This is a genomic window from Catenuloplanes indicus, assembly GCF_030813715.1.
GTDB classification, from domain to species: domain Bacteria; phylum Actinomycetota; class Actinomycetes; order Mycobacteriales; family Micromonosporaceae; genus Catenuloplanes; species Catenuloplanes indicus.
Map to the genome: position 1 here is coordinate 2967271 of NZ_JAUSUZ010000001.1, position 113542 is coordinate 3080812.

Genomic DNA, 113542 nt, shown 5'->3' on the forward strand with positions numbered 1-113542 from the left:
CGTTCAGGGCCGGATGTGGGACCTCCGCGCCCGGGGGCAGCATGCCGGCGATCGCCCGGAGCAGCGCCACCCCACCGGCCAGGGCGTGCACCTCGCGGACCTTCCAGACGTAGGTGGCGGTCGCGTGGCCGGAGAAGACCGGGCGCAGGTGTGCCGCGATCTCCGCGGCCGGGACCTGGCTGCCGTCGAAGCCGATCAGGTGGCCGCCGGATGCGAAGTATGCGGCGAAGGCGGCGGCGTCGCGGTTGTTCCAGGCGGTGAGCACGGCGGTGTGCAGCGCGGTCACGGCCTCCTCGAAAGCCTCCATCTGCCGATGGTGACACCCGCGTACACCGGCCTGCCGCCGAAACCCGGATCGCGGCGACGACCGCGGCGCGCATCGGTCAACGATCCGGCGGCCGCGGCTGCGCGCCACCCGAAGGGTTCGTCGCACGATGTCGGGCGACGACGGCGTGCCGGATTCGCTGCGGGCCGTCCGTAGCCTGGTCACCTTGTGGTGCTGTCTCGGACGCGAAGCGCCCGGCACGGGAGCCGGCCGAGGCGCGAGCCGACGCCAGAGCCTGTATCGAAGTGGGGGTCGAAGCGACGTGCTGCCAGGCGGCGCCTGGGCCTCGCCGGAGCCCGGCATCCCACTTCGACACAGGCTAGGCGGTGGCCGCGGGTGACGCCGGTCCGGTTCCGCCGGTGGGGTCCGGCCGGCGCTCCTCGCGCAGGCGGCGGACGAGCCGGACCACGAACCAGATCGAGAACGCGAGCATCAGCGGCGCACCCGGGATGCGGGTGAAATAGGCCAGTCCGGTGCCGTCCGGCATGATCAGGAACAGGCCGCCGACCGTGACGAACGTGATGCCGAGCAGGCCCCGGCCGGAGGCGGCGGCGATCGCGAGGAGCGCGATCGGCCAGGTCATGTACCAGATGTTGACGACCGGGGAGAGCGCGAGCGTGGCCGCGAGGGCCAGGCCGGCGTGGTGCAGCACCGTCGCGTCGGTCTGGTCCCGGCGGGCTCGCCACCAGATCGCGACCAGCACCGGGACCAGCAGCACCAGCGCGACCACGCGGAAGAAGCCGTAGACCTTGCTCTTGATGCCGACCATCCGGATCAGCCACTCGATGGTCAGCCCGGCCGCGGTCGGCGGGGACTGCCAGACCACCGAGTCGCCGGTGCTGGAGAGCGCGGCCAGCCAGCCGAAGTCGAGGCCGGCCGCGAGCGTGGTGCCGGCCAGCGCGGCCACGGCGCCGCCGGTGAGCACGGCCGCGACCGGCCAGAGCGCGCGCCAGCGGAACGGGGCACCGATCGCCAGCAGCGCGGCGAACGGGAGCACGACCAGCGCGGTGCCCTTGACGCCGACGGACAGGCCGATCAGCGCGCCGGCGGCGGCCAGCCGGAGCCACCACCCGGCGTCGCGGGCGGTCGCGGGGTGCGGCGTGACCGCGAGACCGGCCAGGAACAGGCCGAGCATCAGCGCGTCGTTGTGCGAGCCGGACAGCAGGTGGACGCCGACCAGCGGCGTGGCCAGGCCGAACCAGAGCGTGCGGGCCGGGTCGGCACCGGCGCGGCGGGCCAGCGCGGGCAGGCTGACCGCGGCCAGGACGAGACCGAGCACCGCGGCGGCCCGGAACCCGGCGAGCGAGGCCCAGAGCGTCCCGGTGAGGTGCGCGACCAGGCCGGCGACCGCCATGAAGACCGCACCGTACGGTGCCGGGGTCTCCCGCCACATCGGCGTGACCAGGTCCAGCCACTCGCAGGGCAGCGCGGCGACGCCGTTGCGGTACGGATCGATGCCGGCCGCGAAGATCTCCCCCTGGCACGAGTACGGGTAGACGTCCCGGCTGGCCAGCGGCGGCGCGACGAGCAGCGGCAGCGACCACAGCGCCGCGGTCACCGCGACCCAGCGCACGGTCAGGTCACCGGCCCGGGCCCGCCACCAGGCGAGCAGCACCAGGATCAGGCCGGCGAAGTAGAGGATCACCGAGGCCGGGCCGTTCTCGGACAGCCAGATCGTGCGCGGCGAGACCCAGGCCGGCTGCGGCACCGGCAGCGCGCCGCCGAGGTAGGCCGCGACGCCCAGCATCACCGCACCGGCGAACCCGGACCAGCGTGCCACCGTCAGCAGGGCGAGCGGCTTCTTCACAGCGGGCGGTGCGATGGTCACGGTGAGATCTGCTTCCGGGTCGTCGGCATTGCCGCCAGAAAGGCTAAGCCACCCGCGCCCGGCCCATCGGATCGGATGACGAACGACTCATCTCAGGACTCCATCACGCGCTCGGTCGCGGCCCGCGCCCGCCGCGTGGTGCGCAGATAGTCGTCGACGAACTCCTGCGGGTCGTTCGCGCCGAGCAGCTGGACCACGCCGGCCAGCTCCGGGCCGTGCCGGGGCAGCTGGTCGGTGGGCCGGCCGCGGACGAGCGTGAGCGCGTTGCGCACCTCGGCCGCGAGCGTCCAGCCGGCCCGCAGCGCGGCCGTGTCCGCGGCGTCGACCAGGCCGGCGTCGCGGGCCGCGCCGAGTGCGTCCAGCGTCCGGGTGGAACGCAGCCCCGGCACCGCGTGCGCGTGCCGCAGCTGGAGCAGCTGCACGGCCCACTCGACGTCGGCGAGCCCGCCGCGGCCGAGCTTGGTGTGGGTGGCCGGGTCGGCGCCGCGCGGCAGCCGCTCGTTCTCCACCCGGGCCTTGATCCGGCGGATCTCGGTGACCTGTTCGCGGCTGAGCCCGCCGTCCGGGTAGCGCAGCGTGCCGGCCAGTGCCAGGAACTCGGCGCCGAGGTCCGGATCGCCACAGACGTACCGCGCGCGGAGCAGCGCTTGCGCCTCCCAGACCTTGGACCAGCGGTCGTAGTACGAGCGGTACGCGGCGAGGCTGCGCACCAGCGGGCCCTGCCGGCCCTCCGGGCGCAGGTCCGCGTCGATGCCGAGCGGCGGGTCGTGCGCGGGCATGCCGAGCAGCCGGCGCAGCTCCTCCGCGACCGCGTGCGCGGCGGCGGCCTCGCCGCCGTCGAACACGAACAGCACGTCCGCGTCCGAGGAGTAGCTCATCTCGTCGCCGCCGAGCCGGCCCATGCCGATCACGGTGAATCGCAGCTCGGCCGGGACCTTGTGCACCTCGCGGGCCACCCGCACCGCGGCGGCCAGCGTGGCGTCGGTGACCGCGGAGAGGCCGCGCGCTATGTCGAGCAGGCCGGCCGGCTTGGCCGGGGCCAGGTCGGCCGCGTTGACCAGGATGTCCGCGCAGGCCAGGCGCAGCAGCTCGCGGCGGCGCAGCGCGCGGACCGCGCCGATCGCCTGGGTGGGGTCGGCGGGCGCGAGGTGGCGCGCGGCCGCGGCGGCGAAGCCGGGCTCCAGGACCTCGCGGTCGCGCGGCGTGAGTTCCGCGTCGTCGGCGAGCAGGCGCAGCGCCTCCGGGTCGCGGGCCAGCAGGTCGGCCGCGTACCGGGAGAGGCCGAGCAGCCGGGCCAGGCGGCGCACGACCGGGCCCTCGTCGCGGAGCAGGCGCAGGTACCAGGGGGCGCTGCCGAGCTGGTCGGAGAGCTGACGGTAGCTGAGCAGCCCGCGGTCCGGCTCGGGCGCGTCGGCCAGCTCCTCCAGCAGCACCGGCAGCAGCGTGCGCTGGATCGACGCGGTCCGGGACAGGCCGCCGGTGAGCGCCTCGATGTGCCGGAGCGCACCGGCCGGGTCGGCGTAGCCGAGCACCTGGAGGCGGCGGCGGGCCGACTCCGGGTACATCCGCAGCTCCTCCGCGGGCACCCGGGCGACGGACTCCAGCAGCGGCCGGTAGAGCAGCTTGGCGTGCAGGCGGCGGACACCGGCCGCGTGTGCGACCCAGTCCGCGCGGAACGCCTCGATCACGTCCCGGCCGGGCAGCGGCGCGTAGCCGAGCGACTGGGCCAGCCAGCGCTGCGCGTCCGCGTCGGCCGGCACGGTGTGCGTCCGGCTCAGCTGCTGCAGTTGCAGCCGGTGCTCGACCGCGCGCAGGAACCGGTAGCCGCGCAGCAGCGTCTCGCCGTCCTGCCGGCCGACATAGCCGCCGTTGACCAGCGCGCGCAGCGCCGGGACCGTGCCGCCGACGCGCAGCGACTCGTCCACCCGGCCGTGCACCAGCTGCAGCAGCTGCACCGCGAACTCGATGTCGCGCAGGCCGCCGGGGCCGCGTTTGATCTCCCGGTCCTTCTGCTTCGGTGGGACCTGGTCGATGATCCGGCGGCGCATCTTGCGGATGTCGTCGACCGCCTCCGGCCGCTCGGCCGCGTGCCAGATCAGCGGCCCGAGCTGGGTCAGCCACTCCTCGCCCAGCTCCCGGTCGCCGACCGCGACCCGCGCCTTGAGCAGCGCCTGGAACTCCCAGGTGCGCGCCCAGCGGTGGTAGTAGGCGAGGTGGCTGGCGAGCGTCCGGACCAGCGGGCCGCGGCCGCCCTCCGGCCGCAGCGCGGCGTCGACCTGCCAGGCGACCTGGCCGCAGATCTCGATCAGCCGGGCCGCGACCGTGGTGCCGGCGGACAGGTCCTCGTCGCCGCGGCAGACGAAGATCACGTCGACGTCGGAGACGTAGTTGAGCTCGGTCGCGCCGCACTTGCCCATCGCGATCACGGCGAGCGACGGGTGCGCCGGCACCTCGTCCATGGCCATCTCGTACGCCACGGACATCGTCGCGTCGGCCAACGCGGTGATCGCGGCCATCGTCTGCTCCAGCCCGCGGCCCGCCGTCAGATCCGCGGCGGCGATCCGCAACAGCCCCACCCGGTACGCCCGGCGCAGCGCCGCCACCGTGGGTGCGCCGTCCAGCTCGAGCGTGCCGTCCGCGGCCGGTGCGACGCCGGTCTTCTCCGTGCACAGCACGCGCCACCGGCCCGGGTCCGCGACCAGGTCGTCACCGAGCGGGCTGGACGCGCCGAGCACCGCGAACAGCCGCCGGGCCAGGCCGCGGTCCCGGCGCAGCGTGCCGAGCAGGCTGTCGTCGGCCGGCTCGTCGTGGTGCCGGCGCAGGTGCAGCGTGCGGCGCAGCCGGCCCTCCGCCGGCCGCTCCGGTGGCGGCTCCGCGGGGCTGGCCTCCACCACGCGGTGCAGCTGGCGCAGCGCGAGGTTCGGGTCGGCGGTCCGGGACAGCACGGTGAGCAGCTCACCGGCGACCTCGTCGGCCGGTTCCTGCGCGTCCCGGTTCCACAGGCCGAGGTCGCCGAGCAGGTCGGCCGTCTTCGGGCCGGTGCCGGTCAGCGTGAAGCCGTAGCGCGCCAGGCGCGCGCTGGTGGGGCGGGTCATCTACGGCTCCAGCAGCGGCAGCGAGCGGCCGGCGCCGGAGAGCGTGCCGAGCGCCAGCGCGGCGAACCGGGCCGCGAACGGCTGCCAGATCTCCTCCACGTCGGCGAGCGCGGCCGCGCAGGCGTCGATCACGTCCTGTGGCGCGTAGCCGAGGCCGGCCAGCAGGCCGTCGTCGTTCGCGGCCCAGCGGGCGATCATGTCGGCGTCGCACTCGATGTGGAACTGCACGCCCCAGGCCCGGTCGCCGAGCCGGAACGCCTGGTGCGGGAAGCGGGTGGACGCGGCCAGCAGCACCGCGCCGTGCGGCAGCTCGGTGATCTCGTCGACGTGCCACTGCAGAACATCGGGCAGCAACGGTACGTACCGGAACAGCGGGTCGGCGTCGGCCGCGTCCCGCCGGCCGACCAGCGCCGGGCCGATCTCCGGACCGGACGCGCTGCGGGCCACCGTGCCGTTGTGCGCGGTGGCGAGCAGTTGCGCGCCGAGGCAGACCGCGAGCGTCGGCGTGCGGTGCCGGACGGCCTTGCGGAGCAGGCTCTCCAGCCGGGGGAACCAGGGTGCGCCGGGTGGATAGGCGTGCTGTTCGCCGCCCAGCACCACCAGGGCGGCGTAACCGTCCAGCGTCTCCGGCAGCTCGTCGCCCGCATGGGGGCGACGGATCTCGAGCGTCAGGCCCGCCTCGGTCAGCCACTCGCCGAGTCGCCGGACGTCGTCCGCAGGATCGTTCTCCACCACCAGCGCCGTACCCACGCATCGAGGCTATCTGCTTCTGTGCTTCCGGTCGTCGCTCCGCTCCCCGGCTCGCCGCCGTGTTCATGACCGTCGCTCCGCTCCTCCGGCTCGCCGCCGCTCCCGGCGCTGACGCGGCCACGGCTCACGGCGTTTCGCCATCAAAACGTGTGAAAGGCGCTTGAATTGGGTCATGAGAACCACTCGCCGTCGGGTGCTGGCCGGGTTGGCGGGGCTGACCGTGCTCGGCGCGTGCGGCGATCCCCGGGGTGCGGGGATGCCGAAGATCGCGTATCTGGTGCCGGACACCGCGTCGAACTTCTCGATCGAGCTCGGCCTCGGCTACCAGGCCGGCGCCGCGCGGGTGGCCGGTGTGGAGATGTCGGTCTCCGGCCCGCAGGTGGTCGACGGCGCACGCCAGGCACAGCAGCTCGAGGAGCTGGCGGACGACCGGATCGACGGCATCTCGGTCACCACGCTCTCCCCCGAGCTGCTCGCCCGGCCGATGGCCGCGGCCACCAAGGCCGGCATTCAGCTGATCGCGGTCGGCGTGCAGCCACCGCCGTCGTCCGGCGTACCGCTGCTGGTCGGCAACGACAACTACGAACTGGGCCGGATGCTGGCGGACGAGATCATCGCCCGGCTGCCGGCGAACGCGACCGGGACCGTGGTGCTCGGTACGATCGCACCCGGCGTGCCGACCATGGACTTCCGAACCCAGGGCATGCGCGACCGGTTCGTGGAGAAGCTGCCCGGCGTGACGGTCACCGGGCCGTACGACACCGCGCAGGACGTACCGGCGAACCGGGCCGCGTGGGCCCGGCTGGCCGGCGCGAACCCGAACGCGCTGGCGTTCCTCGGCAACGGCGACCCGGACGCGTTCAACCTGGCGTCGGTCCGGGCCGAGCTGGGCGGGCGCTGGCTGACCGGCGCGTTCGACCTGGACGCACAGTCGCTGGCCGGGGTGCGCGACGGGCACCTCACCGCGGTCGTCTCGCCGGAGCACTACCTGAAGGCCGCGGTCGCCGCCTGGATCCAGGCCGAGCACGCGAAGAGCGGCGAGCCGCTGCCGGAGGGCTGGGTCTACGTCCCCGGCCTGCCGGTCACCACGGAGAACGTGGAGTCGGTCATCGTCCGGCAGGCGTCCGCGGAGGCGCGGGCCGCCCAGCTCGGCGCGCAGGTCGAGCAGCTGATGGCGGGCGCCCGGTCGGGTCCCCGGCCGATCACCGATGCCCGCTGAGGCGAACGCCTCAGCCCGTGCCGGGCCGGACCGATCGGACACCCACAGGGCCGCACGAGCCGTACGGGAGGTGGGCCGCATGCCGGCGCGGTTCACCGGCGGGCGCGGCGCCGCCCGGATGGCGATCGCGGGCCTGGCGCTGAGCCTGCTCGCGCTGGCCGCGCTCGCCATGGCCTCGAACCTGGTGATGCAGCGCGCCACGTCCGGCGTCGGCCGGCTCAACCAGATCAGCGACGAGTGGGGCCAGGTCTTCCAGAGCCTGAACGCGGAGCAGGACGCGATGCGCGACTATCTGCGGGCCGGCAGCGACGTCGGGCGCAAGCCGCTCGCCTCGGTGATCGGCGGTGGCGAACCGCACCTGCTCTGGCTGTCCACGCACGCGGACGCGGACGACCGCCAGGCGGTGACGGTCGTGCTGCCCGCGTACCGGTCGTACGGCACGACGCTGCACCGGATGATCGAGCTCGGCGACGGCGAGGCGACCACGGAGCTTCAGCTGCAGGCGGCGCAGGCGGACCTGGCCGAGCAGGCGCTGCGGAAGCAGATCACCGCGCAGATGGATCGCACCCGGCTGGAGACCACCGCGTTCCTGGAGGTGGCGGAGACGCAGAACAACCGGCTGCGTACCGCGTCGCTGGTCATGATCGTCCTGGTGCTGCTGCCGCTGGGCCTGTCGGCCGCCGTGCTGGTCGGCTACCAGCGCCGGATCGAGCGGCAGGCGGAGGCGAGCCGCTACCAGGCGTTGCACGATCCGCTCACCGGCCTGGCGAACCGGCTGCTCCTTCACGAACAGACCGACCGGGCGGTACGCGAGGCCGCGCGCCACGACGACCGGATCGCGCTGCTGCTGATCGACCTCAACCGGTTCAAGGAGGTCAACGACACGCTCGGCCACGCGGTCGGCGACCTGCTGCTGCAACGCGTCGCGGAACGACTCAGGACGGCGGTCCGCGACTCGGACACGGCCGCGCGGCTCGGCGGCGACGAGTTCGCGGTGCTGCTGCCGCGGCTGTCCACGACCGGCGACGCGCTCCTGGTGGCGCGGCGGATCGCGGACGCGTTCGCCGAACCGATCGTGCTGGACGACGGCCAGGTGCTGCGCAGCCACGGCAGCATCGGCATCTCGATCTTCCCGTCCGACGCGTCGGACGCCAGCCAGCTGCTGCAGCACGCGGACATCGCGATGTACGCGGCGAAGCGCGCCGGCCTCGGACCGACGATCTACACGGCCGCGCTCGACGAGGAGCCCGCCGCGCTGTAACACTTTCCCGCCGTCCGGCGCTGGGACATGAGGGGCCTTCGGCCTCCGGTCCGGCAACCGGACACATCAGGCGGGGAGGCGTTGCATGCAGCAACCGGAGGACCTCGACGTCGCGCTGCGCGCCGCGCAGTCCGGCGACGAGGAGGCGTTCCGGCTGCTCTACCGCGTCCAGCAACCAGTCCTGCTGCGCTACCTGCGCGTCCTGGCCGGCGACGACGCCGAGGACGTGGCCTCCGAGGCGTGGCTGCAGATCGCCCGCGACCTGGCCGGCTTCTCCGGCGACTGGGACGGCTTCCGCGGGTGGACCGCGACCATCGCCCGGCACCGCGCCATGGACAGCCTGCGCGCGCAGCGCCGCCGCCCGGTCTCCGCGCTGCCGGTCGAGGCGCTGCCCGAGCCGCGGCTGACCACCGGCGAGGACGCGGCCGACCGGGCGCTCGAACTGCTCGACACGGAGGCCGCGGTCGCGCTGATCGCGGCACTCCCCCGCGACCAGGCCGAGGCTGTGATGCTGCGCGTGGTGATCGGGCTGGACGCGAGGGCGACCGGGCGGATCCTCGGCAAGCGTGCCGGTGCGGTGCGCACGGCGGCGTACCGGGGACTGAAGACGCTGGCCGAACGCCTCGCACCGGCGGCCCGCCCGGTGCACCGGGTGACACATTCGGCGACCCCGGCGCTGAGGGAGGTGAGATGAGCGGAGAGAAGATGGACCTCACAGCGCGATCCCAGCTGGACGCGCTGCTCGCCGCCGCCTCCGCACCCGCGCCGACCGACCGTGAGCTGCCCGGTGAGGCCGCCGCGCTGGCCGCGTTCCGGGCCGCGCGAGGCGCGCCACCGGCGCCGCACGGCCGCCGGTCCGTGCCGCGCGACGTGCTGACCCGCGTGCTGACCGCGAAGATCGCCACGTTCGGGCTGGTCGCCGTGGCGGGTGTGGGCAGCGTCGCGCTGGCCACGGTGGCCGCGCCGGCACCCAACGGCGAGACGAGGCCGGCGGCGCCCGCACCGGCCCGTACGCAGTCCATGCGCGCGCTGCCGTCCGCGACCTCGGCCGGCACCCCGGCCACGGCGCCGGCCGCGCCGCTCGCCGTGCCCTCGCCGCCCGCCGGGCGCCAGTGGCCGGACCGGGACGCGCCCGGCCCCGCCCAGCTCTGCCGCGAGCTCGGCGGCATGGACGACCGGCAGCGCGGCCGGGCGCTGCGCGATGCCCGCTACCGCGATCTGGTCCGCGACGCGGGCGGCAGCGACCGGGTCGGCCGGTTCTGCGACGACCGGCGGCGCGACCGCTGGCAGCCGCCGGCCGGCCCGTCCGGTCACGACGACTACTCCGGCTCCCCGGGCTCTCGCGACAGCGAGGAGAACGGCTACCCCGGCGGCAGGCCGAGCACGCCTCCCAGCGTCTCGCCGGCCCCCAAACCCCCGCCGCGGGGGTAGCTCCGGCGCCGGCGGGGGTGGACCACGGCAGCGTCCACCCCCGCCGGTCGCCGACGACGGCCGTCCCGTGGGCGGTCCTGACCCCGCCCGCGGGCCGGCCGATCCACCGCCGGGACCGGCGGCACCCGATTTGCACCCGGGACCGGCATGCGGCCGCACCCCGGACGGCGTCGACTGGACACATGACCTCGCGCGGACCGATGACGGCGCTGCGGCGCGGCACGCTCGCGGCCGCGGCGCTGCTGGCCACGTTCGCCACCGTGCTCGCGCTCCGGCCCGCCGGGGACACCGGCATGCGGGCGTTCGGGGACCTCGCGCTCACGCTCCCGCCGCTGGCCGCGGCCGTGGCCGGGCTGGTCCGGGCGCGGTTGACCACCGGGCCCGCCCGGTACGGCTGGCTGCTGATCGGTGCCGGCTGCGCCGCGTGGGCCGGTGGACAAATCGTCTGGTGCTGGTACGAACTGGTCACGCACCGCCCGTCCCCGTACCCGTCGATCGCCGATCTGGGTTATCTGGCGTTCCGGCCGCTCGTGCTGGCCGGCGCCGCGATGCTGATCAGCCGGCGTGCCGGGGTGTGGCGGACGCTGCTGGACGCTCTGATCATCTCCGGCAGCGTGCTGGCGACGGCCTGGCCGTTCGTGCTCGGCCCGGCGATCCTCGGCGAGAACATCACCACACTGGAATGGGTGGTCGGCGTCGCGTACCCGGTCGCGAACGTCACGCTGCTCAGCATGGTCGTGCTGCTGCTCGGCCACGTCCGGCCGGATATGCGGCGCAGCGTGGTGCTGCTCGGCTGCGGCGTGCTCGCGCTCTCCGCCGCACACGCGGTCTACGCGCTGCTCGTGGTGACCGGGTCGTACACCGCCGGCGGCTGGGTCGACACCGGCTGGTTCGGCGGCTTCCTGCTGATCGCGCTGGCCGCCGTGGCCGCGCCGCGCCGCCCTCGGCCGGACGCCCGGCAGGACGCGCCCGGCTGGGTGGTGCTGCCGTACGTACCGCTGGGTCTGGCGCTGGTCACGTCCGTCTCGGTGACGGTCCGCGACGGCGAGCCCGGCACGTTCCTCTACTGCCTCACCGTGGCACTGGTCGCGCTGGTCACCGCGCGGCAGCTGATCAGCGCGCGGGACAACCTGGTGCTGAACCGGCGCCTGAACCGCGCGCTCGGCGTGCTCCGCGACCGCGAGGCGCAGCTGGAGCACCAGGCGTTCCACGACCCGCTGACCGGGCTGGCCAACCGCGTGCTGTTCGAGGAGCGGGCCCGGCACGCGATCGCGCACCAGGACCGTTCCGGCGAGGCGATGGCGCTGATCTACATCGACCTGGACGGCTTCAAGGACGTCAACGACGGCCTCGGCCACCAGGCCGGCGACGCGCTGCTGGCCCAGGTGGCCACGCGGCTCACCCAGTGCGTCCGGGCGTCGGACACGGTCGCCCGGCTCGGCGGCGACGAGTTCGCCGTGCTGTGCGAGCGGATGGCCGCGGCCGGGGACGACGAGATCGTGGCGGCCCGGATCGTGGAGCGGCTGTCCGACCCGTTCGACCTCTCCGGCACGCCCGCGGTCATCGGCGCCAGCGTCGGTCTCGCCCGCCGGCAGCCGCACGTGTCCGGCCTGGAGGCGCTGCTGCGGGCCGCGGACGCCGCCATGTACCGCGCGAAGACCACGGGCAAGGGCCGGGTCAGCCTCGCGGAGGCCGGATAGCGCCCGGGCCCCGGACCGTGCGGTCCGGGGCCCGGGCTCAGCGATCTACAGCGCGCCGAGGTAGCGCTGGCGCTCGTACGGCGTGACCTCGCGCCGGTACTGCTCCCACTCGCTGCGCTTGTTGCGCAGGAAGAAGTCGAAGACGTGCTCACCGAGCACCTCCGCGACCAGTTCCGAGCCGGCCATCGCCTCGACCGCCTCGGACAGGTTCTCCGGCAGCGACTCGTAGCCCATCGCCTTGCGCTCGTCGTTGGAGAGCGACCACACGTCGTCCTCCGCGCCCGGTGGCAGCTCGTACCCCTCCTCGATGCCCTTGAGGCCGGCGCCGAGCATGACCGCGAAGCCGAGGTACGGGTTGACCGCGGAGTCCAGCGAACGGATCTCGACGCGGGCCGAGTTCGGCTTGCCGTAGGCGGGCACGCGGACCAGCGCGGAGCGGTTGAGGTGACCCCAGCACACGTACGCCGGGGACTCGGTGATCTGGTTCGGCAGCTGCTGCGGGAAGAGCCGCTTGTACGAGTTGACCCACTGGTTGGTGACCGCGGTGTACTCCCGCGCGTGCACCAGCAGGCCGGCGATGAACGCCTTCGCCACCTTGGAGAGCTTCATCGGGTCGCTGGCGTCGTGAAAGACGTTGCGCTCGCCCTCCATCAGCGACAGGTGCGTGTGCATGCCGCTGCCGGGCTGGTCGGTGAACGGCTTCGGCATGAACGTGGCGCGCACGCCGTGCGAGAGCGCCACCTCCTTGATCACGTGCCGGAACGTCATGATGTTGTCGGCCGTGGTGAGCGCGTCCGCGTACCGCAGGTCGATCTCCTGCTGGCCGGGCGCGACCTCGTGGTGGCTGAACTCGACGGAGATGCCGAGCCGCTCCAGCGCGAGCACGGCCTGGCGGCGGAAGTCCCGCGCGACCGCGTGCGTGGTGTGCTCGAAGTAACCGCCGGTGTCGACCGGCGTGGGCAACGAGCCGTCCAGCGGACCGTTCTCCAGCAGGAAGAACTCGATCTCCGGGTGCGTGTAGAAGGTGAAGCCCTTCTCCGCGGCCTTGGAGAGCATGCGGCGCAGCACGTGGCGCGGGTCGGCCCAGGACGGGCTGCCGTCCGGCAGCAGGATGTCACAGAACATCCGCGCGCTCTCGCCGCTGACGCCGCCCTCGAACGGGAACACCTGGAACGTGGTCGGGTCCGGCATGGCGACCATGTCGGACTCGAAGACGCGGGCGAAGCCCTCGATCGCCGAGCCGTCGAAGCCGATGCCCTCCTCGAAGGCGGACTCCAGCTCGGCCGGCGCGACCGAGACGCTCTTCAGCGTGCCCAGCACATCCGTGAACCAGAGCCGGACGAATCGGATGTCGCGCTCTTCCAACGTACGGAGCACGAACTCCTGCTGTCGGTCCACCTCTTTACCCCTCGCAACGACGTGCCTGTAGTCCCGGACGGCCGCCGGATATGGGGTGCCGACCGCCTGCTGGAGACCTTACGCCCACCTGGGCCGGACGGCCTGGCGCACGGTGCAACCCGCACCGGAGCGCTCAGCGGCGCCAGTGTCCCCCGGTTCGGTTTCGTACGTGTTACGGAGCATTTGGACACGCCGATACCGCCGCCCCGCGCGCAACCTGTCCGCCTCGCAGCCGTTGGTACCAATCGGACGGAGGGAGCGCACATGCGACACCTGAGCGGGCGGCCCCTGACGGTCGCCGGTGGCCTGCTGCTCGGCCTGCTGCTCGCCGCCGTCCTGCTGGCGCTGAACGTGATGGGCGTGCACGTGGACGAACGGCCGCCGCCGCGCGCCGCCGAGTCCGCCCGGCCGGGCACGCCGCTCACCGGCAACCAGCCCGAGCTGACCCGCGCGCTGCTGTCCCGCGCGGACCTGGGCGAGCGCTTCACGCCCGCGCCGACGCCGTCGACGACGGTGACCACGGCCACTCGCCCGCCGGAGCCCGCCGAGCCGCCCACCGCCGTACCGTCCGCCCCGGTCGCGCGCGCGGAGCGCTGCCGCACGCTGTTCGACGCGCCGTGGGAGCTGGTGCCGACCGGCCTCGAGCTCACCGATCAGGCCATGACGGACCTCAGCCCCTCCGGCGGCGGTACGGGTGGGCGCGCGCCGGCCCTGCCGCTGCTGCCCCGGCTGCGGCAGACGCTGTCGATGTTCGCGGACGACGGCGCGGTGGCCGCGTACGACGCGATCCGCACGTCGGTCGCGGACTGCCGGACGTTCGAGACCACGCTGGAGGACGGCACGCCGGCCACGATCTCGCTCCGCGAGCTGGAGGTGGCCAGCGGCGGCGCGGACGGCGCGTACGCGGTCCGGATCACCGCGGTCGGCGGCGACCGGACGCTCACCGGGTATCTCGCGGTCGGCCGGGTCGGTCAGATGCTGTCCGTGTTGCGCACGGTAGGCCCGGAGGGGACGGTCGACTCCGGCGACGCGGATCTCACGCTCGATCTCGCGGTCGACAAGATGGAACTGATCGAGGGCCTGATGGACTCGGACTGAGTCAAACGTGGTCCGGTTAACACTCCCGAATGCGGCGTTACCGGGGTCCGGCAGGGAAAGATGAGCACATGCCCACGTTGCGACTCGCGCTTGCCCAGGTGAACCCGACCGTCGGAGACATTCCGGGAAACGCCGCGCTGGTGCGCCGCTGGACGCGCGCCGCCGCCGACTCCGGCGCCCACCTGGTGGCGTTCCCGGAGATGATGCTGACCGGCTACCCGGTCGAGGACCTGGTCTACCGCGAGTCGTTCGTGGCCGCGTCCCGCGCCGCACTCGACGCGCTCGCCGCCGGCCTGGCCGCGGACGGTCTCGGCGAGCTGCCGGTGGTGGTGGGCTACCTGGACGCGGACGGCCCGGCCCGGATCCGCGCGGACGCCACGCCCGGCCGCGGCCCGCGCAACGCGTCCGCCGTGCTGCACGGCGGCACGGTCGTCACCCGCTACTTCAAGCACCACCTGCCGAACTACGGCGTCTTCGACGAGGACCGCTACTTCGTCTCCGGCGACGACCTGACCGTGGCGCGGATCGCCGGCGTGGACGTGGCGCTCACCATCTGCGAGGACATCTGGCAGGCCGGCGGCCCGTTCGCGGTCGCCCGGGAGGCCGGCGTCGGGCTGGTCGTCAACATCAACGGCTCGCCGTACGAGCTGGACAAGGACGACGTGCGGCTGCCGCTGGTGCAGCGCCGCGCGGCCGAGGCCGGCGCCACCGTGGCCTACGTGAACATGGTCGGCGGCCAGGACGAGCTGGTCTTCGACGGCGACTCGATGATCGTGGCCGCGGACGGCACGCTACTGGCCCGCGCGCCGCAGTTCACCGAGACCATGCTGATCCACGACCTGGAGCTGCCCGCGGCCGGCTCCGCGCCCGCCGCCGCACCCGGGACCGCGCCCCGGCCGGCCGCATCCGGCGAGGCGCCCGGCGGCGAGGTCACCGGCGCCGGCCGCGCCGAGATGGGCATCGTGCGTGCCGTCGTCTCGGACACCGCCCCGCCGCTGGACGGCACCGGCCTGGAGGGCGGCATCGTGGAGCGGTGCGTCGCGGAGGAGGAGATCTGGCGCGCGCTGGTCCTCGGCCTGCGCGACTACGTGGAGAAGAACGGCTTCCCGTCCGTGGTGCTGGGCCTCTCCGGCGGCATCGACTCGGCCGTGGTCGCCACGATCGCGGCCGACGCGCTCGGCGGCCGGCGCGTCACCGGCGTCTCGATGCCCAGCGAGTTCAGCTCCGAGCACTCCCGGGACGACGCGGCCGACCTGGCCAAACGACAGGGCGTGGACTACCGGGTGCAGCCGATCGCGCCGATGGTGGACGCGTTCCTGGCCAACCTCACGCTCTCCGGGCTCGCGGTGGAGAACCTCCAGGCCCGGGTGCGCGGCATCACGCTGATGGCGCTCTCCAACCAGGAGGGCCACCTGGTGCTGACCACCGGCAACAAGAGCGAGCTGGCGGTCGGCTACTCCACGCTCTACGGCGACTCGGTCGGCGGTTTCAACCCGATCAAGGACGTGCCGAAGACGCTGGTCTGGAAGCTGGCCCGCTGGCGCAACGAGGAGGCGCTGCGCCGCGGCGAGACGCCGCCGATCCCGGAGAACTCGATCTCCAAGCCGCCGAGCGCGGAGCTGCGCCCGGGCCAGCTCGACTCCGACTCGCTGCCGGACTACGAGGTGCTGGACGCGATCCTGGCCGGCTACGTGGACGGCGACCTGGGCCGGGACGGCCTGGTCGCGGCCGGCCACGACCCCGCGGTCGTCGATCGCACGCTCCGCCTGGTCGACATCGCGGAGTACAAGCGCCGGCAGTCCGCCCCCGGCACCAAAATCTCAATCAAGGCGTTCGGAAGGGATCGACGCCTGCCGATCACGAACCGATTCAGTGAAAGAAGTTCGTAACTCGTGTGAAATCTTCCACTACCTCTCCGGACCCGGCGCTCCCGGTGGGACGATTCCGCTAGGAGCCCGGGGACCGCGAGCGCGGCCTCGAGGTGAGAGGAGACTTCCGATGACCGAGGACATCCCCACGCTGTACGGCATCGCCGCCAGCCGACGCGTCCGTACGCGGGATCTGATCGCCGCGAAGCAGCGCGGCGAACGCTGGCCCATGCTGACCTCGTACGACCAGTACACCGCCGCCATCTTCGACCAGGCCGGCATCCCGGTGCTGCTGGTCGGCGACTCCGCCGCGAACAACGTCTTCGGGTACGAGACCACCGTCCCGGTCACGGTCGACGACCTCCTCCCGCTGGTCCGGGCCGTGGTCCGTGCGACCAGCGGCGCGCTCGTCGTCGCCGACCTGCCGTTCGGCTCCTACGAGGAGGGACCGACCCAGGCGCTGCGCACCGCGGTGCGGTTCATGAAGGAAGGCGGCGCGCACGCGGTCAAGCTGGAGGGCGGCACCCGCGTCGCCGCGCAGATAGCCGCGATCACCGGTGCCGGCATCCCGGTGATGGCGCACATCGGTTTCACACCGCAGAGCGAGCACGTGATCGGCGGCTACCGCGTCCAGGGCCGCGGCGAGGACGCCGACCGCCTGCTCGCGGACGCGCGGGCGGTCGCCGAGGCGGGCGCGTTCGCGGTCGTGCTGGAGATGGTGCCGGGCGAGGTCGCCAAGCGCGTCACGCACGAGCTGGAGATCCCGACCGTGGGCATCGGCGCCGGCCCCGACACGGACGCACAGGTGCTGGTCTGGCAGGACATGGCCGGCCTGCGCACCGGCAAGGCACCACGCTTCGTCAAGCGCTACGCCGACCTGGCCGGCGAACTGACCCGCGCGACCCGCGCGTTCGCGGACGAGGTCCGCGGCGGCGAGTTCCCGGCCGGCGAGCACACGTTCGACTGACGCGAGCCCGCTCAGGGCCGCCGCGGTGGCGATCCTGAGCGGCGCGTTCGCTCCCGAACCGGTCAGGCCCCGGCCGAACGGCTGCGCTTCACCGGCGCGGCCGCCGCGACGGCCGGTGTCCGCACGATGCCGGAACGGGCCGCTGCGGTGCCGGCCGGTCCGGACTTCGTCGCGGGCTTGCTGGTCGCGGCGCCGCCGGCCGCGGCCGCCGCGGTACGGCCGGTCGCCTTGATACCGGGCGCCGTGCCGGCCGCGGTCTTCCGGGCTTCGGCTTTCCGGGGCGCGGCCGGCCTGGCCGAAGCCGGCTTGGCCGCGGCAGCCGGTCTGGCCGCAGACGGCTTGGCCGCCGGCCGTTGTGTGGCGGAGACAGCCTTGCCCGGCGACGCGGCCACCGCGTTCCGGCCCGCGGCCGCCTTGGCCGGCGTCACCTTGTCTCCGGTCCGGCTCGGTACGGCACCGTCTCCGGACGACCTCACAACCGCCTTCTTCGCGGCAGCCACCGTCCCCGGCGTCACCTTGTCCGCCGCGGCCCTGCCCGGCGAGGTCTCGCTTGCTGTCACCTTGCTCGCCGCGGCCTTGCCCGGCGTGGCCTCGCCAGCCATGTTCCGGCTCGCGGGCGACTTCGCCACCGCGTTCTTCCCGGGTGCGGCCTTACCCGGGGTGGCCTCGGCGGCCGTGTTGCGCTTGACCGGCGACTTCGCCACGGCGTTCTTCGCGGCGGCGGCCTTGGCGGGGGTGACCTTGTCGGCGGTTGTTCCGGTAGCGGCTGACCGACCCGCCGCGGCGCCGGAGGCGGTCGCACGGGTCGCCGTGGTCCGCTTCTTCGCCACCGGACCCGCCGCCGAGATCTTGGTTGCCACCTCGCGAGTCGCCGCGGTCCTGGCGGCGGCCTTCGCTCCCGCGGCCCTGGCCGCCGGAACCGTCACCGCCCGGGACGCCGGAGTCGTGCCCGACTCCGCCGGAACCGCCTTCCGCGACCGTCCGCCGGCGGTCACCTGCTTCGCGGCACCCCGGGTCCCGCCGGTGGTCGTCCTCGCGTTGCCGGTACCCGCCATGGACTCGGTCCGGCCCGTGCCGGCGGCGGCTTTGGCCGCTTTCGTCGCTCTGGTCGCTGCCGTGGTGGCCTTTCCTCCGGTTCGGCCGGCATTCGTCCCGGCCGCCTTGACCGCCTTCGCCGTACCGACCGCCTTCGCCGTACCGACCGCCTTGACCGTTCCCGCGGCGGTGGTGGTCTTGGCCGGTTTCGCGGTTCGGGTGCTCGCCGCGTTGGCGGCCGCCGCTTTCCGTCCCGCCGCGGTTCCGGCACCGGTGCTCTTGACCGCCTTCATTCCCGGCGCGTTGGCCGCCGCGGCGGCCCGGCCCGCGCCGGTTCCGGTCCCGGCGGCCTTACTCGCCTTGGTCACCCGCGCACCGGCCGCGTTGCCAGGCGGCACCGCCTTCCCTGTGCCGCGCGACGTGACCCCGGCCGCGTCACCTGCCGCCGCGGCCCGGCCCGCGCCGATCCCGGCTCCAGCCGACTTCGCCGCCCCACCGGCGGCCCGGCCTGCACCGGCACCCATCCCGGCCGGCTTCGCTGCCCTGGTCATCCCGGCAGCCCGCCCGGTCCCGGCGCCCGGCGCGGCCGACTTCGCCGCCCGAGTCGCCCCCGCAGCAGCCCGTCCGGCGCCAGTACCCGTCGCGGCAGACTTGGCCGCCCCCGCGGCAGCTCGGCCGGTCCCGGCGCCCGTCCCGACAGACTTGATCGCCTTCGTCGTCCCAGCGGCGGCCCGGCCGGTCCCGGTGGCCGGCGCGGCGGACTCGGCCGCCTTCGTCCCCGCCGCGGCCCGGCCGATTCCCGCACCCATCGCTACGGACTTGGTCGTCCCAGCCGTGGCCCGGCCACCGGCGGTCGTGGCGGCCTTCGTGGTGCGGCCGCCGGTCGTTCCGATGGCCGAGCCGGCCCGGAAAGTGCCGCTACCGGCGGCCTTCTCCGACGTCGTCGCCCGGTTACCGGCCGCGTTTCCGGCCGACGCGGTTCGCCCGGTTCCGATACCGGCCGCGGTGCTCCTGCCCGCCTTCGCCGGCCCGTCGGCGGTCGCGGCCGCGCGCCCGGCGGCGGTACCGGCACCGGCTTTTCGCGCCGCGGACCCGGTGGCCGCACTCCGTCCCGCGCCGGTCGCGGTGCTCGTGCGGCCCGCCGTGGCCGCGCCCGAACGGGTCTTCGCGGTCTCCACGTCCCCGGCCGTGAAGGACGCGGCCTTGGCGCCGGACGACCGGGCACCCGACCGCGACGTCGCCGCCGCCGACCGCACATCGCCCGCGTCGAACGCGGCCACCGAGGCCTTGGCACGAGACGTGCGACCGGCGGATCCGCCCGCGGATCGGGAGATCACGCTGTCGAGATCGTCGGCGCTGTCCGCGGCCTTCCGCCCCGCCGACCGCATCTTCGTCGCCGCCGAGCGTGCCTTCGCGGACGCGGCGGTCGCGGTGTCCGCGGCCCGTTCTGCCGCCTTCCGCGCGGTCGCCGTGGCCTTGATCCCGCTCTCGGCCGACTTCCGCGCGGCGCCTACGGCCCCGGTTCCGTTCGTGGCCGGCTTCCGCGCCGCGCCCCCGGAACCGGCCCCGCCGACAGCGGACATCCCCGCCGTGCCCGGCCCGATCCCGTTCGCGGCCGAGCCGCCGGAACCGGTGCGGTTCGCAGCGGACTTCCGCGCGGTGCGCGTGCCGCCGCTTACGGTCTCGACGGCGGAAGACTCGCGAGACTCACCGGCAGACCCAGAAGCATCACGCTTTTTACGGATATTTCGTCCCAGCAACGAAACACCGTTCAGCATCCCGGCACCACCCGGGTCCGGGGTGACGGAGACGCCGGGCGTGTCCGATCCGCTGGGGGCGGCGCTTCGTCCGCGCGATGTCGTCCGGGCGATCGCCGGCACCCGCGTCGCCCGGCCCATCGCCGGTGCCGTCGGCTCGCCCACCGCGGAGACCTCCGGCGACGGCGTCACGGCCGCCTCCGCGATGGACGGCATCGGGGCCAGGCCGGTGGCCGGCGCGTTCCGGTCGTCCGCCGCCATCGCGGCACCCGACTCGCCCGGCTCCATCGGGGCGATCGGCTTTCCCGCCTGCTCCGGTGGCTCGCCGAGCGGTGGCATCGCGGCCGCGGCCGTGCCCGGCCCCATCGAGATCGCGCCCGTCCGCTCCGCTTCCGGCAGGATCGGCGCGCTGTCGTCCGTACCGTCGGAGGGGTTCGACGTCCGTGCGGAGCGGGCCGGACGCGCGCCGGCCGACCCGGACGAGCGTGATCCGGCGGCGCCGCCGGAGGCGGACGTGGCTCCGCCCGCGGGGCGGGAACCGGCGGCACCCGACGACCTGCCCCGCGCGGGCCGGGCCGCGGATCCGCCGTCCGGAGCCGGGGAGTCGGTGGAAGGATCGGTGTCGCGGGCCGATCGCGAAGACGTGGTGGCCGAGGTCCTGGTGGACTTTCTCGCTGCGGCCATGGTCGGTCCTCCCTGGGACTTCTGTGCATGCGCCATCGCGCCCGGTACCACGTACCGGGGCGGTCTTGTTACGGCACGGTTCCGGCTGCCGTTCCGGCCTAACGCTCCCCCGTCCAGCGTGCGTCCTCGGCCTCCCACGCCTCGTTGCGCTCCTGGACCTTCTCCAGGGCGTGCGAGGCGTCGTCCGCGGAGGCGAAGGGGCCGATCCGGTGTTTGGCCGGGCACAGGTCGGGCTCGGTTTCGACCCGGTTGTGCCGTATGCACCAGAAGAAGCGGCCGACACTGTCGCTCATGACATCACTGTGCACCGCAAAGCGGCCATGCGCTACCGATTCGCGCAAATAGCCGGTTCGCCTCCACGGTAGAGGCGGACGGGCCGTCTCGGGCCGAGTCGCGGCAACCGGCGGCGAAGCCACCCCATCGGATGACAGAGTCGACTCCGGGCCCCGGCTTTCGCGATGTGCACCGCGTTGGCGCGAACGGCATGATCTGCGACACAGTGGGGTATCGAGGCCCAACCGTTCCGGCGTCAAGAACGTGTCGGGAAGGTCGGGACGGCGCAACAGGAAGGCGGCCAGCATGCTCAGTCAGGAGGACAACCGCCGGCTCACCGAGATCGAGGAACATCTGGTCCTCACGGATCCGGCCTTCGTGGCGCGGATGCGAGCCACGCGTGGCAATCGCCCGGGCATCGGCGCCCTGGCCGGCATCGCGCTCATGTGGGCGGTCGTGCCGATCATCGGGGTCGCCGGCGGGCTGGTGCCGGCGCTGATCGCGGGTCTGGCGTTCGTCGTGGGCACCACGCTGGTGCTGCGCCGCCCGTTCCGCCGGGCGAAGACCGCTTAAAAAAGACCTACGAATTGCCGAGGGGGTACGGCGCGAGCCGTACCCCCTTCGTCATGCGGTGGATCAGGAGCGCAGGAAGGCGAGCAGCGCCTCGTTCACCTCGTCCGCGTGCGTCCAGAGCAGACCGTGCGGCGCGCCCTCGATCTCGACGTAGGTGGCCTCCGGCAGCCGCTTGCGGAACTCGCGCGCGGTCGCGTCCACCGGCAGGATCCGGTCGCCGGTACCGTGCAGGATGAGCGCCGGAACGTCGATCTTCGGGATGTCGTCGCGGAAGTCGGTGAGCCAGGACGGGACGACCGCGCTGGACGCGAACCAGGACGCGCCCGCCGCCACGTTCCAGCTGTTGCGCAGCGCCTCCTCGGAGAGCCGGGTGCCGAGGTTCTCGTCGGTGTTGTAGAAGTCGCGGTAGAAGTCGGTGAAGTACTTGTACCGGTCCGCCTTCACGGCCGCGAGGATGCCGTCGAAGACCTCGCCGGGCACGCCGGGCTCGTTGTCCTCGGTCTTCAGCAGGAACGGCTCCAGCGACGCGAGGAACGCGGCCTTGGCGACGCGCGCCGAGCCGTACCGACTGAGGTAGCGGCCGACCTCGCCGGTGCCCATCGAGAAGCCGACCAGGACCACGTCGTTCAGGTCGAGCTTCTCCAGCACGGTGTTCAGGTCCGCGGCGAACGTGTCGTAGTCGTAGCCGGTGGTGGGCTGGCTGGACTGGCCGAAGCCGCGGCGGTCGTACGTGATGACCCGGTAACCCGCCTCGAGCAGCACCGCGGACTGCTTCTCCCAGGAGTGGCCGTCGAGCGGGTAGCCGTGGATCAGCACGACCGGCTGCCCGGTGCCGTGGTCCTCGTAGTACAGGTCGACGTCGGTGCTGTTCTCGGAATCGACGGTGATGTACGGCATCGCTCTCTCCGAATCCCTCAGTGCGGAGAACGGTCGTTCTCGGCTCTGTCACGTACTCTAGAGAACGCACGTTCTCACTGCCACCCGAGGCGGAGTGAGACGGACCACACGTAGGAGGGACGATGGCACCGACCGACGACGAAGTGCGCGAACTCGTACTGAACGCCGCCGACCGGCTGTACTACACCCGCGGCATCCAGGCCGTGGGCATGGACGCGTTGCGCACCGAGTCCGGCGTGCCGCTCAAGCGCCTCTACCGGCTGTTCCCAGCGAAGGAGGCGATCGTCGAGGCCGTACTGCGGCGCCGCCACGAGCGGTGGACACGGCGCTTCGACGACGCGGTCAACGGCACGCCGACCACGCGCGGCCGGCTTCTGGCCGTTTACGACGTGCTCGCCCACTGGTTCGACGAGGATGACTTCCGCGGCTGTCTCTTCATCAACGCGTTCGGCGAACTCGGTACGGCCTCGCCGCGCGTCGCGGAGATCGTCCGGGCACACAAGGCCGAGTGCCAGGCGCGTCTCGCGGAGCTGTGCGCGGCGGCCGGCGCACCCGCGTGGCTGGCCCCGCAGCTCGCCATCCTGTCCGAGGGCGCGCAGACCACGGCCGCGATCGCCGGGACGAACGCGGCGGCCGGACACGCCCGCGCGGCCGCGGTGACGCTGATCGACGCCGCATTGGGAGAGGAGGCCGCGTGACGCCCGAGGAGGTCACGTACACCAGCCCGCGTGCCGTCCGGCACTCGATCCTGGTGCAGCGGTGGCACGACCTGTCGTTCCTGCACTGGCCGGTGGACCCGGCCGAGGTCCGGCCGTTCCTGCCGCCGGGCACCGAGCCGGACACGTTCGACGGCGTCGCGTACGTCGGCCTGATCGGTTTCATGATGATCGGGCTCGGCCCGCTGAGCGGCCCCGGCCTGCCGTACCTGGGCACGTTCTGCGAGACGAACGTGCGGCTCTACTCCGTGGACGGGCAGGGCCGCCGCGCCGTGGTGTTCCGCTCGCTGGACGCGGCACGGCTGCTGCCGGTGCTGGTCGCGCGGGCGGTGTTCCGGCTGCCGTACAAGTGGTCGCGGATGTCGCTGCGCCGCGACGGTGACGTGTTCACGTACACCAACCACCGCCGCCGGCCCGGCCCCGGGCGCCCGCGCAGCCGGATGGTGGTGCGGGCCGGCGAGCCGATCGCGGAGCCGACGCCGCTGGAGCACTTCCTGTCCGCGCGCTGGGGCCTGCACGTGGACGCGTTCGGCCGCACGCTCCATCTGCCGAACGTGCATCCGCAGTGGCCACTGCACCGCGCGGAACTACTGGAACTCGACGACGACCTGGTCGCGGCGGCCGGCTTCCCGTCGATCTCCGGAGCGCCGGCCAGCGTGCTCTACTCCCCGGGCGTACCGGTGCGTTTCGGAACTCCCAACGCTGTCGACAGGACGTTCAGCGGTAACTAGTCTGACCGTCATGACTCCTTACACGTTCAACGGCCCGGCCTGGCAGGAGAGCTGGGACCGCCAGCAGGAGGCCTACCTCCCCGACCGTGAGGAGCGGTTCGCCGCGATGCTGGACGCGGTGGAGGCGGTCACCGAGTGGCCGGCGCCGCGCATCCTCGACCTGGCCGGCGGCACCGGTTCCATCTCGCTGCGCGCCCAGCGCCGGTTCCCCCAGGCGAACACGACGTTGCTCGACCTGGACCCGGTGACGCTGACCATCGCGCGCGCCACGCTGGACGAGCGGTCCACCGTCGTCACCGCCGACCTCCTCACGCCGAAGTGGACGGCAGCGTTGCCGCACCGGGACTACGACGCGGTGCTGGCCGCGACCGCGCTGCACTGGCTGACGCCGGAGCGGCTGACCGCGCTGTACGCGGAAATCCGCACCGTGCTGCGGCCGGGCGGCATCCTGGTCAACGCGGACTACATGCCGGACGACGGCCTGCCCGAGCTGTCCAAGCGGCTCGGCGACCGCGCCGACGCCCGCCGCGAGGCGCGCTACGCGGCCGGTGCCGTGCTGTCCTGGAGCGCCTGGTGGGAGCACGCGGGGACGGACCCGACGCTGGCGCCGCTGGTCGAGGAGCGCAACCGGCTCTTCCCGGGCGACCACCACCAGGAGTGGCTGCCGCCGGCGTCCTGGCACGTGCGGGCGCTGCGCGACGCCGGTTTCACCGAGGCCGGGCTGATCTGGCGCGGCGCGCAGGACGCCGCGGTCGCGGGCGTGCGCTGAGCCCAGGGGGTTCTCCCTACCCCAGGTTCGGGTGCCAGCTCCATCGATCTTGCTCGTCGTCGCCCATAGCGTCGACGCCATGCGACAGCGAGACCGATTCATCGACGGGCTGCGCGCCCTGGCCATCCTGGGCGTGGTCGGCGGGCACTGGCTGGTCGGCGCGCTGGTCGCGACGCCGGCCGGTGACCTGCGGATCGACAGCCCACTGCGGCACCTGGAGTGGTTGCAGCCGGCCACCTGGTTCCTGCAGATGCTGGGGCTGTTCTTCCTGGTCGGCGGCTACACGAGCGCGCAGGGGCTGCGCCGTGCACGGGCGGCCGGCGAGACGGACACCGGGTGGGTACGCCGCCGGCTGTGGCGGATCGGCCGGCCGGTCCTCGCCGCCACGGTGATCCTGGCCGTGGCGCTGCCGCCGCTGCGGATGCTCGGCGTGATCGGCGCCGGCACCGCGTGGAACACCGCGGTGCTGTTCGTGCAGCCGCTGTGGTTCATGGCCGTGTACGCGGTGATCACCGCGCTGACGCCGCGGTTGCTCCGGCTCGACCGGCACGCCGGTCTGCGCGCGGTGCTGGCGTTCGCCGCGGCCGTCGCCGTGGTGGACCTGCTCCGCTTCGGCCCGGCCGCCGAACCGGCCGCGGTCGGATACCTCAGCGTGCTGCCGGCCTGGTGCTTCGCGTACCAGCTCGGTATCGCCTGGTCGGCCGGGCGGGTCGACCGGCGCGTCGCGGCCGGTCTGCTGGTGGGCGGCCTGACCGTGTTCGTGGTGCTGATCGCGGTGCTGGACTACCCGGTGAGCATCGTCAGCGTGCCCGGCGCCGTCCGCTCCAACTCCAACCCGCCGTCGCTGCTGGTTCCGGCGCTGGCCGCGATCCAGGCCGGCGCCGCGCTGCTGCTGCGCGACCGGATCGAGCGGTTCCTGCACCGCCCCAGGGTCTGGGCCGCGGTGACCGTGCTGAACCTGAGCGCGATGAGCGTGTTCTGCTGGCACCACGTGGCGCTGGTCGGCGTCTCCGAGCTGGCCCGCCGGCTCGGCACGCTGCCCGGCCTCGGTGACGTGCCCGCGGACGCCGGCTGGGTCCTCTCCCGTCTCGCCTGGTACCCGGTGCTCGCGCTGGTCCTGGCCGGCATCGTGGCGCTGGTCCGCCGGTACGAGCACCCGGTCCCGGCCGCGCTGCCCCGCGCGGCGGCCATCCGTGAGCAGAACATCTAGCGCTACTGCGCGACGTTCTCCAGCCGCTTGCGCCGGGCCACTGGCGCGAGCATGCGCTGGACGATGAAGTACTCCGCGATGATCGCGTTGCCGAACAGCGACGCCCACGCGCTGGACGCGTAGATCTGCGGGTACTCCCAGCCCATCGGGTCCATCAGCTGCAGCCCGATCAGCTGGTAGAGCCGCAGCGTCACCGCGGCGAACGTGAGCGCGTAGTTGCGGACCATCCAGATCCGGTGCAGCTGCACCTCGCCGCGCCGGATCGTGCGGTACGCCATCACGCCGGTGTAGAGCCACGCCGCGATCAGCATGAAGAACGCGACCTGCAGCGTCAGGCCGCTCTCGGTCACCACCGAGGAGTAGACGGCCGCCAGCGACGCGATCAGCACGGAGATCAGGTACACCCGCCCGGCGATCCGGTGCGCCCGCGGGAAGCGCACCCGCAGCGGCGTCACGAACTGGAACGGGCCGATGACCAGCGCGAGCCCGGCCGGCATCGCGTGGATCACCAGGCTGACGTAGTAGCCCGGGATCGACCGGTTGAGGCCCGGCACCGTGGTGCCCCCGACCATGTACGGCGGCACGAAGACGGCGGCGATGGCGAGCGCCGACAGCGTCAGCAGACTCCACAGCACCCACCACCAGCGGCGGCGGACCTCCCGGGACATCGTTACAGCGGACACGCGGACTCCCATATCTTCCCGGCTGATCAACGGGTCGATCCTGCGGCGGCCGCACGTGCCCACGCGTCGGCATCGGCTGCCTAACCCGGCGCTTTCCGTACCGTGAACAGGTCGGCGGGCTGGCAGTCGAGCGCGTCGCAGAGCGCGGTGAGCGTGCTGAACCGGACCGCGCGGGCCCGCCCGTTCTTCAGGATCGACAGGTTCGCCAGCGTGATGCCGACCCGGTCGGCCAGCTCGGTCAGCGTCATGCCGCGCGCCGCGAGCAGCGCGTCGATGTGCACGTCGACCCGGTGTTCCTCCTCCGGCGGCACGGGTCAGACCACCTGGTCCAGCTCGGCCCGGAGCACCGCGCCGCGCCGCAGCACCTCGCCGACCGCGAGAAGACCGAACCCGATCAGGAGCCACCAGAAGTGGTACGTCACGGTCAGTGCCCGGAACTCGCCGTAGACAAGCGTGGACGCGAGCGCGCCGGAGCCCGTCTCCAGCGTGTCCGCGACCAGGCCGCCCACCAGCGTGACCAGGCCCAGCCGGCGCAGCCGTCCCGCGATGCCCGGGACGAACGGGTCGGTGCGCCGGGCCGCCCGCACGATCCGCCACAGCGACACGACGACCAGAAGCCCCAGCAGGTACGACGGGGCGCCCTGGGCCAGGTGCGCGAGCCGCTCGGCCCAGCCCGGGTCCGCGACCGCCACGTCCGCGGCGCCGCCGTCCGCCCGCGTCACGCCGGCCGGCAGTCCGGAGATCGCGGTCTCCCCCGTGGTGACGATGGTCAGCTCGACCGCGTCCGTCACGCCCGCGTAGATCACCGTACCGACGCCGGCCAGCGCGCCGAGTACGGCGCCGGCACCGAGCGCGGTCTGCAGCTCCCCGAGCCAGTCCCGCTGTGCGTTGATCATGATCCGCCTCCCCGCTTATCGAAAAACAATATATTGATAATCGATAAGCGGGCGGCCGTTGTCAAGGGCCGGCCACCCGTGGTGCGCGGTCACACCGCCCGGCTACGCGCTCGGCGACATCCAGATCACGGCCGAGTACGTGGTGCACGCGATCCGGCACGCGTACGCGGTCAGCGGGCGCCGGATCGCGATCGCCGGGCACAGCCAGGGCGGGTTGGACGCCCGCTTCGCGCTGCGGTTCTGGCCGGACACCCGGGCGATGGTCGCCGACCACGTCTCGCTCGGCTCACCGCACCACGGCAGCACGGGCAACGACCGGAACTTCCCGCCGGGTACGCCCGGGCCGGCCGCGCTGCTGCAGATGCGCACGACCGCGGCGCTGATCGAGGCGGTCGACTCCGGCCGTGAGACGTTCCCGGGCATCTCCTAGACCACCATCGCCACCCGCTACGACCAGTACGTCACGCCGGTCTCCACGGCCGCGCTGCGCGGCCGCTCGGTCACGAACGTCGTCGTGCAGGACGTCTGCCCGGCGAACACGGTCGAGCACGTCGGGCTGGGCACGGCGGATCCGGTCGCCTACGCGCTGGTGATGGACGCGGTCCGGCACGACGGACCGGCACGCCCGGGACGGCTGGCGGCGGACGTGTGCATGCGGGCGTTCATGCCCGGGGTGGACCCGGCCACGTACGAGCGGCGGTTCCCGGAGACGAACGCGGCGATCGTCGCCAACCTGAGCACGGCAACACCGGTGACCGAGGAACCACCGCTCAAGCCGTACGTCCTCGCCCGCTGACCCGCCCGAGTGCCGGGGCGCGGCCGGTGCCGCGCCCCGGTACGGGACTGGCGGGTTCGTGGTGACCACTCGGATGCCGGCTCCGACGCGGCGGCCGAGCGGCGGCGGAGGCCGCCGCGGGTTTGCCCGCGGGAGCATGCGGGCCGCACCACGCCGGGAGCGGGAAGAGCGAGTCCTGGATCTCGGGTCTTTCAGTCCTGGTTGGCGACCCGGGCGCGGCCGACCGCGGGGCGGTTGACGGTGGCGCGGCCGGCGGGGCGACCGGTGGACCTCGGCGTGGTGCCGGCCGGGCGGCGGCTCAGCGGCGTGCCGCCGGTAACCACCGTCGGCGGGACGCGGGTGTCAAGCTCGTCCGCCGCCGGGTCAGTGGGCTCGCCCGCCGTCGGCTCGGTGGACGCGGCGGCAGCGGTTGCGACACCGCTCACCGGCGCGACGGCGGCCGCAACCGGCGCCGCGGCCGTCACGGGTGCGGCGCTCGTGGGGAATTCGTCCGGCGTGCCGGCCGGCGCGTCGAGGCCGTCGAGCTCGGGCTGCACCTCGGCCGGGGACTCGCGGAACGGGCGGATCTCGCCGGTGAGCAGGCCGGCGTCGCGGGCGGCCGCGTGCCAGCGGAGGCTCTTCATGCCGGTGGTCGCGGCCGTCGCGGCCTCGACGATGCCGACCGCGAGCGCGGCCACCGCGACCGTGGCCGCGGGCAGGTGACCGGCGAGCGCACCCGCACCGGCGGCCAGCGCGGCCGGCAGGTAGACCGCGGCCCGGGCGCCGACCCGGCTACGGAGACCGCGCCGGGTCGCGGTGGTGACGTCCGCGGCCGCGATCAGCGACAGCACGACGGTGACCGTGATCGCGAGCGGCGTGCCCGCGCCGATCAGTCCACGCAGCACCACCAGCGCGCCGATCAACGCGACCGCGGTGGCCACCCTCGCGGGCAGGCGCCGGGCCGGTGTCGCCGCCCGCGGGTCGGTCAGCAGGTCCGAGACGCGGCAGAACGCGACGCCGAGCAGCCACATGCCGACGAAGACCCCGCCCCAGAGATCCACGGTCGCCGGCCACAGCGCGACGACCAGGCCGAGCGTCGCCGACAGCCCGCCGAAACTGATCCCCATCCACCAGGCGAGGAGTTCGCGGACCTGGCCGCCCAGGTAGGCGGCCTCGTGGCGGGCGTGGGTGACCAGTTCGTGGGGCATGTCCGGACCAACCTCCGTTTCGGCGTGACGGATACTGCTTTACCCACGAGACCGGGCACACACCCGAGGACGCATCAACCCTTCGACTGATGCGACGGATTTCACAGGAAGGTCTCAGGAAGCTCTACGATGGGCTCCGGATTTCGGTGCAGTCAGGATGGGGCGATGGACGACAGCGGCGACGACGTGCTCGGCACCATCGAGACCGAGATCGCGCTGCTCATGCGCATGGGTGAGGCCACCCGCCGGGCCCTCCCGGTGGAGCCGTACCGCGCACTCGACCGCGCCGCCTACGTTATCCTCCGCCAGCTCGCCGAGGCCGGCCCCACGAACGTCTCCGCGCTCGCCGCCCGCCTCAACCTGGACGGCTCCACCATCACCCGCCAGGTCTCCGCCATGCAGCGCGCCGGCCTGGTCACCCGCTCCCCCGACCCGGCCGACGGCCGCGGCACGCTCATCTCCCCCACCGAGCACGGCCTGCACTGCGTCTCCGTCGTCCGCGCCGCCCGCCGCGACCTCTACGGCCAGATCCTCGCCGACTGGAACGCCACCGACCGCGCCACCCTCGCCACCCTCATGCACCGACTGAACGTGTCACTCTCCGCACACAAACCCACCGCGCGCAACTGAGCACCCCCCACGGTTTGTAGGATGCTGCTTGCGATGAGCGAGTCGGCCGGGCGGTCGCGTTGATGACTCCCCGGAGTCATCGCCGAGGAACGTCCGGACTCCACAGGGCAGGGTGGTTGCTAACGGCAACCCGGGGCGACCCGCGGGACAGTGCCACAGAAAACAGACCGCCGCCACGGCACACCATGGCGGTAAGGGTGAAACGGTGGGGTAAGAGCCCACCAGCACCCCGGGCGACCGGGGTGGCTCGGTAAACCCCACCCGGAGCAAGGCCAAAAGGGCTCCCGCCGCAAGGCGGAACCTGCGCAGGCGTTCGAGGGCTGCCCGCCCGAGCCTGCGGGTAGGCCGCTCGAGCCCGCCGGCAACGACGGGCCTAGATGGATGACCGCCACCAGCGGCTGCACGCCGCCGGCTACAGAATCCGGCGTACACGCCGACTCGCTCATCGCCTTCCTGATCAAGCCAGTGGATCAGGCCACTGAGCTGCCGTTTCTCCGGTTGATGTTGGCCAGCCTTGGTCAACAAATGTCGCCATCTGACGGCCCAGGGACGGCCCAGACGACACTCTCACGGCCCAGAGACGGCCCAGGAAGTCCTGAGTGGACAGTCAAGAACAGAGATCTTGACGGAGGTACGTCGGGCACCACGCGGGTAGGTCTGCGGCCCAGATCCGCCATCCGCCGGAGTCCTTCCGAGTCTCGAAGGTCCACGGGTGCGCCTCGCCTCGCATGCGGTTGAAGCCGTTGCCGCCGGCACTCCAGAGCGGGGCCACCCCGGCGGTGACGGCGGCCTGGTCCGCACGCACGTCACGGTCACGGAACGCACCGAAGTCGAACTCAAGCCTTACCGGACGCTCGGGGTGGTTGAGATCGTCGGAGTACGAACGCCACTGGTTCAGCAGTTCGTCACGGTGACGCTCGGTGAGAACGCGGGCAAGGCCGGTCTCGTTGTCTGCCTGGAGCGCGTAGAGGTAGACGTTGACGGCGGCCGTGGGGCTGGCTTCGCCTCGGCCCGCGGCGATCGTCTCGCGTACGAACCAGGTGAGCGGGATTGATCCCGCCGCGCAGATGAGCGCGAGAGGAACGACCAGGAGCAGCCAGCCCGAGCGTCTTGCGCGGCGCTTCTGCGGGAGCGCAATTCCAGGGGCGGAAGTGAGCGGGTATGGGGCTCCTTGACTGCGGCGCAAGCCGCAGCTCGCCCCTGCCTGACTGTCCCGTCCGCCGTCGACCCACCCTCCGGGGTGCAGGCCGGCGCCGGGACCGCCACCACGCTGGAACCGCAAGCGACCCACCCAAGCTGGCGGTCCCGGCGCCGGCCTGCTCGGCTCTGCCTGGGTCGACGGTGGGCGGGGCAGTCAGGCTCCCCCTGGACCAGCCACGGACCGCAGGCCACCCGGCTTTTGCTGCCCCGGAGTCAGAGGCCCCCGCCGGAGGCGCCTTTGACCTCGCCCTTGCCAGACGCCATAGGCGCGGCCCTCCCGGCGGCAGTCGGCGACTTCCCGCCCCGGTGCCGCAGGCAACCGGGGCGGCTTGCCGCCGGCCGGGCTCGCCGCGCCGCGCGCCGCAGGCGCGCCTTGATCCCAAACAGACCAATTCGGCAGTATCGCCCTCTTGATTGCCCGCCCACGTTCCAGGCTAGCCAGACGGTATCGAGCTAAACGAGTGTTCAGGAGAAACTTTACCGCCCTGCCGACATCGACAGATGATAGCCCTTGCCCTCGTAGACCATAATGGAGCCGTGTCGGATCAACATGATGCAGCGGCATCTCAACCTCATGGCGACGACCCTTATTTTCTTGCGCCGATACGTCGACGATGGATTGATTTGCTCGTTCTTCTGCCACTAATGTCAGGCCTGCTTACCGCTCTGCAAGTCTGGCAGTTCGCAGAAGGAGACTCCACAACCGTTCGATTTTTAGTTAAGACCTTAAACATTCAGACCGCACTTTTCATCCACTTGACTCCTGTCGTTCTTGCCATAATTTTCTATTTCTGCCTGGTCTATCAGATAAATTACGCCATCGTGGTCGCCAAGTCGCTATTTCCGAATCGCTTGACCCTCTTGGGGTCCATTAGTCAGCCGCAGTACGCCCGATCGACACTACTTCTACTTCCAACGGTCGCACTATTATTGACTACGGCAATCACGCTTCCAATATTTATAGTTTTGACCTGCTTTGGATACGCGGCAATACAATACGGCGGGCGCATCCTTTTGAGTCGACGCGGTATCAAACCTGGAGCCAGCGACTTCGCGTTGATGGCCTTGCAGCTGGGCATGGTGCTTTTCTTCGCCCATTACATGGAGGCGCAACCATGGCTTCCCGCAGAGACGGCTCTTGTAGGCGTGCCAGCGAAGGGCTCTGTGATCTACGTCCTGGAATCCACCGATGGGCATACCACATTCCTGGATGCTCATAACGGGAAAGTAAGCACACTCCCGAATCTTTTGGTACAAAATCGCGCGGCTTGCGATGACAACCCTAGCAGCTCATGGTGGGAGAAACGTTCGATATCGTTTCTACCTCGCGGCAGCACAGGGGTTGGTCACCAACCAGCATGCCCAGGACTCTAGTCGGTCGAAAGCAAAGAGTAGAGAAGAGAGTCGCGCCACGAGCCATTAGTGAAGACATGATCCCTAAGCCTTCCTTCATATTTCATGCCAACTTTTCGCGCGATAGCCAAAGACGCTGCATTGTTTGGACCTATGGCGGCAGTAATTCGGCGCAGGGCAAGCTGGTCGAAGCCAAAATTGATCAGTATATGAACAGAATCGGTAGCGTAGCCACATCCCCACTGATCCGCATTGACGGCATATCCGATCTTTGCCGCCCTGACGCCTCCGAGCGCAAGTCGGGTAAACCCGATCAGCTTGTCGTCACCGCGAGTTACGGCCAAATAGAATTCATTACGCGCATGATGTCTCGATCGCTCGATAGCGCCAGCCACCATTTCGATGGATTGTTCCATGGTGCGACTGTCGAAGGACAGGTACTGAGTGACCCGATCGTCGCCGACGATGGCGTGCACGTCGGCAGCGTCGTCTTCGCGGAATTCGCGCAGCGTGACAACGCGGCCAGTGAGAGTTACTGGGTGCATGGTTTGATTTTGGCCTATCTAGGCGAAGCTGCCCATAGAAGCCACAGTGCAAGCACGTGACGCCGCCGGCCGTTGAGACGTAGGCTCTACGCCATGATTCGAGCGGCCGTCTTCGATGTTGGTGAGTGCCTGGTTAACGAAGGCCGGGAGTATGGGACCTGGGCTGACTGGCTTGGAGTGCCCCGACATACGTTCTCAGCGGTCTTCGGTGCGGTGGTCGCGCAGGGCCTCGACTATCGCGACACGTTTCAAGTGTTCCGGCCTGGTTTCGACCTAGCGGAGGAACGAGAGAAGCGGACAGCGGCGGGCAAGCCAGAGTGGTTCGGAGAAGATGATCTCTACGCCGATGTTCGGCCCACTCTTAGCACGCTGCGGGCTGATGGGCTCTGGGTCGGCATCGCCGGGAATCAGACGGTTCGTGCTGGCCGGTTGCTGCGTGGCTTGGACCTCCCGAGCGACCTAATCGCGACATCAGATGACTGGGGGGTGTCGAAGCCTGACCCGGCGTTCTTCGAGGCGGTAGCGAAGGAGATGCCCTGCGGGCCGGAGGAGGCGTTGTATGTCGGGGATCGGCTGGACAACGACATCCGGCCCGCGGTGGAGGTGGGGTTCAAGACGGCCTTGATCAAGCGAGGGCCATGGGCGACGATTCAGCAGCTCGATCCGGACGCGGCGCGGTTGCCGACGTTCCGGATCGATTCGCTGGCGGAGCTGCCGGGGCTCATCGCGGAGTTCAACGCCGCAGAGCGCTGAGGGTGGTCTGCCAGCCGTAAAGACGATCGTCCAGGCGGCGAACGGCGTCGGTGTCGGCCCAGGGCTGGAGCGCTTGGCGGACTTCCCGTATGCGCTCCATGCCCGTGGCATACCAGGTGAGAGCGAGTTGATCGAGGGTCTCCTCGGCGCGGGCGCACGCGGCCTCGGGATTCTTCTCGGCGGCTTCGACGGCTGCGAGATCTCCGAGGATGACCGTGCGTTGCTTACCCTCGGCGGCGGGGAGGGCGGCCAGCGCTGCCGTCAGAGTGTTGCGGGCCTGGGCGTACCGCTTGGCCTTGAGTTCGGTGTTGCCCTTGAAGGCGGCGAGACGAACCGGGGAGAACCAGGTGAACCACTCGGGCGACTCGTGGTCGGAGCCGGCGGCGAGGGTCGCTTCAGCGTGGTCGATGGCGCGCAGGCCTTCGATGGGGTGACCGCAGCGGGCCTCGCACTCGGCTTCGACAGCGTCGATCCAGGCCACGAACTCGGCTGACGCGGGGCCACGCCGAGCATAAGCACGGGCGGCGCGGATGCGTTCACTGGCGTCGTCGCGGCGGTTGGACCAGCCGGGGATGAAGGCGGCGTGGGCAAGAATGGCGGCACCAAGGATCGGGTCGTCTGCCTCGCCTGCGGCCTGGAGGGCGCGGACGAAGGAAGCATCTGCCTCTTCCGGCTGACGCAGGTCGAAGAACTCGATGCGGCCGGCCAGAAGCAGCGATTCGCCCAACGCGGTGGCGAGGACCCGGCGGGCGATGCCGTGGGTTTCGGTGAGCAGGTGCAGGCCTAGCCGGGTGTGCTCGACCACAGTGGGGTGCAGGTGGTCCGGCTTCACGCTCCAGTAGAGACGGCGATGCGCGACGGTGATGCTGGCGTAGTCGGCGCCGATGGTCGCCGGCTGGAGCGACGTGGTCGCCTGCGGAAGCGGCATCGCGGGGGCCACCGAGTTGGGCGCAGACTGCGGCGGTGACTCAGAGGCCGGCGCACCCGAGGGCTGCCACGGTGCCGTGAAGCCGAGCTGCTCGATCGGGAGCTGAAGTACGTGCGTCAAGAGGCGCTGGTGGTCGGCGCGCGGCCACGGTGGCGCTGGGGACTCCCAACGGCGGACCTGCCGAACGCTGACCTCCATACGACCGAGCCCAATGCGTGGGGCGGTCTGGGTCAAGGCGTCGGCGAACGCCTGCTGGGAGGCGTAGCCGGCGTGCTGGCGGGCGGCCTTGAGCCGCGTGTTGCCAGTCGGGCGGGTCATGGTTTCCTCCTAGACTCAGCGGTCCTTACGGTCATCCAAGTATGGACATCGGGCGGCCTTCATAACGAGGACCATAGCGAAAGGCCCTTCAAAAGTCCTCTTTAGGTCCTCATCACGTCCTTCGATTAGTCCACCGCTTCGGACAAGCTCGTTCTATGAGCGACGAGGGCGCGGCACCTTCAACCACTGCTGACACAGCATCTTCGGCAGTGCTGCTGGGTGCCCCCGGCAGAGCCGAGGGTTCCGCCGCCCGCCGCAAGTGCGCTGCCTGTGAAGGACGCGGCTGGAAGCTGACCACCAGCCTCCGAGTCCTTCCGGTCGCCGAGCACTCGGTGGCCATGCCCCGCCGCGACTGTCTCGACTGCGGTGGGACAGGCACCGGGCGCACCGAGCGGCGCCTAGCTCATCGCTCATGAACAGCGCCGGGGCAGGTTTGGCAAGAGCCTGTCTCGGCGTCACCCAAGCCGCGACGAGTGGGCGGTGCGGGTGCGAGGCGCTGATCGACCGCCTCGTGATTGGGCGCCGGGGCGGGAAACAGGAGAGCCCGCCCCGGCGCTGCCCAAATCCGCACCCGTAACGGCAGGTGCGGCATCGAAGGTGCGTGTTGAGCGCACCTCGTGATCAGGCGCCGGGACGGCGCCCGTCCCCTCCTGGCTCGCAACAGAAGGGAGAGGGAGAGTTCCTCGCCGTCCCGGTGCCGCCACGCGGAAGAGAGGACGAATCCATGGACGCGTCTCTGCCAGCCGCCGCGGCCGGCGTAGTACCCGAGCCGCCGGAGAGTGTCGCTGACCGACTGATGTGGCAGTTGTCGTGGCGTTTGCTGGCCGACCACGTGCAGGGCGCGGACGGGTTCTGCGTGGTGTGCCGACCGTGGGCTGTCGCGCCGTGCCGTGTCCGGTATCTCGCGCTGGCAGGGCTCCGCGCCAGTACCTCCGGCCGTTGCGGCGACACGCGATCCCGGCGAACGCCGGCGCGCGGACGCGCATCCGTTCCGCGGGCGGGGCGGTCGCGGTGACCGGCGAGGCGGTGCCGCCGCCGCTGGTAGCTGTCGGGGACGTGGTCACCGTTCCCGAGGCGGACTACTGCTACGGCCGTGGCAGGTTGCGTATGCGGGTAACCGGAGTTGACGCCGGGTCGGTGCCGGTTGGCCAACTGGAGTGGGTACGGCTGCTTGGGGTACCGCTGTACGAACGCGGCAACGAAGGACCGGAGCGCGAGGCACTGATACGGGTCGATGCACTCCGCCGGCATCCACCCGAGCGAGCGTAGCTCACGTTGGCGAGCAGCGGCCTTTACCCGCCCGAGTTGGATCCGCTGCACACCGGCTTGTGGGAGGACGGCGACCGGTTGCGCTGCAGCTGCGGGAAAGAGATGCCCTGCCCCGTTGTCACCAAGCTGATGGCGGATGAAGACCACGGATGGAAGGAACTCGGGCGGCCCGGCAAGCGGCCGACCAGAGAGCTGTGACCAGGCGCTCCGTTCTTGGGCTTGCCGGGACGTAAGAAGTTCTGTTTATCTACTCGGTAAGACAAGTGGTCGTCTCTACAGGTCAGGTAGGTGGGTCGGGTGCCGATCGAGGTCACTCCGCCGAAGTACATCCGGATCATCAACGCGCTTCAGGAGCGGATCGAGGATGGCACCTACCCGGTCGGCGCCACACTGCCCAGCGAAACCAAGCTGATCGACGAGTTCGACGTGTCCCGACCGACCGTTGTGCGGGCACTGGAGATCATGCGGCAACAGGGCTGGATCGACGCCCAACATGGCAAGGGCCGCACCGTGCGGGGCAAACCGGCGAGCGGCACCCGGACCCTGCCGGCCCACACGGCAGCACTCCTGGACGCGTCCGAGATCGGCGCAGTCACCGTACTGGAGGCCGGGGCAGTCGTTGTCCCGCCTCGTGCGGCGGCGGCGCTTGGATTGCGCGACGGGTCGGCCGCGATTGCGAGGCGTCGACTGATGCGGGTTGACGGCGTCGGCCCGGTCGAGCTGTCCACGGTCTACGTGCCGGTGGAGCTGGCCTCCGGAACTGGGGTGGGGGAACTTCACCCACTGAGTGAAGGGCTCCTTCCGCATCTGGCAGTCCGAAAGTCGGTCGATTTCGACCACGTGGTGGAGCGGGTGTCCGCGCGTATCTCGACGGCTGGTGAAACCCGCCTGCTGGAACTGCCGAAGAGGGATGCGGTTCTGACGGTGTTGCTGACGATCTTCGATGCGAGCGGAGCGGCCATGCTCGCGATCGACATGGTGCTTCCGGCTAGCCGCCACGAACTTGAGGACGTCTTCCCGCTGCGCTGAGTTGTCGCCGAGTCCCCGTCATCCGGGCGGAACGCGGCAATCACTCGGCGAAGCGCGCCGACGAGGCCGGTCCTCACGGATGCCTCCGATGACCGGTCGGCCGCCGGCTTCCTCCTGGTTGTCGGTGAACTTGCGCCATCGGAGTTCAGCGACAGAAGGGGAGTTGATGGAAGGACCGAGAGGCGCTGCGGGCGGCTTCCGCGTCAACGAGTTCGGTGAGCGCGAGTCGCGCATCTTCGTAGTGCGGCCGGAATACATCGAAGGTACGGCGGTGCGCGGCTGGCTGATGTTGGCGCAGGGCTGCACGTCCCCGTTGGTGATCCTGGAATCGGAGGATCGAGACTCGCGGAACAGGCGTGCGCTGCTGCCGAACCTCGCGCGCGGGACGGTAGAGATCTTGGCGGCGTTGAGCCGGCTGCGCTCAGCCGGCCGCGGGCTGATTGCGGGCGGCGACCATCCCGGCTGGTGTGCGCAGCAGGAACGGGAAGGCGAACCGCACCGGTCGCGCGAGCTGGTGGCAAGCCTTCCGCACAGCGGCAGCACCGTCTCCGCGCGGCTGATACACGGCAGGCATCACACCACGAATCTGCCGTCCACGTTCATCGACTTGAACGACTGCGACGAGGTTCTCGCCTGGCCACCGATCACGGCCGGCCAGCATGACGCGCTCGTTGACGAGTTGTCGGCACTCCTGGACTTCAGAGCGACGTTCGCTGAGCTGGCCGCGTAACCCGATCGGGGCAGGGGGAGCGACACGAACCATCTTGGTCGATTAAGTTTATCCGCGCGGACCGCACGACCGGAAGCGGGCGGTAGGTACTGCGCTCGCTAGTTGGAGCGGTAGCTGAGCGCAAGCACGCTCGGCACTCCTGCGCCCGTCCGTGCCGGAACGCCATGCGGCCCACGCCCGACCTCCTCTAGGGCGTGGGCCGTTCCCCTGTGCGCGTTCGACACCACCACTCCATCGACATACAGTGATTAAGGTCACTCAACCACTCGACAATACGAGTTGCTATGAGCCGCAGGCGAGCGGACACTTACTCATACGAGTTGATGTCTCGATGAGTTAAGGAGATGGGCTTCGTGGTTCCGAACTCGATCAGGATTCCGGCGGCGTTTGAGTACATCTTCCCTGCTGGGGCGCTGTTTCTGAGCGTGGACAAGGTCGTTGACTTCGACCGGATCAGGGAGGAGGACAACCAGGCGCGCGACGAGAACGGCGTGCGGCTGTGGGTGGTGAAGGTGATGGATCAGGACCCGGAGGCCGGGAAGTTCGGCCGGTCGACGGAGGTCAAGGTCAAGATCGCGGCGGATCACCAGCCGGTGCCTCCGCCGGGGATCAAGCTGCCGGGCGGGATCACGGTGACGCCGGTCGGCTTCACGGACATGACGGTGACGCCGTACACGGACGCGATGGGTTGCAAGGGCGAGCGGAAGCCGCACAAGTGCCGGGCGCGTCAGGCCTGGTCGATCCGGGCGGGCGCGCTGGTCGCTCCGGACGCGGTGGAGTCGCCGGCGGCTGTCTCGGCGGCGGCCTGATTGAGCAGTGGGCGGGGCTGACTGGTCTTGGCGGACGCAGCCCCGCCCTCTTCGTCTTCCCCCTTTTCCCTCCTGGCGGAGAGAGGTTCCGACGTGTCCAAGAGTAGGCGGGCCGCGTCCACGGCGCGGCCCCGGTGTCTCGACTGCAAGAACCCGTTCACTCCGGTGGATGACGGCGAGCAGCGCTGCGCTTGCTGCTCCGGCCAGCTTGTCATCCCATTCCCCCGGCCGCGGGACGCGCTGGGCCGGTTCACCGCGACGGGTGGTGCACGGTGATGCAGCCCCGCGGTGAAGTCGTGGTGACCCGGTCCGGGGACGTGATGGTTCTGCGGCGCAACCGACTGACGATCCCGTGGTGGGTGAGCCTGCTCGGCGTGCTCGCTCGCTGGGTCGGTCGGGCGGCGTGGTGGTTCCTTCGCCGTCCCCGGACTGTGGCTGTGGTCGTCGGCGCGGTGTGGGTGCGGTCGGAGTTCGGCTGGTCCGGGCTACTTACACCGGTTGTGCTGGGCCTGGCGGCCTCGGCAGTGTGGCGGTGGCGGCATCCGGCGTCGTGGTGGCTGTGGTGTGGCGGGCCGGTGCTGGGGTGGTGGCGGCAGATCGTCGTCTACCGGCGGGCCTGGCGTGAGGCGATGACGCTGTGCGGACTGGCGAAGACGTTCGATCATCGGCCGGTCGTGCCCGGTCTGTTGTCGGTGCGCTGCGACGAGGCGCTGGACATCGTGACCATCCGGATGCTGCGCGGGCAAAGCCCGTCCGAGTTCCAGAAGGTCACCGAGAAGTTGGCGTACGCGTTCGGCCGGCGGCACGGACGTGTCTACGCCGAGCGCCTGGAGGACCCGCCGAATCGATCCGGTCGGTACGCGTGGGCGTGGCGGCTCGTTGACCGGGTCCGGTTCCGCGACCGGCCGACCGTGGTCTACCTGGTCCTGGTGCGCACGGATGCGCTCCGCTCGATCGTGGCGCCGTTCCCCGCTCCGGAGGTTCCCGACTTCACCGCGCTGCCGCTGGCGCGGCGGGAAGACCTGCGGATCTGGTGCTTGCACCTGCTCGCCACGCACGTGCTGATCGGTGGCGCGACGCGGCGGGGCAAGGGCTCGGTGCTGTGGTCGCTGGTTCGGGCGCTGTCCGGCGGGATCGCGTCCGGGCTGGTGCGGCTGTGGGTGATCGATCCGAAGGGCGGCATGGAGTTCGCCATGGGCCGGCCGCTGTTCGCCCGGTTCGCGAGCGAGTCTTTCGAGGCCATGGCGGACCTGCTCGACGAGGCCGTAGCCGTGATGCGCGAGCGACAGCAGCGGCTCGCCGGCGTCGTCCGAGTCCACACGCCGACCAGCGCGGACCCGCTGGTCGTGGTCGTCATCGACGAGATGGCCGCGCTCACGGCGTACCTCCAGGACGGTGATCTTAAAAAGCGGATCGCGAACTCCCTCGGACTGCTGCTCTCCCAAGGCGCGGGCGTCGGCGTCCTCGTCGTCGCCGCGCTCCAGGACCCACGCAAGGAGGTGCTGCCGTTCCGGGACCTGTTCCCGACCCGGATCGCGCTCGGGCTGACCGAGGACTCACAGGTAGACATGGTCCTCGGAGACGGCGCGCGGGCGCGGGGCGCGCGGGCGGACCAGATGCCGCGGTGGGCCAAGGGCGTCGGCTACGTCATCCTCGACGGCACGCCCGATCCGCTGCGGGTCCGGTTCTCCTTCATCACGGACGACCACATCCGCGAGATGGCGGGGACGCATCCGGCGCCGGTGGAAGCAGCGGACATCCTCGCCCAAGTCGGCCGCGAGACCGCACCGGAACCCCGGCGGCCTTCGCCCCGGCCCCGGTCCAAGCCGCTGCTGCCCAAAGCGCTGCTGGACGCGCTCGACCCGCACCAGCGCCGGGACGGTGAGACCGAGTGAGCATCTTCTATCGACTCCGCACCCCCGCCCAGCAGGGCGGGCGCGGCACGGCCGTCTCGGTCCGCGTGGATGTCGAGCGGCCGGACGACTTCCCGGTCTACCTGGCGGTCGGCTCCGGCCGGCGCCGCATGCACCTCACCACCGACGAGGCCTGGTCGCTGTGGCGCTGCCTGTCGGAGGCGGTGGCGTCTCTCGGGACTCCCCCGGACTACATCCGCACCGACGTACCCGCGCACCGGAGGTAATCATGATGTCCACCAATTTCGAAGAGGCGCGGGCTCGGCTGGAAAAGGTCGCGCCCGATCAGCGATCGGCGTTCGTCGCCGGATTCCTGTGCGGAGCACTCGACTCCATCGCGCCACGCGTCACGGACCCGGTAGACGCTCAGATCGTCGCAGTCGCACGGGCGATTTTCGACGCAGCGTTCACGTTTCACCAGGTGGGCCGATGATCGAGTCTGCCGCGCGGCTGCTCATCCTCCTCGCCATCGGTGGCATGGCCGGCGCTGCCGCGTTCACCCACGTCCACGATCTGACCGTGGCGCACGGACAGCCGGACTGGATCGGCTGGGCCAACGCCGTCGCTATCGAGCTGATGGCGATCTACCTCGGGCTGGAGATCCGCGCCCGGCGTCGCGCCGGCCGGAAGGTCGGCTTCGTCGCGGTGCTCCTAATCGGCTTCGCGCTGCTCTCACTCGCCGCTCAGGTCGCGGAAGCGGAACTCTCGGTCTGGGGCTGGATCGTCGCCGCCGTACCCTCGCTGGCCTTTCTCGCCCTGGTCAAAGTTGTCCTCTCCAGCGCTCCGGCGCTGGCGGCGGGTTCCGATGCCCCGGACGTTGCTGACAAGACGCCGGATGTGGAGATCACGGTGGTGAAGCCGCAGCAGGACGAACCGACTTCACCTGTCCGGCCGCCGCTGCGGCCGGTGCCGCTCGTGCGGATCGACGCTGCGGAGGTGGGCCGGTGACCGTGGCACCGCTGCCCGGTCTCGTCACGCGCCCGGCTGGGAACACCCCTCGGCCGGGCTCGCGGGCGGCCCGGATGCTCCTCCCGCGCTCCGTCGAGGTGCTGCGGGATCTCGCCAACGAGTACGGCGTCTGCACCCGGCCGGTGTCCATGCGCCGGACCGATCTCGCCACCGGCCAGACCGAGGTGATCGACCTGCCGTGCGGCGCGACGCGGGAGGACAAGTGCCAGCCGTGCGCACGCCGCAACCGCAAGCTCCGCCAGGCCCAGATCCGGGAGGGCTGGCACCGGCCGGACGAGCCACTGCCCGGCCCGCAGCCGGCCACCCCGGAGCAGCGCGAACTCGTCCTCCGCCGGGCGCATCTGGAGTTCGAGCGCGACCACGCCTCCCGCACGGTCGATGAGGTCCAGGTCGCCGTACTCGACGAGGCCATCCGGGAGGTGGAGGAACAGCTCACCGTCGAAGGGCTCCGCGGCCGGGTCGCTCCCCCGCACCCCAGCGCCGACGAGGACGGGCTCCCGGTCGTCGACGAGCAGGGCGGCCGGCGGAAGCGCTCGACCCGGCGGCGCCAGGATGCGCCGGATCTGCCCCGGCGCAAGGTTGAACAGCGCACGGTCGGGAAGGTCTACACCGCGCCGGACGGTACGGAGTATCAGCCGTCGATGTGGCTGACGCTCACCCTCGACTCCTACGGCCCGGTCGCCGGCGACGGCACGCCGCTCAACCCGGACCGGTACGACTACGCGCGGGCGGCGTGGGACGCGGTCCACTTCCCCCGGCTGCTGGACCGGTTCTGGCAGAACCTCCGGCGGTGCGTCGGCTGGAACGTCCAGTACGCCGGATGCGTCGAGCCGCAACGGCGCCTCGCTCCGCATGCGCACTTCGCCATCCGCGGCACGATCCCACGCGAGGTGCTGCGCACGGTCGCGGCGGCCACCTACCACCAGGTGTGGTGGCCGGTCCCCCGCGTCCAGCGCTACACCCGCAACCGGCCCCCGCTTTGGGACGACGAGGCGGGCGCTTGGGTCGACCCGGAGACGCGGGTGCCGCTGACCACGTGGGCGGATGCGCTGGATGAGGTCGACAGCGACCCGGACGCTGAGCCGGCGCACGTCATCCGGTTCGGTGCCCAGGTCGACGCGCGCGGCGTGATGCCCGGCACCGAGGACGCGGAACGCACCATCCGCTACATCACGAAGTACATCACCAAGCACGTCGGGGACGTTCACGCGGCGGACACGGACCGGCGGAAGGCGCACCTCGACCGGCTCTGGCAGCAACTCCAGCTCACCCCTTGCACGGACAGGTGCGCAAACTGGCTGATCTACGGCATCCAGCCCAAGGGCGCGCACGGCAAGCTCCGGCCCGGCCGCTGCAAGGGCAAAGTCCACCAGCACGCCACCCTCGGCATCGGCGGCCGGCGCGTGCTCATCTCCCGCAACTGGTCCGGCAAGACCCTCTCCGACCACAAAACGGACACCCGCGAATGGGTACGAGCGCTGCTCGGCGTGACCGATGGCCTCGACCAGGTCGACCCCGGCACGGAGGCGCGGCACGCATGGGACATGGCGCGGCCCACCGACGGCGATGTACCCCCGCTGGCCCATCGCCTCCTCCGCTCGATCTCCGAACGCGCCCGTTGGCGCTCTCAGCTCCTCGCAGCGAAAGACCGCGCGGCACAGGGAAGCGGACCGGGCTCATTAACGGACCAGGCGGCCTGACGGGGAGGGGGAAGCGTTGGCACGGAACGAGTCAGAGCTGTGGACGGTGCAGGAGGTCTCCGAGTACCTGCGGGTGCCGGTGGAGACCCTGTACCGCTGGCGGAAGTTCGGCGCCGGCCCGAAGGCGGGGCGAGTCGGCCGGCACCTCAGGTATGACCCGGCGGACGTACGGGCCTGGTTCCGGGACCGGGTGGCCTGATGGCACACATCGAAGACCGCTGGTTCAACACCATCGACGGTCCGGACGGCAAGCCCAAGCGGGTCAAGTCAAACCGACACGGCGTCGGTCTCCGGTACCGAGTCCGGTACATCGGCCCGAACGGCAGGGAGGCGAGTAAGTCCTTCCCGGACCGGGCGAAGAAGGACGCTGAAGCCTTCCTCGTCACCATCGAGTCGGACAAGTTGCGGGGCTCCTACATCGATCCGAAGGCCGGCCAGATTAAGTTCCAGGACTACGCCGAGGACTGGCTGCGGACCCGCGCGATGGACGAGTCAAGCCGTGAGTCGACAGAACAACGGGTCCGCAAGCACCTCTACCCGTATTTCGGCGATCGGCAGCTCGGCGCGATCAAGCCCGCGCACGTCCGCGAGTGGGACCAGTCGCTCAAGAGCGCCCTTGCCGCCTCCACCCGGTCGGTGATCTTCACTCACTTGAGCAGCATCCTCAGCGCTGCGGTGGACGACCGCCGGCTCGCCGAGAATCCCTGTTCGGCAAAGTCGGTGACCAAGCCACGCGCGACCCCACGCCGGGTGGTGCCCTGGACCGGCAGTCAGGTTTCGGCAATCCGCGACGGGCTACCGGTCCGCTACAAACCGATCGTCGATCTCGGCGGCGGGTGCGGCCTGAGGCAGGGCGAGATCTTCGGCTTCAGCCCGGACAATATCGACTTCGCTGACGGCTGGATCAGCGTTGTGCGACAGGTCAAGAAGGTTCGCTCACGCCTCGTCTTCGGGCTCCCCAAGAACGACAAGGACCGGCGGGTGCCTCTCGCCGGCTCAGTGGCCGACGCCTTGCGCCAGCACATGGACAGCCGGCCGCCGCTGACCGTCACCCTCCCATGGGAGGACCCGAACAGCGCTGACCGCGTTTCTGTGCCGCTGGTGTTCTTCACCGACCGGAAGCACGCGATCGACCGCGCCAACTTCGACCAGAAGATCTGGAGGCCGGCCGTCGCCAGCGCCGGCATCACCCCGTCCAGGGCGACCGGGATGCACGCGCTCCGGCATCTCTTCGCCTCGGCGCTCCTCGACGGCGGCGAAACGATCAAGGCGCTCGCCGAGTACCTCGGCCACGCCGATCCCGGCTTCACCCTGCGGGTCTACACCCACCTGATGCCGGACAGCGAGACCGGGCGCGGAAGGCCATCGACAACATGTTCCAGGCGGCCCGAGACGCCGGGACGGTCCAGCGACGGCCCACGGCCCGGGATTAGCCGTGTATGAGCAGCTCAGAGGCCTGCGGCTCACACAATCCGGCGTACACGCCGGCTCGCTCATCGCCTTCCTGGCTCGCTTCGCCTCGGGCGGTGGCGATCGTCTCGCGCATGAACCAACCGACCGGATCCGATCCGATGACGCACAGGGCCAGGATCGGAACGGCGTTCGCGTGACTATGGGGCGCGGTTCTCCCGGCGTCCGCGTAGCCCGATCGGGTGGGAGGGTCCACGCAAACCGCCTTAATCGATTAGGTTCGGCCACGGGACCGGTTCGGCACCCGGTGAGGATCTGCGTTCGCGGCCGAGCGCAGGATCTCCCGCTCCCTCCTCACGCCAGGCCGGTCCGCGAGACAGCCCGCCCCCGAAACTCCGGGTGCGGGCTGCGGGCCGCTTGCGGTCATCTCGACCGAAGGCCGACTCGTCCCCCGAGTCAAAAGAAGATCTCCATGATCCAGAAACCCGGACGGACCACTCAGCGGATTCGCGGCCGTGTGGTGAGCGGCGGCGGCGAGTTCGCGTCGACGCCATATCGGCGTATGGTGTTTGTATGGCAACGAGGAAGGTAACCGTGACGCTGCCGGAAGAGTTGGTCCAGGAGCTCAACGCCGCGGCGCGGGAGGACGGCGTTCCCCTCTCGCGCCTGATCTCCAGTGCCGCGGAGTGGGAGCTCAGGCGCCGAATCGGCCGGCAGGTCGTCGCCGAGTGGCAGGCCGAGCAGGGGGTCTTCACTCCCGAGGAACTGGCCGCCGCGAGGGCCGAGATGGCGACCGCAGACGCCGAGGCGCTCGCTGCGAACCGATCGACGGCTGCATGATCATTCCTTACATGTACGACGCGGGTGCCCTCATAGCGATGGACGATGACGTGCGACGGATGTGGGCCGTTCATCACCTGGCGCTCGATGACGGTCGCCGGATTCTGGTCCCCGCACCGGTCGTCGCTCAGGCATGGCGCGATTCCCGGCGCCAGGTCCGGCTCGGCCGGGTATTGCAGAGCTGCGACGTCATTCCGATCGGTGTGGAGACCGCTAAGGCCGCTGGCGCGCTGTGTGGAAAGGCGGGGACGAGCGACGTCGTGGATGCCGTGGTCGTGACGGTGGCGCTCACTCACGGGGCCGTCGTCTTCACCAGCGACCCGGACGACATCGGGCATCTCTCCGCCTCCACGGACGCGAAGCCGGGTGTGGTGATCCGGCGCGTCTGAGGCATGCCGGTCCCGCCGCCGCGGGAGCGCGGCGGCGGGAGACGGGGCTACGTCGTCGCGGCCGGGGTGGCGGAAGCCGGTGTGGCCGGGGTGGCGTCGGCGAAGTAGTCCTCGCGGGTGGTGGCGTCCGGGCCCTCGGCGACCCGCATGCTCCGCAGAATCACCGTGGCGACCACCGCCACCAGCAGGTTGACCGCCACCGCGACCAAGCCGACGTAAATCGTCATCGACGTATCGAACCCGAACTCCTTCAGCGGGAACGCCGACCCGCCGAAGTGTGCTCGCCCGGTCGCCGCGTTCGGGATCTGGTAGAGCATCCACATGCCCAGCCCCATGCCGGCCACCCAGCCCGTGATCAGCGCGCCGTGGTGCAGCCAGCGGGTGTAGAGGCCGAGTGCGACGGCGGGCAGCGTCTGGAGGATGATGACGCCGCCGATGAGCTGGAGGTCGATGCTGAACTGCGGGTCGAGGAAGACGATGCAGGCGACCGCGCCGACCTTGACCACCAGCGAGGTGATCTTCGAGACGTTGGCCTCCTGGGCCGGTGTCGCGTCCTTGCGCAGGTACTCCTTGTAGATGTTGCGGGTGAACAGGTTCGCGGCGGCGATCGACATGATGGCCGCGGGGACCAGTGCGCCGATGCCGACGGCGGCGAACGCGACGCCCGCGAACCACGCCGGGAACTTCTCGTCGAACAGCAGCGGCACGACCGTGTTGCTGTCCACCGTGCCCTCGCGCGCGCCGGGCAGCGGCTTGACCTCGGCGGCGATCGCCATGAAACCCAGCAGGGCGATCAGGCCGAGCAGCAGACTGTACGCCGGGAGCGCGGACATGTTCCGTTTGATCACGCCCCGGTCGCGGCTGGCCAGCACGCCGGTGATCGAGTGCGGGTAGAGGAACAGCGCCATCGCGGAGCCGAGCGCCAGCGTGATGTACTGCAGCTGGTTGTTGGCGTTGAGCGTGATCCCGTCGTTGGGTGCGGGCGACGCGGCGAATTTCGCCTCGGCCGCGTCGAAGATGGTCCCCCAGCCGCCGAGTTTCGCGGGCAGGTAGATCACCGCCACGATGATCACTATGTAGATCAGCGTGTCCTTGACGAACGCGATCAGCGCGGGTGCGCGCAGGCCGGACTGATAGGTGTAGGCGGCCAGGATCGCGAACGCCACTATGATCGGCGCGTGCCGGGCCAGCGCGGAGTCGCCGGTCACGCCCATGGTCTTGAGCACCGCCTCGATGCCGACCAGTTGCAGCGCGATGTACGGCATGGTCGCGGCGATGCCGGTGATCGCGACCAGCAGCGCCAGCGTCGGTGAGGCGAACCGGGCGCGCACGAAGTCGGCCGGCGTGACGAAGCCGTGCCGGTGCGACACCGACCAGAGCCGGACCAGCACCAGGAACACCATCGGGTAGACGATGATCGTGTACGGCACCGCGAAGAATCCGGCCGCGCCGGCCCCGAACAGCAGCGCCGGGACCGCGACGAACGTGTACGCGGTGTAGAGGTCGCCGCCGACCAGGAACCAGGTGATCCACCCGCCGAAGTTGCGGCCGCCGAGGCCCCACTCGTCCAGGTGGTTGAGGTCCTGCGGGGCCCGCCACCGGGCCGCGACGAATCCCATCACGCTGACCAGCAGGAACAGCAGCGTGAAGACGACGATCTGGACGATGTGGTCCCTCATCGGCTCGCACCTCCCCCGGTCATCCGGTAGACGATCGTGGTGGTGGTGACGCCGAGGAGAATGAACGCCAGCTGCAGCCAGTAGAACACGGGGAATCCCAGCAGGCGCGGGTCGTCGTGGTTGAACAGTGGCGTGGTCAGCGGGACCAGGATCGGCAGGATCAGCAGCCAGTTCCACGGGCTGCGGTCGCTGCGGGCCTGGACCGGCGCGGACGCCGAGGCCTGATTGTCGGAAATGTCCGGGTCGGGCGTCGGTGGCTCGGCCATGAGTAGCTACCTCCTGCAGATGGCGTGCATCAGGAGGCGACGGGAGCGCGCCGCCTCCCGGTGCAACGATCACGCTCGGGCGCGGGGAGACTACCCAAAGGACAATTACGGCTTGGGAGTGACGCAGCTCACGAAGCGGCCAACGGTCGTGCGCATGCGCCGGACGGCATCGACGAACCTCAAGACGTCCGACGGTACGCCGTACGCCCGCGCCACGGGATTCCCGTGGCGCGGGCCCTCAGCCCAGGTGTGCGGTGTCGTTGACGGTGCGGACCGCGACGTTGCCGTCCGGCCAGGTGTCCACGATGGAGATCCCGGCCGGTTCCAGATAGAGCCGGTGCAGGAACGCGTCCGACGCGGCCAGCGCGTCCTGCAGCAGCATCTTGATCGGGGTCACGTGGCTGACCACCGCGATCGTGGTGCCCTCGTGCGCGGCCAGCACCGCGGCCCGCGCACCCCGGATCCGCTTCGCGACCGTCTTGAACGACTCGCCGCCGGGCGGTGCCACCGCGGTCGAGTCCAGCCAGCGCTGCATCTCGGCCGGCCACCGCTCGCGCACCTCGGCGAACGTGTGGCCCTCCCAGTCGCCGAAGTCGCACTCGATCAGCCCGGCCTCGGTCAGCACCGGTACGCCACCGGCCGCCCGTGCGATCTCCGCGGCCGTCGCGGTGCAGCGGGCCAGCGGCGAGGTGACCACCGCGGCGAGGTCCGGCGCGAGCGCGGCCACCCGGCGCGCGGCCGCGGCCGCCTGGTCCAGCCCGGCCGCGGACAGCGGCACGTCACCGCGCCCGGAGTACCGCTTCTCCGCGGTCATCTCGGTCTCGCCGTGCCGGACCAGGATCATCCGGGTCGCCGCGGTCAACGACGGCGGCACCCAGGACTTCGGCGGCGCCACCGCGACCCGGGCAGGGCCGGCCGCGTTCGCGGCGATCTCCCGGGCGAGCGCCTTGGCGGACGAGTCCGGTGCCGCGACGTCCGCCACCGGCTGCGGTGACACGCTGCGGCCGCCGTCCATCGCCTTGTTGGCCAGCGCGTCCGCGGCCTTGTTCCGCTCCCGGGGGATCCAGGTGAACGACACCGAGTCGAAGCCGTCGATCAGCTGGGCCGCGGTGGCGGCGAGCGGCCGCAGCCCCGGGTTCTTGATCTGCCAGCGGCCCGACATCTGCTCGACCACCAGCTTGGAGTCCATCCGCACGTCGACCTGGGTCGCGCCCAGCTCACCGGCCGCCTCCAGCCCGGCGATCAGCCCGGAATACTCCGCGACGTTGTTCGTGGCGACGCCGACCGAATCGAACCGCTCGGCCAGCACCTGACCGGTGGCGGCCTCGATCACCACCGCGCCGTACCCGGCCGGTCCGGGGTTGCCGCGCGAGCCGCCGTCCGCCTCGACGATGACGCGCAGGCTCACAGGCCGGACTCCGCGGTCCGCACCATGATCCGGCCGCACTCCTCGCAGCGCACCACCTCGTCGGCCGGTGCGGACTTGACCCGGTGCAGCTCCTGGCCGTAAAGCTCCAGGCGGCAGCCACCGCAGCGACCGGCCCGGAACAGCGCGGCGCCGAGCCCGGCGTTCGCCTCGCGCAGCCGGTCGTAGAGCGCGACCAGGTCGCCGGGCAGGTCCGCGGCCAGCGGCGCCCGGGACTGCGACTTGAACTCCTCCTCCTTGGCGATGTCGGCCAGCGCGGCGTCGCGGCGGGCCTCCGCCTCGGCGCGGGCCGTACGCGCGGCCTCGCGGCGGCCGGCGATCTCGTCCAGCGTGGCCTGCGCGGTCTCCCGCTGCTCCATCAGCTCGAGCTCCTGGTCCTCCAGCTCGCTCTGCCGGCGGGTCAGGCTGGCCACCTCGTGCTGCAGCGCCTCCAGCTCGCGGGCCGGGCCGGTGCCGGCGGCCAGCCGGTCGTCGTCCTTCTTGCGGCGGAGCCGGACCTGGTCGATGTCCTTCTCGAGCCGGGCGATGTCGCGGTCGATGTCGTCCACCGTGACCTGGGCGCGCACCCGCTCGTCCTCCAGCGCGGAGAGGGTACGGGCCAGCGTGTCGAGCTCGGCGTACTCCGGCAGCGTCCGGCGCTTGTGCGCGAGCTGGGCCAGGGAGGTGTCGACAGCCTGCAGATCCAGCAGACGGCGTTGGGCTTGCGGCGCGGCCTTCACGACGAGGGCTCCTTCTTCTGTTCAGTTGAGAGCGGGGACGCCGCGTGCAGCGTCCAGGGGTCGGTGTCCAGGTCCGAGACGATCACCTCGACCGGGGCCTCGGCGCGCAGCCAGGCGGCCACGTCGTCGCACCAGGGACGCTCGGTGGCCCAGTGCGCGGCGTCGAGCAGCGCCGGGCCGCCCGCGGCGAGGTGTTCACCGGCGGGGTGATGCCGGAGGTCGGCGGTCAAGTATGCATCGGCACCGGCCGCGGACGCCGCCCCCAGGAACGAGTCGCCGGACCCACCGCAGACCGCGAGGGTACGGATCATCCGCTCCGGGTCGCCGGCCGCGCGTACCCCCCAGGCGGTTCTCGGCAGTTGATCCGCGGCCGTCGCGGCCAGCTCGGCGAGCGTCACGGGGGACGGTAGCGTGCCCACCCGGCCGATGCCGAGCGCCGGGTCGTCCGGCCGCGGCGAGAGCGGCCGGAGATCCCGCAGGCCGAAGCGGGCGGCGAGCGCGTCCGACACGCCGGGATTCGCCGTGTCCGCGTTGGTGTGCGCCGTGAACAGCGCGATGTCGCCCTTGATCAGCCGGTGCACGATCCGGCCCTTGAACGTGGTCGGCGCGACCGACGACACGCCCTTGAGCAGCAGCGGGTGGTGCGCCACGATCAGGTCCGCGCCGACGTCGAACGCCTCGTCCACGGTCTCGTCGACCACGTCCACCACGCACAGCACCCGGCGCACGACCGCATCCGGGTCGCCGAGCACCAGGCCGACGCGGTCCCACTGCTCCGCCCAGGCCGGCCGGTAGCGCGCCTCGAGCGCGGCCACCAGCCGGCCGACGGTCGTCTCGCTGGAAGTCACGGCGAGAACTCTATCGGCAGGCAGCCCCTAGGCCAGGCTGCCGTCCGTGGGGAGGCGGACGCGCAGCACGTCCAGGGTCAGCGCCCACGGGAACCGGTCGACGTAGCGGTCACCGGTGCCCGGCGGGTGCAGCTCGACCACGTCGTCGCCGAAGAGCACGCTCACGCCCCAGGACCGCAGCCGTTCGATGTTCTCCCGGAACACCGGGTGCGCGGCCATCGCCTTGTTGGTGTACGGCATCGCAACGATCGGCAGTCCCTTGCCGTACGCCTCCACCAGCAGCCCGAGCGCGAGCGTGTCCGCGATGCCGGCCGCCCACTTGTTGATCGTGTTGACCGTGGCCGGCGCGACCACGATCGCGTCCGGCGGCGGCAGCACGTCCGCGTCGCCCGGGTTCTTGTAGTCGGTGCGGACCGGGTGTCCGGTCTGCGCGGCCAGCGCGGCCGTGTCGACGAACTTGCCCCCGTCCGGCGTCGTGACCACGCAGACGTCCCAGCCGTCGGCCCGCGCCAGGTCCACCAGCACGCCCACCTTCCGGGCGGCCGGCGAGCCGCAGGCCACGACGTAGAGCACACGCGCCGGATAACCGCCGATCATGGCCGGTGAACCTTCATACGCCAACTCCCATGTGCTCAGCCAACTCGGCGATGGCCGGAGACGGCGTACCGCGGGTGCGACGCAACACGTCCGAGATGACCGCGTGCGCGATCGGCCGGCAGCGGATCTCCGACGGCGCCAGCCGATCGCCCTCCAGCAGCATCTCCCCGGCCTTGTCCATCTCGCCCATCTGCGAATACCCGCGGGCGAGGTCGAGGTAGTGGTGCGCACGCCGCTCCGGCAGCAGCGCGTCGAACCCGCCGGTCTGGTTGATCACATCGTGCGTCTCGACCGCCATCCGGCCGTCACCCAGCTCGACCATCGCGGCTGCCCGGTGCAGTTGCACGTTGGTCGGCCCGAACGAGGTCCAGTAGTGGTTCGCGTCGCCGCCGACGTGCTCGGCGACGCGGGTGGCCTCGTTCATCAGGTCGTGCACGGTGGCGGTGTCGCCGAGCCGGGCCGCGGCCATGCCGCCCTGCAGCAGCAGCATGCCGTAGACGCTGAGCCGCTCCGGCGTGCTGTCCGTGTCTCCGGCCGGCGCGATCTGGTTGGCCACGTTCACGTGGATCTCCAGAGCCGGCCGGGCCCGGCCGAGCGCCAGCAGCGAGCTGCCCACCCGGTACGTCGCGACACCGGCCAGCAGCTGGTCGTCGGCGCGCTGGCAGACCGCGATGGACCGGTCGGCCGCGAGCCAGGACAGCTCGTGCTCGCCCAGCTTGCGCAGCGTGGACGAGGCGATCTGGTAGACCTGCCCGAGCAGGTGCGCGGCCTCCGGCCGGTCCGGGTCCGGCGTGGAGGTGTCCAGCGCCTGGCCGTCGCGGAGCAGCTTGGGCAGCGCGCGGGCCAGCACGCCGTACTTCGCGTGCTGGAACGTCAGCCACGCGTGGCTGACCGCCTTGCGCATCTCCGGCAGCGGCGGCGCCTGCGGCGTGGCCGTGAAGAACGCGCTGATCTGGTTGTACCGTTCCAGCGCGGACCGGATCTCCTCGACCTCGACCTGGTCGATGCAGTTGACCGTGTCCGGCCGGCGCTCCGGGTCCTTGCCGAGCAGCAGCTGCACGTCGACCTGCAGCACGTCCGCGATCTCGTAGATCACGGAGAACTTGTCGAGCCGGCGTACCCCGCGCTCGACCTTGTCCACCCAGCTCTTCGACTTGCCCAGCCGGTCCGCGAAGACCTGCTGGGACATCTTGCGCCGTCCCCGCCAGTACGCCACTCGGCGTCCGATCGGCAGCTCGTCCACTGGTCCTCTCCTTCGCTCATCGCGTGCTCGATTGGCGGCACCCCGAGCGGAGAAAAACGTCTTTGAATTTCCGGTGCCGGTGGGATCACTGTTTCGGTGCCGGTCGCACAGCGAGTGTGTTCGCCGTGCGGCCGCCGTTCGTAACTTCATGTGCAAGTTGCAACCGGTACGACACTCGATAACGACACCGAGTGCGTCGGGTGACGGCTTGATCACCCGAGAATCTGGATGAGTCACTGACCTGGGGGGTTTCTAGCCATGCGGTGGAGCGCCCGACCACCATTCGTTTCGACGAGCTTGTCCGGAATGACCAGTGTGTTGCAGCGGCCGCGCCTGCGCCGCGCCGCGCTGCGATATGCCGACCACGAGTGGCCGGTGCTGCCCGGGGCCTGCCTGAGCGCCGGGCGCTTCACCTGCGGGCGCCCCGGCTGCCCGACGCGCGCCTGCCACCCGGCCATGGAGTCCTGGGAGCGTGCGGCGACGACCGACATCGCCCGCGTCGCGGCGTGGTGGCGGTCCCGCCCGCACTCCGTGCTGATCGCCACCGGCCGCGCGTTCGACGTGCTGGAGGTGCCGGCCCACCTGGGCCTGCGCGTGCTGGGCGCGGCCCGGCTGCTGGCCGGCGTGGTCGGACCCGGGCGCGGCCAGGTGCGCGGGCCGGTCGCGGTCACGCCGACCGGGCGCTGGATGCTGCTGGTCGCGCCCGGCGACCCGCTGCGGCCGGAGCTGGACGAGTGCCTGGACGTGGTCCGGCACGGCACCGGCTCCTGGATCCCCGCGCCGCCGACCCGCCTGCCGGAGGGCGCGGTGCGCTGGGCAGTGTCGCCGGAGGAGGTGCAGTGGCGCCTGCCGGACTCGTACGCCGTACAGGCGATGCTGGTCGACGCGCTCGGTCCCTACGGACGGCATGCCGGCCTCCGGCCGCTGCTTCCCCGGCAGTCGACGGGCACGAGGTACGCGGCTTGAACGCCCATCCGACCGCCCTTCGGGTGGCAAACCGGTACGAGTAGGCACTCAACGTAGCGCCCGAGAACGAAGAGGGGCGACCCCCGAATGGCGGACGACCGGTCACGAAATCATCGCACCGCAGAAGTTGCAAGGCGGTTGCCTCGGTTGCAAAAAGCATTCCCCCGTTGATTCCCCGGCCGCCCCTCCCCATCTTGGTGTGAGCAGTCAGCTACGGACTGTGATCGCACGGTGACGGGAGAGCGGCGATGCGCCTCGTTCGCAACCCGGCCCCGCATGCCGACCGGCAGGCGGGGCCGTCCTATGCCCGGGGACCTCAGCTGCCCCCGAGTGACAACCGGGCGATCGGTCAAGGCCCGGACGCAGCCGCCGAAGAGCACGGTGCCACCGAGACGTGGCCGCCGGCACAGCGCGCCGGTGCGCGGGAAACACAACGGGGGAACACGCACATGAAGCAGATCGGCTTCCGCAAGGACGGCGTCGAACTCACGCCGACGCCGGCCGAGCAGACCGCGCCGGCGGACTTCACGGTCCTGGCCAGCTCGGTGGTGCGCTCGCTGCGCTCACTCACCGACCTGGACGCCTGGATGGTGGCCCGCGTGGTCGACAACGAGCAGGTGCTGCTCGCCGCGGACGCGGACGGTCTGCCCGTCGCCCCCGGGTTCCACCAGCCGTGGGAGGAGTCGGTCTGCGGGCTGTTGCTCGGCGGCGGTGCCACCATGCCGCTGGTCGTCGACGACCTCACCACGCTGCCCGGCTACCAGCACTCGGTCGCGGACCGGCTGAACATCGGCTTCTACGCCGGTGCCCCGATGTACGACCGGGCCGGCGCGCTGATCGGCACGCTGTGCGGCCTGGACCGGACGCCGCACGCGGTGGCGATGCCCGCGCTGGCCGACCTGGTCGCCGTGCAGGCCGCGATGCTGGCCAAGCTGCTCGACGCGGAGCTGCTCAACGCCCGCTACCAGCGCACCGTGCAGGGCGAGCTGCTCGGCGTCCACCGGGACGCGCCGACCGGCCTGCCGGACCGCGTCGCCTGGGGCGGCCTGCTCGCCGAGCAGGAGGCCGTCGTCCGCCGGTACGGCACGCCCGCGGGCGTCATCGTCATCGGCGTCGACCCGGTGATCACCGCCGGCGCGCTGCGCCGGATCACCAAGGCGCTGCGCGACGAGGGCCGCCGCCACCATGACGCGATCGCCGTCCGCCTGGACGGCCGGCACTTCGGGCTGCTGACGCTGGACCGTCCGCGGCGCGAGGTGTCCGGCACCGCCACGCGCATCGAGCGCAAGCTCAACGACCTCAAGGTCCACCCGCGGGTGGGCTGGGCGATGCGCGGCGAGGCCGAGAACCTGCAGGAGACCTGGCGGCTCGCGGACCGGCGCAAGTTCGAGCGCCACCGCGACAGCATGTACGTGGGCGGCTGACATGACGACGCTGAACCTTCCCCGCCCGCGCTCGCACCGTGCGGTCTCCGAGGTGACGATCGGACCGGTGCGCATCATGCTCGCGATCGGCGCCGTGCTCGCCATCGCGGCACTGATCTACTGGGACGACGAACTGCGGCACATGGAGGCCTGCACCTCGGCCTGGCTGGCCCGGCGCAACGGTCTCACGGACGCGACCTGCACCGGCTCGACCGTGCTGTTCATGATCGGTGAGTTCCAGAGCGGCGTGACCATCACGCTCGGCTGCACCGTCACGTTCCTGGCCATCCCGTTCCTGCTGGCCACGTCCGGCCTCTTCGTGATCAACCGGGTCTCGCTGGTCAAGTCGTTCCTGGCGCTGCTCGCCGCCGTCGCGTTCATCATGGTCTGCAACCACCTGCGGCTGCTCTCCATCGAGGTGGCGATGCGGATCTGGGGTGCCGAGGACGGCTACTCCGCCACGCACATCCTGGTCGGCACGCTGATCTCCACGCTCGGCGTGATCGGCGGCGGCCTCGCCTACCTCTACGTCCTGCTCTTCGGCGACAAGCCCCAGGGAGCCCGCAATGATGGATAGTTCGAACTGGCTGCTGGCCCTGCTCAACACCGGCGCGTTCCTGCTCTGCGTCGGGTTCCTGGTCTACGTCATCGTGATCATGCGGCCGTACCTCAGCATCAAGGAGCTGCCACCGGGCGACGCCGCGGACAACGACTGGCACCTGATCGTGCCGGCGCTCAACGAGGAAGAGGTCATCGGCGGCACCGTGCTGCACCTGACCTCGACGTTCCCGCAGGCGCACGTCTGGGTCATCGACGACGGCTCGGACGACGCGACCGGCCGGGTCCTCGCCGAGCTGGCACCGCGGCTGCCGAAATTGCACGTCATCACGCGGGTCGCGCCGGACGCGCGTACCGGCAAGGGTGATGTCCTGAACCTGGGCTGGTCGTCGATCGACGAGTGGGTCACCCGCAACGGCGGCGACAAGAAGAAGACCATCGTCGGCGTGGTCGACGCGGACGGCCGCCTGGACCCGCACGCGTTCGACGTCATCTCCGGCGAGGAGATGTTCGCCGACGCGACGGTCGGCGCCGTTCAGGTGCTGGTCCGCGTGGTCGAGGACGTCGAGGCGTTCGTCAGCACGGACGTGCAGACGCTCGCGTCCCGCAGCGCACTGCCGGCCCCCGGCGACGCGTCGATCCTGGTGCAGCTGCAGGACATGGAGTTCACCGGCCCGATCGCGGCCATGCAGGGCCTGCGCCGCCGCACCGGCAGCGTCGGCATGGGCGGCAACGGCCAGTTCACCAGGCTGTCCGTGCTCAACGAGATCTCCAAGAAGTTCGGTACGCCGTGGCACGGCGCGCTGCTGGAGGACTTCGAGCTCGGCCTGCACGTGCTGCTGATGGGATACCGGACCGAGTACTGCCACCACACGTTCGTGGCGCAGGCCGGCCTCGACCGGCTGCGGCCGCTGATCCGCCAGCGCAGCCGCTGGTCGCAGGGCGGCATCCAGTGCCTGAAGTACCTGTGGGCGGTCATGCAGTCCCGCAACGTGTCGCTCTCCGGCGCGCTGGAGATCGCCTACTACCTGTACGTGCCGTGGTCGCAGCTGTCCGGCAGCATCATCTTCCCGGCCGCGATCGGCATCGACATCTGGTACGCGCTGAACACCGGCGGCGGCACCGACCGCTGGTGGATGACCGGCGCCTGGGGCATCGTCCCGCTGGCCCTGCTCTTCGGCGTGTTCCCGCACGCGGTGTGGGGCCTGCTCTACCGCACCCGCTGCGGCAACATGATCACCCGCCGCCGCGCGCTGGCGCTGGCCATGGGCAACCTCCTCTACGGCTACCTGCTGCAGGCGGCCGTGTGGTGGGCGCTCATCCGGATCATCCGCGGCAAGACCGACTGGAAGAAGACCAAGCACCCCGGCACCCGGGTCGGCATGGCGCTGGCCCAGGCCCGGACGCCCGACGAATGGGCGGCCGAGATCGAGCACGCACAGCAGTCCACCTCCCACCACCGTCACTCCACGCCGGCCGGCGTCTGAACCGCAAAGGCACCGACACCATGACTTCTCGACGGAACACCGCTCGCAACGCGGCGCTCGCCGCGGGCGTCTGCCTCGCGACCATCTTCGGCGCGGCCTCGCCGGCCATGGCGGACACCTCCAACGCGTACGCCCAGGCCCTGAGCACCACGCTGGTCGGCGGCGTGCTCGGCGCGCGCACCACGCCCGCCCAGGTGGCCAACGACGGCACCCAGCCGGTGCAGACGTCCACCGGCAACCCGACGCTGATCGGCGGGCAGAGCATCCTCAAGGCCGGTGTGCTCGTGCAGCAGGCGACCGCGTGGCCGGAGGGCCGGGACGCGGCGTGCGCCGGTGTGGCCGGCAACGGCGGCGTCGTCGCCATCGGCAACGACGGCACCTGCACGGTCTCCGGCAGCGGCGGCGTCTCGCTGGAGCTGCTGAACGTGCTCGGCCTCGGCAGCGTCACGCTCAAGGCGGACGCGATCACCAGCGAGTGCTACGCCACGTCGCTCGGCGACCTGCGGGCGAAGTCCACGCTGGCGAACCTGCGGCTGGAGACCAAGACCGCGCTCGGCACCACCACGACCACCAGCCTCGCCGGGCAGACCGGCCCGAACACCGGCGTCAACGTCGGCGGCCTGCTCGGGCTGGGCAACATCGCCACCCTGCTGATCAACGAGCAGCACACCGACGCGACCAACAACAGCGCCAGCGCGACCGCGCTGCGGATCGGCCTGCTCGGCACGACCGGCGTGCTCTCCTCCACGGTCGAGGTCGGCAAGGTCATGTGCGGCGAGACCAAGTACACGCCGGCGCTGCCGGTGCACGGCCTGCCGATCGCTGGTGGCGCGCTCGCCGTCGCCATGTGGTTCGGCCGGCACCGCATCAAGTCGCTCGCGACCTCACTGCGCGGTGCCCGATGACCGCGGTCGCCGTCGTCTTCGGCACCCGCCCGGAGATCATCAAACTCGGACCGGTGATCGCCGCGCTCGGCGCGGCGGCCCGGCCGGTCTTCACCGGCCAGCACTACGACGCCGCGCTGGTCGACACGTTCCTCGCGGTCGCCGGCGTGCCGGACCTGAAGCCGGCCCTGCCCGGCATCGGCGGCACCGGACGCGCCGACCAGGTCAGCCTGATGCTCAGCGGGCTCACCGCACTGTGGCGCGCGGACCGCCCGGACGCGGTCGTCGTGCAGGGCGACACCAACACGGCCAACGCGGCCGCGCAGGCCGCCCACTACCTCGGCATCCCGGTGGTGCACGTGGAGGCCGGGCTGCGCAGTTTCGACCGCAACATGCCCGAGGAGATCAACCGCCTGGTGATCTCCGCGGTCGCGGACGTGCACTGCGCCGCCACCGAGGAGAACGCGGAGTTCCTGCTGCGGGCCGGCACCCCCGCCGAGTCCGTACACCTCACCGGGAACCCGATCGTCGAGGCCACCCGCGCGATCCTGCCGTCCGAGTTCGCGCGGCGCCGCGCGCTCGCCGACGCCGGCGTGACCGGCCCGGACTTCGTGCTCGCCACGATCCACCGCCCGGAGAACGCCGACGACCCGGACCGGCTCGCGCTGATCCTCGCCCAGCTGGCCCTGCTCGGCCGGCCGGTGGTCCTGCCCCTGCACCCCAGGACACGGCAGACCATCAGCCGGTACGAGGTACCGGTCCCGCCGCAGATCACCGTGACCGACCCACTGGACCACGCCCGGTTCCTGGCGCTGGCCACCGCCTGCACGCTGGTCGTCTCCGACTCCGGCGGCGTACAGGAGGAGGTCACGGTGATCGGCAGGCCGCTGGTCGTGGTCCGCAACAGCACCGAGCGCCCGGAGGCCATGCGCGCCGGCTTCGCGCTGCTGGCCCAGCCCGCCGAGATCCTGGACGCCGCCCGGCGCCTGCTGGACCCGGCCCACCTGGCACGCCTGGCCCACACGCCGTCCCCCTTCGGCGACGGCCACGCAGCCGAACGGATCGCCGCGCTCACCCTGGCCGCGATCCACCACACCCCCGCGGCCGCGGAACCCCCCGTGCCCGTTCTGCGGGCCGCCTGACATTCACCCCCGCACGGAGAACCCCCCGAGGCAGGCTGGGCCTCGGGGGGTTCTCTCATTCCCGGCCTCGGTACTCGCTCCTCAGCCGGGCGATCGACCCGGTCTCCGGTGCTGCCCATACCGTGCCGTCCGGGGCGAGCGCGATGCCGTACGGGCTGCCGCCCACCGGAAACTCATCGATCATTTCTCGTCATCCGCTCGATCACGTCCGCCAGCGCGGCCGGGGCGGTCGCCGGCACGTTGTGGTTCGCGTCCAGGTCGACCAGGTGCCGGGCGGGCCGCGCCGACACGATCGTGGCCACCTCGTCCCGGCGGTCCGCGTAGAACCCGCGGGTGGCCAGCACGATCGTCATCGGGCACCGGACCCGCTCGTACACGTCCACGGCCGGGAACACGTCGTCCGCCGGGTCCGGCGCACCAGCGGTCGCGATCTCCGCCACCGTGGGTCGCCGCAGAAAACCGTTCCTCACCGGTACGAACGAGCGCCGTCGCACCTCGCGCACCAGACCGGGCCGGGCGCCCTGCTCCAGCTCGTCCAGCGGCGCGTCCAGCCACGCGTCCCGTTCCGCCGCGGTCGCCTCCCACCCGTACCGGAACGTCTCGCGCATCCACCGCGCGCCCTCGTCCGTCGACCAGTGTGCCAGCGCCGCGGCCGCGGTGGCCCGGTCGTCCAGCACCACGCCGTCGACCACGCAGACGGCGGACGCGTCGATCAGCCCGGCCGCGACCGCGGCCGTCACCGCGTACCCGCCGGTCGAGTGCCCGGCCAGCAGCGGCCGCTCCCAGCCCAGCTCCGCGACGACGTCACCGAGGTCCCGCCAGTACTGCGCGCCGGCCGTGGACCCGAGCGGGTGCTGCCCGTGCCCGCGCAGGTCGACCGCGACGACCCGGTGTCCCCGGCCGGTCAGCCGCTCCGCGACGTCCGTCCAGGCCGCCGCGTTCTGCCCGCTGCCGTGCACCAGCAGGATCGGCACACCGCCGTCCGTACCCCCGAAATCGATGCCACTGATCATCGTCACCACTCTTCAAGTCGGGCCGCCCGGCCGCAACCGGATTCCGGCGCTCAGCGGACGGCCGGGCTGACCGTGGCAAGACAGGCGACCAGGTCGTAGGCGCGGGCGACCGGCAGATCCTGGTAGGTGTCGAGGACGCGGGTGCGGTCCGCGGTGAGCGTGCGGACGTCGGCGAGCACCGGCGCGTCGACGGCCAGCACGGCCTCGACGCTGCGGACGGCCGGCGGAGCCAGGGCGGCCTCGGTGATCTCGACGCCTTCCGGTGCGGTGGCGGAGCGGCGGCGGGTCAGCACACGGCCGGCGGCGGTGGTCAGCGCGATCACCACGAGGTCACCACCGAGGTCGGCCGCGAGGTGGGCGCCGAGCGTGGGCAGCTCGATCCCGGCGGTCGGCAGCGGGATCCGGCTCAGGTGCGAGTTGGCGGCGCCGATGACCAGGCGCTCACCGCGGGCCAGCAGCATGCGCGCGGTCTCGGCCATCGCGGTGTCGCGCGCGTTTACGGCCAGCTCCGCCGTCGTTCCGCCGGCCGTCCGGGCCTGGGCCCGCAGCTGGGCGTCGAGCAGGACCGCGAGCCGCAGCCCGTGCCGCGCCACGGTCCACCCCGCGCCGTAGCCCTGCTCCGGGGCTGCGGCCTGTGCGAACAGCGGGCGCAGCGCGTCCATCCGGGTGGACAGGTCGGCCAGCAATACGGTCTGTGCGTCGCGGTCCGCCGGCGGCATCGCGAGGTAGGCCGCGAACGCGGGCATCGGGTGCGGGCCCGCCCACCGGGTGGCGATCTCGCGCAGGGACGCGAGCGGGCCGGCGGCGCCGGAGTCGAGGAAGGCGTCGAGGCCGTCCAGCGCGGGCAGCATCGACGCCAGATCGCCGGGCAGGTCCAGGCCGGTGTAGCTCGCCTTGCCGTACGCGCGCAGCCACTCGAACGTGCGCCGGGTCTCCGGCGCGTTCCCGAACCGGTACGTCAGCGCGCTCGCCGGGAAACCGCCCGGCGCACCGGCCACCCAGGACGCGAGCGCCCGGCCCTCGCAGAAGCCGGACTCCTGCGCGTACGCCGTGAAGCCCATCCGCTCGACCAGGAACCGCAGCAGCCGGTGCCGGAGCAGCTGATATTCCCGCACGTAGTGCGCGGACTCGCCGATCCCGACCGCGCGTGCGCCACCGATCAGCGCACGCAGCGGTTCCAGGTCGTCGAGCGGGGCATCGGGGTCCACAGTGCTCAGCGCGAGTCTCACGATCGCGCAGGATACCGCTCGGCGCCGGTGCGGACGGGGGCGTGCTCGGGCCGCGGCCCGACGCCGATCATCCGGGCCGGGATGCTCTGCAGCACCGGGAACCGGTCCAGGACACGCAGCGGCAGTGGCGCCCGGACCGGCTTCTCCGTGCGCAGCAGCGGCGCGACCACGGCGCGCTGCATGACCCGCTGCGCGTTCTGCACGATCCGGGTCGGCAGCATGCGGCGGCGCTGCACCGCGGCCAGGTCGGCCCCGGTCAGCCGGCCCTCGCGCAGCGCGGGCGCGAGCAGCCGGGCGGCCGCGACCGCGTCCTGGATAGCAAGGTTGATGCCGACGCCGCCGATCGGCGACATGGCGTGCGCGGCGTCGCCGATCAGCAGCGCGCCCGGCACGTGCCAGCGGCGCAGCCGGTCGACCTGCACGGTGAGCGTGCGCACGTCGTCGAACGAGGTGAGCCCGCCGACCCGGTCGGCCAGCGCCGGGAAGAGCGAGACCACGCGGGTACGGAACGCGTCCAGCCCCTGCGCGACGACCGTGCCGTACGCGCCCTTGGGGATGAGGTACGCGATCTGCCAGTAGCTGCCCCGGTCGATCGAGACCAGCGCTCCGCCGGCCCCGACCAGGCCCTGGATGCCCGCCGGGTCGGTGTCGTGGCGCGGCATGCGGAACCACAGCACGTCCATCGGCGCGCCGAACTCCACCGGGGTCAGGCCGAGCTCGCGCCGTACCGCCGAGGACCGCCCGTCGCAGGCCACGGTCAGCGCGGCGCGGACGTGCAGCGACCCGCCGCCGGACGTGCGCGCCCGCACGCCGCGCACGGTGCCGCCCGGATCACGGTCCAGCGTGGTCATCTCGGCCTCGCGGAGCAGCGTGAACGTGTCGTAGCGCCCGGCCTCGGCGGCGAGCATCTCCAGGAAGTCCCACTGCGGGACGAACATGATGTACGGCGGCCAGCCCTTGAGCCGGCTGAGGTCGCCGATCCGGCGCGTGCCGTCCGCGAACGTGAGCGAGACCCGGTCGACCTTGCGGTGCGGCAGCGCCTCGGCCCGCTCCGCCAGCCCCAGCTCCGCGAGCAGCGCGAGCGTGGACGGGTGGACGGTGTCGCCGCGGAAGTCGCGCAGGAAGTCGGCGTGCTTCTCCAGCACCACCGTGCGCACCCCGGCGCGGGCGAGCAACAGGCCGAGCATCAGCCCGGCGGGACCGCCGCCGACGACACAGACGTCCGTGTTGATCTCATCGGTGCGACTCATAGCGCACCCCCAATCTCATCGACCGTTGAATTATAGGCACGCGCCCGTCGACCACGGGTGTCGAACGCACGACAGCCGCAACGTCTTGGAAATCAGGGTTTGTCGATCAATTGGGCGGATATCACGAGCTGGCGGCCACCCGGCGTCCCAGAAGATGAACAATCCCTAAGGGTTTTCCCTTGTCGTACGCCAAGCCGATCATCCGACACCCCGCAGGTAGAGCGTTTTCGCTGCTCGGGACGCACATACCGCCCAGTACCTCACGTGGGAAATAGGCCTTGTGGGGGACATTGACCGATGGAAGTCTTTCCCGCATCTGGGGCATCAACTCTCCTGATTCGAGTGGAATGTCCGCTGCCGATCCACCCCCTCGGAGGACCACGTGAGATCCACAAGCTCCTCGATCCGGCGTTCAGCGACGATCATCGCGGCGCCCGCCATCCTCGTCGGCGCTCTCATCGCCCCCACCAACGCCCAGGCCGCCCCGACGCTCATGACCGAGGCGCACGCCGACTCGGCCATGACGCTCAGCGACGAGCTCGGCGCGACCCGCACCGCGGGCGCGTACTTCGACGCGGACACCAACCGCATGGTCGTCACCGTGACGGACGCGACCGCCGCCCGCGCGGTCCGGGCCCAGGGCGCGGTCGCCGAGACCGTCACCTTCAGCAACGCGCAGCTCGACGCCGTCATCGCGGACCTCAACAAGACCCCGATCGCGGGTACGGCGTGGGGCACCGACGTCATGGCGAACCAGGTCGTGGTCTCCGTCGACAACACGGTCAGCGCCGCCGACGTGGCCGTCCTCAAGGCCAAGGTGGAGAAGGCCGGCGCCGCGGCCCGCCTCGAGTTCACCGGCAAGCTGTCCACCACGATCACCGGTGGCGACGCCATCTACGCCGGCGGCAGCCGCTGCTCGCTCGGCTTCAACGCCCGGTCCGGCTCCACGTACTACTTCGTGACCGCCGGCCACTGCACCAACATCTCGTCGACCTGGACCAACGGCTCGACGACGCTCGGCACCCGCACCGTGACCAGCTTCCCGGGCAACGACTACGGCATCGTCCGGTACACGAACACCAGCATCGCGCACCCGAGCGCGGTCGGCAGCCAGACGATCTCCTCCGCGGCCACCCCGGCCGTCGGCACCCAGGTCACCCGTCGCGGCAGCACCACCGGCACCCGCTCCGGCCAGGTGACCGCGCTCAACACCACGGTCAACTACGCCGAGGGCTCCGTCTCCGGCATGATCCGCACCACGGTCTGCGCGCAGCCGGGCGACTCCGGCGGCCCGCTGTACCGCGGGTCGGTGGCGTACGGGATCACCTCCGGCGGGTCGGGCAACTGCACCTCCGGCGGCGTGACCTACTTCCAGCCGGTCACCGAGGCTCTCTCGCGTGGCGGTCTGACGGTGGGTGGCTTCTGAGGTTTTCCGCTTCTCGTCCGAGCCGTCGGGGCTGTTTCCCGGCGGCTCGGATTCGTTCTGTCGCTGCCGGTGACGTGGGGGCGGATGGCCTCACGACGGGATCAAGCCCGACCGCCCCGAGTGAGGCCACGCGCCCCCGAACCCCACCCCCACGAAACCGGAGGCTGACAACGATTCAGGCCGCCACCACAGCCGACTTGACCGGGAAAAGATCGTCGAAGACCCGACCACGATCGAACGTCATCGCATGCACCCGCGCCCGAACCTCCAGGTCACGACGCTCCTCCGCGGACATCTCCAGCACCACCCGGTCGACCGCCGCCGCGATCCCCGCGACATCCCCCGCCTCGACGATGACCGCCGCGTCCCCGACCGCCTCGCCGGTCCCGCCCGTCAGCGCCGTGATTATCGGCCCGCCACCGGCCAGCCCCTTCTCGGCCAGCGCGATGCCGAACGTCTCGACGAAGTCCGGCTCCGGCTTGGTCGGCAGGACGTAGGCGGCGCAGCCGTTCATCAGCAAGGGCTTCTCGTCGTCGTCGACGTCGGTCAGAAAGATGATGTTCTCGTCCTCCTTGGCCATGGCCTGGACGTGGTCGAGCGCTGGGCCGGTGCCCGCGACGACCAGCTTGATGCCACGCTCGCGGGCCTCCATCTGGCCGTATGCCATGACCAGGTCGTAGATGCCCTTGGCCCGGGCGACACGGGAGAGGAACAGCACGTAGCCGTCCCGCTTCAGGCCGCGGCGGGCCAGCGCGGCGTCGACCGCGGCCGGGTCCAGATCGAGGTAGGCGGACGAGTCGATCGGCGGGTAGCTGACCGTGACCCGGCGGCGGCACTCCTCGGCGAAGCGCGTGCCGACGGCCGCGTCGACCTCCTCGGCCGACTCGATGATCTCGTCCCGCGTGTAGTCGGAGACGGCGACCACCTCGTCGCTGGCCAGGAACTGGGTGAGCAGTACCGTCGCGGCGCCGAACGCACCCTCGCGCAGGCAGTTGCGGATCACGTTGGTGACGTCCGAGCCGACCGCCTTCGCGATCGTGTAGACGTCCGGCGCGAACCCGGCCGCGCGCGCGGCCGCGACTGCCTCGTTGACCACCTGCGTGTGCGGCACCAGGTACATGGACAGCACGGTGGTCGGCACCGGCTCGGCGAGCAACTCGACCAGCCGGCCGGTCATGCCCGCGATGTGCCGGCCGTCCGGCACCCGGTAGTCGCCGACCGGCTCCGGGCGCTCGACGGTGATGCCGTCGCTGTACGGCAGCAGCCGGTCCAGCGGCTTGAGCGGCAGGCCGGCCGCCTGGAGCGTCGGGATAGTCCAGGTGAGCAGGCGCACGTCGTCGAACCCGCGGGTCAGCGCGACCTCGGCGAGGTTGCGCGCCTCGCCCGAATGGCCGCAGATCACCGGGTCGGCCCGGACCACGATCACGAGACGGCGACGGGGGTATTCCATGGTCTTTCCTTATTGAGCTGCTGCCGCCGAGTCTGACAGGGACGGCGGGCGGATCCCGCGCCCCCACGAGGACGGCTCCGGACCCAGTGTGAGCTGCAATCGGCCGCCGCGGTGAACGTCCGCGGCGCTCAAATGCGTGGCTTCCAGAGGCCTGCCGTTGAGGGTGGCGGCCTGAACGTACTGGACCGGCGGGGTCCGATCAATACCGTCCACCCCGATCGGTGAGTCGCGGTGCCCACTGGTCTCGATGACGAACTCGCCCTCACCGGTCCGGATCATCGCGCTCCGAAACGCGGGCGAATTAATCAGGAAACGATTCTGACCCGCAACGGGGAAAAGCCCGAGCGACGCCCACACGTACCAGGAACTCAGGCCGCCGGAGTCGTCGTTGCCCGGCAGGCCACCACGGCCGGTGCCGAACTGCCAGGTCAGAGCCGCGTGCACGACCTCGGCGGTACGGTCCGGACGGCCCGCGTAGTGGTACGCCCAGGGCGCTTCCATGTCCGGCTCGTTGTTCAGGCCCTCGAACCGGTTGAGTGCGTATCCGGCGGCCATCTCGGACGGTTTCGGGGCCCGGCCGGGTTGGGTCACCGGATCCGCGCCGTACCCGAAGAATTGGTCGAGAATTCGGGTGAAGGCCGCGTCCCCGCCGGCCAATGCGATTCGCGCCCGCATGTCGTGCAGCAGCCGGAAGGAATAGTTCCACTTGCCGCCCTCATAGAACTCGGAGTCGCGCAGCAGCCCGGTCTCCGGGTCGAACGCGTTGCGCCAGCCGCGGCTGCGCTCCTCCAGGTCGTCGGCGAGCCGGCGGTCGTTCAGCGCGCGGGCCACCTTCGCGGTCGCGTGGTGCGCGTACGCCAGATCCAGCGTGTGGCTGATCGGGTGCACGACGCCGTGTTCCCAGAAGTCCTCACCGTACATCCGGCGCAGGTCGTCGACCATGTGCACCAGCGCCCAGTTCCAGTCGATGCCCTCCCGGCCGAGCGCGTGTGCGTCCGCGAGCGCGGTGTGCGCGAGCGCGCTGCCCTGCCGGAAGAACCGGTCCGCGCCGCGCGCCATCCGGTAGCCGATCGGGAAGTTGCCCTCCTCCTCGCACACCCGGATCAGCGACTCCAGCAGGTCGGTGGCCCGGTCCGGGACGATCGCGGCGAGCAGCGGCAGCTGGGTCTTGTAGATGTCCCACATGGTGCAGACGTCGAACGCGTACGGCCCGGAGTCCGGCCAGAACGGTGACTCGTCGTCGCCGAAACACGGCTTGATCAGCGAGTGGTAGAGCGAGGTGGCCAGCACCGTGCGCCGGGCCGGCGTGCCACCCTCGACCTGCACCCGGTCGAGATGATCACCCCAGCGCGCCCGGGTACGCGACCGTACCGTGTCGAACGCGGCGTTCTCGACGCCGCACTCCTTCTCCAGGTTGCGCCGTGCCTGCTCATGGCCGCGCAGCGAGAAGCCCATCCGGATCTCGACGGTCTGCCCGGCCACGGTCGGGCCCATGAAGAGCATGCCGAACGGGCGCAGCGTGGTGTGCCGGATGCTGTCGAAGTCCAGCCGGGTGCCGCCGTTGATCAGGCGACGGTCGTACCAGAGCATCTGCCGCCAGCGTGGCGCGTCGAACTGGACGAAGACGGAGAGCGGCACGCCCTCCATCCACACCGTGCCCTGTGCGAAGCCCTGGCCCATGCTCTCCACCTGGGCGCGCAGCGGGATCGTCCGGCCCAGCTCGATCGCGAGGCCGCCGCAGGACATGTCGATCACCACGCGCGAGCTGCTGGACCGCGGGAACGTGTAGCGGTGCACCGCGACCTTGTCGCCGACCGTGATCTCGGAGCGGATGCCGGTGCCGAGCGTGGCCGCGTAGTAGCCGGGCTCGGCCGTCTCGTCGTGCAGCGGCCAGGCCTGGCCGAGGTCGTCGAGCGGCTGCACCATCGGCGTGACGCGCACGTAGTTGTAGTACTTGCGGATCGCACCGGTGCCGGACTGCTGGAAGTGCGTGAAGCCGGACGCCTGCAGCTGCCCGAACATCTCCTCCGGTACGCCCTCGGTGTTCTTGGCGTACCGGCCGTACCCGGTCGGGTAGGCACCGGAGTAGGCGCAGGCGGAGACCATGCCGAGTGGCGAGGTAGCGCCGGGGTGGGTGTTGCCGACCTGCGGCTTCGGCCACCACCAGGTGGCGGCCAGACCGTCCGCCCGGGGCAGGTCGGTGGCCGCTGTGCCGATGAACGGATCAACGTCGTCTAAGATCCCGAAATTTTACCCGGCGTACGATCTTCGGTCTGTTACGGGCACGTTTCCAGCACGGATTTTTCGGTTGCCCAGTTCGCGGGTGCTTGCGACCCTTACCCCGGCCCCGTGATCTTGCGATGGGCGCCCGCTGATCCGCGAGGAGGGATCGACATGAGCTTCGACGTTCGCGCCACCGACCTGCGTGCCCTGAACTCCATGACCAAGTACCCGTCGATCCCGACGTACCACTCGCTGGACCCCCGCAACGGCGGGCTGCTCGACGAGACGGTCCCGTTCACCGGCACGGTGCTGGCCACCGAGAAGGTCGACGGCACGAACGCGCGGATCGTGCAGCTCCCCGGCGGCGGCTACCTGCTCGGCTCGCGCGAGGAGCTGCTCTACGCGAGCGGCGACCTGATCGGCAACCCGTCCCAGGGCATCGTGGAGAACCTGCGTCCGCTGGCCGACTCGCTGCCCGCGGTGGACCGGTTCCGCGTGCTCTACCTCGAACTGTACGGCGGGAAGATCGGCGGCCAGGCCAAGCAGTACAGCGCGCGCGGCGCGGTCGGCTGGCGCCTGTTCGACGCCGCGCTGATCGACGACCACGCCGGCCTGCTCGCCGCGCCGCCGCAGCAGATCTCGGCCTGGCGGGAGAGCGGCGGCCAGCCGTGGGCGGACGAGGACGCGCTGCACGCGCTCGCGGCCGAGGCCGGTGTCGAGCTGGCGCCGCGACTGTTCACGCTGGACGCGGCGGAACTGCCGACCGGCCTGGAGACGATGCGGGCGCTGCTGGCCGACCGGCTGCCGGCCACGCTGGTCCGGCTGGACGAGTCCGGCAAGGGGGAGGCCGAGGGCATCGTGTTCCGCACCCTCGACCGCTCGGTGATCGCGAAGGCCCGCTTCCAGGACTACGCCCGCACGCTGCGCCGCCGCTGATCCCTCAGAAGAGGTGCACCGGCAGGGACGCCAGGCGCCGGGTCGCCGGGTCGGGCACCCAGGGCAGCTCGGCCGGGTCCACCGCGAGTCGCATGCGGGGGAACCGGTCGAGCAGCGCGGCCAGCACCATCTCGGTCTGCACCCGGGCCAGCTGCGCGCCGAGGCAGAAGTGCGGGCCGTGTCCGTACCCGAGGTGTGCCGCCTCCCGCCGCCGAAGGTCCAGCCGCTCCGGGTCGGTGAAGACGCGCGGGTCCCGGCTTGCGGCCGGCAGCACGGCCGTGACGGGTTCGCCCTTCGGGATGCGTACGCCGCCGATCTCGATCTCCTCGCCGGCGAACCGCGGAATGGTGAGCATCTGCGGCGGCTGCCAGCGGGTCAGCTCCTCCACCGCGCCGGGCAGCAGCGCGGGTTCCGCGTGCAGCGCGCCGATCAGTGCCGGGTCGGCCAGCAGCGTCGCCATCGAGTTGGCGATCAGGTTCGCCGGTACCTGACCGGCCAGGACCAGATGCCAGACCAGCGTGACGAGCTCCTGTTCGGAGAGCCGGTCGCCCTCGGCCGCGGCCAGCATGCCGATCATGCCGGCACCGGCGCGACCGCCGCCGACCGCGCGGATCGCGTCCTCGATCATCTCGGGGACGCGGGCCATCAGCGCGCGTCCGTCGCCGGAGAGGATCACCGCGCCGTGCGTACGCCACCGGTCACGCTCCTCCGCGGGTACGCCGGCCAGCTCGCAGATCACGTCCATCGGCAGCGGCTGCGCGACACCTTTCCGCAGGTCGGTGACGCCGTCCCCGGGCAGCTCGTCGAGCAGCCGGTCGATCAGCGGCGCGATGCGTGGCCGCATCTCCTCCGCGCGGCGCGGCGTGAACGCGGGCCGGACCAGGCCGCGCAGCCGCCGGTGCTCCGGCCCGTCCTGCTCCTGCATGGTGCGCATGTACTGCCGGCAGTGCTCCGGCACGCCCATCCGGATGAAGCTCTCCGGCGACGGCGCGAGGCGCGGATCGGTGAGCACGGCGCGCGCGTCCGCGTGCCGGGTGACGCCCCACATCGCGCCGAACCCGGGCGTGGTCAGCCGCACCACCGGCGACGTCTCCCGCGCGCGGTCGTAGGCGGCGATCGGGTCCCGCAGCAACTCCGGGTCGGTCAGGTCGAACTCCATGACACCCCTCCATCCAGATTTTCTCAACATTCGGATGTTGTCAGTATCTGGATTGAGGCGCAAGATCCCCCGATCGGGTTCGTCCGAGCCGCCACGGTTAAAGTCCGTTAAGGACTGTTTCGCGGCCTGTGTTCCCGATGGCGTGGCAGCTCGGGACCGGGCAGAGTTGCTGGCGTACGGCGGCGATCACCACCGCAACCGGGATCACCGCCGCCGTACCGCCTCGTCGCGCGGACATCGAGCGGTTCCGCGCCGTCCGAGGCTCCTCCGACCGGCGGCGCGGCCGTCGTCCCGGAGTACGCGGTTCCGGCCGAGGGTCACGGCCGGACCGCCCGGGGCGACGACCGTGTTGTCGGCGGGGCGACCACCCTTTGACCACGTTGTGTAATCAGTTGTGGTCACTCTGCACGCGAGGCGGCATTCGCGGCCAAGAACCTTTGGCAAAGGACGAGAAATACGTTAGAAGCCGCAGAACGCGTGAATGCCCCGGGCAACGGATGAAACCGCAGGCCACGACCGTGGAAATCTGGCACGCCGTGGATGCATGATCTGCGCGCATCACCCGTTCGAGCGAGCCGCCGGCAACTCCCCCTTGCGGATCGCTGCTGGTCACCGGCGGTATGGGCCAGAAATACATCGTCGATCACTCGTTCAGGACATGCCGGATGTCCCGGGCAGCACTACCGTCACTTCCGATTGGGCATATTCATCGTCATGGCGACAGTTCGAAAAGGAGGTGCAGCTGGTGGCGCGCAATCCCAACCCGGCCCGGATCACCGATGAGATCTGGTCGCTGTGGGAGCGATTCGACAGATTGGAACCGTCCGCACTGCTCGGCGGCATCTACGCGGCCAAACCGGGGTATCACAACTACCGCAACGCGGTCGCGACCAGCGACTACTCGCGGGCGGACGTCGCCGCCGACCGGCAGGGACCGGGCGACAAGGCGGCGGCCCTCGACCTGACTATGTCCGCGGACGCCATGCGCAGGTACACGTCCCGGCTCGACGTGGCAGCGCGGGCCCGGGACGAGCGGCTCTACATCGGCGGCGTGCCGATCATCCGCGAGTTCATCGGCACCAAGGACAACCGGTCCGTCTACTGCTACGTGCTGACCGGCGGCCGGCCGCTCGGCGTGGGCGCGGACGCCGGTCCGGACCCGGGGCGCGACTCCACGCACCTCTGGCACCTGCACATATCGTTCATCCGCCGCTTCGTGGCCACCAGCGACGCGATGGACCGGATCTACTCCATTCTCGCCGGCGAATCCCTCGCCACCTGGCGGTCACACAGCTCTGAGGAGGGCGACATGGCTGCGGCCGAAGACCTTTGGCGACTGCTCTTCAACGGCGGCTACCCGCCGGGCGTCTCGCCGACCCACAACGGCGGCGTCGACCGCGCGGAGATCTTCCGCCGTCTGCAGGCCATCCAGCGCGACCTCACCGTCCTGCTCTCGTCCAACGCCCAGATGGTCGACTCCGCCCAGATCGTCAAGAGCACACTGTCCGGCCTCTCCGCCGAACAACTCAGCGAGGCCATCCGCGACGCCGACATCTCCCCCCAGGCCCTCGCCGACGCCATCCCCGACGCCACCGCCCAACAGGTCCTCGACGCCCTCGCCGCGCGCGTGGCCGCCCTCACCGCCCCCGCCGCCAACGCCGAACACCCCATCGACCGCCCCTGACCCCCAACAACAGGCCGCCCCCAGCCCACAGGGCGTCAGGAAACCCCGTCCCACACAAACGCAACCGTCAGGAAACCCCGTCCCACACAAACGCAACCGTCAGGAAACCCCGTCCCACACACGCAACCGCCACCGACGCACCCAAGCCGCCCCCCGGCCCGCGGGGCCTCCGGGGGCTCGGCCCCCGGAGCGGAATGACGGCCGCCCCCGGTCCGCGCACACGGCGGACAGGGGGCGGCCAAGGCCGTGGGCGCAGCTGGGTTCGAACCAGCGACCCTTCGCTTGTAAGGCGAATGCTCTTCCGCTGAGCTATGCGCCCGGAGGTGATCCGGTGGCCGACAGCCTACCTTGCGGTGGCGTCAGAAGCCGAGTGAGGCCAGGGCTTCGCGCCACGCGGACTGGTCGCGGGGGCGGGCGCGGTCCTGGCATTCCGCGAAGCGGACGATGCCGTCGCGGTCGATGACGAAGGTGCCGCGTTCGGCGGTGCCGCGCCGCTCGTCCAGCACGCCGTACGCGCGGGCGACCTCGCCGTGCGGCCAGAAGTCGGACAGCAGCGGGAAGGTGAAGCCCTCGCGGTCGGCCCAGACCTTGTGGCTGAAGATCGAGTCGACGCTGACCGTGAGCACCTGCACGGCGGCGTTCTGGTAGTCGCCGAGCCGGGACTGCAGTTCGTGGAACTCGCCCTGGCAGGTGTTGGTGAACGCGAGCGGGTAGAAGACCAGCAGAACCGATCTGTGCCCACGGTACGAGCCGAGCGTGACCTCCTGGTTGTTCTGGTTCCGCAGCAGGAAGCCGGGAGCCTTCTCCCCCACCCCGATCACGGCCGCCTCCTGTCGCTGGACACGCCTCGCCGCGACGGCACGGGCCCGGTGCCGCCGCGACGGTGAAACCATCCGGCCGCCCGGGGCGGGCGACCGGCAAGCTTGTCTACTTCTTGGCGCGGACGGCACGCGGCGTAACGAGCCGCGCCGCGGTCCAGTCCTTGCCCGCGTTCACCGTCGAGGTCTGGGTCAGACCCGCGGTCGGTGCGGATTCGCTGATCTCACTCGGCTCCACGTGGCCGTCCCGGCCCGCCTTGGGCGTCAGCAGCCACACCGTACCGGCGTCGGCCAGCGGGCCGAGCGCGTCGGTGAGCAGCTCGAACAGGTCACCGTCGCCGTCGCGGAACCAGACCAGCGCCACGTCGACGACCTCGTCGGTGTCCTCGTCGACCAGGTCGTTGCCACTACGGTCGGCCAGGGCGTCGCGGAGATCGTGGTCGACGTCCTCGTCGTACCCCATCTCCATGACCACCATGCCCGGTTCGATGCCGAACCGGTCCGCCAGGCTCCGTACGCCGTCGGCGGCCTGACCAGCGGTCGCGCTCACTGTTGAGTGCCTCCTTGTCTCCTGCTCATCCCTCGTCCGCCGGGCGGCGGCTGCGAGGTCTCCCCCAACATTTCCGATGACCGGTAGTCCACACAGTTACCGGCTCCGGCGCAAGTGGCACACCGAGCCTTCCGCTGGTGACTTTCCAGCTCATCGGGATACATAGTGTCACGGGGCGAGCAGGGCCTGGGCACCTTGGGCGATGGAGTCCTCGGAAACGAGTACCTGGCGGGCGGCCGGGCCGAGCGGGATGAACGAGTCGACGGACGCGACACGCCGTGCGGCGCCGACGAATCCGGCGTCGACCAGCGCGGCCAGGATGCCCTCGCCGACGCCGCCGGAGCGCCGGGTCTCGTCCACGATCAGCACCCGGCCGGTGGCGGCGGACTCGCGGATGATGTCGGCGACCGGCAGCGGCGCGAGCCACCGCAGGTCGACCACGCGGACGCCGTACCCGGCGGCGGCCAGGCGGGCGCCGACGCGCAGCGACATCCGTACCCCGTTGCCGAAGGTCAGGATCGTCAGGTCATCGGCGGAGCCGAGCGGATAGACGCGGGCACGCCCGATCGGCACGTGTGCCGCGTTCCAGCCGGCCGGGGCCGAGTAGGGCGCCAGCCACTCGCCGTCGCCGTCCGCGTACAGGTCACGTGTGTGGTAGAGCGCTATCGGCTCGACGATCGCGACCACCGAGCCGTCGGTCTGCGCGGACGCGAGCGCGGTGCGCAGCATCGGCGCCGCGTCCTCCGCGCGCGCCGGCACGGCCACCACCAGGCCGGGGATGTCGCGGAGTACGGCCAGCGAGTTGTCGTTGTGGAAGTGGCCGCCGAAGCCCTCCTGGTAGCCGAGCCCCGCGATCCGTACGACCATCGGGTTGCGGTACGCGCCGCGGCTGAAGAACTGCATGGTGGCGGCCTCGCCGCGCAGCTGGTCCTCCGCATTGTGCAGGTAGGCCAGGTACTGGATCTCCGGCACCGGGAGCAGGCCGGCCAGCCCGGCGCCGAGCCCCAAGCCCAGGATGGACGTCTCGTCCAGCAGCGTGTCCAGCACCCGGTCCGGGCCGAAGCGGTCGGCGAGGCCCTTGGTCACGCCGTAGACGCCGCCCTTGGCGGCCACGTCCTCACCAAAAACGATCATTCCGGGGTACGTGAGCGCGGCGTCGGCCAGCGTCGCGTTGATCGTCTGGGCGAGCGTGAGCGGCCCGCGCGTCTCCGGCAGCCGCTCCAGCGCGGCCGCCCGCGCGGCCGCGCCCGGGCCGCCGGCGAACGACGCGGCCTCGGTGATCGCGTGCGCGGTCCGCACCGGCCGGCGCGGCGCGATCGGCGCCATCACCTCGGCCGCGGTGGCGAGCTTGGACTCGCCCAGCACCTCCTCCGCGACCTTGCGGACCAGCCAGCCGATCTCGTCGTACCGCCCGATCAGCTCGGCCGGACCGGCCAGCCCCGCCTCGACCAGCAGCCGCGCGGTCGTGACCAGCGGGTCGCGGGCGACGTCCGCGGCCAGCTCGGCCGCGGTGCGGTAGCCGATCTCCGCGTCCGCACCGGCGTGGCCCATCAGCCGGACCAGTTCCAGGTGCAGCACGGCCGGCCGGCGCTCGCTCCGCACGTACCCGGCGGCCTCGGCCGCGGCGTCGTAGGTGGCGGCCAGGTCGCAACCGTCCGCGTGGAAGTAGCGGATGCCCGGCCGGGTGGACAGCAGCGCCGCGACCCAGCCCTCCGGCGACGGCACGCTGATGCCGAGCCCGTTGTCCTCGCAGACCAGCAGCAGCGGTACCCGGGCACCGGAGTGGTCGGACCAGCCGGCCGTGTTGAACGCGGCCTGCGCGCTGGCGTGGTTGACCGACGCGTCGCCGAACGAGGCGACCACGATCGCGTCCGCGGGCCACGGCGAGACCGGCGCCGGGCGGGACGGGCCGGGCCGCTCCACGGACGCCAGGTGCCGGCCGTGCTCGATCGCGACCGCGGTGCCGACCGCCCGGGGCAGGTGCGACGCGACCGTGGACGTGGTCGGCACCACGTGCAGCGCCGCGTTGCCGAAGACCTTGTGCCGGCCGCCCGCGATCGGCTCCTGGCTGGACGCGATCAAGCCGCGCAGCACGTCGCGGGCCGCCTCGGCCAGCGAGACGCCGTCGTCGTGCTCGGTCGCGGCGTGCCGGGGCCCGGCGCCGAGCGGCGACTCGCCACCGGCCGCCTGGACCGCGCGCGCACAGTAGAAGCCGCCGGAGCGGTAGTGCAGCAGCGCCGGGTCGGTGTGCCGGACCGCGGACGCGACCGCCGCGTTGCCCTCGTGGCCGGACGAGCCGATCGTGTAGAACCCCTCGCCGAAGCTGCGCAGCCAGCGCGAGGCCAGGTCGAGGTGCCGGCTGGTGAGCTGGGCGTCGAAGAGTTCGAGCGCCCGGGCGCCGGTCAGCCCGCTGCCGTCCCGGACGGGGTCGGCGGACGTCCGCCGCTCGTCCGGCTTGGTCAGCGCGCCGACCGCCTCCCGGAACCGCTCGTCGAGATCTTGAGGGGTGGTCACCCCGAAAGCATTACCGACCCGCGCCGCCCGGGGCCACTCGAACGGTCTGATGGAGACCGTTCACTCACGCCACCCGTCCAGCTCGACGCCCTTGCCGATCTCGGCGCGGAATCCGAACACGACGGTCCGCGTCTCGCCGGGCGGGACCTGCAGCTTCCAGGTCAGCTCGCCCATCTCGGTGCGCTCGGCCGGTGCCGGGTCGAACCGGGTCTCGCGCACCGCGATCGCCTCGTCCCGGGACACCGGCAGCTGGTCCAGCACGGTGATCTGCGCCGCACGGGGCGTGTGGTTGCCGATCGTGATCGTGTACTCCGCCTCGCGGCGGCGGGTGGACGACAACGCGGCCTTGGTCGCGGTGCGCCGGGTCTGCTCGCGCTCCACCCGTACCCGGTCGTCGACGCCGAGCGCCAGCTCCAGTTCCTCGCCCGGGGCCCAGGGCTTCAGCCGGGTACGCCCGACGAAGTCCCCGCCGTGGAACACCGCGGCCGGGCCGGGCAGCAGCGTGTGCTCGCTGGCGTTGGTCACGGTGGCGCGCAGGTACGCGCCGGTGTCCCGGACCGGCGCGGTCACGTGATCGAGCCGGGCCGGCAGCTCCAGCGACGCGACCACGGCCCGGTGCGAGGTGCCGTCCGCCGGGACCGCGACCGGACGGGCCGGGCGGTAGGTGGCCGCGGCCGCGCCCTGTTCCACGGTGGCGACCGCCTCCACGACCTTGGCCCGGGCCATCCTCGCCGCCCCGGCCGCGACCGGCGGCCCGGCCACCGCCACCGGCGCGTCGGCCATGTCGTAGGACGCACCGTAGACGGGCATCGGCGCGGGCGGCGGCGTCGGCGGGGCCGGCCGGTGCCGGTCCAGGAACCACGGGTCGAGGTCCGGCACCGTGACCAGGCCGGCCGGGCGCGCGGTGGACAGCCGCAGGTCGGTCTCCGGCCAGTCCTCGCCGGTGTGCTGCGACACCAGCCCGAACCAGGTCAGCGTGAGCGTGTCCCCGTCCGCGTCGAGCCGCACGTCGTAGCTGGACTCCCAGGAGGCGCCGTGCGTCACGTAGGACAGCTCCAGCTCGACGGCGCCGGTGTGCGCCATCTCCAGCGCGACCATCGCCACCAGCCGGTCCGGCGCCGTCTTCCGGTAGAGCGCCTCCAGCTCGCGATGCACCGCGGAGAGCTCGTCGTCCAGCCGTTCCCGGCGCTGAGCCGCCGCGCGCTGCCGGGCCTTGCCGGCCGCGAGCTGCTCGGCCAGCGAGTCGCCGAAGCCCGCGATCGCGCCGGGCGCGGCCGTACCCTCGGCAAGCGCCTTCGCGTAGCTCGTGCCGGCCCGCCGGCCCAGCTCGTGCAGGAACTCCGCGCGCTCCTTCTCGATCGCGGCGTCGTCGTCCAGCTCGCGTTGCGCGTCCTCCAGCGCGCGCCGCCGCTCCTCCAGCGCCACCACCTCGGGGTCCGCGCTGCGCGCCGCGAAGAACGTGGTCACGTCCACGCCGAGCACGGTGGCCGCGCCCCGCCCGCCGACCCGCACCGAGCTTGCGTCGACGGCCGCCGGCAGCGGACCGAGCGGCACGGTGTGATCGCCGGCCGGCAGTCGTACGGTGGCGTGCCGGGTGACGCGGGCGCGGTCCGGGTAGACGATCACGCCGGTGATCGTCGAGTCGACCGGTGCGGCGGGGGTGACGTCGCTCATGCCGGAGAATCTAGCCGGGCAGGAACGAGAAACGGACCTGCCGCTCGGGGTTGTCGCCGTTCGGGTCGACCAGGCAGATGGACTGCCAGGTGCCGAGCGTGATCCGGCCGTTGAGCACCGGCAGCGTGGCGTGCGGTGGCACGAAGGCGGGCATCACATGGTCCCGGCCGTGGCCCGGCGAGCCGTGCCGGTGCCGCCATCGGTCGTCCGTGGGCAGCAGGTCGTCCAGCGCGGTCAGCAGGTCGTCGTCCGAGCCGGCGCCGGTCTCCAGGATCGCCACCCCGGCGGTGGCGTGCGGGACGAAGACGTTGAGCAGGCCGTCGCCCTGACCTGCGACGAAACGGGCCGCTTGGTCCGTGATGTCCGCGACGGCGGGGCGGCCCCCGGTGCGGACGGTGATCACCTCGGTGCGCATGACGCGCAGTCTTCCACCCCGGCCGTCTGCCTCGTTAAGCGAAAGTTACCGTGCGGTATCTGTGTCAAGCATCGCGTCTGACGGTGGTAAGCGTGACGCCCCCCGTCACACGAGGCAGGATGACCGGAGAGACTTATCCCACAGATAGACCGATTCCATCTACCCTGAGGAATGCCCGTGGCCACGGAACGCAAGCGCCCGGTCATCAGCGATGGCCTACCAAGCCAGCTTCCGGACATCGACCCCGAAGAGACGAGCGAGTGGGTCGAGTCGCTTGATGGAGTGATCGACGAGGGCGGCGCCAAGCGTGCGCGCTACGTCATGCTTCGACTGCTGGAGCGGGCGCGGGAGCGTCAGGTGGGTGTGCCGCCGCTGACGTCGACCGACTACATCAACACCATCCCGCCGGAGCAGGAGCCCTGGTTCCCCGGCGACGAGATGATCGAGCGCCGGATCCGCGCCTACATCCGGTGGAACGCCGCGATGACGGTGCACCGCGCGCAGCGGCCGGAGATCGGCGTCGGTGGCCACATCTCGACGTACGCGTCCTCGGCCAGCCTCTACGAGGTGGGCTTCAACCACTTCTTCCGCGGCAAGGACCACCCGGGCGGCGGCGACCAGATCTACTTCCAGGGCCACGCGTCGCCGGGCATGTACGCGCGCGCCTACCTGGAGGGGCGCCTCACCGAGGACAAGCTGGACGGGTTCCGCCAGGAACTGTCGCACCGCGGGGGCGGCCTGCCGTCGTACCCGCACCCGCGTCTGATGCCGGACTTCTGGGAGTTTCCGACCGTGTCCATGGGCCTCGGCCCGATGAACGCGATCTACCAGGCCCGGTTCAACCGCTACCTGCACCACCGCGGCATCAAGGACACGTCCGACCAGCACGTGTGGGCGTTCCTCGGCGACGGTGAGATGGACGAGGTCGAGTCGCTCGGCGCGATCGGCCTGGCCGCGCGTGAGGAGCTGGACAACCTCACCTTCGTGGTCAACTGCAACCTGCAGCGCCTGGACGGTCCGGTGCGCGGCAACGGCAAGGTCATCCAGGAGCTGGAGTCGTTCTTCCGCGGTGCCGGGTGGAACGTCATCAAGGTCGTCTGGGGCCGGGAGTGGGACCCGCTGCTCGCCGCGGACTCGGACGGCGCGCTGGTCAACCTGATGAACACCACGCCGGACGGTGACTACCAGACGTACAAGGCCGAGTCGGGCCTGTACGTCCGGGAGAACTTCTTCGGCCGCGATCCGCGTACCCGCAAGATGGTCGAGGGTCTGTCGGACGACGAGATCTGGGGCCTGAAGCGCGGCGGTCACGACTACCGGAAGCTCTACGCGGCGTACAAGGCGGCGACCGAGCACACCGGTCAGCCGACCGTGATCCTGGCGAAGACGATCAAGGGCTGGACGCTCGGGTCGCACTTCGAGGCGCGCAATGCCACGCACCAGATGAAGAAGCTGACGCTGGACGACCTGAAGAAGTTCCGCGACCGCCTCTATCTGGACATCTCGGACAAGCAGCTCGAGGAGAACCCGTACCTGCCGCCGTACTACAAGCCGGCGGAGGACTCCGAGGAGATGCAGTACCTGCAGGAGCGCCGGCGCGCGCTCGGCGGTTATCTGCCGTCCCGGCGGACCCGGGCGAAGAAGCTGGCGATCCCGGCGACCGAGACGTTCGGCGACATCAAGCGCGGCTCGGGCAAGCAGAAGGTCGCCACCACGATGGCCTTCGTCCGGCTCCTCAAGGACCTGATGAAGGACAAGGAGTTCGGCAAGCGCTGGGTACCGATCATCCCGGACGAGGCGCGCACGTTCGGCTTGGACTCGCTGTTCCCGACGAAGAAGATCTACTCGCCGCACGGCCAGAACTACACGTCCGTGGACCGTGAGCTCTTCCTGTCGTACAAGGAGGCGACGACCGGCCAGATCCTGCACGAGGGCATCAACGAGGCCGGCTCGGTCGCGTCGTTCACGGCCGCGGGCTCGTCCTACGCCACGCACGACGAGCCGATGATCCCGCTCTACATCTTCTACTCGATGTTCGGGTTCCAGCGCACCGGCGACGGCTTCTGGGCCGCGGCCGACCAGATGACGCGCGGCTTCGTGATCGGCGCCACCGCGGGCCGCACCACGCTCAACGGTGAGGGTCTGCAGCACGAGGACGGTCACTCGCTGCTGCTCGCGGCCACGAACCCGGCGGTCGTCGCGTACGACCCGGCGTTCGGGTTCGAGATCGCGCACATCGTCGAGAACGGCCTGCACCGGATGTACGGCGAGAAGCAGGAGAACGTCTTCTACTACCTCACCGTCTACAACGAGCCGATCATCCAGCCGGCCCAGCCGGACGACCTGGACGTGGAGGGCCTGCTCAAGGGCATCTACCGCTACTCCCCCGCCCCGGCGGTGGACGGCGACGCGCCCAAGGCGGCGATCCTGGCCTCCGGCACCGGCATGGGCTGGGCGCTCAAGGCGCAGCAGCAGCTGGCGCAGGACTGGGGCGTGGCCGCGGACGTGTGGTCGGTGACCTCCTGGACCGAGCTGCGCCGCGACGCGGTCGAGGTCGAGGAGTACAACCTGATGCACCCGGGCGACGCGCCGCGCAAGCCGTACGTCCAGGAGAAGCTGTCCGGCGTCGAGGGCCCGGTCGTCGCGGTCAGCGACTTCATGCGCGCGGTGCCGGACCTGATCTCCCGGTGGATCCCGGGGTCGTACACGTCGCTGGGCACGGACGGCTTCGGCATGTCGGACACCCGGCACGCGCTGCGCCGCCACTTCCACGTGGACGCGGAGTCGATCACGGTGGCCACGCTGCGCCAGCTCGCGCTGGACGGCAAGGTACCGGCCGGGGTCCCGGCGGACGCGGCCCGCAAGTACGCGATCGACGACGTGCACGCGGCGCCGGTCGGCGAGACCGGCGGCGATTCCTGATTTAGCCCCACAGATCCCCCGTCGACCGGATATAACCGGTCGGCGGGGGATTTTTCGATTTCGCCTCAGAACCGGACATGATCGGTCGATCTGGTCGGTCATGCGTGCAGGACGGTTGCAGAACGGGTTTCAGCTGCGGCACAAGCTGCTGATGCTGGGCGTCGGCGGGGTTCTGGTCACCGCCACGATCCTGGTCGGCGTCGGCGCCTACGAGTCCGCCTCGTTCCAGGAGACCACCGAGGAGAGCGTGAACTCGCTCACCCAGGAGGATCTCAACCACGTCAGCGCGGGCATCACCCAGCTGGTGAAGGCGTCCGGCGACACGGTGCAGAACCAGGTCAACCGGGACATGGACAGCGCGAACAGGTACCTGGCCCGTCAGGGCGGCATGAGCCTGAACAGTGAGCAGACCGCCACCTGGGAGGCCACCAACCAGGTCACGCAGGCGAAGACCACGGTCTCACTACCGCGCGCCGAGGTCGACGGGCAGTGGCTCGGCCAGAACCGCAACCTCCAGGCCGCCACGCCGCTGGTCGACGACATCACCCAGCTCATCGGCGGCTACGTCACCGTGTTCCAGCGCATGAACGAGGCCGGTGACCTGCTGCGCGTCGCCACGAACGTGAAGGCGGCGAGCGGCAACCGGGCGATCGGCACATATATCCCGGCGAAGAACGCGGACGGCACGGACAACGCGGTCGCGGCCGCGATCAAGTCGGGCAAGTCCTACCGCGGCGTGGCGCAGGTGGTCGGCACCTGGTTCATCACCGCGTACGACCCGATCAAGGACGCCGGCGGCCGCGTGATCGGCTCGCTCTTCTACGGCGTGCCGCAGGCCGAGGCGATCGCGGAGCTCACCGGCACGATCGCGGAGACCGAGGTCGGCCAGAACGGCTGGGTCTCGGTGCTCAGCGCCGCCGCCGCCGACCGTGGCCGGGTGATCGCCTCCGACATCCCGGAGGCGGTCGACCAGACGCTCCTGGACGCCACCGACGCGGACGGCACCCGCTACGTCGAGGAGATCATCACCACGGCGGAGAAGCTAGAAGCCGGGGCCAACAGCACAGCCACGTACCAGCTGGCCGGCACGACCGACACCGCGATCGCGGACACCCGCACCGTGGTCACCTACTACGAGCCGTACAAGTGGGCGATCGCGGTGGGCGGTTACCTGCCGGACTACTCCGCCGCGCTGGACAAGGTCGAGGCGGGCCGCACCGAGATGCTCACCGCGTTCATCGCGGTCGGCCTGATCCTGGCGATCGGCGGCGGCGTGCTCGCCTACGTCCAGGCCCGCCGGATCTCCCGCCGGGTCGGCGACCTGACCGGCGCGCTGGCCGGGCTGGCCGAGCGAGACCTGACGGTCCGGGTGTCGCCCTCCGGCGGCGACGAGATCGCCAACATGGGCCATGCGCTGAACACCGCGGTCACCGGCCTGCGCGAGCTGATGAGCGAGGTCACCGACGCGTCCCACCAGGTCGCGCAGGCCGCGGGCCGGGTGGCGGAGGTCGGCGGCGAGCTGGCCGCCGCGTCGTCCACCGCGGCGGCCGAGGCGGGCGTGGCCGGTGAGACCGCGGCGGACGTGTCCCGCGCGGTCTCCACGGTCGCGGCCGGTGCGGAGGAGATGGGCGCGTCGATCAGCGAGATCTCCAGCAACGCGCAGGAGGCCGCGTCGGCCGGCCGGGACGGCGTTGGCCTGACCAAGAGGGCCGCGGACGTGATCGACGAGTTGCGGGTGTCCAGCGAGAAGATCGCGGACGTGGTGAAGCTGATCGCCAGCATCGCGGAGCAGACGAACCTGCTGGCGCTGAACGCGACCATCGAGGCGGCCCGGGCGGGCGCGGCCGGCAAGGGCTTCGCGGTGGTCGCGGGCGAGGTGAAGGAGCTGGCGCAGGAGACCGCGCGGGCCACCGAGGACGTCACCGCGCGGGTGTCCGCGATCGACGCCGACACCGCGAAGGCGGTCCAGGCGATCGAGGCGATCACCGCGACGATCACCCGGGTCAACGACTTCCAGAACGCGATCGCGGCCGCGGTCGAGGAGCAGGCCGCGACCACGAACGAGATGGCCCGCAACATCGGCGAGGTGGCGCAGGGCAGCGAGCAGATCGCGGCGACCATGACCCGGGTCAACGACACCGTCGAGACGACCCGCGGCGCGGTGGACACCTCGCAGGACGCGGCCACCGCGCTCAGCGGGACCGCGGGCCACCTGCAGACGCTGGTCAGCCGCTTCCGCCTCTAGAGGATCAAATCAGCGCACGGTACGTCGTACGAGCGGCTCGCGCGGTTCCGGCGCATCCGCGCCCGGGTCCCGGTACCGCCGCATCCGCACGGCGAACCCCGCGTCCAGCCGGCGCATCCGGGCCGCGAGGTCCTCGGCCTGCGCCGGGGCGTCCGCGTCGGTGCGGCGCATGCGGCCGGCCGCGAGCACGGCCAGCGAGCGGTCCAGGCGGGCCGCGATCCGGCGCACTCCGAACAGACGCAGCGCCACGCCGCGCCAGAAACCGGCCGGGCGGTGCACCCGGATCAGCCGGATCAGCGTGCCGTCGCCGTCCGGGCGCAGCTCCACGTGCAGTTCCGCGCTGACCCGCGCGAGCGGCACCGGCGGCGGGTCGCCGGGCGCGTCCGCGTCCGCGCACTCCCGCCAGGCGATCAGCGAGGGCTCGCGGTAGGCGATGATCCGGGCCGGTACCACCGTGCCGGTGTCACCGGTCAGGCGCCGGCGGGCACCGTGGCCGTCGCCGTCCTGCTCGCACCGGGCCACGCCGGCCAGCCAGCGCGGCAGGGTCTCCGCGCGCCGGACCACGTCCCACACCGCCTCTGCCGGCGCGTCGACGCGGCCGTGCCGTTCCACCACGACCATCCGGCGTCGCCTTCCCCTGGTCACCTTGCTGGACAACCGGGAGCTTAGGTGCAAGACGGTCATTTCCGGTGGGCTTCCGCACGACGCGCCGAGCGACTACAGTCCGAGCAACTTTCACCTTCTGCCGTCGTGCGGATCATCCGCCCGACGCCGGAGACCGGAGGTGGCTCCTGACCACCGTCGATCCAACACCCACGTCGCTGCCGACCGCGCTGGCCGAGCCCACCGCCCGCGTGCACCGCGGCTGGATCCTGCTGCTGTTCAGCGCGAACCTCGGCCTCTGGATGGCGTTCTTCACCCCGATCCAGGTGCTGCTGCCGCTACAGATCGAGCGCATCGCACCGGCTAGCAAGGAGGCAGCGCTCGCGTGGGTGATGGCGGCCGGCGCGTTCGCCGCGATCATCGCGAACCCGCTGGCCGGTGCGCTCTCCGACCGCACCTGCGTGCGCATCGGCGGCCGCGAGCTGGGCCGGCGGCACGCCTGGACGTTCGGCGGCACCGTGCTCGCCGCGCTCGGCCTGCTGCTGCTGTCCCGGCAGCAGACGCTCCTCGGCGTCGCGCTCTGCTGGACCGCCGTGCAGATCTTCCTGAACGCCATGCTGGCCTCGCTGACCGCGGCCGTGCCGGACCGGGTGCCGGTCGCGCAGCGGGCCGCGGTCTCCGGCTGGGTCGGCATCCCCCAGTCGCTCGGCCTGGTGGTCGGCGCGGTGCTGGTCACCGCGGTCTTCACCGGCACGGTCAGCGGCTACACCGCGGTCGCGGTCGCGCTGCTGCTGCTCGGCCTGCCGTTCGCGCTGCGCACCGCGGACGACCCGCTGCCGCGCGGCCACCGCCCGCCGCTGTCCCCGCGTGCGCTGGTCGCCGAGATGTGGATCAGCCCGCGCCGGCACCCGGACTTCGCCTGGGCCTGGGGCACCCGCTTCCTGGTCCAGCTCGGCAATGCGTTCGGCACGCTCTACCTGCTCTACTTCCTGACCGACGGCGTGCGGCATCCGGACCCGGAGACCGGGCTGCTGATCCTGATCCTGCTCTACACCGCGGGCATGATGGCCACCGCCGTGATCTCCGGCCGCATCTCCGACCGGTCCGGCCGGCGCAAGGCGTTCGTCATCTGGTCCGGCGTCGAGATGGCCGTGGCCGCGCTGATCCTCGCGATCTGGCCGACTTTCCCGGCCGCGATCGTGGCCGCGGTGCTGCTCGGCGGCGGCTACGGCGTCTACCTCGCGGTCGACGCCGCGCTGATCACCGAGGTGCTGCCGGCCGCCGTGAACCGCGCCAAGGACCTCGGCGTCATCAACATCGCGAACGCCGCACCCCAGGTCCTCGGCCCGCTGCTGTCCGCACCGATCGTGGTCCACCTCGGCGGTTACCCCACGCTCTACGTGCTGACCGCGGTGATCACGCTGATCGGCAGCGCGTTCGTCCTCAAGATCCGCTCGGTCCGCTGATCACCTACCCTGGACCGGTGCCGATCCCGCTGCTGATCCTGATCTCGCTGCTCACGGTCGCGGTCGTGGTCGCCGCCACCGCGGTGGTCCGCTACCGCGCCGCCACCGTGCTGCTGCGCACCGGCCGGCGGGTACCCGGCGAGATCATCGACACGCAGCGGGTGCCCCAGGGCACCGGCCCGGACGCGTTCTCGCCGGTCGTCCGCTTCCGTACGGTCAACGACCACGAGGTGATCGCCCGCCCCGGCCGCTGGCAGACCGCGACCGGGGTGTCCGGCAGCCGGGTCACGGTCGTCTACGACGAGTCGCGGCCGACCCGGATCGCGGTGGACGGTGCCGGCTTCTCCGCCACCGACACCCGCGCGCTCGTCCGGCTGACCGTCCACCTGATCACGGCCGCCGTACTCGCGGTGGTGGCGGTGGTGGTCTTCACCGCCGTCCGGTGACGGGCCGCATCGGAAACCGGTGGAGCGCGCGGTTAGGCTGAGCGGGTGACGGTACGTGTGCGATTCGCCCCCTCTCCCACTGGCATGTTCCACGTCGGCGGTGCCCGCTCGGCGCTGCAGAACTGGATCTACGCCAAGCAGCAGGGCGGGGTGTTCGTACTGCGTGTCGAGGACACCGACGCGGCGCGCAACAAGCCGGAGTGGACCGAGGGCATCCTGAACGCGCTCGACTGGATCGGCATCCGGCGCGGCACGTACGAGGGCCCGCACTTCCAGTCGGCGAACGCGGCGCAGCACCGCGAGGCCGCGAAGAAGCTGTTCGACGCCGGCCGCGCCTACTACTGCGACTGCACCCGCGAGGACGTGCAGGCCCGCAACGGCTCGCAGCACCAGGGCTACGACGGCTTCCACCGGGACAAGGGGCTGGAGCCGGGCGAGGGCCGCGCGCTGCGGTTCCGCACGCCGGACGAGGGCGCCACGGTCGTGGTCGACCTGGTCCGCGGCGAGCCCACGTTCGAGAACAAGAACCTGGAGGACTTCGTCATCGCGCGCGGCGACGGCTCGCCGGTGTTCCTGCTGGCGAACGTGGTCGACGACATGATCATGGGCATCACGCACGTGATCCGCGCCGAGGAGCACCTGCCGAACACGCCGAAGCAGCAGCTGCTGTGGGAGGCGCTGGGCGTGAAGCCGCCGGTCTGGGCGCACGTCCCGGTGGTGGTCAACGAGAAGCGGCAGAAGCTGTCCAAGCGCCGCGACAAGGTGGCGCTGGAGCAGTACCGGGACGAGGGCTACCTCGCGGACGCGATGCGCAACTACCTGATGCTGCTCGGCTGGGCACCGTCCGGCGACCGGGAGATCGTGCCGTGGTCGGTCATCGAGGACGAGTTCCGGCTGGAGGAGGTCAACCCCTCCCCCGCGTTCTTCGACGAGAAGAAGCTGCGCGCGTTCAACGGTGAGTACATCCGCGCGCTGAGCCTGGACGACTTCATCGCCGCCGTGCAGCCGTTCCTGGCGAACGGACCGTGGGCCGCCGAGGACTTCGACCCGCTGGTCTTCGCGAAGGTGGCGGAGCTGGCCCAGACCCGGATCGCGCTGCTCAGCGAGATCAACCAGAACGTGGACTTCCTGTTCCTGCCGGAGCCGCCGGTCGACGAGGCCGCCTGGGCGAAGGCGATGAAGGAGGGCGCGGCCGACCTGCTGGCCGCCGCCATCACCGCGTACGAGGCACAGACCGACTGGTCACCGGAGCCGCTCAAGGCCACGCTGGAGGCGGTCGGCGCGGAGCGCGGGCTCAAGCTCGGCAAGGCCCAGGCGCCGGTCCGGGTGGCGGTCACCGGCCGCACGGTCGGCCTGCCGCTCTTCGAGTCGCTGGAGGCCCTCGGCCGCGACCGTACGCTCGCCCGCCTCCGCGCGGCCCACGCCAAGCTCACCGCCTGACCGGCACCCGGCCGCCCGGCCCGATCGCTGCCGCCTGGCACACGCCCTGCCCGGCGCGGGTCACTACGGGCTGCCCGGCGCCGATCGCTGACGCCCGCGGGGTCGATACCGCCCGGAGACTCGGCCGGATTCACGGGCCGGTTCTCCGGGCGGAACAAGGACGGCCGTCCCGGACCACCGGACATGCCGCCTCGCACGGCCAGCCGGCCGGCTGGCCCTCGGCAGCGTCAGGAGGCGGCGGTGCGGCGGCCCCAGGCGAGGGCGCCGCCGGTGATCGCGATGACCAGCAGCGCGCCGCCGACCACCCAGGGCCACCACGGTGTGCCGTCCTCGTCGGCGTTCGACGCGGTGGGATTCAGCACCGGTGCGTCCGTCGCGGGCACGGCCGTGGTCGCGGACGGCGCGGGTGCGGCGGAGGACGGGGCGGTGGACGGCGTCGGAGAGGCCGCGGCCACGGCCGCCTCGGTCAGCGTGAAGGCGAAGTCGCCCTGCACCGGGTGGCCGTCGTCGGACGGGATCTCGTAGGCCACCGTGTACTCACCGGCGCGCTCCGCGGCGAGCGGGGCGAAGACCTTCTTACCGTCGAAGCGCACGGCACCGTCCAGTCCGGACGCGCCGCCCGGTCCGGTAATGGTGATCTTGGTGCCGTTCTCGTCGACCGCGTCCAGGAACCGCAGCTCGATCTCCTTCGGCGCCTTCTCCACGGTCGCGCCGTCCTCCGGGTTGCTGCCCGTGAAGGAGTTGTGGGCGAGCGCGGGCGACGCACCGACGACCGCGCCCAGCAGCCCGGCACAGACCGCGAGTGTCCAGCGTGCGCCCCTGAGACCCATCAGATACCTCCAGCTGGTTACGATGCGGCGACTGATCAAGGATTCACGCCCTTGGTCGGCCGCGAGTGGCAGATGGTTCCAAATTCCGGTCACGACCGGTGCAACGATCGCGTGTTCTGCGAACTCTAGATGGGTACGCAGGGTTGAGGTCTGGATCCGAGGAACGGGCGGGTTTCATGATCCGAGAGAACGTCCGGCGGTTCGTCACCGGCGCCGCGCTCGCGCTGCTGGCCGTGACCGCGCTGCTCACCGGCCCGAGCCCGGCGCTGGCCGACGACGCGAAGCCCACCGCGGTCATCCTGTCCGGCGATGATCTGGACGGCTCGGTCGAGATCACCGAGGAGGACGGCGACGAGCTGTTCGACGCGATGCTCAGCCAGGTCAGCTGGCTGACCGGGGAGAACGGCCGGGCCGCGGTGCCGGACCGGAGCACGCTCGGCCCGAAATACACGGTGATCATCCGGTACGGGGACAAGGACCGCTACGCGTACGACCTCTACCCGCTGGCCGAGGGCGGTCCGCGTGCGTTCCGGCCGGGCGAGCAGCCGGACGGGCGGGCCACCGAGGCGTGGTTCTTCGGCCGGCTCAACATGCCGAACGCCTTGCGCCTGGCCGGCGCGCCGCTGCCGGAGACCACGGACGTGATGACCGGCGGTATCGGCGGCGGCGAGCGGATCAACGAGCAGCAGGCGGTGGACCCGGCCGGTGACCTGTTCGCGGGCATGGGCGGGCTGCGCGGCATGCTGGCGGTCAACGTGGGCGTGCTACTGCTGATCACGGGCGGGCTGGCCGGCATCGCCTTCCTGGCCCGCCGCCGCTGATCCGGCCTACGGCACCCGTACCGTGATCGCGCCCGGGACGACCTTGGCCTTGAGCTTGCGTACCGTGGACCGGTCGCCGCCGTCCAGCTCGTAGAGCGTGGGCTCGGCGAACTTCACCTCGATCCGCTTCGCGCGGGTGATCTGCACGAACGGTGAGCGGTCCGAGCGGCCGAGCGCCATCCGGCCCAGCGTGCGCGCCCACTCGATCGCGTTCTGCGAGGTGGCGACGCCGACCTCGAGCCAGCCGTCGTCCGGCTTCGCGTCGTCGAACGCCTTGATCCCGCCGGTGATCGTGCTGACGTTGCCGAACAGCACGCAGCTGGCCTCGCCCTCGAACCAGGTGTTGCCGTCCACTGTGATCTTCGTGGGCGCCGGATCGTCCTGGATGTGCCGCAGCCCGGTCCAGACGTAGGCGAGCTTGCCCATCTGGTCCTTGGCGCCGCGGTCCGCCTCGCTGATCAGGTGCCCGTCGAAGCCGGCGCCGGCCATCACCGCGAAGTGCTCGCCGTTGATCCGGCCGAGGTCCAGCTTTCGCTCGGTGCCGTGCAGCCCGATCCGGACCGCCTCGGCCAGGTCCTCCGGTATGCCCAGGTTCGTGGCGAACAGGTTCGCGGTGCCGGCCGGGAGGATGGACAGTGTGGCGCCCGTACCGGCCAGCGTGTCCACCGCGCGCTGCACCATGCCGTCGCCACCCCAGACGAAGATTCGCTTCGCGCCCTGGTCGAGCGCCTTGCGGATCTTCTTCGGCGCCTTCTTGCTCTTCGGCACCTGATACCAGATCAGCTCGTCGTGGATCTCATCGGTGAGCAGCTTGCGCAGCTCGTCCAGCCCGCCGCCGAGCACCTTGCGCTCGTGCGCGATCACCGCCACGTCACTCCGTTTCGCCATGCGGATCCCATACCCGGAACGTGGTGGTGGCCAATCCTCGCCGTGTCAGCATATGCTGACAGACATGAGCCGAGAGAGCCTCACCGCGCTGGCCGCCGCGGCCGGCGCGGCCGATCCGGAGACCGGGCTGGCCGCGGTCGCGGCGCTGCGCCGGTTGCTCGACGAGGTCGAGACCGCGCACGTCGCGTCCGCCCGCGCCGCCGGCTGGTCCTGGGAGGCGATCGCGGCCGCACTCGGCGTCCGCCGGCAGACCGCACACCGCAAACACGCCTCGAGGGGGCCCTCATGACCACGCCTGACCGCTCCGACGACGATCCGCACCGCGCCTGGCCGCCGGGCTCGTCCGGGCGCGACGCGCGACGGCTCACCGGCCGGGCCGGGCCACTCGCCCGGTTCCGCACCGGCGCCCGGCGGGCGATCGCCCCGGCCGGGACGCTGATCCGGTTCGACGACGGCGCCCGGCAGGCGATCGTCCGGGCCGGGCTGCTGGCTCGCGAGGCCGGCCGTGCCCGGCTCGACGACGAGACGCTGCTGGTCGCGCTCTCCACCTCCGCGCACGTCACGGCACGGCTCGGCGTCCCGGCCGACGCGGTCCGCGGCGCATGTCCCGGCGCCGCGACCGGACGGGACCGGGAACTGCTCGCCACCCTCGGTATCGACCTGGACGAGATCCGCAGCCGGCTGCCGGCCCGGATCGACGACCCGGCGCGGTGGCGACTGCACCGGCCGGTCCTGCTGCCGCTGCGGCTGCGTCTCAGCGGGCCGGGCATCTCCCTGGTCCTGACCGAGGCGGCCCGCAAGGCCGTGGAGGTGGCACTGAACCTGCGCGGATACGGCACACCGGTGACCGAGGACGGCCTGCTGCGCGGAATCCTGGCCGATCACCGGACACCGTCCGGCCGCGCACTGACCCGGCTGCCCGTCGACCTCCGCCGCCTGTCGGCCACCGTGTTCGCCCGCTAGCGGCACGTTGCGGGAGATGCGCTTTCCGGCACCCCGCCGGAAAGCGGAGACAAGCCTCGACGACGTGGCGCTACGGCGTGCCGGTGCCGATGTCGCGGTGGTCGAAGCCGTAGACCGCCAGCGCGAGCAAGCCCGTGGTGAGCAGCGCCAGCAGCAGTTCGTAGCCGCCGGGCCAGAGCTGGTGCGGCGCCCAGTGGTCGCTCAGGTGGTAGTGGAACGGGGACAGCCAGCGCATCGCGCGGGTCTCCTCGATCGTGTCGGCCAGGGCGCGCAGGCCGTACGCGACCGTGGCGGCGCCGCCGGCCAGTGCGAGTGAGACCGTGCGGTCGCCGGTGAACGCGCCGGCCGCGAACGACATCGAGCCGAAGAGCAGGCCGACCAGGATCAGGCCGGCGCAACCGGCGGCCACGTTCGCGGCCGGGATGCCGAAGCGGCCGACGACGACGAACCACTGCACCACGGCCCAGATGATCAGACCGGTCAGCGCGACCGAGACGGCGAAGCCGGCGTACCGGGTCAGCAGCAGGCGGCGCCGGCCGATCGGTCCGGCGAGCAGCAGCTCCAGCTCGCCGGTCTCCTCGATACCGGCGACCGCCCGCGCGCCCAGGCCGATCGCGCAGAGCGCCACCAGCAGCGGCGGCATCAGGCCGTACACCGTGGTCTCCAGGTAGCCGGCGAGCGGCACGGTCTCGATCATCTCGACCAGCTGCAGCGCGCCTTCGGTGGAGATCGAGATGGTGATGTCGGTGGTCAGGCTCTCGTAGATGACCACGTAGCCGACCGCGAACACGCTGGCCACCACGGCCCAGCCGACCACTCGAGGGCGGAACTCGGCCAGCGTGCGCAGGAAGAGACTCACGGCCGGGCCCCGAACGGGGGCGCGTAGTACCGGTCGATCAGCGCCTCGCTCGGCGTCGGCTCAGTGATGATCATGTCGGTGACCGTGTGCCGCGCGGCCGCCTTGATCAGCGGGTCCAGCGGGCCGTCCACCGCGCACCACAGCACCCGGCCGTCCAGGCCGAGGTCGGTGACCCCGGGCAGGCCGAAGAAGTCCGCACCTGGCACCGGCTCGGCGAAGTGCACCTGCACGCGCCGCGCCGGACGGTGCGCGGCCCGCGCCACCCGCTCCAGACCGACCAGCCGGCCCTCGTGCAGCACGCCGACCCGGTCCGCGACCTGCCAGGCCTCGGTCGCCTGCCGGGCGCAGAGCACGACCGTGCGGCCCCGCTCGCGCGCGTCGCGGATCAGCGTCACCAGTTCGTGGCGGCCCGCCGGATCGAGCCCGGCCGCCGGCTCGTCGAGCAGCAGCAGCTCCGGGTCGTGCATGAACGCGGCGACCAGGCCGAGCCGGCGCCGGTTCGCGGGCGAGAGCGAGCGCACCCGGCGCCCGGTGTCCAGACCCAGACGATCCGCGAGGGTACGCCAGCGCGCCGCGTTCCGCCCGCCGCGCGCCCGGTCCAGCCCGCGCAGCAGCGACGACACGCTCTCCCGGCCCTCGAACAGCACGTCCGCCGGCAGGTAGCCGACCCGCGCCCGCATGCCGGCCGAGCCCGGCGCCGCGCCCAGCACGGTCACTTGGCCGGCCGTGGGCCGGACCAGGTCGAGCAGCAGCCGCAGCGTGGTGCTCTTCCCCGCGCCGGACGGGCCGAGCAGCCCGAACACCTCGCCGGCCGGCACGGTCAGGCACAGGTCGTGCACGCCGCGCCCGTCGGCGAACTGCTTGGTCAGGTGGTCCGCCGCGATCACGGCGGGCGCAGAGGTCCCCATCCTTAGAGGATGCGGCGAGGATCGCCCGCCGGACAGGCCCGGACGCTGGGCGTTTGCTGACAGTTTCGGCTACCCTTCGGGCCCGTGAACGACCTGGTGGAAACGCTGCGCGCGGCTGGTTGCGTGTTCGCGGAGGACGAGGCCCGGGTGCTGCGCGAGGCCGCGGGCACACCGGCCCAGCTGGCCGCGATGACCACCCGCCGGGTCGCCGGTGAGCCGCTGGAGCACGTGGTGGGCGCGGTGGAGTTCGCCGGGCGGCGGTGGGCGGTGGCGCCGGGCGTCTTCGTCCCGCGGCAGCGCAGTGAACTGCTGGTCCGTACCGCGGTGGCGGCCGGCAGGGAAGAAACGCCGGTCGTCCTGGACCTGTGCTGCGGTTGCGGCGCGCTCGGGGCCGCCACCGTGGCCGCGTTACCCGGCGCGCGGCTGGTCGCGGCGGACCTCGACCCGGTCGCGGTGGCCTGCGCCCGGCACAACGTGGAACCGCTCGGCGGCCGCGTGTTCACCGGCGACCTGTTCGCGCCACTCCCCGCGGAGCTGCGCGGCACCGTGACGATCCTGCTGGCGAACGTGCCGTACGTGCCGACGGACGAGGTCGCGCTGATGCCGCCGGAGGCACGCGAGCACGAGCCCCGGTTCGCGCTGGACGGCGGCCCGGACGGCCTGGACCTGCTGCGCCGGGTCGCGGCCGGGGCCGGGGACTGGCTGGCGCCGGGCGGCCTGCTGCTGACCGAGACCGGCGAGCGGCAGGCACCGGCCGCGGCCGCGATCCTCGCCGGCGCCGGACTGCACCCGGAGATCGTCCCGGACGATGATCTTGGGGCTACCGCGGTCGTGGCCCGCCGATAGGCTGGTCCGCATGGAGATCAGGACGGCGACCGACGCGGACTGGCCGGGCATCTGGCCGATCCTGCGCTGGGTCATCTCGACCGGCGAGCACTTCACCTGGGGCCCGGACACCACCGAGGAATGGGCTCGCGGCAAGTGGATGACCGGCCGCACCATCGTCGCGGTCGACCCGGACGGCACGATCGTCGGCACCGCCTACACCATGCCGAACCAGCCCGGCCACGGCGCGCACGTGGCCAACGCCGGCTTCGCGGTCGCGCCGGAGCACGGCGGGCGCGGCATCGGCCGGGCGCTCGGCGAGCGGGCTCTCGCGGACGCGGCCGCGGACGGGTACCGCGCCATGCAGTTCAACGCGGTCGTCTCCACCAACGCGCCGGCCGTCAAGCTGTGGCTCTCGCTCGGCTTCGAGATCCTGGCGACCGTGCCGGAAGCCTTCAAGCACCCCACCGAGGGGTACGTCGGGCTGCACGTCATGCACCGGAGTCTCTAGAAGACTAGGGTTTTACTGGTGACGGAGCTGCCGATCTGCCGCACCTGCGGGGTGCAGTACGGTGCCGCGAGCTTCGACGCGCGGACCTGCGCCATCTGCGCGGACGAGCGGCAATACACGGGCTGGGACGGGCAGCGGTGGACCACGCTGGCCGGGCTCTCCGCCGCCGGGCACCACGGCGTGGTGCGTCCCGAGCCGCCCGGGCTGTGGGGCGTCGGCGTCGAACCGGCCGTGGCCATCGGGCAGCGCGCGCTGATCGTCCCCGGCGAGGGCGGCAACGTGCTCTTCGACTGCGTGCCCTACCTGGACGATCGCACGGTCGCGGCCGTGCACGAGCACGGCGGGCTGGCCTCGATCGCGATCTCTCACCCGCACTTCTACGGCGCGATGATCGAGTGGAGCCGCGCATTCGGCGACATCCCGGTGTACGTGCACGCGGCCGACCGGCAGTGGGTCAAGCGGCACGGCAACGTACGCCTCTGGGACGGCGAGACGCTGGAGATCCTGCCCGGCCGCACCCTGATCAACTGCGGCGTCCACTTCCCCGGCGGCACCGTGCTGCACTGGGCCGCCGGGTCCGCGCTGTGCACCGGCGACATCTTCACGGTCGTGATGGACCGGCGATGGGTGAGCTTCATGTACTCCTACCCGAACCTCATCCCGGAGCGCCCGTCCGTCATCACGCGCGCGTTGTCGCTGGTAGAGCCGTTCGAGTTCGACACGATCTACGGTGGATGGTGGGGTCGCGTGGTGCGCTCCGGCGCGAAGGCGGCACTGACCGCGTCCGCCGAGCGGTACCTGAGCCGGCTCGATTGACGATCCCGGACGCCGGGCCGCATTCGCCTCTGCGACCATGTGGGACGCATTCGTGTTCGCAGGGGGACTCATGAAACCGCTCCTGCCGGGAGACCCGGCCCGGATAGGTCGCTACGAGCTCGAAGCCCGTCTCGGCGCCGGCGGCATGGGCGTGGTCTATCTCGGGCGTACGCCCGGCGGCCGCCCCGCCGCGGTCAAGGTGATCAGCCCCGGCTACCTCGCGCAGCCGGAGGCGCTGACCCGGTTCCGCCGCGAGGCCGCGACGCTCCGCACCGTCCGCAGTGCCTACACGGCCGCGCTGATCGACTCCGAGCTGACCACCGCGCCGTACTGGATGGCCACCGAGTACATCCCCGGCCCCACGCTCGCGGCCGCGGTCGCGGCGGACGGCCCGATGCCCGCGGCCGCCGCGATCCGGATGATGGCCGCGCTCGCCGAGGGCCTGGCCGAGATCCACGCACACGGCATCTGCCACCGCGACCTCAAACCGCAGAACGTCATCCTGTCCGCGACCGGCCCGCAGCTCATCGACTTCGGCGTGGCCCGCGGAGCGGACGACGCCGGCCTGACGCTCAGCGGCACGTTCATGGGCACGCTCGGCTACACCGCGCCGGAACTGATGGACGACGACGAGCTGACCCCGGCCGCGGACGTGTTCGCGCTCGGCGCCACCACCGCGCTCGCCGCAACCGGCCGCCGCCCGTTCGGCGGCGGCGCGGTCGAACGCGTCGCACTCCGCGTCATCCAGGGCGACATCGACCTGGACGGCGTCGACACCGGCCTGGCCACGCTGATCCGCGCGTGCGTCACCCGCGACCCGGCCGGCCGCCCCACCCCGGACGCCATCATCGACCGCTGCCGCGACTGGCTCGGCAGTGGCGGCACCCCGTCACCCACGAACCCACCACCCCGATCCCCGGGTACGCCGTCAGCCGCGCCGGCCGGCCCGACGTTCGCTCCCGGCGGGCCCGGTGCCGCCGGTGCGGGAACTCTCGGAGCCGCCGGCTCTCCCAGCGCCGCCGGTGCGGGGACCTTCGGGGCTGCGGGCGCTGCCGGTTCTTCCGGCAGCTCCGGAGCCGGGTCCCGCGGAGACACCGGTTCCGGCCCCGCCGAGGCGGCGTCCTTCGGGGCTGCCGTGACGCCCGGCGCCGGGGTATCCGGGGCCGCGGGGAACGCCGGCGGAGCCAGCGATGCGGCGGCCTGGGCGGCCGAGTTCAGCCGGGCCACCGGCGCGAACCCACATGCTTGGGCACCGCAGCCACCGCCCACCGCGCCCTCCGCGTCCCCGCCGCCGCCCACGTTCGCCCCGGTCACCGGGATCGGCGGTGCCGGCGCAGCTCGCGGTGCCGACGCAGCTCGCGGTACTGATCGGACCGGCGGTGTCGCGGGCACGGGCAGCCAGCCGGGGACGCGCTCCTCCGCCGACACGGCCGGCGCCGCCGGTGCCGCCGGTGGCGGCGACGCGGACAGCCGAGACGGCTCCGGCAGCGGCCCGGGCAAGGCAACCGACACGGGTGACTTGGCCGGCCCGGCGGAAGTCCACCACCCCGCCGTGCCGCGCGGGGCCGCCGCCAATGCGGGCACGCCATCCGGCGCGGGAGGAACAGCCAGCGCGAAAAGCCCTGACAACGCGGGCGGCGCAAGCATCCTGCGCAGCGCAAGCAACCCGGACGGCGCAAGCAACCCGGACAGCGCAAGCAACCCGGGCAACAGTGGCAGCGCAGCCAGGCAAGGCCACGGCGACAGCACGGCCGGTGCGGGCAACTCGGCCGCACCGGGCCACCCCGCTGGCCCTGGTATCGCCGTCAACAGCGGCGATACGGCCGGGCAGGGCAGCCTGCGCCGCAATGGAATGCCGAACACCGCCGACGACCCAGCCGCACCGGGCAACGCAAGCAGCGCGGGCAACGCAAGCAGCGCGGGCAACGCAAGCAGCGCGGGCAACGTGGCCAACGCGAGTAGCGCGGGCGACGCCGGTGACGCGGACCTCGCCAGCCGCGCACGCGCCGCGGGTGGTGCAGGTAACGCCGGCGGTGCGGGCAACGCGGCCGGCGCAGGCAGCCCGGACAACGCCAGCAGCCCGCACGGCGCAGGTACCGCACGCGGCGCGGGCAGCGCAGGGCGTGGCGCGGGCAATGCGGCCGATGCCGGCAACACAAGGGCCGCGTTCAGCGGGGCGTCGGTGCCCGGGGCTCCGGCGCAGGCTGGTGGGGGTGGCGGCGGTGCCGGGGGGACGGTGGTGGCCCGGCTGCCTCGTGCGGGCGGCGAAGCGGGTGGCGCACGTACCCCTGGAAAGATTTTGATCTTGGTTGGGGTCGCGGTGGTCGCGGTGCTGGTTGCGGTCGGGGGTGCGGTGGCGGTGCTGAGCGGGGGTGACGAGGAAGTCGTGGCCCCGGCGGGGAACGTGGTCGCGGCGTCGCCGATGTGGAGCCTCGGGCTGCCGAACACGGCGCCGCCGGTTCCGACGCTGCCGCCGTCACCGGCTTCGGGAGCCACGACGGCACCGGCCACTTCGCCGCCGAAGCCGCGGCCGACGACGGGTGCGCCGTCCCGGACCGCGAAACCGGCGGTCACCACGCCGACCAGCGCGGACGGCCGCTGCATTCAGATGCCGGCCGACACGAATCCCGGCGTGCAGGTGTCAGTGGCGGCGTGTGACGGGTCGACGGCGCAGCGCTGGACGTTCGATGCGGGCGACCGGCTGCGGCACACGGTCGGCTCCGTCACCCGCTGTCTCGACATCGGTGCGAACGGCGGTGCGGACATCGGCTACGCGGTGCAGCTCTGGGACTGCAATGACGGCGGTGCGCAGCGCTTCGTGCCGCAGCCGAACGGCACGCTCGCGCTGCCGGACACCGACCGCTGTCTGACCATCGTGGACGGCGGTGCGCTCTCCGTGCAGCCGTGCACCGGCAAGATCGGGCAGGTCTGGCGGATGCCGAGCCGGGCCTGATCCACGATCACTCTAGTGATCAACGTCACATCTCAATAAGGTCGTCGATGAATCCCGACGGGAGGAGTCGTCATGACCACGATGCGAACCGGGATCGTCGCCCTCGTCCTCCCCACCGTCCGCCGCCGCCGCGACCGGGTCTTCACCGAGGAGGAGTGAACGGCTTGGTTTGGGGGATCCGGGGCTGCGGGGCAATACTCGGCGAAAGATCACCGATGGGATCCGAAGCCATGCCGACGTCACCGGGAACCGACGCCCACGCCAGCTCGTCCGCCGCCGCGGCGCGGGTGGTGGCGGACATGCCGTGGGACCGGGCGTACCGGCTGGCCGGCACGCTGCCGCATCCGCTGGCCGCGGAGCGGGTGCCGCTGGGGCGCGCACACGGCCGGACGCTGGCAGAGCCGGCGACCTCGGCCGTGCTGCTGCCCGGCACGGACACCTCGGCGATGGACGGCTACGCGATCTCCGGCCCGGCGCCGTGGCGGGTCGTCGGCCGGATCCTGGCCGGCCGGCCCGCGACCGGCGCGCTCGCCGCGGGCGAGGCCGTGGAGATCGCCACCGGCGCGCCGGTGCCGCCCGGAGCGGACGCGGTCATCCCGGTCGAGCGTTGCCGGATCGACGGCGACACGGTCCGGCCGGCCGACGTCGGCCCGGCCCGCACCCACATCCGGTACGCGGGCGAGGACCTGCGGCCCGGCCGGCTGCTCGCACCGGCCGGTGCCCGGGTCACGGCCACGCTGACCGGCCTGGCCGCGCACGCCGGTCTGGACGAACTGGTGGTCCGGCGGAGTCCGCGGGTGCGGCTGACCGCGACCGGCGACGAGATCGTCCACGCCGGTGTGCCCGCGCCCGGCCAGGTCCGGGACGCGCTGACGCCGCTGCTGACCGCGCTGCTCGCGGACTCCGGCGCGACGCCGGCCGGTGCCGCGCACGTGCCGGATCGGGCGGAGCTGCTGGCGGCCGCGATCGACGGCACGGACTGGGACGTGATGGCGGTGACCGGCTCGTCGTCGGTCGGCCGCGCGGATCACCTGCACCGCGTGCTGACCAGGGCCGGCGCGCGCTGGCACGTGGACGGCGTCGCCTGCCGGCCCGGTCATCCGCAGGCGCTGGCGCAGCTGCCCGGCGGCCGGTGGGTCGTCGGCCTCCCCGGCAACCCGTACGCCGCGATGGTCGGCGCCGTGACGCTGCTGCGCCCGCTGCTGGACGCATTGCAGGGCCGGGCGCCGCGCGAGCCGCTGCGCTTGCCGGTGACCGGGAACGCGCACCCGTTCGACGGCGGTACCCGGCTGGTCCCGGTGCATGTGACCGGCGGGCGGGCCGTCGTGGTACCGGGTTCCCGGCCGGCCAGCCTGCTTTCCGCCGCGACCGCGGACGCGCTGGCCGTGATCCCGTCCGGCTGGGCGCAGGGCGACGCGGCCGACCTGCTACCGGTGCAGTGACGCGCCCTTGAGGATCCGGTCGACCGCGTTCTTCGGCGCGTGCAGGCCGATCCCGACCAGGTTCAGGTCATCGCGCTCGACCGCGGCCACCGCCGCCCGGTTCGCCTCGTCGTGGCCGGTGCGGAACAGCTCCTCCGTGAAGATCGTCATCGGTACGTCGCGGGACAGCGCACGTCCGTGCGCGGCGGTGAGCAGCGCGGCGTCGCCCGCGAAGACCAGCACCGGCTGGCCGAACATCGGCAGGTACGCGGTGCCGTCCGCGTCCGCGTAGGGCTCGCCTAGCAGGTGCGGGCGGGTCCCGGCGAGCCCGCTGATCAGGAACGCGGTGACGTTCAGCCGTTGCCAGGTCAGCAGGTCGTCGCGGAGCAGGACGGCAATCTTGGTGTCGAATCGGACCGTACTCATGGCGAACAGCCTCCCGCCGGCCCGCACCCGGCGTCTTGTACGTTTCTCACCATGCGTGAGCTGGTCACGGCCTGGCGGCCGGCGGTCGCGGGCGTGCGGGAGGTGTTCCACGCCCGGTTCGTCGCGCACGCGTACCCGGCGCACACGCACGATGCCTGGACGCTGCTGATCGTCGACGACGGCGCGATCACGTACGACCTGGAGCAGGCGCACCACGGCACGGTCGGCGGGACGGTCACGCTGCTGCCGCCGCACGTGCCGCACGACGGTCGCGCCGCCACCACGCACGGTTTCCGCAAGCGCGTGCTCTACCTCGACCCGCACGTGCTCGGCGAGGATCTGATCGGCGCGGCCGTGGACCGGCCGGGCCTGACCGATCCGCCGCTGCGGCACGCCGTGCACCGGCTGCACACCGCGCTGGAGAGCCCCGGTGACGCGCTGGAGGCGGAGAGCCGGCTGGCGCTGATCCGCGACCGGCTCCGCGCCCACCTGTTGCCGCTGGTCCCGGCCGGGCCGCCGCCTCCGCGGGGCCTGGCCGGCGACCTGCGCGCGCTGCTGGACCGGGACACCGCGGCCGGTCTGACGCTGCGGGACGCGGCCGCGGCGCTGCACGCCCACCCGAGTCACCTGGTCCGCGCGTTCACCCGCGCGTTCGGGCTGCCGCCGCACCGCTATCTGACCGGCCGCCGGGTGGACGCGGCCCGCGGCATGCTGCTGGCCGGTGTGCCGCCGGCCGAGGTCGCGACCGCGGCCGGTTTCCATGACCAGTCGCACCTGAACCGGCACTTCACGAAGGTCCTGGGCGTCACACCCGGCCGCTTCGCGGCACGATCGAGACATTCCGGGGGTACGCCGTGGCGTACCCCCGGATGATCCGGTCAGTTGACGCCGAGTCGCATCGCGGCCGGCAGCAGCGGCAGGTCGCTCGCGGCGGATGCGCGTCGCTGGTCCGCACTCGCGCCGGCCTGCGGCCCGCACGCCGCCGTGTGGACGAGGCCGTTGAGCGCCGCGGCCTGCTCCGGCGTGGCGCCGAAGTTGAGACCGTAGGGGACGCCGGCCGCCACCTGGGTGCGCCCGTCCGCTGAGGTGAGCACCTGGGTGACGTAGCCGATCACGGCGCCGTCGTGGCCGTAGAACGTGCCGCAGGGCAGTTGCATGGCGTAGACACCGAGGCCGTAGCGAACGGCGTCCGGCGCCTCCGGGATCATCGGCAGCGCGCCGGCGAGCAGCGCCCGCTGCTGCACCGGCCGGAGCAGCCGGCCTGTGAACAGCGCGCGGTAGAACGTGTTCAGGTCGTCCATCGTGGACACCATGTCGCCGGCGGTCCAGATCCAGGTCATGTTGTAGACGCTGAAGTCGCGCAGTGTCACCTCACCGGTCCCGGGATCCGGCCAGGGCAGGTAGGCTCCCGCGTGTGGCCCACGGATCCGCGGGTCGCTGCCGGGAAAGTACGTGTCGCGGAGCCCCAGTGGCTCGAGGATCCGCCGGCTGATCTCCTTCGCCACGTCGTTGCCGGTCACCTTCTCGATGATCAGCCCGGCCAGGATGTAGTTGGTGTTCGAGTAGGAGAACCGCTCGCCGGGCGCTCCGGTGGCCGGGAACGACTGCCCGAGCCGGACCAGCTCGTCCGGCGTGAACGTGCGGGTCTGCCACTCCGGCACGGTCTCGTAGGTCAGCGCCGAGGTGTGGTTGCCGATCCCGCTGGTGTGTGCCAGCAGCTGACGTACCGTGATCCTCGGGTCCAGCTCGAAGCGCGGCAGCAGCCGGTCCACGCTGGTGTCCAGTGACAGCCGGCGCTCGCCCACCAACTGCAGCACGGCGGTGGAGACGAAGGACTTCGTCACGCTGCCGATCCGGTGCCGGAAGTCGGCCCGCGCCGGCGTGCCGCTCGCCACGAACGCGACGCCCGAGGCGCCGTCGAACGTCCTCCCGTCCCGCCGGACCTGCACGTATGCGCCGGGAACGCCGGACCCGGTCACCGTGTCCAGGAACGGCTGGATCTCGGCGGCGAGCGGGCCGGGCCGGACCTTCGGTGCGGCGGTCGCGGCCCCCGCGGGGGCCAGCACCGCGATCCCGGCCAGCACCGCCGCCACGACGGCCGGCCACGGTCCCCTGTGACGCCATAGATTCGACATACGTCAATCCTGGCCGGTACGTTCGCCCCGGTCGTCACCGCCGGAGCGGAACCTCGTCTCCACCTCGTGGCGGAGCCGGCCGGCACGATCTCCGCTTGCGGGACGAGGCCGGTGTCCGACATGCGATGAGCGCCCCGGCCGTGACGGCCGAGGCGCTCACCCGTACCCCCGATGGTTCTAGTTCTTGATCTGCACCGCGCTCGGCAGGAGCGGGATCCCCGCGACACCCGCGGCCCGGAGCTGGTCGGCCTTCGCGCCGGCCTGCGGCCCGCACAGGCCGGCGACGATCAGGTTGCTGAACGCCTCCTGTATCGCCGGGTCCGGGTAGAAGTTGAGACCGAAGTTCATCCCGTAGGCGAACTGGGTTCGGCCGTCCGCCGAGGTGAGCACCTGGGTGACCTGGCCGATCACGCCGCCGTCGTGCCCCCAGAACGTGCCGCAGGGCAGCTGCAGCGCGTAGATGCCGAGCCCGTAACGCAGCACGTCCGGCTGCTCCGGGAACCACGGCACGGTCTCCAGCAGTGCCTTCTGCTGCGCCGGCCTGAGCAGCTTGCCGGTGACCAGCGCGCGGTAGAAGTCGTTCAGGTCATCCATCGTGGAGATCATCTCGCCGGCCGTCCAGCCCCAGGTCATGTTGTAGACGCTGAAGTCCCGCAGCGTGATCTCGCCGGTCTGCTCGTCCGGCACGGCCACGTACGCGCCCGCGTGCGGCCCACGGATGTGCGGGTCACGCCCGGGGAAGTACGTGTCGCGCAGCCCCAGCGGCCGGAGGATCCGCCGGCTGATCTCCTTCTCCACGTCGTTGCCGGTCACCTTCTCGATGATCAGCCCGGCCAGGATGTAGTTGGTGTTCGAGTAGGAGAGCAGCTCGCCCGGCGCTCCGGTGTCCGGGAACGACTGCCCGAGCCGGACCAGCTCGTCCGGCGTGAACGTGCGCGTCTGCCACTCCTCGACCACCTGCAGCGAGTTCAGCGCGGACGTGTAGTTGCCGATGCCGCTGGTGTGGTTGAGTAGCTGGCGCACCGTGATCGCCGGGTTCAGATCGAAGCGCGGCAGCAGCTCGTCCACGCTGGTGTCCAGCGACAGCCGGCGCTCCCCCACCAGCTGCAGCACGGTGGTGGAGACGAACGTCTTGGTGACGCTGCCGATCCGGTGCCGCGAGTCCGGCCGCGCCGGTGCCCCGGTGTCCGTGAACGCCACGCCGGACGCGCCGTCGAACGTCTTGCCGTCCCGCCGGACCTGCACGTACGAGCCCGGCACACCGGATTCGGTGACCGCGTCCAGGAACGGCTGGATCTCGGCCGCGAGCGGGTTCTTCGGCCCGGCGAACGCCACCCCCGTGTGGGTCAGCGCCGCGGTGCCGCCCAGCACGGCCGCCATCAGCGCCGCACCGGTCCGGCCCCACAGTCCTCTGTTACGCCATGGTTTCGACATGCGTCCATCCTGGCCGGTGCGCTCCACCCCGGTCGTCGCCCGCGCAGCGGAATCCCGCCTCCGTCTCGCGACGGACCCGCCTCCGCGTACGGGATGAGGACTGCCCCGATCAAGCGGCATCGCCGTCGACCATTCGCGCTGGCGTCGGCACCACGCCGGACTCGCGCGGGCCGGATGCCGCGCAGGCCGCATCCACGATCGCGATGAACTCACGACCTCTTCTCTCCGTCGCCGAGGAAACGTAATACTCGCGTCCGATCTGCCAGCGCAGCCGGGCGTCCGGCTCCTCGAACAATCCCAGACACTCCCTCCGCACCTCATCGGCCGTCATGTAGCCCAGCATGAAGTGACCACGGAAGAGGCCGAGCCAGAGGCCGGTATAGAGCATGCGCGGCGTCATTCCCGACACGAACGGCCCGGCGCTGATCAGCTCAGGGTTGTTGATGCCCAGCGTGACCAGCTCCGCGTACGTCGCGCGTGCGTGCTGCTCCACCTGGACTGCCACGGAGCGCGCCTGCACCCGGAGCGAAAGAATGATTCCGAACAGGGTCAGGGCGGTAAGGAGTGCCGCCACCGCACCGTACGTCTGTCCGACGAGGCTCAGCCGCTCCCATTCTTGTGCCGAGAAAACCCAGGCCACCAGTAGCAGCAGCACTGGGGAGAAGCCGACCAGGACGACGAGCACCGGACTCAAGAGGGCCAGAATCCCACCCGTACGGATCGTGCCGAGGACTTTGGAGGCTTCCTCCCGCTCGCCGCCGCCCGTCAAACCGCCCGGCTTCGGCCGTCGTCGCACCATCTGCGCACCCACCCCTGTCGTCTGCAGCCGGGACGGCAATCCCGGCCATCGACCTTCATCATCCCGCGCACCTCCAAACACGGACGGTCACGCACGAGCGATTCGCGTCGACGGCGGGCCAGGCCGCGATGTGCAAGGTCGCAGATTGATGGTTGGCAGAAGGCTCCTGAGCATGCAAAACTGAATCCACGGTTGGAGTGGCATGCAGATCGGTACTCAACAGCGCGTCCCGCGGGCTCAGCGCACGGCCTCACGGATGCCCGGCAAAAGCGAACGAACGAAGGCACCTGGCGGCAACCGGGTGCCTTCGTGATGTTCAAGACGCCTTCGCCTACTACCAGGGGATTCTCGCGCCCAACCCTTGATCATCCAAAATCAGCCGTCACTCATACGCCTTCGCGTCGGTAGACAGCGGGGCGGGGTTTATGATGGATCGCAAGCTGCGACCTCGCAGATTGGGGCTTGCACGGAGCAACCTTCCTACATAGAGGATCTTGGTACTCGATGGCCACTCCCTCGGGCGAGTCACCGGCAGTCGCCCGGCGCCGGTTGAGGCTCGCACTGCGCCGGGCGCGCGAGATCATCGGCTATACACAGCAGCAGGTCGCCGATGAGATGGAATGGTCGATCTCCAAGGTCATGCGGATCGAGAGCGGCGAGGTCACCATCTCGGTGAACGACACTCGCTCGCTTCTGTCCTATCTCGGTGTCACCGATCGGGACGAGGTGAACCGGCTCATCCAGTCCGCCCGCGACGCCAAGAAGCGCGCCTGGTGGGACGAGGGCCGATTCCGCGAGCAGCTCCCCCTCGCACTACGCCAGCTCATTCAGTTCGAGACCGAGGCGCGCACGATCCGGTATTTCCATCCCATGTTCATTCCCGGGCCGCTGCAGACGCCAGGTTACGTGGAGACCCTTCTAGGGCTCTATCGTGACACGCTGCCGGCCGACTGGGTCGATACCCGCATCGAGGCCCGCCTGCTCCGCCGCAAGGCGTTCCTGGAGCGCACCGACAAGCCACGGGTGATGCTGCTCCTCGACGAGTCCGTGCTGCTGCGCACCATGGGCGACGCCTCCATGCTGGCCACGCAGCTCTTCGACCTCCATTCACTGGCGATCCAGGGGCGGGTGACCGTCCGGGTCATCCCGTTCACCGCGAAGATCGCGCTGCCCGCACTGGGCACTTTCGAGATCCACAATTTCGCCATACACGACGCTTCGGAGCAGCTCCCCGAGGCCGAGGAGTCCACGGATGACGCGATGCTTTACCGCGAGAGTGGCCTGCTGGACGAACTTGCGGACGACCAAGCGACCGTCAGCCGACATCTGACGGTTTTCACGGATCTATGGAACCTGGCACACGACGAGAAGACCTCGATCCACATGCTTGAAAAGGCGGCGCAAAGCCATGCCGCCTCGACGCCCGATACATGAGCAACAGGCGAGTGCAGCTCCAACCACGACACAGGCCACATGCACCCGCCAGAAAAAGGGATAACCGTGCGCACCCACCTTGATCTTCAATGGCAGAAGAGCAGCTTCTGCGGCTCGTCCGCCTGCATCGAGATCGCCACCGCGGACCAGAGCCGTCTCATGCGTGACTCCAAGGACAAGAACAGCCCGATCCTGGCGTTCGACGCCGTGGCCTGGGGTTCGTTCATCGCCGGCGTCAAGGCCGACCGACTTGGATCTCGATAGACAGCTCCAGCCGGGTGCGGTTGCAGTCTGCAACCGCACCCACGCACCGAAGGGGATGAATTTGGCCTAACGTCTACGTTTCAACCGCTACCTATGCCTACTCTCCGGCATCGGTTCCCTACTGTGCGCTCTTACGCCTATGGTGGAGGCAGGAGCAGGAGGGAGCACTATGCAGACCGATCTGCAGCTGCGGTGGCGCAAGAGGTGCGGCACCAGCACATGCGTGGAGGTGGCGACGACGCCGTCCACCACGTACGTACGTGACTCCGAGGAACCTCTGGGCGACCGACTTGCCGTGTCGGCGTCCGCTTGGAGCGCGTTCATCGCCGCCGTCGCCAAGGACGGCATTCCGACCGATCGCTACTAGTGCGCAACAGCGGGGGCGGGGCCCAGGCCGCCCCTGGCCAGCGATGTCAGCCGGGCCGTCGCTCCGCGGTCCGTTCGATCAGCCCCAGCAGGTCCTCCAGGTCCGCCTCGAACTCCGCGGTCCGTTCCTCCGCCGAACCGGCCGTGAAGCGGCCGGTCACCTCCGAGGCGCCGTAGCCGAGCGCGAACGTCGACAGCATCCGTTGCAGCCGCAGGACCTCCGCGCGGGCCACGCCCGCGTCGCGCAGCGCGTCCCGGATGCGCTCCTGCACCCGGTCGGCGTCCTCCGCCTCACCGGCCGCCGGGCGTGCCACCAGCAGCGGATACGCCCCGGGATGCGCATGTGCCAGGTCGCGGGCGGCGCGGGCGATCGCACGCAGCCGGTCCCGCCAGTCGCCGTCCGACTCGGAGGCGTCGTGCAGTTCCTCCAGCAGCTGCCGCACCAGGCCGTCGAGCAGCGCCTCCTTGTTGCCCACGTACGGGTAGAGCGCCATCGAGCTGAGCCCGACCCGCCGGCCGACGGCACGCATCGAGACCGCGTCCAGGCCGGCCTCGTCCGCGAGCGCCATCGCCTGCCGCAGGATCACCCGCTGCTTCTCGTCCACCCCACCGAACGTAGAACGAATTCCGCCGGTATGCGGTGAAATCAGCACCAGCGCCGCGGCGGACGGCCCCGGCCGATCTTGCGGCGGCGAGGCCGGACCGCGCCGTGCAGGTGCGCGCCGGCCCAGCCGTTGAGGCTGGTCTGACAGCCGCCGGGGCTGCCGGAGCCGGCCCGCGGCAGGTCCGTGTTCTCCTCCGGAGAAGCGTGGGAGCGGTGCTGGCGGGGAACCACCCGGCCACCGCAACCGATGTCGTCCGGCTCGGGGAAGTCCGCTGGACCTTCCTCCGCCATGTTGCTCCTCCTTGCTGAGCCCGTTTCGTGCGGTGCGCGCGGTCGATCGTCGCGCGGCCCCCGCGTGCGCACCCGTCGAGAGTAAGCGGTTTCACGCGCCGTGGGGACTTCACACGCTGCGGTGAACATCACTCACGTCCATGCCTTGATCAGGTAATTCATGGTCATCCCGCACGCGCCGAGCCACGCACCGGACCACCCATGGCAGGCTTGGCCGGTGGCGAACGCGGCGAGCGATACGAGGTCCGGCGAACCGGAAGGCGGCGCGACGTCCCGCGAACCGCAGGGCGGCGCGCGGCCCGGCACACCGGCGAACGACGCGCTGGCCGCCACGGTACGGCGGGTCGAGCGAAGCGCCGGCGGCCTGGCCACGGCCGCGATCGCCCGGATGGACGAGACGCTGCCCTGGTTCCGGGAGCTGCCGGCCGACCAGCGGTCCTGGGTGATGCTCGTCGCACAGGCCGGTGTGCGCTCGCTGGTGGAGTGGCTGCGGTCCGGCGGCGGCACCGCCAGCGACACCCAGGAGGTCTCCGACGACGTCTTCGCGACCGCGCCGCGCGCGCTGGCCAGAGCGATCTCGCTGCAACACACGGTCGCGCTGGTCAAGGTGACCATCGACGTGGCCGAGGAGCAGGTGCCGGAGCTGGCCGCGCCGGGCGAGGAGGTGGCGCTGCGGGAGGCGATGCTCAAGTTCTCCCGCGAGATCGCGTTCGCGGCCGCGCGCGTCTACGCACGGGCTGCGGAGTCGCGCGGCACCTGGGACGCGCGCCTGCAGGCGATGCTGGTCGACGCGCTGCTGCGCGGCGACTCCTCGGACGTGCTGGCCAGCCGCGCGGCCGCGCTCGGCTGGGCGGACGCGGCACCGGTGGCGGTCGCGGTGGGCCGGTCCCCGGGCGGTGAGCTGGCCGCGATCCTGCACGGGTTCTACCGGGCCGCGCGCCGGCTCGGCGTGGAGCTGGTGGGCGGCGGGCACGGCGACCGGCTGGTGCTGGTCATCGGCGGCGCGCCGGACCCGGTGGTGACCGTGCAGAAGCTGCTCGACGGGTTCGGCGACGGCCCGGTCGTGGTCGGCCCGGCGGTGCCGAGCCTGGACTCGGCGACCGAGTCGGCGCGCGCGGCGCTGACCGGTTACCGCAGCGCGGCCGCGTGGCCGTCCGCGCCGCGCCCGGTCGCGGCGGACGACCTGCTGCCGGAGCGCGCGCTGGCCGGTGACCCGGAAGCCCGACGTACGCTGCGGGACTCGGTCTACGGCGCGCTGACCCGGGCCGGCGGCGAGCTGATGGAGACGCTGGACGCGTTCTTCGCGGCCGGCGGCGTGCTGGAGAGCGCGGCCCGCGGGTTGTTCGTGCACCCGAACACGGTCCGCTACCGGCTGAAGCGGATCGCGGAGGTCACCACGTTCTCCCCGCTGAATCCGCGGGACGCGTTCGCGCTGCGGATCGCGCTGACGATCGGGCGGCTCGATCCGCCGAACGCGGTGTTGCCTCCGTCACGTGCCACCCCCCGCCAGCCGTGACTTTGTAGGTATCCCACAAAACCGTTAGTGTGGTTTGGTGCCTGTCAGCAGCGCTAGACGGCGGCGGCATCCCGCAGAGTGTCAACCGTGCTAGCCGTTCTCTCCCCAGGGCAAGGTTCACAGAAGCCGGGCTTCCTCGCGCCGTGGCTCCAGCTCCCCGACGCCGAGGCACGCCTCCGCGCGTGGTCCGAGCTGGCCGGCGTCGACCTGGTGCACCTCGGCACCGAGGCGGACGCCGAGGAGATCAAGGACACCGCACGGACCCAGCCGCTGCTGGTCGCGGCCGCGCTGCTGGCGGCGGAGCGGCTGCCGCTGGGGGACGGCACCGTGGTCGCCGGGCACAGCGTCGGTGAGCTCGCCGCGGCCGCGATCGCCGGGGTGCTGACGCCGGAGTCGGCCGTCACGCTGGCCGGTGTGCGCGGCCGGGAGATGGCCGCCGCGTGTGCGCTGGAGCCGACCGGCATGGCCGCGGTGCTCGGCGGCGACCCGGACGAGGTGGTCGCCGCGATCGAGTCGTACGGGCTGCACGCCGCCAACCGCAACGGCGCCGGGCAGATCGTCGCGGCCGGTGCGAAGGAGCCGCTGGAGAAGTTCGCGGCGGATCGGCCCGGTGGCGTCCGGGTGATCCCGCTGGCCGTGGCCGGTGCGTTCCACACGCCGTTCATGGCACCGGCCGAGGCCGCGCTGGGCGTGGTCGCGGCGGACGTGCCGACCGCCGACCCGGCCCGGATCATGCTGTCCGACCTGGACGGCACCGCAGTCGCGGGCGGCGCAGAGATGCTGTCCCGGCTGGTCCGCCAGGTCACCGCGCCGGTCCGCTGGGACCTGGTGATGCGCACGCTCGCCGGCCGCGGCGTCACCGCGGTGATCGAGCTGGCCCCGGCCGGCACGCTCGCCGGCCTGATCAAGCGCGAGCTCAAGGGCCCCGGCCTGCCCGAGATCGTCACCCTGAACACGCCGGACGACCTGCCCGCGGCGCTCGACCTGATCGCACGACACACCGAAGGACGGAACTGACATGGCCGGCAGCCGCATCGTTGCGCTCGGGCACTACCAGCCGGCCCGGGTGGTGACGAACGAGGAGCTCTCGCACACGATCGACACCAACGACGAGTGGATCCGGGACCGGGTCGGCATCGCCGAGCGGCGGATCGCGGACGGCGAGTCGGTCGCGGACATGTCCGTGTTCGCCGCGGAGAAGGCGCTGGCCAACGCGGGGCTGACCGCGGCCGACATCGACCTGGTGATCGTCGCGACCTGCTCGGCCGAGGACCGCTGCCCGAACGTGGCGGCCCGGGTCGCGGCCCGCCTAGGCATCACCGCGCCGGGCGCGTTCGACCTGAACGCGGCCTGCTCCGGCTTCTCCTACGCGCTGGCCACCGCGGACCACGCGATCCAGGCCGGTACGTCGCGCAACGCGCTGGTGATCGGCGCGGAGAAGCTCTCCGACGTGGTCGACTGGACCGACCGCACCACCGCCGTGCTGTTCGGCGACGGCGCGGGCGCGGCCGTGGTCAGCGCCGTGGACGACGGCGAGCCGGCCGGCATCGGCCCGGTGCTCTGGGGCTCCGCGCCCGAGAAGGGCGACGTGCTGACGATCGCGGGCTGGCGGCCGTACATCAAGCAGGAGGGCCAGGCGGTGTTCCGCTGGGCCACCACCGCGATCGCCCCGGTGGCGAAGCAGGCCTGCGAGAAGGCCGGTGTCGCGCCGGAGGAGATCGCCGCGTTCGTCGCGCATCAGGCCAACACCCGGATCATCGACGGCATCGTGAAGCGGCTCGGCCTGCCCAACGCGATCATCGCGAAGGACCTGGTCGAGTCCGGCAACACCTCGGCGGCCAGCATCCCGCTGGCGCTGTCGAAGCTGGTCGAGCGGCGCGAGGTGCCGTCCGGCGCCCCGGTGCTGCTGTTCGGCTTCGGCGGCGGCCTGACGTACGCCGGCCAGGTCATCCGCTGCCCCTGAGTTCTCGTCCGACCCAATCCCCGGACGAGTGGCAAGACCCAACCCGAAAGGATCACCACGCACATGGCTTCCCGCGATGAGATCATCACCGGCCTCGCCGACATCCTGAACGAGCTCGCCGGCGTCGAGCAGTCCGACGTGACCGAGGAGAAGACCTTCACGGACGACCTGGACGTCGACTCGCTCTCCATGGTCGAGGTGATCATGGCGGCCGAGGACAAGTTCGGCGTGAAGATCCCGGACACCGAGATGCAGAACCTCAAGACCGTGGGCGACGCCGTCTCCTACATCGAGGCGAACCAGAAGTGACCTCTGTCGACGTCGTCGTCACAGGGCTCGGCGCCACGTCCCCGCTCGGCGGGGACGTGGCGTCCACCTGGGACGGTATGCTGAACGGTCGCTCCGGGGTCAGTCGGCTGGCCCAGGACTGGGCGGCGGAGCTTCCGGTGCAGATCGCCGCGTCGCTCGCCGTCGACCCCTCCGAGATCATCGACAAGCCCAAGCTGCGCAAGATGGACCGCTCCGAGGCGATAGCGGTCATCGCGGCCCGTCAGGCGTGGGCCGACTCGGGGCTGGCCGGCTCCGGTCTCGACCTGGAGCGGCTCGGCGTGAGCATCGGCTCCGGCATCGGCGGAGCCACCACGCTGCTCGACCAGGACGACATCCTGGAGGAGCGCGGTGCCCGGCGGGTCTCGCCGCACACCATCCCGATGTTGATGCCGAACGGCCCGGCCGCGTTCGTCGGCCTGGAGCTGGGCGCGCAGGCCGGCGTCCACTGCGTGGCCAGCGCCTGCGCCACCGGTGCGGAGGCGATCGCGCTGGGTCTGGACCTGATCCGGGCCGGGCGGGCCGACGTGGTCGTGGCCGGCGGCACCGAGGCCGTGATCCACCCGCTGCCGATCGCCGGTTTCGCGTCGATGCGCGCGATGTCCACGCGCAACGACGACCCGGAGCGGGCCTCCCGCCCGTGGGACAAGGGCCGGGACGGCTTCGTGCTCGGCGAGGGCGCGGGCGTCGTGGTGCTGGAGCGGGCCGAGCACGCGGCCGCGCGCGGTGCCAAGATCTACGCGCGGGTGGCCGGGGCGGGCATCACCTCGGACGGCTTCGACATCGTGCAGCCGCACCCGGAGGGCGCGGGCGCGATCCGGGCGATCACCAAGGCGCTGCGGGACGCGGGCCTGACCGGCGCGGACATCGCGCACGTGAACGCGCACGCCACGTCCACCCCGGTCGGCGACATCGCGGAGATCGCGGCGCTGCGGGCCGCGGTCGGCACCCACCCGGTGGTCACCGCCACCAAGTCGATGACCGGTCACCTGCTGGGCGCGGCCGGCGCGCTCGAGTCGATCGCGACGATCCTGTCGATCCGCGACAGCGTCGTGCCGCCGACCATCAACCTGGACGACCCTGACGACAAGCTCGACCTGGACGTGGCCGCCCACAAGGCCCGTCCGCTGGAGATCCCGGCCGCGCTGAACAACTCGTTCGGCTTCGGCGGGCACAACGTGGCGCTGGTCTTCACCCGCCCGTGACGGCAAGAAGGGGGCGGCTCGATCGAGCCGCCCCCTTAAAAGCCCATCAGCAGGTGGTACGCGGCAGCCCGTCCACCTCGACCGGCGAACTGCCCTGTGGCTTCGCCTTCCCCGCGAGCACCTCGGCCAGCGCGGTCAGCTGCGCCGGCGCGTTCGAGTAGGTGGCCAGCAGCACCGGTGACCGGGACGACGCCAGCAGGTAGGGCAGGTCCATCGACACCGTCACCTGCGCGCCCGGGGACAGCTCGGCGACGCCGTCGCCGTACCCGACCAGGTGCACCGTGGTGCTGCCGCCGGACGCCACCACCTCGAGACCCGCCTTGCGCAGCGCCTCCTCCAGGTTCTTCTTGGAGTCGGTGCGGCCGCTGGCGACCGTGACCGTCACCGGCCCGGCGACCGCCTTGCCGTCGCAGGTGCCGCGCAGCATCGTGATCGACCGGCGGGCCACGTCGCTCAGCGGCTCCGCACCGGCCGGGGCGCCGACCGTGGACATCGGCGGCGCGTCGTCCTGGGCCAGCGTGAACCGCAGCGTGAGCACCCGGGTGGCCGCCTCGGTCAGCCGCTCCCGCTTCAGTGAGCCGTCCTTCAGCGCGGCCAGCAGCCCGGCGTGCGCGGCCGGCAGGTCCGGCGGCATCAGCAGCAGGTCGTTGCCGGCGTTCAGCGCGCGCACCGCGGCCTCGCCCGCCGGCCAGGCCATCGCCGGCTCCATGTTGAGCGCGTCACTGACCACCACGCCCTCGAACTTGAGCTCGCCGCGCAGCAGGTCGGTGAGCACCTTGCCGGAGAACGTGGCCGGCACACCCGGGTCGATCGCCCGCACGTCCAGGTGGCCGGACATGACCAGCTGCGCGCCCGCCTCGATGCCGGCCTTGAACGGCGGCAGGTCACCCGCGTCCAGCGTCTTGCGGTCCTGGCCGAGCACCGGCAGCGCCTCGTGGCTGTCCGTGGTGGTGTGGCCGTGGCCGGGGAAGTGCTTCAGCGCGGCCGCGACGCCACCGGCCCGCAGCCCGCGCACCGCCGCGGAGACCTGCTCCGCCACCGCCTTCGGGTCGTCGCCGTACGAGCGGGAGCCGATCACCAGGCCGCCCGGGCCGCCGAGCACGTCCGCGACCGGTGCGAAGTCGACGTTGACGCCCATCGCGGCCAGCTCGCCGCCGGCCACCGACCACGCCTTCTCGGTCACGCCGACGTCACCGGCCGCGCCGAACGCCATCGCGCCGGGCAGCGCGCTCACGCCGGTGCGGATCCGGGTGACCACGCCGTACTCCTGGTCGGTGCCGATCAGCATCGGCGCGGCACCGGCCGGCAGGTTCGCGTGCGCGGCCTGCAGGCCCTCGGTGAGCGCACGCACCTGGGCCGGGTTGTCGACGTTGGTGGTCGGCTGGTTCTTGCCGGTCGGGTCGTCCGCGCTGAACCCGACCAGGATGAGGCCGCCGAGCCGGTACTTCTCCACCATCTGCGCCGGGGTGTCCACGCCGGCCAGCCCCTGGTTGCCGGCCTTGGAGCCGGCCGAGACGTCGGTCGCGGACGCGCCGTACGCGTACGGCATCAGCACCTGCCCGGCCAGGTCCTCGTCCGCGAGCTGCGCGACCAGCGCGGCGGCCTGTGCGGCCGGATCGGGCGCGGAGGAGGGCACGGCCAGCGGAGCCGGCGAGTTCGGCGGCGCCTCCGGGCTCGCCGGGGGCTCGGTGCCACACCCCGTCAGAACGAGCATCAGAAGCAACGGGGGTACGAGGAGAGGGCGCCACCGGCCGGACCGGTGAACGCCGTGGGGTATGTCCGGCACGCGGGCCATTCGACCAGGCGTGCCGGAATTGAGCAACCCCGCCCGCGACGCGCTACCCGACCCGGGTGAGCACCATGTTCGGAGCGCCATCACCCGCGTACCGATAGGGTTCCAGCTCCGCGTCCCACGCCGTACCCATGGCCTTGTCGAGCGCATGCGCGAGCGCCTCCGGACCGCGGGCCGAGGACATGATCGACCGCAACCGGTCCTCACCCAGCTGGATGTCGCCGGCCGCACCGCAGGTCGCGCGGAACAGACCGCGGCCCGGCACGTACATGAAGCGCTCGCCGTCTGCCCCCGGGCTGGGCTCCTCCGTGATCTCAAAACGGATCATGGGCCACTGCCGGAGGGCAGCCGCCAGCTCCGCCCCGGTGCCTGGCCGCCCGCTCCACCCCGACTCCGCCCGGCGGGCGCCGGGGTCGACGGGCTGCGCGGACCAATGCAGCTTGACCGGCGCGGTGAGGACGCGCGCGATCGCCCACTCGACGTGCGGGCACACGGCGAGCGGGGTCGAGTGGACGTATATGACGCCACGCGTTGGCACGGTGACCTCCCGAAGACAC

Annotated in this window: 107 protein-coding genes, 1 tRNA gene and 1 other RNA gene (1 of these 109 cut by a window edge); 64 read left to right on the forward strand and 45 right to left on the reverse strand. The window is 71.7% G+C overall.

Features of this window, described 5'->3' with window-relative positions; translation table 11 throughout:
* The 4 genes from J2S42_RS13250 to J2S42_RS13265 form a co-directional block, all read right to left on the reverse strand.
* On the reverse strand, positions 1-307 hold the 5' portion of the coding sequence (locus J2S42_RS13250; RefSeq protein WP_307239009.1) for an SgcJ/EcaC family oxidoreductase. Its footprint begins 131 nt before the window's first position; 307 of the gene's 438 nt are visible here — the first part of the coding sequence; the start codon lies at positions 305-307; the stop codon falls past the left edge of the window.
* Between the two features lie 337 nt (positions 308-644).
* The gene (gene mptB, locus J2S42_RS13255) at positions 645-2153 is read right to left on the reverse strand and encodes a polyprenol phosphomannose-dependent alpha 1,6 mannosyltransferase MptB (protein ID WP_307239011.1); all 1509 of its coding nucleotides are present in this window, start codon (positions 2151-2153) and stop codon (positions 645-647) included.
* A gap of 92 nt (positions 2154-2245) precedes the next feature.
* Complete coding sequence (locus J2S42_RS13260; protein WP_307239013.1) at positions 2246-5248, reverse strand: bifunctional [glutamine synthetase] adenylyltransferase/[glutamine synthetase]-adenylyl-L-tyrosine phosphorylase; 3003 nt, start codon at positions 5246-5248, stop codon at positions 2246-2248.
* Positions 5249-5998, reverse strand: a complete 750-nt coding sequence (locus J2S42_RS13265) for a type 1 glutamine amidotransferase (RefSeq protein ID WP_307239015.1) — start codon at positions 5996-5998, stop codon at positions 5249-5251.
* A 172-nt stretch (positions 5999-6170) separates the two neighbouring features.
* Between J2S42_RS13265 and J2S42_RS13270 the strand changes: the two genes are divergently transcribed.
* The 5 genes from J2S42_RS13270 (at position 6171) to J2S42_RS13290 (ending at position 11609) form a co-directional block, all read left to right on the forward strand.
* A complete protein-coding gene (locus J2S42_RS13270) occupies positions 6171-7217 on the forward strand; it encodes a sugar ABC transporter substrate-binding protein (RefSeq protein ID WP_307239017.1) in 1047 nt (348 codons plus the stop codon).
* A gap of 79 nt (positions 7218-7296) precedes the next feature.
* Complete coding sequence (locus tag J2S42_RS13275) at positions 7297-8478, forward strand: GGDEF domain-containing protein (protein ID WP_307239019.1); 1182 nt, start codon at positions 7297-7299, stop codon at positions 8476-8478.
* An 85-nt stretch (positions 8479-8563) separates the two neighbouring features.
* On the forward strand, positions 8564-9172 hold the full coding sequence (locus J2S42_RS13280; protein WP_307239021.1) for an RNA polymerase sigma factor: 609 nt from the start codon (positions 8564-8566) through the stop codon (positions 9170-9172).
* On the forward strand, positions 9169-9909 hold the full coding sequence (locus J2S42_RS13285) for a hypothetical protein (RefSeq protein ID WP_307239023.1): 741 nt from the start codon (positions 9169-9171) through the stop codon (positions 9907-9909). Before J2S42_RS13280 ends, J2S42_RS13285 begins: the two co-directional genes overlap by 4 nt.
* A gap of 182 nt (positions 9910-10091) precedes the next feature.
* On the forward strand, positions 10092-11609 hold the full coding sequence (locus J2S42_RS13290; protein ID WP_307239025.1) for a GGDEF domain-containing protein: 1518 nt from the start codon (positions 10092-10094) through the stop codon (positions 11607-11609).
* A 45-nt stretch (positions 11610-11654) separates the two neighbouring features.
* On the opposite strand, the gene glnA is transcribed toward J2S42_RS13290, so the two are convergent.
* Positions 11655-13007 (reverse strand): type I glutamate--ammonia ligase, encoded by a 1353-nt coding sequence (gene glnA / locus J2S42_RS13295; protein WP_307239027.1) that lies wholly within the window; start codon positions 13005-13007, stop codon positions 11655-11657.
* Between the two features lie 264 nt (positions 13008-13271).
* Here glnA and J2S42_RS13300 point away from each other — a divergent pair, with 264 nt between their 5' ends.
* The 5 genes from J2S42_RS13300 (at position 13272) to J2S42_RS13320 (ending at position 21262) form a co-directional block, all read left to right on the forward strand.
* Positions 13272-14105, forward strand: a complete 834-nt coding sequence (locus tag J2S42_RS13300) for a hypothetical protein (RefSeq protein ID WP_307239029.1) — start codon at positions 13272-13274, stop codon at positions 14103-14105.
* Positions 14106-14173: 68 nt separating this feature from the next.
* Complete coding sequence (locus J2S42_RS13305; protein WP_307239031.1) at positions 14174-15994, forward strand: NAD+ synthase; 1821 nt, start codon at positions 14174-14176, stop codon at positions 15992-15994.
* A 109-nt stretch (positions 15995-16103) separates the two neighbouring features.
* Positions 16104-16940, forward strand: a complete 837-nt coding sequence (gene panB, locus J2S42_RS13310; RefSeq protein WP_307239033.1) for a 3-methyl-2-oxobutanoate hydroxymethyltransferase — start codon at positions 16104-16106, stop codon at positions 16938-16940.
* 126 nt (positions 16941-17066) lie between these two features.
* Positions 17067-20711 (forward strand): hypothetical protein, encoded by a 3645-nt coding sequence (locus J2S42_RS13315; RefSeq protein ID WP_307239035.1) that lies wholly within the window; start codon positions 17067-17069, stop codon positions 20709-20711.
* 284 nt (positions 20712-20995) lie between these two features.
* Positions 20996-21262: a DUF3040 domain-containing protein gene (locus J2S42_RS13320; RefSeq protein WP_307239037.1), complete on the forward strand. Its 267-nt coding sequence runs from the start codon at positions 20996-20998 to the stop codon at positions 21260-21262.
* A 63-nt stretch (positions 21263-21325) separates the two neighbouring features.
* Here the strand turns inward: J2S42_RS13320 and J2S42_RS13325 are convergent, their stop codons facing one another.
* On the reverse strand, positions 21326-22159 hold the full coding sequence (locus tag J2S42_RS13325) for an alpha/beta fold hydrolase (protein ID WP_307239039.1): 834 nt from the start codon (positions 22157-22159) through the stop codon (positions 21326-21328).
* Positions 22160-22281: 122 nt separating this feature from the next.
* Here J2S42_RS13325 and J2S42_RS13330 point away from each other — a divergent pair, with 122 nt between their 5' ends.
* The 4 genes from J2S42_RS13330 to J2S42_RS13345 all read left to right on the forward strand — a co-directional run bounded on the left by J2S42_RS13330 (position 22282) and on the right by J2S42_RS13345 (position 25585).
* Positions 22282-22857 carry a TetR/AcrR family transcriptional regulator gene (locus J2S42_RS13330; RefSeq protein ID WP_307239041.1) on the forward strand — a complete coding sequence of 192 codons (576 nt, stop codon included), beginning with the start codon at positions 22282-22284 and terminating at the stop codon, positions 22855-22857.
* A complete protein-coding gene (locus tag J2S42_RS13335) occupies positions 22854-23606 on the forward strand; it encodes a YqjF family protein (RefSeq protein WP_307239043.1) in 753 nt (250 codons plus the stop codon). Before J2S42_RS13330 ends, J2S42_RS13335 begins: the two co-directional genes overlap by 4 nt.
* Before the next feature lie 10 nt (positions 23607-23616).
* On the forward strand, positions 23617-24375 hold the full coding sequence (locus tag J2S42_RS13340) for a class I SAM-dependent methyltransferase (protein ID WP_307239045.1): 759 nt from the start codon (positions 23617-23619) through the stop codon (positions 24373-24375).
* A 79-nt stretch (positions 24376-24454) separates the two neighbouring features.
* Positions 24455-25585: an acyltransferase family protein gene (locus J2S42_RS13345; RefSeq protein WP_307239047.1), complete on the forward strand. Its 1131-nt coding sequence runs from the start codon at positions 24455-24457 to the stop codon at positions 25583-25585.
* 2 nt (positions 25586-25587) lie between these two features.
* Here J2S42_RS13345 and J2S42_RS13350 read toward each other — a convergent pair whose 3' ends face one another.
* The 3 genes from J2S42_RS13350 to J2S42_RS13360 form a co-directional block, all read right to left on the reverse strand.
* A complete protein-coding gene (locus J2S42_RS13350) occupies positions 25588-26268 on the reverse strand; it encodes a DUF2306 domain-containing protein (protein WP_307239049.1) in 681 nt (226 codons plus the stop codon).
* Between the two features lie 80 nt (positions 26269-26348).
* On the reverse strand, positions 26349-26579 hold the full coding sequence (locus J2S42_RS13355) for a helix-turn-helix domain-containing protein (protein ID WP_307239051.1): 231 nt from the start codon (positions 26577-26579) through the stop codon (positions 26349-26351).
* A 3-nt stretch (positions 26580-26582) separates the two neighbouring features.
* Positions 26583-27164: a DUF2975 domain-containing protein gene (locus J2S42_RS13360; RefSeq protein WP_307239053.1), complete on the reverse strand. Its 582-nt coding sequence runs from the start codon at positions 27162-27164 to the stop codon at positions 26583-26585.
* A gap of 58 nt (positions 27165-27222) precedes the next feature.
* Between J2S42_RS13360 and J2S42_RS13365 the strand changes: the two genes are divergently transcribed.
* Entirely contained in the window at positions 27223-27594 is a 372-nt protein-coding gene (locus J2S42_RS13365; protein WP_307239055.1) for an esterase/lipase family protein, read from the forward strand.
* An 84-nt stretch (positions 27595-27678) separates the two neighbouring features.
* Entirely contained in the window at positions 27679-27960 is a 282-nt protein-coding gene (locus J2S42_RS13370; RefSeq protein ID WP_307239057.1) for a hypothetical protein, read from the forward strand.
* 191 nt (positions 27961-28151) lie between these two features.
* Here the strand turns inward: J2S42_RS13370 and J2S42_RS13375 are convergent, their stop codons facing one another.
* Positions 28152-29147 (reverse strand): hypothetical protein, encoded by a 996-nt coding sequence (locus tag J2S42_RS13375; RefSeq protein ID WP_307239059.1) that lies wholly within the window; start codon positions 29145-29147, stop codon positions 28152-28154.
* 165 nt (positions 29148-29312) lie between these two features.
* Between J2S42_RS13375 and J2S42_RS13380 the strand changes: the two genes are divergently transcribed.
* The 4 genes from J2S42_RS13380 to J2S42_RS13395 all read left to right on the forward strand — a co-directional run bounded on the left by J2S42_RS13380 (position 29313) and on the right by J2S42_RS13395 (position 32351).
* Entirely contained in the window at positions 29313-29777 is a 465-nt protein-coding gene (locus J2S42_RS13380; RefSeq protein ID WP_307239062.1) for a MarR family winged helix-turn-helix transcriptional regulator, read from the forward strand.
* Positions 29778-29815: 38 nt separating this feature from the next.
* Positions 29816-30222: RNase P RNA component class A (rnpB, locus tag J2S42_RS13385), an RNA gene on the forward strand.
* 267 nt (positions 30223-30489) lie between these two features.
* On the forward strand, positions 30490-30831 hold the full coding sequence (locus J2S42_RS13390) for a hypothetical protein (RefSeq protein WP_307239064.1): 342 nt from the start codon (positions 30490-30492) through the stop codon (positions 30829-30831).
* 683 nt (positions 30832-31514) lie between these two features.
* Complete coding sequence (locus J2S42_RS13395; protein ID WP_307239066.1) at positions 31515-32351, forward strand: hypothetical protein; 837 nt, start codon at positions 31515-31517, stop codon at positions 32349-32351.
* Here J2S42_RS13395 and J2S42_RS13400 read toward each other — a convergent pair.
* A complete protein-coding gene (locus J2S42_RS13400; RefSeq protein ID WP_307239067.1) occupies positions 32348-32875 on the reverse strand; it encodes a GNAT family N-acetyltransferase in 528 nt (175 codons plus the stop codon). The genes J2S42_RS13395 and J2S42_RS13400 overlap by 4 nt on opposite strands.
* A 93-nt stretch (positions 32876-32968) precedes the next feature.
* Here J2S42_RS13400 and J2S42_RS13405 point away from each other — a divergent pair, with 93 nt between their 5' ends.
* Positions 32969-33628, forward strand: a complete 660-nt coding sequence (locus J2S42_RS13405) for an HAD family hydrolase (protein ID WP_307239069.1) — start codon at positions 32969-32971, stop codon at positions 33626-33628.
* Here J2S42_RS13405 and J2S42_RS13410 read toward each other — a convergent pair.
* Positions 33609-34874 (reverse strand): NsdA family TPR-like regulatory protein, encoded by a 1266-nt coding sequence (locus tag J2S42_RS13410; protein WP_307239071.1) that lies wholly within the window; start codon positions 34872-34874, stop codon positions 33609-33611. The two genes, J2S42_RS13405 and J2S42_RS13410, sit on opposite strands and share 20 nt — an antisense overlap.
* 1566 nt (positions 34875-36440) lie before the next feature.
* Between J2S42_RS13410 and J2S42_RS13415 the strand changes: the two genes are divergently transcribed.
* The 12 genes from J2S42_RS13415 (at position 36441) to J2S42_RS13470 (ending at position 45932) form a co-directional block, all read left to right on the forward strand.
* Positions 36441-37172: a GntR family transcriptional regulator gene (locus J2S42_RS13415; RefSeq protein WP_307239073.1), complete on the forward strand. Its 732-nt coding sequence runs from the start codon at positions 36441-36443 to the stop codon at positions 37170-37172.
* Positions 37173-37338: 166 nt separating this feature from the next.
* Entirely contained in the window at positions 37339-37902 is a 564-nt protein-coding gene (locus tag J2S42_RS13420; RefSeq protein WP_307239075.1) for a hypothetical protein, read from the forward strand.
* A gap of 425 nt (positions 37903-38327) precedes the next feature.
* Positions 38328-38711, forward strand: a complete 384-nt coding sequence (locus J2S42_RS13425) for a hypothetical protein (protein ID WP_307239077.1) — start codon at positions 38328-38330, stop codon at positions 38709-38711.
* 275 nt (positions 38712-38986) lie between these two features.
* On the forward strand, positions 38987-40606 hold the full coding sequence (locus tag J2S42_RS13430; protein WP_370879392.1) for an FtsK/SpoIIIE domain-containing protein: 1620 nt from the start codon (positions 38987-38989) through the stop codon (positions 40604-40606).
* The gene (locus J2S42_RS13435; protein ID WP_307239079.1) at positions 40603-40851 is read left to right on the forward strand and encodes a hypothetical protein; all 249 of its coding nucleotides are present in this window, start codon (positions 40603-40605) and stop codon (positions 40849-40851) included. The genes J2S42_RS13430 and J2S42_RS13435 overlap by 4 nt, the downstream gene beginning before the upstream one ends.
* A gap of 2 nt (positions 40852-40853) precedes the next feature.
* Positions 40854-41057 carry a hypothetical protein gene (locus J2S42_RS13440; protein ID WP_307239081.1) on the forward strand — a complete coding sequence of 68 codons (204 nt, stop codon included), beginning with the start codon at positions 40854-40856 and terminating at the stop codon, positions 41055-41057.
* Positions 41054-41572, forward strand: coding sequence for a DUF2637 domain-containing protein (locus J2S42_RS13445; RefSeq protein ID WP_307239083.1), 519 nt, complete (start codon positions 41054-41056; stop codon positions 41570-41572). Before J2S42_RS13440 ends, J2S42_RS13445 begins: the two co-directional genes overlap by 4 nt.
* Entirely contained in the window at positions 41569-43293 is a 1725-nt protein-coding gene (locus J2S42_RS13450; RefSeq protein ID WP_370879175.1) for a replication initiator, read from the forward strand. The genes J2S42_RS13445 and J2S42_RS13450 overlap by 4 nt, the downstream gene beginning before the upstream one ends.
* A gap of 16 nt (positions 43294-43309) precedes the next feature.
* Positions 43310-43492 carry a helix-turn-helix transcriptional regulator gene (locus J2S42_RS13455; RefSeq protein ID WP_307239086.1) on the forward strand — a complete coding sequence of 61 codons (183 nt, stop codon included), beginning with the start codon at positions 43310-43312 and terminating at the stop codon, positions 43490-43492.
* Positions 43492-44736 (forward strand): tyrosine-type recombinase/integrase, encoded by a 1245-nt coding sequence (locus J2S42_RS13460; protein WP_307239088.1) that lies wholly within the window; start codon positions 43492-43494, stop codon positions 44734-44736. Before J2S42_RS13455 ends, J2S42_RS13460 begins: the two co-directional genes overlap by 1 nt.
* 561 nt (positions 44737-45297) lie before the next feature.
* On the forward strand, positions 45298-45543 hold the full coding sequence (locus J2S42_RS13465; RefSeq protein WP_307239089.1) for a hypothetical protein: 246 nt from the start codon (positions 45298-45300) through the stop codon (positions 45541-45543).
* Complete coding sequence (locus J2S42_RS13470) at positions 45540-45932, forward strand: PIN domain-containing protein (protein ID WP_307239091.1); 393 nt, start codon at positions 45540-45542, stop codon at positions 45930-45932. Before J2S42_RS13465 ends, J2S42_RS13470 begins: the two co-directional genes overlap by 4 nt.
* A gap of 47 nt (positions 45933-45979) precedes the next feature.
* Here the strand turns inward: J2S42_RS13470 and mctP are convergent, their stop codons facing one another.
* The 7 genes from mctP to J2S42_RS13505 form a co-directional block, all read right to left on the reverse strand.
* Positions 45980-47611: a monocarboxylate uptake permease MctP gene (gene mctP / locus J2S42_RS13475; RefSeq protein ID WP_307239093.1), complete on the reverse strand. Its 1632-nt coding sequence runs from the start codon at positions 47609-47611 to the stop codon at positions 45980-45982.
* Positions 47608-47877, reverse strand: coding sequence for a DUF3311 domain-containing protein (locus tag J2S42_RS13480; protein ID WP_307239095.1), 270 nt, complete (start codon positions 47875-47877; stop codon positions 47608-47610). Before J2S42_RS13480 ends, mctP begins: the two co-directional genes overlap by 4 nt.
* Before the next feature lie 238 nt (positions 47878-48115).
* Positions 48116-49285, reverse strand: coding sequence for a bifunctional RNase H/acid phosphatase (locus J2S42_RS13485; protein ID WP_307239097.1), 1170 nt, complete (start codon positions 49283-49285; stop codon positions 48116-48118).
* Complete coding sequence (locus tag J2S42_RS13490; RefSeq protein ID WP_307239099.1) at positions 49282-50022, reverse strand: zinc ribbon domain-containing protein; 741 nt, start codon at positions 50020-50022, stop codon at positions 49282-49284. The genes J2S42_RS13485 and J2S42_RS13490 overlap by 4 nt, the downstream gene beginning before the upstream one ends.
* On the reverse strand, positions 50019-50870 hold the full coding sequence (locus J2S42_RS13495; protein ID WP_307239101.1) for a Nif3-like dinuclear metal center hexameric protein: 852 nt from the start codon (positions 50868-50870) through the stop codon (positions 50019-50021). The genes J2S42_RS13490 and J2S42_RS13495 overlap by 4 nt, the downstream gene beginning before the upstream one ends.
* A 27-nt stretch (positions 50871-50897) precedes the next feature.
* Positions 50898-51467: a flavoprotein gene (locus J2S42_RS13500; protein ID WP_307239103.1), complete on the reverse strand. Its 570-nt coding sequence runs from the start codon at positions 51465-51467 to the stop codon at positions 50898-50900.
* Positions 51468-51480: 13 nt separating this feature from the next.
* Positions 51481-52710 carry a helix-turn-helix domain-containing protein gene (locus tag J2S42_RS13505; protein WP_307239106.1) on the reverse strand — a complete coding sequence of 410 codons (1230 nt, stop codon included), beginning with the start codon at positions 52708-52710 and terminating at the stop codon, positions 51481-51483.
* 306 nt (positions 52711-53016) lie between these two features.
* On the opposite strand from J2S42_RS13505, the gene J2S42_RS13510 reads away from it, so the two are divergent.
* The 6 genes from J2S42_RS13510 to wecB all read left to right on the forward strand — a co-directional run bounded on the left by J2S42_RS13510 (position 53017) and on the right by wecB (position 59171).
* Entirely contained in the window at positions 53017-53676 is a 660-nt protein-coding gene (locus J2S42_RS13510) for a bifunctional DNA primase/polymerase (protein WP_307239108.1), read from the forward strand.
* A gap of 449 nt (positions 53677-54125) precedes the next feature.
* Positions 54126-55100, forward strand: a complete 975-nt coding sequence (locus J2S42_RS13515; protein WP_307239110.1) for a GAF domain-containing protein — start codon at positions 54126-54128, stop codon at positions 55098-55100.
* A 1-nt stretch (position 55101) separates the two neighbouring features.
* A complete protein-coding gene (locus J2S42_RS13520; protein WP_307239112.1) occupies positions 55102-55677 on the forward strand; it encodes a hypothetical protein in 576 nt (191 codons plus the stop codon).
* The gene (locus J2S42_RS13525; protein ID WP_307239114.1) at positions 55667-57145 is read left to right on the forward strand and encodes a glycosyltransferase family 2 protein; all 1479 of its coding nucleotides are present in this window, start codon (positions 55667-55669) and stop codon (positions 57143-57145) included. Before J2S42_RS13520 ends, J2S42_RS13525 begins: the two co-directional genes overlap by 11 nt.
* 20 nt (positions 57146-57165) lie before the next feature.
* Positions 57166-58050 (forward strand): hypothetical protein, encoded by an 885-nt coding sequence (locus tag J2S42_RS13530; RefSeq protein ID WP_307239115.1) that lies wholly within the window; start codon positions 57166-57168, stop codon positions 58048-58050.
* Complete coding sequence (gene wecB / locus J2S42_RS13535) at positions 58047-59171, forward strand: non-hydrolyzing UDP-N-acetylglucosamine 2-epimerase (RefSeq protein WP_307239117.1); 1125 nt, start codon at positions 58047-58049, stop codon at positions 59169-59171. Before J2S42_RS13530 ends, wecB begins: the two co-directional genes overlap by 4 nt.
* Before the next feature lie 55 nt (positions 59172-59226).
* On the opposite strand, the gene J2S42_RS13540 is transcribed toward wecB, so the two are convergent.
* The 4 genes from J2S42_RS13540 to J2S42_RS13555 are packed head-to-tail and all read right to left on the reverse strand — an operon-like array spanning position 59227 to position 62645.
* Positions 59227-59355: a hypothetical protein gene (locus J2S42_RS13540; RefSeq protein WP_307239118.1), complete on the reverse strand. Its 129-nt coding sequence runs from the start codon at positions 59353-59355 to the stop codon at positions 59227-59229.
* Entirely contained in the window at positions 59345-60184 is an 840-nt protein-coding gene (locus J2S42_RS13545; RefSeq protein ID WP_307239120.1) for an alpha/beta hydrolase, read from the reverse strand. The genes J2S42_RS13540 and J2S42_RS13545 overlap by 11 nt, the downstream gene beginning before the upstream one ends.
* Before the next feature lie 50 nt (positions 60185-60234).
* Positions 60235-61413, reverse strand: coding sequence for an erythromycin esterase family protein (locus J2S42_RS13550; RefSeq protein ID WP_307239122.1), 1179 nt, complete (start codon positions 61411-61413; stop codon positions 60235-60237).
* Positions 61410-62645, reverse strand: coding sequence for an FAD-dependent oxidoreductase (locus tag J2S42_RS13555; RefSeq protein ID WP_307248744.1), 1236 nt, complete (start codon positions 62643-62645; stop codon positions 61410-61412). Before J2S42_RS13555 ends, J2S42_RS13550 begins: the two co-directional genes overlap by 4 nt.
* Positions 62646-63045: 400 nt before the next feature.
* Between J2S42_RS13555 and J2S42_RS13560 the strand changes: the two genes are divergently transcribed.
* Positions 63046-64089 (forward strand): S1 family peptidase, encoded by a 1044-nt coding sequence (locus tag J2S42_RS13560; RefSeq protein WP_307239124.1) that lies wholly within the window; start codon positions 63046-63048, stop codon positions 64087-64089.
* A gap of 175 nt (positions 64090-64264) precedes the next feature.
* Here J2S42_RS13560 and J2S42_RS13565 read toward each other — a convergent pair whose 3' ends face one another.
* A complete protein-coding gene (locus J2S42_RS13565) occupies positions 64265-65539 on the reverse strand; it encodes a glycosyltransferase (RefSeq protein WP_307239126.1) in 1275 nt (424 codons plus the stop codon).
* Positions 65540-65548: 9 nt separating this feature from the next.
* Positions 65549-67780 (reverse strand): glycoside hydrolase domain-containing protein, encoded by a 2232-nt coding sequence (locus J2S42_RS13570; protein ID WP_307248745.1) that lies wholly within the window; start codon positions 67778-67780, stop codon positions 65549-65551.
* A 153-nt stretch (positions 67781-67933) separates the two neighbouring features.
* On the opposite strand from J2S42_RS13570, the gene J2S42_RS13575 reads away from it, so the two are divergent.
* Positions 67934-68698, forward strand: coding sequence for an RNA ligase family protein (locus J2S42_RS13575; RefSeq protein ID WP_307239128.1), 765 nt, complete (start codon positions 67934-67936; stop codon positions 68696-68698).
* A gap of 4 nt (positions 68699-68702) precedes the next feature.
* Here J2S42_RS13575 and J2S42_RS13580 read toward each other — a convergent pair whose 3' ends face one another.
* Positions 68703-69857: a cytochrome P450 family protein gene (locus J2S42_RS13580; protein WP_307239130.1), complete on the reverse strand. Its 1155-nt coding sequence runs from the start codon at positions 69855-69857 to the stop codon at positions 68703-68705.
* Between the two features lie 745 nt (positions 69858-70602).
* Between J2S42_RS13580 and J2S42_RS13585 the strand changes: the two genes are divergently transcribed.
* Complete coding sequence (locus J2S42_RS13585) at positions 70603-71541, forward strand: hypothetical protein (protein WP_307239132.1); 939 nt, start codon at positions 70603-70605, stop codon at positions 71539-71541.
* Positions 71542-71788: 247 nt separating this feature from the next.
* Here the strand turns inward: J2S42_RS13585 and J2S42_RS13590 are convergent.
* The 6 genes from J2S42_RS13590 to J2S42_RS13615 form a co-directional block, all read right to left on the reverse strand.
* A tRNA-Val gene (locus J2S42_RS13590) sits at positions 71789-71860 on the reverse strand.
* A gap of 40 nt (positions 71861-71900) precedes the next feature.
* On the reverse strand, positions 71901-72362 hold the full coding sequence (locus J2S42_RS13595) for a peroxiredoxin (RefSeq protein WP_307239134.1): 462 nt from the start codon (positions 72360-72362) through the stop codon (positions 71901-71903).
* A gap of 106 nt (positions 72363-72468) precedes the next feature.
* Positions 72469-72909: a DUF3052 domain-containing protein gene (locus J2S42_RS13600; protein ID WP_307239136.1), complete on the reverse strand. Its 441-nt coding sequence runs from the start codon at positions 72907-72909 to the stop codon at positions 72469-72471.
* Between the two features lie 168 nt (positions 72910-73077).
* The gene (locus J2S42_RS13605) at positions 73078-75423 is read right to left on the reverse strand and encodes a thiamine pyrophosphate-dependent enzyme (protein ID WP_307239138.1); all 2346 of its coding nucleotides are present in this window, start codon (positions 75421-75423) and stop codon (positions 73078-73080) included.
* Positions 75424-75483: 60 nt separating this feature from the next.
* A complete protein-coding gene (locus J2S42_RS13610; RefSeq protein ID WP_307239140.1) occupies positions 75484-77097 on the reverse strand; it encodes a DUF4139 domain-containing protein in 1614 nt (537 codons plus the stop codon).
* Between the two features lie 10 nt (positions 77098-77107).
* Positions 77108-77512 carry a YjbQ family protein gene (locus tag J2S42_RS13615; RefSeq protein ID WP_307239142.1) on the reverse strand — a complete coding sequence of 135 codons (405 nt, stop codon included), beginning with the start codon at positions 77510-77512 and terminating at the stop codon, positions 77108-77110.
* 177 nt (positions 77513-77689) lie between these two features.
* Here J2S42_RS13615 and aceE point away from each other — a divergent pair, with 177 nt between their 5' ends.
* Positions 77690-80434: a pyruvate dehydrogenase (acetyl-transferring), homodimeric type gene (aceE, locus tag J2S42_RS13620; RefSeq protein WP_307239144.1), complete on the forward strand. Its 2745-nt coding sequence runs from the start codon at positions 77690-77692 to the stop codon at positions 80432-80434.
* A 100-nt stretch (positions 80435-80534) separates the two neighbouring features.
* Complete coding sequence (locus J2S42_RS13625) at positions 80535-82679, forward strand: methyl-accepting chemotaxis protein (RefSeq protein WP_307239146.1); 2145 nt, start codon at positions 80535-80537, stop codon at positions 82677-82679.
* Positions 82680-82688: 9 nt separating this feature from the next.
* On the opposite strand, the gene J2S42_RS13630 is transcribed toward J2S42_RS13625, so the two are convergent.
* Entirely contained in the window at positions 82689-83363 is a 675-nt protein-coding gene (locus tag J2S42_RS13630) for an SRPBCC family protein (protein WP_307239148.1), read from the reverse strand.
* A 107-nt stretch (positions 83364-83470) separates the two neighbouring features.
* Here J2S42_RS13630 and J2S42_RS13635 point away from each other — a divergent pair, with 107 nt between their 5' ends.
* Genes J2S42_RS13635 through gltX form a run of 3 tightly spaced genes read left to right on the forward strand, consistent with a single transcriptional unit; the run spans position 83471 to position 86634 of the window.
* Entirely contained in the window at positions 83471-84748 is a 1278-nt protein-coding gene (locus J2S42_RS13635; RefSeq protein WP_307248747.1) for an MFS transporter, read from the forward strand.
* A gap of 17 nt (positions 84749-84765) precedes the next feature.
* Positions 84766-85194: a DUF3592 domain-containing protein gene (locus J2S42_RS13640; RefSeq protein ID WP_307239150.1), complete on the forward strand. Its 429-nt coding sequence runs from the start codon at positions 84766-84768 to the stop codon at positions 85192-85194.
* Positions 85195-85239: 45 nt separating this feature from the next.
* Positions 85240-86634, forward strand: coding sequence for a glutamate--tRNA ligase (gene gltX / locus J2S42_RS13645; protein WP_307239152.1), 1395 nt, complete (start codon positions 85240-85242; stop codon positions 86632-86634).
* 227 nt (positions 86635-86861) lie between these two features.
* On the opposite strand, the gene J2S42_RS13650 is transcribed toward gltX, so the two are convergent.
* Positions 86862-87464 carry a copper resistance CopC family protein gene (locus tag J2S42_RS13650; protein ID WP_307239154.1) on the reverse strand — a complete coding sequence of 201 codons (603 nt, stop codon included), beginning with the start codon at positions 87462-87464 and terminating at the stop codon, positions 86862-86864.
* A gap of 176 nt (positions 87465-87640) precedes the next feature.
* On the opposite strand from J2S42_RS13650, the gene J2S42_RS13655 reads away from it, so the two are divergent.
* Positions 87641-88285 carry a hypothetical protein gene (locus J2S42_RS13655; RefSeq protein WP_307239156.1) on the forward strand — a complete coding sequence of 215 codons (645 nt, stop codon included), beginning with the start codon at positions 87641-87643 and terminating at the stop codon, positions 88283-88285.
* Positions 88286-88291: 6 nt separating this feature from the next.
* On the opposite strand, the gene J2S42_RS13660 is transcribed toward J2S42_RS13655, so the two are convergent.
* Positions 88292-89173 carry a diacylglycerol/lipid kinase family protein gene (locus J2S42_RS13660; RefSeq protein WP_307239158.1) on the reverse strand — a complete coding sequence of 294 codons (882 nt, stop codon included), beginning with the start codon at positions 89171-89173 and terminating at the stop codon, positions 88292-88294.
* A gap of 64 nt (positions 89174-89237) precedes the next feature.
* Between J2S42_RS13660 and J2S42_RS13665 the strand changes: the two genes are divergently transcribed.
* Both J2S42_RS13665 and J2S42_RS13670 read left to right on the forward strand, forming a co-directional pair.
* Positions 89238-89462, forward strand: coding sequence for a hypothetical protein (locus tag J2S42_RS13665; RefSeq protein WP_307239160.1), 225 nt, complete (start codon positions 89238-89240; stop codon positions 89460-89462).
* A complete protein-coding gene (locus J2S42_RS13670) occupies positions 89459-90136 on the forward strand; it encodes a hypothetical protein (RefSeq protein WP_307239162.1) in 678 nt (225 codons plus the stop codon). Before J2S42_RS13665 ends, J2S42_RS13670 begins: the two co-directional genes overlap by 4 nt.
* A gap of 70 nt (positions 90137-90206) precedes the next feature.
* On the opposite strand, the gene J2S42_RS13675 is transcribed toward J2S42_RS13670, so the two are convergent.
* Complete coding sequence (locus J2S42_RS13675) at positions 90207-90995, reverse strand: ABC transporter permease subunit (protein WP_307239164.1); 789 nt, start codon at positions 90993-90995, stop codon at positions 90207-90209.
* A complete protein-coding gene (locus tag J2S42_RS13680; RefSeq protein ID WP_307239166.1) occupies positions 90992-91903 on the reverse strand; it encodes an ABC transporter ATP-binding protein in 912 nt (303 codons plus the stop codon). The genes J2S42_RS13675 and J2S42_RS13680 overlap by 4 nt, the downstream gene beginning before the upstream one ends.
* Before the next feature lie 84 nt (positions 91904-91987).
* Between J2S42_RS13680 and J2S42_RS13685 the strand changes: the two genes are divergently transcribed.
* The 5 genes from J2S42_RS13685 to J2S42_RS13705 all read left to right on the forward strand — a co-directional run bounded on the left by J2S42_RS13685 (position 91988) and on the right by J2S42_RS13705 (position 98450).
* Positions 91988-92749 (forward strand): putative protein N(5)-glutamine methyltransferase, encoded by a 762-nt coding sequence (locus J2S42_RS13685; protein WP_307239168.1) that lies wholly within the window; start codon positions 91988-91990, stop codon positions 92747-92749.
* A gap of 10 nt (positions 92750-92759) precedes the next feature.
* Complete coding sequence (locus J2S42_RS13690; protein WP_307239170.1) at positions 92760-93239, forward strand: GNAT family N-acetyltransferase; 480 nt, start codon at positions 92760-92762, stop codon at positions 93237-93239.
* Between the two features lie 18 nt (positions 93240-93257).
* Positions 93258-94055, forward strand: a complete 798-nt coding sequence (locus J2S42_RS13695; RefSeq protein WP_307239172.1) for an MBL fold metallo-hydrolase — start codon at positions 93258-93260, stop codon at positions 94053-94055.
* A gap of 70 nt (positions 94056-94125) precedes the next feature.
* Positions 94126-97008, forward strand: coding sequence for a protein kinase domain-containing protein (locus J2S42_RS13700; protein WP_307239174.1), 2883 nt, complete (start codon positions 94126-94128; stop codon positions 97006-97008).
* A 215-nt stretch (positions 97009-97223) separates the two neighbouring features.
* Positions 97224-98450, forward strand: a complete 1227-nt coding sequence (locus J2S42_RS13705) for a molybdopterin molybdotransferase MoeA (protein ID WP_307239176.1) — start codon at positions 97224-97226, stop codon at positions 98448-98450.
* Here the strand turns inward: J2S42_RS13705 and J2S42_RS13710 are convergent.
* A complete protein-coding gene (locus J2S42_RS13710; RefSeq protein WP_307239178.1) occupies positions 98436-98855 on the reverse strand; it encodes a DUF2000 domain-containing protein in 420 nt (139 codons plus the stop codon). The two genes, J2S42_RS13705 and J2S42_RS13710, sit on opposite strands and share 15 nt — an antisense overlap.
* 51 nt (positions 98856-98906) lie before the next feature.
* Here J2S42_RS13710 and J2S42_RS13715 point away from each other — a divergent pair, with 51 nt between their 5' ends.
* The gene (locus J2S42_RS13715; protein WP_307239180.1) at positions 98907-99728 is read left to right on the forward strand and encodes a helix-turn-helix transcriptional regulator; all 822 of its coding nucleotides are present in this window, start codon (positions 98907-98909) and stop codon (positions 99726-99728) included.
* A gap of 5 nt (positions 99729-99733) precedes the next feature.
* Here J2S42_RS13715 and J2S42_RS13720 read toward each other — a convergent pair whose 3' ends face one another.
* The 3 genes from J2S42_RS13720 to J2S42_RS13730 all read right to left on the reverse strand — a co-directional run bounded on the left by J2S42_RS13720 (position 99734) and on the right by J2S42_RS13730 (position 103223).
* Entirely contained in the window at positions 99734-100990 is a 1257-nt protein-coding gene (locus tag J2S42_RS13720) for a serine hydrolase domain-containing protein (RefSeq protein WP_307239182.1), read from the reverse strand.
* Between the two features lie 177 nt (positions 100991-101167).
* Positions 101168-102424 (reverse strand): serine hydrolase domain-containing protein, encoded by a 1257-nt coding sequence (locus tag J2S42_RS13725; RefSeq protein ID WP_307239184.1) that lies wholly within the window; start codon positions 102422-102424, stop codon positions 101168-101170.
* A 109-nt stretch (positions 102425-102533) separates the two neighbouring features.
* Positions 102534-103223 (reverse strand): DUF6082 family protein, encoded by a 690-nt coding sequence (locus tag J2S42_RS13730; protein WP_307239186.1) that lies wholly within the window; start codon positions 103221-103223, stop codon positions 102534-102536.
* Between the two features lie 504 nt (positions 103224-103727).
* On the opposite strand from J2S42_RS13730, the gene J2S42_RS13735 reads away from it, so the two are divergent.
* The 3 genes from J2S42_RS13735 to J2S42_RS13745 all read left to right on the forward strand — a co-directional run bounded on the left by J2S42_RS13735 (position 103728) and on the right by J2S42_RS13745 (position 105288).
* Positions 103728-104657 carry a helix-turn-helix domain-containing protein gene (locus tag J2S42_RS13735; RefSeq protein ID WP_307239188.1) on the forward strand — a complete coding sequence of 310 codons (930 nt, stop codon included), beginning with the start codon at positions 103728-103730 and terminating at the stop codon, positions 104655-104657.
* Between the two features lie 66 nt (positions 104658-104723).
* Complete coding sequence (locus tag J2S42_RS13740; RefSeq protein ID WP_307239190.1) at positions 104724-104921, forward strand: DUF397 domain-containing protein; 198 nt, start codon at positions 104724-104726, stop codon at positions 104919-104921.
* Between the two features lie 169 nt (positions 104922-105090).
* Positions 105091-105288, forward strand: a complete 198-nt coding sequence (locus J2S42_RS13745; protein ID WP_307239192.1) for a DUF397 domain-containing protein — start codon at positions 105091-105093, stop codon at positions 105286-105288.
* A 46-nt stretch (positions 105289-105334) separates the two neighbouring features.
* On the opposite strand, the gene J2S42_RS13750 is transcribed toward J2S42_RS13745, so the two are convergent.
* Positions 105335-105892 carry a TetR/AcrR family transcriptional regulator gene (locus tag J2S42_RS13750; protein ID WP_307239194.1) on the reverse strand — a complete coding sequence of 186 codons (558 nt, stop codon included), beginning with the start codon at positions 105890-105892 and terminating at the stop codon, positions 105335-105337.
* 41 nt (positions 105893-105933) lie between these two features.
* On the reverse strand, positions 105934-106182 hold the full coding sequence (locus J2S42_RS13755) for a hypothetical protein (RefSeq protein ID WP_307249322.1): 249 nt from the start codon (positions 106180-106182) through the stop codon (positions 105934-105936).
* Positions 106183-106504: 322 nt separating this feature from the next.
* On the opposite strand from J2S42_RS13755, the gene J2S42_RS13760 reads away from it, so the two are divergent.
* The 5 genes from J2S42_RS13760 (at position 106505) to fabF (ending at position 111193) form a co-directional block, all read left to right on the forward strand.
* Positions 106505-107698, forward strand: a complete 1194-nt coding sequence (locus tag J2S42_RS13760; protein ID WP_370879393.1) for a PucR family transcriptional regulator — start codon at positions 106505-106507, stop codon at positions 107696-107698.
* Between the two features lie 87 nt (positions 107699-107785).
* Positions 107786-108715: an ACP S-malonyltransferase gene (locus tag J2S42_RS13765; protein ID WP_307239197.1), complete on the forward strand. Its 930-nt coding sequence runs from the start codon at positions 107786-107788 to the stop codon at positions 108713-108715.
* Between the two features lies 1 nt (position 108716).
* Positions 108717-109661, forward strand: a complete 945-nt coding sequence (locus tag J2S42_RS13770) for a beta-ketoacyl-ACP synthase III (RefSeq protein ID WP_307239199.1) — start codon at positions 108717-108719, stop codon at positions 109659-109661.
* Between the two features lie 63 nt (positions 109662-109724).
* On the forward strand, positions 109725-109970 hold the full coding sequence (locus J2S42_RS13775; protein ID WP_307239201.1) for an acyl carrier protein: 246 nt from the start codon (positions 109725-109727) through the stop codon (positions 109968-109970).
* Positions 109967-111193, forward strand: coding sequence for a beta-ketoacyl-ACP synthase II (gene fabF / locus J2S42_RS13780; RefSeq protein WP_307239203.1), 1227 nt, complete (start codon positions 109967-109969; stop codon positions 111191-111193). Before J2S42_RS13775 ends, fabF begins: the two co-directional genes overlap by 4 nt.
* Positions 111194-111239: 46 nt before the next feature.
* On the opposite strand, the gene J2S42_RS13785 is transcribed toward fabF, so the two are convergent.
* Positions 111240-112907 (reverse strand): glycoside hydrolase family 3 protein, encoded by a 1668-nt coding sequence (locus J2S42_RS13785; RefSeq protein WP_307239205.1) that lies wholly within the window; start codon positions 112905-112907, stop codon positions 111240-111242.
* A 124-nt stretch (positions 112908-113031) separates the two neighbouring features.
* Positions 113032-113523: a DUF3145 domain-containing protein gene (locus J2S42_RS13790; RefSeq protein WP_307239207.1), complete on the reverse strand. Its 492-nt coding sequence runs from the start codon at positions 113521-113523 to the stop codon at positions 113032-113034.
* Between the last annotated feature and the right edge of the window lie 19 nt (positions 113524-113542).

What these genes read in the sequence shown, in the direction of transcription:
- J2S42_RS13725 (WP_307239184.1), bottom strand. Translation starts at nt 102,424, where the DNA reads ATGTCGAAACCATGGCGTAACAGAGGACTGTGGGGCCGGACCGGTGCG.
- J2S42_RS13615 (WP_307239142.1), bottom strand. Translation starts at nt 77,512, where the DNA reads ATGCGCACCGAGGTGATCACCGTCCGCACCGGGGGCCGCCCCGCCGTC.
- J2S42_RS13375 (WP_307239059.1), bottom strand. Translation starts at nt 29,147, where the DNA reads ATGCCCCACGAACTGGTCACCCACGCCCGCCACGAGGCCGCCTACCTG.
- J2S42_RS13580 (WP_307239130.1), bottom strand. Translation starts at nt 69,857, where the DNA reads ATGGAGTTCGACCTGACCGACCCGGAGTTGCTGCGGGACCCGATCGCC.
- J2S42_RS13530 (WP_307239115.1), top strand. Translation starts at nt 57,166, where the DNA reads ATGACTTCTCGACGGAACACCGCTCGCAACGCGGCGCTCGCCGCGGGC.
- J2S42_RS13710 (WP_307239178.1), bottom strand. Translation starts at nt 98,855, where the DNA reads ATGAGTACGGTCCGATTCGACACCAAGATTGCCGTCCTGCTCCGCGAC.
- J2S42_RS13320 (WP_307239037.1), top strand. Translation starts at nt 20,996, where the DNA reads ATGCTCAGTCAGGAGGACAACCGCCGGCTCACCGAGATCGAGGAACAT.
- J2S42_RS13670 (WP_307239162.1), top strand. Translation starts at nt 89,459, where the DNA reads ATGACCACGCCTGACCGCTCCGACGACGATCCGCACCGCGCCTGGCCG.
- J2S42_RS13625 (WP_307239146.1), top strand. Translation starts at nt 80,535, where the DNA reads ATGCGTGCAGGACGGTTGCAGAACGGGTTTCAGCTGCGGCACAAGCTG.
- J2S42_RS13755 (WP_307249322.1), bottom strand. Translation starts at nt 106,182, where the DNA reads ATGGCGGAGGAAGGTCCAGCGGACTTCCCCGAGCCGGACGACATCGGT.
- J2S42_RS13515 (WP_307239110.1), top strand. Translation starts at nt 54,126, where the DNA reads ATGAAGCAGATCGGCTTCCGCAAGGACGGCGTCGAACTCACGCCGACG.
- J2S42_RS13330 (WP_307239041.1), top strand. Translation starts at nt 22,282, where the DNA reads ATGGCACCGACCGACGACGAAGTGCGCGAACTCGTACTGAACGCCGCC.
- J2S42_RS13735 (WP_307239188.1), top strand. Translation starts at nt 103,728, where the DNA reads ATGGCCACTCCCTCGGGCGAGTCACCGGCAGTCGCCCGGCGCCGGTTG.
- J2S42_RS13500 (WP_307239103.1), bottom strand. Translation starts at nt 51,467, where the DNA reads ATGATCGGCGGTTATCCGGCGCGTGTGCTCTACGTCGTGGCCTGCGGC.
- J2S42_RS13720 (WP_307239182.1), bottom strand. Translation starts at nt 100,990, where the DNA reads ATGTCGAATCTATGGCGTCACAGGGGACCGTGGCCGGCCGTCGTGGCG.
- J2S42_RS13405 (WP_307239069.1), top strand. Translation starts at nt 32,969, where the DNA reads ATGATTCGAGCGGCCGTCTTCGATGTTGGTGAGTGCCTGGTTAACGAA.
- J2S42_RS13305 (WP_307239031.1), top strand. Translation starts at nt 14,174, where the DNA reads ATGCCCACGTTGCGACTCGCGCTTGCCCAGGTGAACCCGACCGTCGGA.
- J2S42_RS13400 (WP_307239067.1), bottom strand. Translation starts at nt 32,875, where the DNA reads ATGCACCCAGTAACTCTCACTGGCCGCGTTGTCACGCTGCGCGAATTC.
- J2S42_RS13715 (WP_307239180.1), top strand. Translation starts at nt 98,907, where the DNA reads ATGCGTGAGCTGGTCACGGCCTGGCGGCCGGCGGTCGCGGGCGTGCGG.
- J2S42_RS13470 (WP_307239091.1), top strand. Translation starts at nt 45,540, where the DNA reads ATGATCATTCCTTACATGTACGACGCGGGTGCCCTCATAGCGATGGAC.
- J2S42_RS13665 (WP_307239160.1), top strand. Translation starts at nt 89,238, where the DNA reads ATGAGCCGAGAGAGCCTCACCGCGCTGGCCGCCGCGGCCGGCGCGGCC.
- J2S42_RS13630 (WP_307239148.1), bottom strand. Translation starts at nt 83,363, where the DNA reads ATGACCGTCTTGCACCTAAGCTCCCGGTTGTCCAGCAAGGTGACCAGG.
- J2S42_RS13275 (WP_307239019.1), top strand. Translation starts at nt 7,297, where the DNA reads ATGCCGGCGCGGTTCACCGGCGGGCGCGGCGCCGCCCGGATGGCGATC.
- J2S42_RS13445 (WP_307239083.1), top strand. Translation starts at nt 41,054, where the DNA reads ATGATCGAGTCTGCCGCGCGGCTGCTCATCCTCCTCGCCATCGGTGGC.
- J2S42_RS13650 (WP_307239154.1), bottom strand. Translation starts at nt 87,464, where the DNA reads ATGGGTCTCAGGGGCGCACGCTGGACACTCGCGGTCTGTGCCGGGCTG.
- J2S42_RS13730 (WP_307239186.1), bottom strand. Translation starts at nt 103,223, where the DNA reads ATGGTGCGACGACGGCCGAAGCCGGGCGGTTTGACGGGCGGCGGCGAG.
- J2S42_RS13745 (WP_307239192.1), top strand. Translation starts at nt 105,091, where the DNA reads ATGCAGACCGATCTGCAGCTGCGGTGGCGCAAGAGGTGCGGCACCAGC.
- J2S42_RS13775 (WP_307239201.1), top strand. Translation starts at nt 109,725, where the DNA reads ATGGCTTCCCGCGATGAGATCATCACCGGCCTCGCCGACATCCTGAAC.
- J2S42_RS13340 (WP_307239045.1), top strand. Translation starts at nt 23,617, where the DNA reads ATGACTCCTTACACGTTCAACGGCCCGGCCTGGCAGGAGAGCTGGGAC.
- J2S42_RS13575 (WP_307239128.1), top strand. Translation starts at nt 67,934, where the DNA reads ATGAGCTTCGACGTTCGCGCCACCGACCTGCGTGCCCTGAACTCCATG.
- J2S42_RS13785 (WP_307239205.1), bottom strand. Translation starts at nt 112,907, where the DNA reads ATGCTCGTTCTGACGGGGTGTGGCACCGAGCCCCCGGCGAGCCCGGAG.
- J2S42_RS13770 (WP_307239199.1), top strand. Translation starts at nt 108,717, where the DNA reads ATGGCCGGCAGCCGCATCGTTGCGCTCGGGCACTACCAGCCGGCCCGG.
- J2S42_RS13360 (WP_307239053.1), bottom strand. Translation starts at nt 27,164, where the DNA reads ATGATCAACGCACAGCGGGACTGGCTCGGGGAGCTGCAGACCGCGCTC.
- J2S42_RS13280 (WP_307239021.1), top strand. Translation starts at nt 8,564, where the DNA reads ATGCAGCAACCGGAGGACCTCGACGTCGCGCTGCGCGCCGCGCAGTCC.
- mctP (WP_307239093.1), bottom strand. Translation starts at nt 47,611, where the DNA reads ATGAGGGACCACATCGTCCAGATCGTCGTCTTCACGCTGCTGTTCCTG.
- J2S42_RS13565 (WP_307239126.1), bottom strand. Translation starts at nt 65,539, where the DNA reads ATGGAATACCCCCGTCGCCGTCTCGTGATCGTGGTCCGGGCCGACCCG.
- J2S42_RS13700 (WP_307239174.1), top strand. Translation starts at nt 94,126, where the DNA reads ATGAAACCGCTCCTGCCGGGAGACCCGGCCCGGATAGGTCGCTACGAG.
- J2S42_RS13460 (WP_307239088.1), top strand. Translation starts at nt 43,492, where the DNA reads ATGGCACACATCGAAGACCGCTGGTTCAACACCATCGACGGTCCGGAC.
- J2S42_RS13520 (WP_307239112.1), top strand. Translation starts at nt 55,102, where the DNA reads ATGACGACGCTGAACCTTCCCCGCCCGCGCTCGCACCGTGCGGTCTCC.
- J2S42_RS13260 (WP_307239013.1), bottom strand. Translation starts at nt 5,248, where the DNA reads ATGACCCGCCCCACCAGCGCGCGCCTGGCGCGCTACGGCTTCACGCTG.
- J2S42_RS13545 (WP_307239120.1), bottom strand. Translation starts at nt 60,184, where the DNA reads ATGATCAGTGGCATCGATTTCGGGGGTACGGACGGCGGTGTGCCGATC.
- J2S42_RS13510 (WP_307239108.1), top strand. Translation starts at nt 53,017, where the DNA reads ATGACCAGTGTGTTGCAGCGGCCGCGCCTGCGCCGCGCCGCGCTGCGA.
- J2S42_RS13380 (WP_307239062.1), top strand. Translation starts at nt 29,313, where the DNA reads ATGGACGACAGCGGCGACGACGTGCTCGGCACCATCGAGACCGAGATC.
- J2S42_RS13655 (WP_307239156.1), top strand. Translation starts at nt 87,641, where the DNA reads ATGATCCGAGAGAACGTCCGGCGGTTCGTCACCGGCGCCGCGCTCGCG.
- J2S42_RS13690 (WP_307239170.1), top strand. Translation starts at nt 92,760, where the DNA reads ATGGAGATCAGGACGGCGACCGACGCGGACTGGCCGGGCATCTGGCCG.
- J2S42_RS13285 (WP_307239023.1), top strand. Translation starts at nt 9,169, where the DNA reads ATGAGCGGAGAGAAGATGGACCTCACAGCGCGATCCCAGCTGGACGCG.
- J2S42_RS13300 (WP_307239029.1), top strand. Translation starts at nt 13,272, where the DNA reads ATGCGACACCTGAGCGGGCGGCCCCTGACGGTCGCCGGTGGCCTGCTG.
- J2S42_RS13325 (WP_307239039.1), bottom strand. Translation starts at nt 22,159, where the DNA reads ATGCCGTACATCACCGTCGATTCCGAGAACAGCACCGACGTCGACCTG.
- J2S42_RS13525 (WP_307239114.1), top strand. Translation starts at nt 55,667, where the DNA reads ATGATGGATAGTTCGAACTGGCTGCTGGCCCTGCTCAACACCGGCGCG.
- J2S42_RS13290 (WP_307239025.1), top strand. Translation starts at nt 10,092, where the DNA reads ATGACCTCGCGCGGACCGATGACGGCGCTGCGGCGCGGCACGCTCGCG.
- J2S42_RS13705 (WP_307239176.1), top strand. Translation starts at nt 97,224, where the DNA reads ATGGGATCCGAAGCCATGCCGACGTCACCGGGAACCGACGCCCACGCC.
- J2S42_RS13440 (WP_307239081.1), top strand. Translation starts at nt 40,854, where the DNA reads ATGATGTCCACCAATTTCGAAGAGGCGCGGGCTCGGCTGGAAAAGGTC.
- J2S42_RS13660 (WP_307239158.1), bottom strand. Translation starts at nt 89,173, where the DNA reads ATGGCGAAACGGAGTGACGTGGCGGTGATCGCGCACGAGCGCAAGGTG.
- J2S42_RS13420 (WP_307239075.1), top strand. Translation starts at nt 37,339, where the DNA reads ATGGAAGGACCGAGAGGCGCTGCGGGCGGCTTCCGCGTCAACGAGTTC.
- J2S42_RS13315 (WP_307239035.1), top strand. Translation starts at nt 17,067, where the DNA reads ATGCCGGAACGGGCCGCTGCGGTGCCGGCCGGTCCGGACTTCGTCGCG.
- wecB (WP_307239117.1), top strand. Translation starts at nt 58,047, where the DNA reads ATGACCGCGGTCGCCGTCGTCTTCGGCACCCGCCCGGAGATCATCAAA.
- J2S42_RS13410 (WP_307239071.1), bottom strand. Translation starts at nt 34,874, where the DNA reads ATGACCCGCCCGACTGGCAACACGCGGCTCAAGGCCGCCCGCCAGCAC.
- J2S42_RS13540 (WP_307239118.1), bottom strand. Translation starts at nt 59,355, where the DNA reads ATGATCGATGAGTTTCCGGTGGGCGGCAGCCCGTACGGCATCGCGCTC.
- J2S42_RS13480 (WP_307239095.1), bottom strand. Translation starts at nt 47,877, where the DNA reads ATGGCCGAGCCACCGACGCCCGACCCGGACATTTCCGACAATCAGGCC.
- J2S42_RS13345 (WP_307239047.1), top strand. Translation starts at nt 24,455, where the DNA reads ATGCGACAGCGAGACCGATTCATCGACGGGCTGCGCGCCCTGGCCATC.
- panB (WP_307239033.1), top strand. Translation starts at nt 16,104, where the DNA reads ATGACCGAGGACATCCCCACGCTGTACGGCATCGCCGCCAGCCGACGC.
- J2S42_RS13610 (WP_307239140.1), bottom strand. Translation starts at nt 77,097, where the DNA reads ATGAGCGACGTCACCCCCGCCGCACCGGTCGACTCGACGATCACCGGC.
- J2S42_RS13680 (WP_307239166.1), bottom strand. Translation starts at nt 91,903, where the DNA reads ATGGGGACCTCTGCGCCCGCCGTGATCGCGGCGGACCACCTGACCAAG.
- J2S42_RS13430 (WP_370879392.1), top strand. Translation starts at nt 38,987, where the DNA reads ATGCAGCCCCGCGGTGAAGTCGTGGTGACCCGGTCCGGGGACGTGATG.
- J2S42_RS13270 (WP_307239017.1), top strand. Translation starts at nt 6,171, where the DNA reads ATGAGAACCACTCGCCGTCGGGTGCTGGCCGGGTTGGCGGGGCTGACC.